Origin of the sequence: Massilia sp. CFBP9012 (assembly GCF_034045115.1) — a bacterium.
Classification (GTDB): Bacteria; Pseudomonadota; Gammaproteobacteria; order Burkholderiales; family Burkholderiaceae_D; genus Telluria.
In genome coordinates, this window is record NZ_JAXCWM010000009.1 from 115,343 (window position 1) to 230,685 (window position 115,343).

The following is a 115,343-nucleotide window of genomic DNA, read 5'->3' on the forward strand; positions in this document are numbered from 1 at the left end:
TTCGACAATTACCTGGTGCCGCAGTCGCTGCGCAACATCATCGAACGCATGAAAGTGGAGCGCGGGCTCTACGTTGCCCAGGCACGTGCCGAAATCACGCTCAACTCAATCGGCGATGCCGTCGTCTCGGTCGACATGGCCGGGCGCGTGGATTACCTGAATATTGCGGCCGAACTGGTCTGCGGCTGGTCGCGCGAAGAGGCACGCGGACGGGCCGTCGCGGAAGTGATCGATCTGGTCGACGCCGACAGCGGACGCACGATCACCAGCCCCGTCGATGTCATCCTGCATACCGACCAGCCCGCGAGCCTGAGCGGCAACGCCATCCTTGTTTCACGTCAGGGCCGGCGCATCCCGATCGAAGACTCTGCCGCGCCCATCCACGATTGGGATCGGCAGCTCGTTGGCGCCGTGATGGTGTTCCGGGATATATCCGACAACGTGGCATTGACGACCAAGATGCGGCACCTGGCGCAGCACGATTTCCTGACCAACCTCCCTAACCGCGCCCTCCTGAGCGACCGCATCACCCAGGCCATCGCCATGTCCAGGCGCAACGACACCGCCCCGGTGCTGCTGTTCCTCGACCTGGACAAGTTCAAGCACATCAACGACTCCCTGGGACACGCGATGGGCGATCGCCTGCTGCAGGCGGTATCGCAGCGTTTGGTCGCCTGCGTGCGTACGTCCGACACGGTCAGCCGTCATGGCGGGGACGAGTTCGTGATCCTGCTGGCCAATGAACGGCGTGCGCGCGATGCGGCGCTGGCGGCTGACAAGATCTTGCTGGCACTGTCGGCGCCATTCGTGATCGACACCCACGAGCTGCATACCTCGACCAGTATCGGCATCAGCACCTTCCCGCCCGACGGGACCGATGCCGCCACCCTGATCAAGAACGCCGACACCGCCATGTACCATGCCAAGGACCTGGGGCGCAATAACTACCAGTTCTTCCGCCAGGACATGAACACCCGCGCCGTCGAGCGACAACTGGTCGAAACCAATCTACGCCGAGCACTGGGTCGCGCCGAATTCAGGCTGCACTACCAGCCCAAGGTCGACCTGCAAACCGGTTGCATTACCGGTGTCGAAGCCCTGCTGCGCTGGGAGCATCCGGAATGGGGACTGGTGATGCCGGAGCGTTTCATCACGATTGCCGAAGAATGCGGCCTGATCGTTCCAATCGGGCGCTGGGTATTGGGCGAAGCGTGCGCGCAACTGGTTCGTTGGCGCGGCATTGGCATCCCGAATGTATCGGTTGCGGTAAACATCTCTGCTGTGGAATTTCGCCATCGGGATTTTTTCACGCACGCGCTCGAGATCTTCGATGCCACCGGCGTGGACCAGACACGTATCCAGCTCGAACTGACCGAGAGCGTGCTGATGCACGATGTCGCCGCCAGTGCCGTGCTGCTGGCCAAGTTCAAGGCAATGGGCGTACAGATCGCGGTCGACGACTTCGGCACCGGGTACTCCAGCCTCAGTTACCTGAATGAATTCCCGATCGACGTGCTCAAGATCGACCAGTCCTTCGTCAGGGCGATCGAGTCGGGAACGGGGGCGGGATGCAACGGCGCGATCGTCATCGCGGTCATCGACATGGGCAAGAACCTGCACCAGCGCGTCATCGCCGAGGGCGTCGAAGACGAAGCGCAGCTCGCTTTTCTCAAGAACCACAACTGCAACGAAGGCCAGGGCTTCCTGTTCAGCCATCCGGTGAACGCAGCCCAGATGCAGGCAATGCTCGGCAATGGATGGCCTTGCTGAACGCCCTGCCCTGCGCCCTGCACTGTGTCAGGTCACGGTGTCGATGCCATGGCATCGTCCACTGCCGCCGGCGAGCGGGGAATCTCGTGCCGGCGTGTTCGCTGCCCCGTACGGCCCGCGGTCACTGTCGCGGCAAACACAGGCTGGCGATGATGTCGCCTTAAGGATCTTATTGCTGGCGCAATTTCTCCGCATTCTTTATTTTTTTGTCCGCCTTTTTTTCCTTTGCGGTCTTGGCAGGTTCTTTTTTGGTCGATTTCTTCGCGTCCTGGTTTTTGCTCATGATTTTCTCCGTTTAAATGTGGCCATGCGGTCATGTGTGATCGAACATCTGGCCGGGAATCTGGTCGGAATTCCTTGGAGAAGGCAAGGCAAACGTGCAGCCCGAGGTCAGGCAACCAACATACAGCAGTTGCGCCATGTAGACGGTGATTTCGGCGTCGATCTACGAATAATTCCTGGCAAGCGGCCTGCGCGGCCAGGCCGGCGCCGTGGCAAAGGCGCATGCGCAGGCGCTCTGGCCGCGTAGACACATTACACGTCGGCGCATCAGCATCCGTCAGCCGAACGGACCTGGCCAAATCGTCCTGCAGCCAGATCACGTTCGAACCTCTCGACCCATGCCGTGCCGTCGCCGGTTGGATATTCCCTGCGCTGCGCAGTCGAATTGCGACGGATGTCGACATAACCCTTGAACGGGTACAACTCGTCACTGCACGGGTCGGTCGTATCGACTTCATGCAGTTCAAAATCTGCAGGATCGCACGACCATGCTCTTAGGACCTGCCCATATCGCAGCATCTCGTCAGGCTCGATCAGTTCCATGGCAGCTCCTCGATGGTGGTGACGACGGATCCCATGCTAGCACGATGCAGGAATCGCCCGTTCCGAAGCGTGGCGAGTTGAAGTCGATCCCCTGCCTGCATTGCAGCGAACGGCTGGTGTGTGGTGCTGAACCCAATGCAAACGGGCCCCAATGGGGCCCGTATCTCGAAAATCCGGCGGCGAGGACGGGAGTCGAACCCGTGTAGGTGGCTTTGCAGCGCCGTGTCTTGGCATCAGGAATCAATCAGTTAGGCGAGAACCGTATTTTTCGCCGCTTGTGATGCCCAATAGGTGTTTCGACCTTGTGCAGACCGTACTGAACGCACTGTCCAGGATTACAGTGGGGCCAGCGGGCTGTCGACGTAGGGCGCGCCTGCGAGTTCGATCAGCCGGCGCAAACCGGCAAGGAAGGACGCAACGTGGCGTTCAAACGTTTTGGAAGAAGCAGCGTGGGAGGTAATGGTCAGCGTGTTCATGGCAGCTCCTGTGGATTCGTTAGCATTGAGCGATGTAGACAGTGTATGAGCGTCACTGATATAAATCCAATTTTGATTACCGATCATCGAGATACAAAATCGTGATATCTCTATTGCGTGGTATGCGCGGTCCTTTTCGCGGATATCACCAATGACGATATCTAGCGTCTCGAGCGAACCTCTGCCATTCGGTACTGCGCGTCGGGGCCAGCCGCAGCGCGGCGACAAATGGCATCTCGACGAGGTGGTGCTCACCATCAAGGGCAAGTACCATTACCTGTGGCGCGCAGTCGATCAAGATGGTCATGTACTGGATATTCTCATGCAGAGCCGGCGTAAGCGGCAGTCGGCGAAACGCTTTTTCTGCAAGCTACTCAAGGGTCTGCGTTACGCTCCACGGGTACTGGTCACCGACAAACTGAAGAGTTACGCCGCAGCCAGGGTGCAGATCATGCCGGGTGTTGAGCATCGACAGCACAAGGGGCTGAATAACCGGGCCAAACTCTCGCACCGACCGTCGCGGCAATGCGAACGACAGATGCGTCGCTTCAAGTCACCTGGCCATGCACAGCGGTTTCTGTCAGCGCATGGCCCGATCAATAATGTTTTCCAGTGCCAGCGCAACCGCCTGTCGGCGCAGCAGTACCGACACGTCCGTACCCAAGCATTTTCAATCTGGAATGAGGTCACCAATGTAGGCAGGAACGTGTAATCCGCCACATTTCGTTCCCCGGACCGGGGCAGTTTGTCCCGGCTTCTACAACTCGGTTTCTAGATTCAGCAAGTTGACAGTACCAGCGTAACGGCTTGCTGCCACCCCGAGCGCTCTGGCATGACAATTGCGTACGGATCGGGGGGAATACACCATTCCCTCGCCCCATGAGCGCTTCTGCACCACATCCAGATACGTCCGGCGCCCGCCCGGTCCAGCGGATCGTCAAGATCCGCCGTGACTACAACACCTGGGTGGCCGACGAAACCATCGAGGATTATGCACTGCGGTTCACGCCGCGCGCATTCAGGAAGTGGTCTGTATTCCGGGTCGCCAACACCGCCTTCGGCGCGATCTCCTTCCTGGTGCTGGAGGCGATCGGCGGCACCATCGCCCTGCACTACGGCTTCATCAACGCCTTCTGGGCGATCATGGCGGTGGGGCTGATCATCTTCCTTACCGGCCTGCCGATCAGCTATTACGCGGCGCGCCATGGCGTCGACATGGACCTGCTCACGCGCGGTGCCGGCTTCGGCTACATCGGCTCGACCATCTCGTCCTTCGTCTACGCCTCGTTCACCTTCATCCTGTTCGCGCTGGAAGCGGCCATCATGGCGTATGCGCTCGAATTGTATTTCGGCCTGCCGCTGTGGCTCGGCTACCTGATCAGCGCGCTGGCGGTGGTGCCACTGGTGACCCATGGCGTGACCCTGATCAGCCGCATCCAGATGCTGACCCAGCCGCTCTGGCTGGGCCTGATGGTGCTGCCCTTCATCGCCATCCTCATCAAACGTCCTGAATTGCCGGCCGAACTGCTGCACTTCGGTGGTGCACAAGGTGGCCACGGTGGATTCGACATGCTCGCTTTTGGCGCCGCCACGGCGGTCGGCGTGGCATTGATCACGCAGATCGGCGAACAGGTCGACTTTTTGCGCTTCATGCCGCCGCAAGAGAAACCCACGCTGCGCTGGCACCTGGGCGTGCTGGTGGCCGGTCCCGGCTGGATCGTGCTCGGCATCCTCAAGATGCTGGCCGGCGCTTTGCTGGCGCTGCTCGCGATCGAGGGCGGCGCCAGTCTGCTTGAAGCGGTCAATCCGACCCATATGTACCTGGCCGGTTTCGGCGAATTCTTCGACAGCCATGGCGCGGCGATGCTGGCCACCCTGGTGTTCGTGGTGGTGTCGCAGATCAAGATCAACATGACCAATGCCTATGCCGGCTCGCTGGCGTGGTCGAACTTCTTCGCGCGCCTGACGCACAGCCATCCGGGACGCGTGGTCTGGGCCTGCTTCAACGCCCTGATCGCGGTGCTGCTGATGGAGATGGACGTGTTCGGGGCGCTCGACCTGGTGTTGGCGCTGTTCTCGAACGTGGCCATCGCCTGGATCGCCGCGGTGGTGGCCGACCTGGTGGTCAACAAGCCGCTCGGCCTCAGCCCACCCGGCATTGAATTCCGGCGCGCCTACCTGTACGACATCAACCCGGTCGGCGTCGGCGCCATGCTGATCGCATCGACGCTGTCGATCGCCGCCTTCGGTGGCCTGTTCGGCGTGACTGCCCAGGCCTTTTCGGCCTTCATCGCCCTCACCTCTGCCTTCATCGCCGCACCGGCCATCGCGTTCGTCACGCGCGGGCGCTACTACATGGCGCGCCAGCCGCGCGACCAGCCGCCGCGCAGCACCGTATGCAGCATCTGCGAGAAGGAGTACGAACAGGAAGACATGGCGCACTGTCCGGCCTACGGCGGCGCGATCTGCTCGCTGTGCTGCTGCCTCGATGCGCGCTGCGACGACGCCTGCAAGCCGCATGCGCGCATCGCGGTCCAGTGGGAAGCGGTGATGCGCTGGGTGCTGCCACGCGCCAGTTGGCCCTACCTGGGCGGCGGCCTCGGTCACTACCTGCTGTTGATGACGGTGACGGTGCTGTTTCTCGGCGCCTTGCTTGGCCTGCTCTACCTGCACGAAGCCGACGCGCTGGCCCAGGCGGGCGACACGCGCCTCTTGGGGCCACTGCAACTGGCCTTCATCAAACTGTTCGGGGCGCTGCTGCTGGTGAGCGCGATCATCGCCTGGTGGTTAGTCTTGAATAGCCAGAGCCGCCGCGTGGCGCAGGAAGAAGCGCAGCAGGCCAAGCGCCAGGCCGACCATGCCAACCAGGCAAAGAGCCGCTATATCGCCGGCATCAGCCACGAAATCCGCACGCCGCTCAACAGCATCCTTGGCTACGCCCAGTTGCTGGACGACGACCCGACAATCCCGGCGCACCGGCGCCAGGCTATCCGCGTCATCCGCGGCAGCGGCGAACACCTGCTGTCGCTGATCGAGGGCACGCTCGATATCGCCCGCATCGAGGGCGGAAAACTCAGCGTCGATTTGCGTCCGCTGCGCTTCGACGCCTTCGTCGCCCAACTGGTGCGCATGTTCGAGCAGCAGGCCGCGGCCAAGGGCCTGGGCTTCGTCCACGCATGCGACACTGCGCTGCCGGCGCTGGTGCGGGCCGACCGCAAGCGGCTGTCGCAAATACTGATCAACATCCTCGGTAACGCCGTCAAGTTCACGGCGCACGGCAGCGTCACGTTCCGGCTGCGCTATGCACGCGATATGGCGACCTTCGAGGTCGAGGATACCGGCCCTGGCATCCTGCCCGAGGAAATCGACAGCATCTTCGAGCCGTTTACGCGCGGCAGCGCGGGTGACCTTGGGGACAGCGCCGGCACCGGGCTGGGTCTGCCGATCAGCAAACTGCTCACCGAGTTGATGGGCGGCGAGTTGACGGTGCGCGCCGGCGAATCGGGCGGCAGCGTGTTCGCGGTGCGCCTGCGGCTGCCACGCATGCAGGACGACGCGAGCACTCCCGCGAGCGTTCCGGTGCGGCGTCATGGTTACGCCGGCCCGAGGCGCCGCATCCTGGTGGTCGACAACGAACGCAACGACCGCGAATTGCTGGCCCAATTGCTTGCACCCCTTGGTTTCGTGGTCGGCCAGGCGGCATCCGGCGCCGAATGCCTGCAGCGCCACGCCGGCTTCGCACCCGACCTGATCCTGATGGACCTGGCCATGCCCGGCATCGACGGCTGGGAGACCAGTCACCTGCTGCGCACCGAACACGCCTGCCTGGCGCCGATCGCGATCGTCTCGGCGAATGCCTACGACAAGGGATTGCCGAATCCGGCCGGCATCGGCGCCGCCGACTTTTTCACCAAGCCGGTGCAGGTCGATGAGCTGCTCGACTGGATCGGGGCGCGTCTGCAGCTCGACTGGCTGGGTGCCGCTGCGGCGCCGGTTGCAACGCCGCGTGCGCTGCAGTTGCCGCCACCGGATGTACTGGCCGGATTGCGCGCCCAGCTCACGGCCGGCTATGTGCGGGGCATCCGCGCAGAACTCGACCGCATCGCCGAGATCGGCGCGGCCCACCACGACTTCGTCGACCAAATGCGCGGCCATGCGGCGCGCCTGGACCTCGACGCCATGACACGCCTGATCGACACGGGAGCGACCCATGCTACAAGCCATTGAAAGACCACCAGGACAATTGGTGCTGGTCGTGGACGACGTCCCTGAGAACCAGGCAGTGTTGCACGATGCACTCGACGAATCGGGCTATTCGGTGGTGGTGGCCAACAACGGCGTCACCGCGATCGAACGCGCCTGCGCGCTGTCTCCCGACATCGTGCTGCTCGACGCGGTGATGCCGGGGATGGACGGCTTTGAGGTATGCCGGCGCCTGAAGGCCGACCTGCGCACGCGCGCGATTCCCGTGGTGTTCATGACCGGCCTGACCGAGGATGAACACATCCTGGCGGCATTCCAGGCCGGCGTCGCCGACTACGTCACCAAGCCGGTACGCCAGAGCGAGGTGCTGGCGCGGATCCGCGCCCATATGCGCACCGCCAGCATGGTGACCGAGGCGCGCAGCGCGCTCGACGCCTTCGGTCACGCGGTGCTGGTGGCGGGCCTGGATGGCCGCATCGCCTGGCAGACGCCGCTGGCGCGCGCCTGGATGCAGTCCTGGTTTGCCGACGATGCCAATCGCGGCATGCCGGCGCGCGTGGTGCTGTGGTTGCAGGACGCCGTCAGTGCCCGTGCGGCCGGCCAGGAAACGCCACCGCTGGTACTGGCGCAGGGCACGCGCCGCCTCGCCTTCGACCTGGCCGAGGCCCAGGACGATGGCTATTTCACGCTGGTACTGCGCGAAGAATCGGATGACGCTCAAGTCCAGGGCCTGATGGCCGGCTTCGCCCTGACCCGGCGCGAAGCCGAGGTGCTGCACTGGGTCAGCAAGGGCAAGACCAACCGCGACATCGGCGACATCCTCGGCACCAGCCCGCGCACCGTCAACAAGCACCTGGAGCACGTGTTCGCCAAGCTGGGCGTCGAGACGCGCACGGCGGCAGCGTCGCAGGCCCTGGCCCGCAGCGCGCGCCAGCGTTAGATCGCGAGGTGGCGCTTGACGTCGTCGCCGTCCATGGTCGACTGCAGCCCCTGCGCCACCACCGCGCCACGTGACAGCACCACGTAGCGGTCGGCCAACGCGTGGGCGAAGTCGAAGTACTGCTCGCACAGCACGATTGCCATGTCGCCACGCGCGCGTAGCAGGTTGATCACGCGCTCGATGTCCTTGATGATCGACGGCTGGATGCCCTCGGTCGGCTCGTCCAGGATCAACAGGCGCGGGCGCTGCAACAGCGCTCGCGCGATCGCCAGTTGCTGCTGCTGGCCGCCCGACAAATCGCCGCCACGGCGGCCCAGCATGTCCTTCAACACCGGGAAAAGGTCGGACACTTCGGGATCGATATGCCGCGCCGCGCGGCCCGGCAGCACGGCCATGCCCATGCGCAGGTTCTCTTCCACCGTCAGGCGCGCAAAGATCTCGCGGCCCTGCGGCACATAGGCGATGCCGGCGGCGGCGCGCGCATGCGGCGCCAGGCGCGTGATGTCGCGCCCACCCAGGTGCACCCGGCCGGAAGCCAGCGGCAGCACGCCCATCAGACATTTGAGCAGCGTGGTCTTGCCCACGCCATTGCGGCCCAGCAGCGCCAGGCACTGGCCCCGGGCCAGGTCGAGCGACACCCCGCGCAAGGTGTGGGAAGAACCGTAGTACTGATTCAGGTCATCGGCTTGCAGCATCATGGTCAGCGCCCCAGGTAGACTTCGATCACGCGTTCATCGGCCTGCACTTCGTCCATGCGGCCCTCGGCCAGCACCGATCCCTCGTGCAGCACCGTCACCTTGTCCTGGCGCGCGATGTGGGCGACGAAGCCCATGTCGTGTTCCACCACCATGATCGAGTGCTTCCCCCGTAATTCGTCGAGCAGCTCGGCGGTACGTTCGGTCTCGAAGTCGGACATGCCGGCCACCGGCTCGTCGAGCAGGATCAGCGCCGGCTCCTGGATCAGCAGCATGCCGATCTCGAGCCACTGCTTCTGACCATGCGACAGCAGGCCGGCCGGACGCCAAGCCTGGTCGTCCAGGCGAATCTGGCGCAGCACCGCGTCGATGCGGTCGCGCTGTTCGCCATCCAGGCGCGCGAACAACGCCGCACGCACCCGCTTGTCGGTCTTCAGCGCCAGTTCCAGGTTCTCGAACACGGTGTGCGATTCGAACACGGTCGGGCGCTGGAACTTGCGGCCGATGCCGGCGCGCGCGATCTGGTGCTCGCTCATCGTCGCCAGGTCATGGCGCTGGCCAAACCAGGCGCTGCCCGCCGTGGGGCGGGTCTTGCCGGTGATGACGTCCATCATCGTGGTCTTGCCGGCGCCATTCGGGCCGATGATGCAGCGCAGTTCACCGACCGAGATGTCGAGGTTCAGCCGGTTCAAGGCCCGAAAGCCGTCGAAGCTGACGCTTACGTCTTCCAGGTACAGGATCGCGCCGTGGCTGGTATCGAGCGCGTCGTCGTGGGCGAGCCTCATGCGGCTTCCTCCAATGCTTGTTCTTCCCTCAAAGCAGTTGGTGAGGCGCGCCGACGCGGCAGGCGCAGTCCCAACATCCCTTTCGGCATGAACAGCGTGACCAGAATGAACAGCATGCCGAGCGCGAACAGCCACAGGTCGGGGAAGGCGGCGGTGAACCAGCTCTTGAGGCCATTCACGGTGAACGCGCCCAGGATCGCCCCAATCAGCGTGCCGCGCCCACCCACCGCAACCCAGATCACCATCTCGATCGAGTTCGCCGGTGACATCTCGGACGGATTGATGATGCCGACCTGCGGCACGTAGAGCGCGCCGGCGATGCCGCACAGGACCGCCGACAGCGTCCACACGAACAGCTTGAACCACAGCGGATCGTAGCCGATGAACATCAGGCGCGGCTCGGCGTCGCGCACGCCCTGCAGCACCCGGCCCAGGCGCGACGCCACCAGCCAGCGGCACAGGCACAGCGCGCCGACCAGGAGGGCCAGCGTCACCAGGAACATCACCGCACGTGTACCAGGCGCGGTGATGTCGTGGCCGAGGATGCGGCGAAAATCGGTGAAGCCGTTGTTGCCACCGAAGCCAGTATCGTTACGGAAGAACAGCAACATGCAGGCGTAGGCCAGCGCCTGGGTGATGATCGAAAAGTACACGCCCTTGATGCGCGAACGGAAGGCGAAGTAGCCGAACACGAAGGCCAGCACGCCCGGCACCAGCACCACCAGCACCATGCAGTACCAGAAGCTGTCGGTAAAGGCCCAGAACCACGGCAGCTCCTGCCAGTCGAGGAAGACCATGAAGTCGGGCAGCGCGCTGCCGTACACGCCATCGCGGCCGATCGCGCGCATCAGGTACATGCCGTGGGCATAGGCGCCGAGCGCGAAGAACAGCGCGTGGCCGAGCGACAGGATGCCGGTATAGCCCCACACCAGGTCGAGCGCCAGCGCGGCAAGTGCGTAGCACATGAATTTTCCGACCAGCGCCAGCGTGTAGCCGGAAATGTGCAGCGTGTGCCCGGGAGGGAACACCAGGTGCAGCAGCGGCAGCAGCGCCGCCACGACGACCAGCACCACGAGAAGATAGCGGGCCGGCCGCGAGAACAGCGCTTGCGTCGGATGGGTCATTCCACACTCCTTCCCTTGAGCGCGAACAGTCCCTGCGGACGGCGCTGGATGAAGACCACGATGAAGACCAGGATGCCGATCTTGGTCAGCACGGCGCCAGTGAACGGTTCGAGCAGCTTGGTCAACTCTCCCAGGCCGAGCGCGGCGATCACGGTGCCGGCCAGTTGCCCGACGCCGCCCAGCACCACCACCATGAACGAATCGATGATGTAGGCCTGGCCCAGGTCGGGCCCGACGTTGCCGAGCTGGGACAGCGCCACGCCGCCCAGGCCGGCGATGCCGGAACCGAGGCCGAAGGTCAGCATGTCGATGCAGCCGGTCGGCACGCCGACGCAGTCGGCCATGCGCCGGTTCTGCATTACCGCACGCACGAACAAACCGAGCCGGGTGGCGTTGAGCAACAGCCAGACTGCGGCGGTGACCAGCGCCGCGAACACGATGATGGCGATGCGGTTGTACGGCAGCACGAGCGAGCCGAGTACGGTCACGCCACCCGCCATCCAGGCCGGATTGGCGACTTCGACGTTCTGGGCGCCAAACAGCGTGCGTACGCCCTGCATCAGCACCAGGCTGATGCCCCAGGTGGCGAGCAGGGTCTCGAGAGGACGGCCATATAGCCAGCGGATCACGGTGCGCTCGAGCGCCATGCCGGCCAGCGCCGCGACCAGGAATGCGGCCGGCAGCGCCGCCAGCAGATACCAATCGACTGACTCGGGAAGATAATGGCGAAACAGCGACTGCACCAGCCAGGTGGTGTAGGCGCCGATCATCAGCAGTTCGCCGTGCGCCATATTGATCACGCCCATCAGGCCGAACGTGATCGCCAGCCCGAGCGCGGCCAGCAGCAGCACGCTGCCCAGCGACAGCCCCTGGAACAGGCGGCCGGCCAGGTCGGCGCGGCGCTGACGGCCGTCGAGGGCGGCCAGCGCCGTGGCCGCGGCCACGCGCACCGACTCGTCGGTTTCAAAGCCCGGTTCCAGCAAGGCTTGCAGCAGCGGGCGCTGGGCCGCGTTGCCCGATTCTCCAAGCTGCACGGCGGCGGTGCGACGCTCGGCCGGGTCGTTCGATTGCAGTCCAATGCGCGCTACCAGCAGCGCCAGCACCGCGCGCACCTCGTCATCGGTCTCCTGAACCAGTGCGCGCCGCGCCGGCGCCGACTGGGCCGGATCTGGTTCGCCATCGAGCATGGCGCGCGCCGCTGCCAGCCGACGTGCGGGCTGCGGCGCGCCCAGGTCCATGCCGGACAACGCCGCCGCGATGGCCACGCGCAGCCGGTTGTTGACCATGATGGTTTCTGCACCCTCGGGCAGGCTGCCGTCCGGACCGGCGATGCCGACTTCCCCCTCCGCGGTCGCGTACAGCGCGTCGTCCTGCAGCGCGCGCAGTACCGCCGCCGCCTGCGGCGTGCCGAGTGCACCCAGGGACGCCACCGCCGTCACGCGGGCGTCGGGGTCGTCGCCGGCCAGCGGCGCCAGCAGCGCCGGCGCCACGCCTGCCGGTGTGGCCCAGGCGGCGCCGGCGACCAGCCACAGCGCGGCCAGCAGAACCCGTAATACGTGCATCGTCATGTGGCGCTCTCCTCGACCCGCAACCGTTGGTGCATCAGATCTTCTGCTTCGCTTCGTTGCCCTTGATGTAGGGGCTCCAGGGCTGGGCGCGGATTGGCGCCTTGCTCTTCCAGACCACGTTGAACTGGCCGTCGGCCTTGATCTCGCCGATCATCACCGGCTTGTGCAGGTGGTGGTTGGTGGCGTCCATCGTCAAGGTGAAGCCGGATGGCGCCTTGAAGGTCTGGCCGGCCATCGCCGCGATCACCTTGTCGGTATCGACCGACTTGGCTTTCTCGACCGCCTGTGCCCACATGTGGATGCCGACATAGGTCGCTTCCATCGGGTCATTGGTGACCGCCTTCTGCGCATTCGGCAGCTTCTTGGCCAGCGCGTAGGCTTTCCACTTCCTGGTGAATTCGGCGTTGACGGGGTTCTTCACCGACTCGAAGTAATTCCAGGCCGCCAGGTGGCCAACCAGTGGCCGGGTATCGACGCCGCGCAGTTCCTCTTCGCCGACCGAGAACGCCACCACCGGCACGTCGGTTGCCTTGATGCCGGCGTTGCCCAGTTCCTTGTAGAACGGGACATTGGAGTCGCCGTTGATGGTCGAGATCACCGCGGTCTTGCCGCCCGCCGAGAACTTCCTGATGTTGGCGACAATGGTCTGGTAGTCGGCGTGGCCGAACGGCGTATAGGCTTCCTGGATATCCTCGTCCTTCATTCCTTTGCTCTTGAGGAACGCACGCAGGATCTTGTTGGTGGTGCGTGGGTACACGTAGTCGGTGCCGAGCAGGACGAAGCGGCGCGCGCCGCCGCCATCCTTGCTCATCAGGTATTCGACGGCGGGAATCGCCTGCTGATTCGGCGCGGCGCCGGTGTAGAACACGTTCTTCTCGAGTTCTTCGCCTTCATACTGGACCGGGTAGAACAGCAGGCTATTGAGTTCCTTGAACACCGGCAGCACCGACTTGCGCGACACCGAGGTCCAGCAGCCGAACACCGCGGCTACCTTGTCGCGGGCTACCAACTGGCGCGCCTTCTCGGCGAACAGCGGCCAGTTCGAGGCCGGGTCGACCACCACCGGTTCGAGCTTGCGGCCCAACACCCCGCCCTTCGCATTGATTTCCTCGATGGCCATCAGGGCCACGTCCTTGAGCGTCGTCTCCGATATCGCCATGGTGCCCGACAGCGAATGCAGGATGCCGACCTTGATGGTCTCGGCCGCGGATGCCGGCAGGCCGCCAGCCAAGAGGGCGGTGGCCGCGGCGATATGGGTCAGGCGAGTGATGAATTGGCGACGCTGGTGCATGGTGATTCTCCTGGTCGATGAAATAAGGCACGCTCAGTACTGGACTTGCAGGTTGACGGCGAAGATCGAACGGTCGGCGAACGTGTCCTGCCGGGTCTTCGAATAGACCGCGCCAAGCTGGGCGTTGTAGCCGTCGATGATCCAGTTGACGCCGGCGTCGCTCTGGCGTGTGTCCAATCCGGTATCGGGACGGAACTGCTGGTAGCGCACGAACGGCTGCAGCCGGCCGGCGCCGGCATTGGCGGCGAAGATGTAGCCGAGACCCGCCGACCAGGCCTTGCCCTGCTCGGCCAGCACCACGTCGTCGTTGCGGTAGTGGTAGTACGCCGCTTCGACGGAGAGCGCGCCGCCCGGCAGGCGTTTCTCAAGCAGGAAGTCGACGTTCCAAGCGGTGTAGTTGCCGACGTCCGACACGGTGAGCACGCCCTCCTTCTGGTAGCGCGCGGCGACGCCGATCGCCAGGATGTCCTTGCTGCCCAGGTAGTTGCCGGTGCCGTAGTAGCCCGGCTCGGCGTCCCAGAAATCGTATTGCAGGCGCCCGGAGAACATCGGCTGGTCGCCGGCATCGACGCCGGCGGCGCGCGCCTGGCCCTGGGTCAGGCTGCCGATGCCGAAGGTGCGGCCTTCGAAGGCGCCGAACGAATATCCCAGTTTGCCGTCGGCCACATTGCCCCACACGACCACGCCGTCGTCGCGGCCGCGGAAGATGCCGCCGTTGTAGCCGTAGCGCGACGCCACGCCGGCCCAGTAGCCGCCGCCGAGCGAGTAGTACGGTCCGGCCATGTTGGCGCGGTCGCTGGGCGAGAGCAGGCGTCCCGCCCAGACATTCAGCGCCGGTGAGATGGTGAACTGGGCGGCGGCGTCCAGCACGCGGATCCGGTCGCCGTCCCATTCGGTATTGAACATGCCGCCGATGGTCTCGTTCAGGGTGGCGCCGAAGTACAGGCGGCCGCTGTCGAGGTTGAAGTCGTGCGAGCGGCTGTCGCCATCCGGTGCGCCATCCTCGACGCTGGCGTAACTGGCGCGGGAGCCGAAGCCGACCGAGACCGAACGGTCCGGACCGATGGGAATCGTCGCGCCGGCCTGGGCCTGGGCTGCGGCGCAGGCGCACAGCAGAACGGAAAGCTTGAAGGTGGATCGCATGCGGTCCTCGTTGTGGGGTGGGCGGGATTGCCTGAAATGTTTCCTGTTGCGAAAAGATTAGCGACCCGCGCCGCGTTCGGACATACGTCACTTGGCGTATTGAGGGTGGCTTCCCGCGCCGGGATACTGGTCACGGAAGAGCTGTCCCGTCACCGATCACTTACCCCTCACGCACAACCATGACCAATCACCCGAGCGCCCCCCCTCTCTCCACCGCGTTCTGGACGCTGGCCGACTGGGCCGCCGCCTATCGGAACGGCGCCAATCCGGCCGACCTGCTGGCGCCGCTGGTGGCTGCGCTGGATGACGCCGACCCGGCCTGGATCACGCGTCTCGACGGCGCTGCGCTGGCCGCGCGCCTGGAACGGCTGGCGCAGCAGCGCGACGGCGCCGGCGACCTGCCCCTGTACGGCGTGCCATTCGCGGTCAAGGACAATATCGACGTGGCCGGACTGCCGACCACCTGCGCCTGTCCCGACTTCGCTCACGTGCCGGAGACCAGCGCCGCCGTCATCGCGCGCCTGGAAGCGGCCGGCGCGGTCGTCATCGGCAAGACCAACCTCGACCAGTTCGCCACCGGCCTGGTGGGAACGCGCTCGCCGTATGGTCCAGTACCCAATTCGTTCGATCCGGAGTACGTCAGCGGCGGCTCGAGTTCGGGCTCGGCGTCGGCGGTGGCGCGCGGCCTGGTGCCGTTCGCGCTCGGTACCGATACTGCCGGCTCGGGCCGGGTGCCAGCCGGCCACAACAACCTGGTAGGCCTGAAGCCGACCCGCGGCCTGGTCTCGACGCGCGGGCTGGTGCCGGCCTGCCGCACGCTCGATTGCATTACCGTGCTGGCCCTGAGCGTGGACGATGCCGATGCGGCGCTGCGCGTAATGGCCGGCTTCGATGCGGACGATCCGTATTCCCGGCATGCGCCGGCGCGGCCGGTGACATGGCCGGCGCGGCCGGTGCTGGGCGTGCCGCTCGCGTACGACTGGTTCGGCGATACGAACGCCGAAAGCCTGCATCTGGACGCCTTGCAGCGTCTGGCGGCACTGGGCGTCGAATTGAAACCGGTCGACTTCGGGCCACTATTCGAGACCGCCGCGCTGCTGTACGAAGGCCCCTGGGTGGCCGAGCGCTACGCAGCAATCGCCCCCTTGATGCAGAAGCACCCCGAATCCGTCCATCCGACCGTGCGCGCCATCATCGGCCGCGCCACCAATTTCAGCGCCGTCGACGTCTACCAAGCCGAATACCGCCGCATGGCGCTGGCGCGCCAGGCCGAGAACCTGATGGCGGGCCTGGACGGCCTGCTGGTGCCGACCGCACCCACCATCCCCACCATCGCCGACGTGCTCGCCGATCCGGTCACGCTCAATTCGCGCATGGGCGTGTACACCAACTTCGTCAACCTGCTGGACTGGAGCGCGATCGCCCTGCCGGCCGGGATCCGCAACGACGGCCTGCCGGCCGGGATCACCCTGATCGCCCCGAGCTGGCACGAGGCGCGCCTGCTTGAATTCGGGCGCAGCTGGCAGACGGCGTCACCATGGTTGCGCGGTGCCTCGGGTCAGCCGCTTCCCGCGCCAATGCCCCCTGCGCCATCGCTCGACGGCCAGGTCGTGCTGGCCGTGGTCGGCGCCCACCTGTCCGGCATGCCGCTTAACTGGCAGCTGGCCGAGCGCGGCGCCGTGCTGCTGGAAGCGACGCAAACGTCCAGCGCCTATCGCCTGTATGCGCTGCCCGGCACCGTGCCGCCCAAGCCGGGACTGGTGCGCATCGGCGCCGGCGCGCCGATCGCCGTCGAACTGTGGGCGATGCCGGTCGAACGCTTCGGTTCCTTCGTGGCGCTGATCCCGGCACCGTTGGGCATCGGCACGCTGGAACTGGCCGACGGCCGCAGCGTGCAGGGCTTCGTCTGCGAATCGTGGGCCACTGCCGGCGCCCAGGACATCACGGCGCTGGGCGGCTGGCGCGCCTATATCGCCACGCGCTAAAACGACGTTTCCCGGGCTTGATCCCTGACTGGAGTATCCGACCATGTTCCACACCGTCCTGATCGCCAACCGCGGCGAAATCGCCGTGCGCATCGCGCGCACCCTCAAGAAGATGGGCATCCGCTCGGTGGCCGTCCATTCCGACGCCGACCGCGACAGCCTGCACGTCGCCGCCGCCGATGTCGCAGTATCCCTGGGCGGCAACAGCGCCGCCGAGAGCTATCTGCGCGGCGAACGCATCCTGGACATCGCGCGCGAGACCGGCGCCCAGGCGATCATTCCCGGCTACGGCTTCCTGTCCGAAAACACCGAATTCGCCGAACAGTGCGCTGCAGCAGGCATCGTGTTCGTGGGGCCGACGCCCAGCCAGGTGCGCCGCTTCGGCCTGAAACACACGTCGCGCGAGATCGCGCAGGCCGCCGGGGTGCCGCTCACGCCCGGCACCGGACTTTTAAATGATCTCGACGAAGCACGCGCCGCCGCCGAACGTATCGGCTATCCGGTCATGCTCAAGAGCACCGCCGGCGGTGGTGGCATCGGGCTGTCGCGCTGCGACGAAGCAGCGCAGCTGGATGCGGCTTTCGCCTCGGTCCAGCGCCTGGGCCAGAACTTCTTCAAGGACAGCGGCGTTTTCATCGAGCGCTTCGTCGCCGATGCGCGCCACGTCGAGGTGCAGATCTTCGGCGATGGCCGCGGGCGCGTGGTGGCGCTGGGCGAGCGCGATTGCTCGGTGCAGCGCCGCAACCAGAAAGTGGTCGAGGAAACGCCGGCGCCGCTCCTGCCGCCCGCCACCCGCACCGCCATGCTGGACGCCGCAGTGCGCCTGGGCCAGGCGGTGGACTATGTCTCGGCCGGCACCGTCGAATTCATCTACGACGGCGCGCGCGACGCCTTTTATTTTTTGGAGGTGAACACACGCCTGCAGGTCGAGCATCCGATCACCGAGCTTGTTACCGGTCTCGATCTGGTCGAATGGATGGTGCGCATCGCGGCCGGCGAGCCGCCCTCCTTCGACGACCTGGCAACGCCGCAAGGCGCGGCGATCGAAGTGCGCATCTATGCCGAAAACCCGGCGCGCAACTTCCAGCCGGCGCCGGGCGTGCTGACCGAGGTGGCCTTTCCCGAAGGCGTACGGGTCGACACCTGGGTGCGCACCGGCACCGAGGTATCGGCCCATTACGATCCCATGATCGCCAAGGTCATCGCCCACGGCGCCGACCGCGAAGATGCACGCCGCAAGCTGCTGGCCGCGCTGGAGGCGACCCGCCTGCACGGCAGCGCCACCAACCTCGACTACCTGCGCGGCATCCTGGCCAGCAGCGCCTTCGCCGAAGGCCGCGTCTCGACCGGCTTCCTCGACACCTACACCCACGAATCGGCGCTGGTCGAAGTACTCGAAGGCGGCACCTACACCACCGTGCAGGATTACCCGGGACGCGCCGGCTACTGGGACATCGGCGTGCCGCCGTCAGGCCCGATGGACGACCTGGCCTTCCGCCTGGCCAACCGCATCGTCGGCAACGACGAAGGTGCGGCCGGTCTCGAATGCACGCTGCAGGGCCCGACCCTGCGCTTTCACGGCGACGCGCTGATTGCCTTGACCGGCGCGCCGGCAGAGGCGACGCTGGACGGTGGCCTGCCCCTGCCCTGGTGGCAGCCGGTCCTGGTGCGCGCCGGCCAGGTGCTGCGCATGGGACGCGCAACCAGCGGCTGCCGCAGTTACCTCGCACTGCGCCACGGCCTCGATGTGCCCGATTACCTGGGCAGCAAGTCGACCTTCGTGCTAGGCAAGTTCGGCGGTCATGCCGGGCGCACGCTGGGCGTGGGCGACGTGCTGCCGATCTGCCGTCCCGGGCCTGACGCCGACGCCCTGCCGATACCCCAGGGAATGGCGCAGGCGCCGGCGTACGGGCGTCACTGGGACATCGGCGTGCTGTACGGCCCGCACGGCGCGCCGGACTTCTTCACCGAAGACAGCATCGCGACCTTCTTCGCCACCGACTACGAGGTGCACTACAACTCGAACCGCCTGGGCGTGCGCCTGGTCGGTCCGAAGCCCGCATGGACCCGCAGCGACGGCGGCGAGGCCGGCCTGCATCCGTCCAATGTGCACGACTGCGTGTACGCGATCGGCAGCGTCAACTTCACTGGCGACACGCCGGTGATTCTGACCTGCGACGGTCCGAGCCTGGGCGGCTTCGTGTGCCCGGTGACGATCGCGCGCGCTGAACTGTGGAAAGTCGGCCAGGTAAAGCCGGGCGACACGATCCGCTTCAGGCGCATCGGTTTTGAAGACGCCCTGGCGCTTGAACTGGCCCAGGATGCGGCGATCCGCGCGCTCGCGCCCTTGCCTTCCCTGCCAATCCTGTCGGAGCAAGCCGTATCGACCGGCTGCGTGCTGGCCGCGCTGCCCGCCGATGGCGAACGGCCCGCGGTGGCTTATCGCCAGGCCGGCGACAAGTACATCCTGCTGGAATACGGTCCCAACGTGCTGGACCTGCGCGTGCGGCTGCGCATCCACCTGTTGATGGAGGCATTGAAGGCGTTGCGCCTACCCGGCGTGCAGGAACTCTCGCCCGGGGTGCGCTCGGTGCAGATCCACTACGACAGCCGGGTGTTGGCACAGGATGCGCTGCTGACGCGGTTGATGGCGCTCGAAGCGCAACTGTCCGGCATCGAAGGCGTGCAGGTCCCGAGCCGGATCGTGCACCTGCCGCTGGCGTTCGAGGATTCGGCCACGCTCGGCGCGGTCGAACGCTACCGCGAAACCGTAAAGGCCGAGGCGCCCTGGTTGCCGAACAACGTCGACTTCATCCAGCGCATCAATGGGCTGGACAGCCGCGAGGCCGTGCGTGACGCCATCTTCGACGCCAGTTACATGGTGATGGGTCTCGGCGACGTGTATCTGGGGGCGCCGTGCGCGGTGCCGCTCGACCCGCGCCACCGGCTGCTGACGTCGAAGTACAACCCGGCGCGTACCTATACCGCCGAGGGCACGGTCGGCATCGGCGGTATCTATATGTGTATCTACGGGATGGACTCGCCCGGTGGCTACCAGCTGGTGGGGCGCACGGTACCGATCTGGAATAAATTCCTCCATAACCGCCAGTTTGGCGACCAGCCCTGGCTGCTGCGCTTCTTCGATCGGGTGCGCTTCTATCCGGTGGGCGAGATTGAACTCGAGGCGTTCCGCGATGACTTCCGCGCCGGACGTGCCCAGCTACACATCGAGGAATCGGTGTTCGACCTGGTCACGCACGAACGCGAACTGGCGCAGGATGCCGACGCGATCGCGCAGTTCCGGGCGCGCCAGCAGGCCGCCTTCACGGCCGAAGTGGCGTTGTGGCATGAAGACGCCGGCGCTGGCGCCCAGGCGGACGAAGAAGTGCAGGCGCTGTCCGATATCTCCGGCACCGCGGTCGCGGCCGAGATGTCGGGCAATGTCTGGAAGCTGCTGGTGGAACCCGGCCAGGCGGTGCAGGCCGGCCAGGTGGTGGCGATCCTGGAGGCGATGAAGATGGAGTTCTCGGTGCAGGCGCCGCACGCCGGGACGGTAACGGCAGTGTATTGCCGCGCTGGCAAAATGGTCGATGCGGGACAGGCGCTGTTCGCGCTCGAGGTAGCGTGAGAGTCAGTCGCGACGCACGCGCCGCTTCGGCGCCAGCACGCGCCAGGCCGGTACTGTCAACTTACCGTAGTCCGCAAAGCTTTGTAAGCTAGCGGGATGACAAGCTCTCAACGTTAACGTGGCTCCGCTACCCTCGCGAGATCATCAGCCATGTGGTCTGGCTCTACTTCCGGTTTTCGTTGAGTTTTCGCGACATCGAGGAGCTCATGGCCAGCCGCGCCCTGCCAACTGCAATACTTAAAAAACTTAAGAAGGTTGAAAGCTTTAATTCGCATTAGGCAAGCATAGTAAAAATGCTCCCTGAAATAAAATTTGTCAGAATCTCTACAATTCCAAGGTCTGCTTTGGGTCGGAAGCAGCCAGTCCCGATCCATGCCGTGTTAGTGTCCTTACGACGTTGTCAGGTCAGGGACGAAGTGGGGGCGCAGCTATTTCGATATCCTGCGGGTCAGTCGCAGCTATTCAGCGAAAAATCGTCGCAGCTATTAGCAAAATCTGATGGGCGTAGCCCCGTGCCGCAGTACCTTTCTTCGCATCTATTTCAGAAAGTCAGAGAAGCATTCGAGGATTGCGCGGCCGATGCCGCGCGAGCCTCCGCTGACGAGTACCTTGCGTCCTTGCAGTCCGAGATCCATGAGAGTGTGCTTTATAAAGTGAAAAAGGCCAGTCGGATGACTGGCCTGCCGGCGCCCCGCTGGCTTACTTGCGCAGCTTGTAGGCGATGATGGCGTCGCTGTTGCCGGTCTCCATGAAGGCGTGACCGGTGGCGGCGATCAGGATGTACTGCTCGCCGTTGACTTCATAGGCGATCGGGTTGGCCTGGCCGCCGGCCGGCAGCACGTCGGTCCACACGGTCTTGCCGGTGCGGATGTCAATCGCGCGGAACAGGTTATCGGTGGCGGCGCCGATGAACACCAGGCCGCCGGCCGTCACCACCGAACCGCCGTTGTTGGGCAGGCCGATGTCGAACGGGATGTACGACGGGATGCCCCATGGGCCGTTACGGCGCGCGGTGCCGAGCGGACCATCCCACAAGGTCTCGCCGGTGTCCAGGCTGACGGCGCGGATGCCGCCGTACGGCGGTGCAGTGCATGGCACGCCGGTGCCGATATTGCGCCAGCCGGCATTCACGCTGATGGCATACGGGGCATTGATCTGCGGGTAGACCGAGGAACCGCCCTCGCCCTTGCCGGCCGCCTTGGCGTTGGCGTCCTTGCTGGCATAGATCGGCTGCACGCCCATCCTGTTGGCCTGCTCACGCGGGATCAGCTGGCTGCGGTTAGGCACGTCGTTGTAGTTGGCGATCAAGATGCGGCGTACCGGGTCGATCGCGACCGAACCCCAGTCCGAACCGCCGTTGTAGCCGGGGTACTGGATCCAGGGCTTGTCGCTCGACGGTGGCGTCAGGTAACCTGCGTAGTTCGACTGGCGGAACTGGATCCGGCACATCAGTTGATCGACCGGCGAGAAGCCCCACATATCGGCTTCGGTTTTAGCGTCCTTGCGCAGGCTGTGCCAGCCCGACGTCGGCTGGGTCTCGGCCACGAACGCCGGCTCGACCGAACCGAGCTTGGGCGCCTTGACGCTGCCGATGGGGATCAAGGGCTTGCCGGTGGCGCGGTCGAAGATATACATATCGCCCTGCTTGGTCGGCAGCAGGATAGCTGCGACCGGCTTGCCGTCGGCGCCGGGATAATTCAACAGGCTCGGCTGGCTGCCGAGATCGTAGTCCCACAGGTCGCGCTGCAGCGCCTGGAAGTGCCAGACGTCGCGGCCAGTAGTCACATCCACCGCCACCAGCGAATCGGAGTACTTGTTCTCGGCCTCGCTGCGGTTGCCGCCGAAATAGTCGATCGACGAATTACTGATCGGCAGGTAGACCAGGCCCAGCGCTTCGTCACCGACCGCGGTGGTCCACATATTCGGGGTGCCGCGGGTATAGGTCTGTCCTGGCGCCGGACCCTTGACGTTGTCCGGGTTGCCCAGGTCCCAGGCCCAGGCCAGCTGGCCGGTGACGGCGTCGTAGCCACGGATCACTCCGGATGGGGCGTCTTCGTCCTGGCCGTCGCGCACCTGGGCGCCGGTGACGATCACGCCGCGCACCACGGTCGGCGCCGCGGTCGGCGAATACCAGCCCGGCACCTTCTTGCCGAGGTCTTGCCACAGGTCGACCTGGCCCGGCTTGCCGCCGGCGCCGCCGAAGTCCGCGCACGGCTTGCCGTCGCGCAGGTCGACCGCGACGATGCGGGCGTCCAGCGTGGTGCTGATCACGCGCGTCTTGCAGGCGGCATCGTCAGCCAGCTGGGGCGCGGTGTACACCGCCACGCCGCGGCATACGGCGGCATGGGCGATGCCTTCGCTCGGCACCTGCGGATCGTAGCGCCAGCGCTGCTCGCCGGTGGCGGCGTTGACCGCGAACAGGATGTTCTTGGCCGAGCACACCAGAAGGTCGTTGCCGATCTTGAGCGGCGTATTGGCCGGCGAATAGCGTTCGCCCTTGGCCGGCAGGTCGCCGGTGTGGAACACGAAGGCGCGTTCGAGGCGGCCGACATTGTCCGGCGTGATCTGCGACAGCGCGCTGTAGCGCTGGGCGCTGGCGTCGCCACCATAGGTCGGCCAGTCGGCCGTGGTTCCGCCGACTGCGCCGGCCAGGACGGCCGGGAACTGCGCCGACTCCACACTGCGCACGCCTTCGCGCGCCACCAGCACGCCGAGCAGCGCCAGCACGGCGATCGCGGCCAGCGCAGAACCGGTTTGCAGCGGATCGAGCGCACGCCGGCGCGCGCCGGCGGCCGGCGCCCGGGACAGCATCGGCGACAACACCAGCGCCAGCATGAACAGCACCGTGACGCCGACCACGCGCGGCACCAGGCCCCAGCCATTGAAGCCGACTTCCCACACGGCCCAGGCCAGCGTGGCCAGCCAGGCGACGCCGATCACGGCCTGACCGCCGCGTTTCCTGCGCGCCAGCAGCACGGCGCCGGCCACCAGGGCGGCGCCAGCTAGCGCGTAATACGGGCTGCCGCCGACGGCGACCAGCCATATTCCTCCACCCAGCATGGCCAGGCCGAACAGGCCGATGAACAGGGTAATGACGACGAGGGCGATGCGCCAGCCCGTGCCGGCCACTGGCGCAGACGGCTGGGCAGGGTTGCGCTTCTTGTTGGTAGTACTCATGGTGCTCCAGTTTTCACGACAATAAGGATGAACAGGTGTTACGACAGCGCTTTCAGCCCACCGGGCGGCGCGCTCCGAAGACCGACAGGGCCGACCCGACGATCAGCAGGATGCCGACCACGGCGAAGGCGGCGGCGAACCCGCCGGTGCCCGCCACCACGTAGCCAGTGACGATCGGCGCCAGCAGGCCGAACAGGTTGCCGACGGCGGTGACGAAACCAGCGGCGGTGCCCACGTCCTCGCTCGAGCGCAACAGGTCGTTGACGAGGGACAGGTTGAGCGAAATGGCCGAGGCGCAGGTCGCCAGCGACAGCGTGATGACCAGCAGGATGGCCCAGGTCTCGGCCAGCATCGGCACCAGCAGGATTACGGACGACCCGAGCAGCACGGCGCCGACCACCAGGCGCCGTCCGCCGGCCTGCGCGGCGCGCGGGCTGACAACCAGGTCGCTGATGCGACCTACCACGATCGCCAGCACCGCCGCGCCCAGGTAGGGAATCGCGGTGTACATCGAACTGGTCATGACCGACAGCCCCTTCTCGGCCTGCAGGTAGGATGGCAGCCAGGTGAGGAAGAAATAGGTGGCGTACACGGCGCAGCCGTGCGACAGGCCGATCGCCCACATGGTGCGCGAACCTGCCAGGCCCCGGATACCGAGCGGCGCGACTGCGCTGACGCCGGCAGTGCCGGCGGCGTCGGCCGCCGTGATTTCGCGCAGCTCGGCCGCGCTCAGCCACGGCGCCTTGCTCGGATGTCGGTACCACTTGAGCCAGGCCGCCAGCCAGACGAAGCCGGTCGCCCCCGCCGCCACGAAGGCGATGCGCCAGCCGACCGTGGTGATCAGCCAACCGAAGCCGATCGCGCCCACCGCCGGGCCCACCAGGCTGCCGCTGTGGAACACGGCGGTGGCCATCCCGCGCTCCTTGAGTGGCATCCAGTCGCGCACCACGCGCGCGCCGGCAGGATAGGTGGTGGCTTCGCCGGCACCCATCACCAGGCGCGCCGCCAGCAGCGAATAGAAGCCCGTGGCAAATGCGGTGCACACGGTGGCGATGGACCACACGCCGATGCCATAGGTGTTGACCCGCTTGGGGCCGTAGCGCCCGACCAGGTAGCCCATTGGGATCAGCGCGATGAAGTACAACCACACAAATGACGACAGCAGGTAACCCATGGCCACCGGCGAGATGCCAAATTCCTCCCTTAGCGCGGTGGAAGCGACCGAAAGCGAAATGCGGTCGATGTAGTTAATGAGCGTGAGCGTGAAGAGGAAGACGTAGATCCAGATCCGCTTCTTCGGGCCGTGCGCTTGCGTCGTCGCGTCGGGAGCCGACGCCACTGACTGTTCGATATTCATCTCCGTTGTCCTTTTTATTTGTCTATGCCCGTCTTTGACGGTGCAGGTTTGCCGCCGGCCCGCCAGGGACCGGCGCTGGCCGGCCTCAGCCCAGCCAAGTGCGGATATTGCCAGCCATGACCTCGAGCGAGATGCCATAGCGGTCGTGCAGCGTTGGAAGCGCCCCGGCGTCCAGGAACCGGTCCGGCAGCGCCACATGGCGCAATTGCGGCATCACCCGCGCTTGCAGGAGCGCCATCGCGATCGCCTCGCCCAGCCCGCCGATCTGGCTGTGGTTCTCGGCGATGACGACGAGCCGCCCTTCGCGCCGACAGGAGGCGACGATGGTGTCGACATCAAGCGGCTTGATGGTGGCCACGTGCAGCACCCCCACGTCGATTTTGTCGGCAGCCAGCAGATCGGCGACTTCCAGCGCGCGCATTGTCATCAGGCCACTCGCGATCACCAGCACGTCCTTGCCATCGCGCAGCAGCTTGGCCTTGCCGATTTCGAACTGATAATCGTACTCATCCAGGACCAGCGGCACCCGGCCGCGCGCCAGTCGCATATAGACCGGCCCCTCGTGACGCGCGATGGCCGCCACGCACTGGCTGGTCTCGAGCGCATCGCAGGGATCGATCACGGTCAGGCCGGGAATCGCCCGCATCATGGCCAGGTCTTCGGTCGCCTGGTGGCTGGGTCCGTAGCCGGTCGTCAAACCCGGCAGCGCGGCGCAAATCTTGACATTCAGGTTTTCCTCTGCGATCACCTGATGGATGAAATCATAGGCGCGGCGGGTGGCGAAGACGGCATAGGTGGTAGCAAAGGGAATGAAGCCTTCCTTCGCCATGCCGCCCGCGGCCGCCATCAGCAGTTGCTCGGCCATCCCCATCTGCAGGAAGCGCTCCGGGAATTCGCGAGCGAAGATGTGCAGGTCGGTGTACTTGGCCAGGTCGGCGGTCATGCCGACAATCCGCGGATCGCGTTGCCCTTCCCTGACCAGCGCGTGGCCGAATGGCGCCGGTTCCGTGCGCTGGCCCTCGGAAGCGATCGAGGCGATCATGGCCGACGTCGTCAGGCGCGGCTTGGCGACGGGGGCCGGGGTGGCGGAAGTGCTCGGGATCATGCTTGGCTCCGGTTGGCGTAGGTGGTGTCGAGCGCGGCGATGGCTTGCTGCCACTCGTCGGCTTCCACACGGATGAAATGGTTCTTGTCGCGCTCTTCCAGGAATGGCACGCCCTTGCCCATCAGGGTATCGAACAGGATCACGCGCGGCCTAGGCTCGTCCAGCGCCAGCGCGGCGTCGAATGCGGCGATGACCGCCGCCATGTCGTTGCCATCGACCCGCTGCACGTGCCAGCCGAAGGCCGCCCATTTGTCGGCCAGCGGCTCGAAGTTCATGATCTCGTGTGATGCGCCATCGGCCTGCTGGCGGTTGATGTCGACCAGGTTGATCAGGTTCGACAGCTTGTGGTGCGAGGCCGACATGGCCGCCTCCCACACCGCGCCTTCGTCCAGTTCGCCGTCCGACATCGAGTTGAACACGCGGGCTGTGCTGCCCTTCATGCGCAGGCCGAGCGCCATGCCGACCCCGATCGCCAGTCCCTGGCCGAGGGAGCCGCCCGAGATTTCCATGCCCGGCGTGTAGGTCGCCATGCCCGACATCGGCAGGCGGCTGTCGTCGGCGCCGTAGGTGTCGAGTTCGTCTTCAGCCAGGACGCCGGCCTCGAACAGCGCGGCGTACTGGGCAATGGCGTAATGGCCGTGCGACAGCAGGAAGCGGTCGCGCCCTTCCCATTCCGGCTCGGCAGGGCGGATGTTCATGGCGTGGCAGTACGCCACCGCCAGCACGTCGGCCCAGCCCAGCGCTTGGCCGACATAGCCCTGGCCCTGTACCTCGCCCATGCGCAGGGCAAAGCGACGCATGCGCCAGGCATGTGTCTGGAGTCGATCGAAAATGTTATCTGCAGCGTGAGCGCGCACTGGCGCCGCGACAAGGTCGCCTGAATCGGGCATGGTCTCCCCCGGTAGATGAGATGAAAAAAGAATGGCGCCGCGCCTGCTGTTTCATGCAAAATGTTCAGCAGTGGGCGTCTTGTTTTATACCTGAACCGATTTTCACGCAAAGCGATGAGTGGGACAAAAGAATTATTTACGCCGGGTAGTGAATCATTTTCACTAGTTAAGCAATTCCGCCGAATTCCCTTGAGTTCGCTGCGGGTGTTCGAGGCGGCCGGCCGCACCGGCTCCTTCGCCGCCGCCGCCAGGGAAGTCGACCTGTCGCCGAGCGCGGTCAGCCACGCCATTCGCAAGCTTGAGGAAAGCGCGGGCATGGGCCTGTTCGTGCGCACCACGCGTTCGCTGGTGCTCACGCGCGAGGGACGCATGCTGCTCGAGCACGTGCAGCGCGGCTTCGAGGAGATGCAGCGCGGCTTCCAGCGCGCGCTGCCCGACATCCACGTGATGCCGTTGCGCCTGCACACCGCGCCCGCGTTTGCCACGCAATGGCTGATGCCGCGTCTTGGGACGTTCATGGAGGGCAATCCGGGCATCGCGCTGCGCTTTTCCGCCGACACCCGGTATGCGACGTTTGACGACAACGATCACGATATCGACATCGTGTATGGGACGCCGGCCACCTCGCGCCACGAGATCATCCCACTAGTCGTCGAAGAATTGACGCCGATGTGCAGCCCACAGATCGCCGAGCGCATCGCGGGGGTACACGACCTGTACGCGACACCGCTGGTGCAAAGCGAAGGCCAGTCGGTGCAATGGGGAGGATGGTTCACCGCCAACGGGCTGGCCACGCCCGGCGACTTTGCGCTGGCATTCGATCGCAGCGCAATGGCGATCTCCGCAGCGGTCGACGGGCTGGGAGTTGTGCTGGAGTCGACCCTGTTGGCGCAGCGCGAACTGGCTTCAGGAAAGCTGGTGGCGCCGCTGATGGGACGCAGCACGACGGTGCGCTATGTCGGGCACCACCTGGTGCATCCACGCGCGCTCGATCCGCATGGCGCGGCAGCGCGCTTCAAGCGCTGGCTGCTGGCAGAACTGGCTGTGCCGCACGAGCCTTGAGCCGGCCCGTACCATCGGTCTGTTAAAAGGCGTGCCGCATGCCGAGGCTGGTGGCGCGGTCGCCGCTGCCGCCTTCGCTGGCGTTGCCGACCGTGTAGGCGGCGCCGTGGCGGTTATCGATGCGCGCGTGCACCGCATACAGCTCGGTGCGCTTCGACAGCGCATAGCGGTAGCCGACCGCAGTCTGGCGCGCATCCTGGTCGAGAGCGCCGCGGTCGTTCTTGCGAATCACGGACAGCATCAGCGCATGCGGGCCCAACGGCAGCAGTATGCCAAGCATCGCGTCGGCGCTGTCGGTCGACGCCATCGCCGGTTGCAGCTGTCCATAGGGGTTGGCGGTATTGCGCAGTACAGCGCTGTTGGGGCCGCGATTACGTCCATAGGCGCCATGCACACGGACGATGCCCAGGTCGTAGACGGCGGCGAGCACAATATTGCGGCCGCGTCCGGGCGCCTGCCCAGGCACGCTGTCGCTCCTGCGCTTGTGGTAACCGAAGCGCATCCGCAATCGACCCCGCCTGGCATCGACCGCGGCACCGAGCTGGCGGCCGCCTGCGCGCCCGGCACTGCTGTCCCCGGGCGCAGCCGCCAGTTCGATGCTTATCCCACCCATCGCCGGCGAGATGTACTTGACGGTAATGTCCATGCGGCTGAAAGCGTTGCCGCTGGTGGCGAAGAGATTCTTGCTGTCCGCGACGTATCCGGAACCGAATGGATCAGCGATGACCACGGACTGGTAGTGGGGCGTGTACTGGCGCCCCACCAGCATGCTGCCGAGCCGACCCTGCAGGCCGACATAGGCCTGGCGTCCGAACAGCAGGCCGCCCTGCCCGACCTCGCCGGTGTCGGCCTGGAAACCGTTTTCCAGCACGAAGACCGCCTTCAATCCATTGCCAAGCAGTTCGCTGCCCATGATGCCGATGCGCGAACCCATCGGCACGCCGCTGGTGAGTTTGGTGAGTGAGCCGTGCTTGCCGCCGGCCTCGCGTACCAGCGCCATGTCGACCACGCCGTACAGTGTGATGGTGTCCTGGGCGATAGCCGGTGCGATGGCCAAGGCAAGCCAGGCGCAGGCGAACTTCGCTGCGTTCATGCGTCAGTCTCCGTATGTGAGCGGTCGCCAGCCAGGGCGCCGACATCTGTGTCGTGGCGGCGAGATGGTGCTCACGCAACCAGCTCACTCGCAGAGGTAGTCATTCTTACAGGAAGGCCACGGGTCGACAAAAGAGAACTTTGCAGCACTTCGTGAATTCAATTCATGGCGGCACCGACGCTGGCTTCGCGCAGTTGAGGTACCGCGATGTTGATGGGTCAGGAATACACCGACTACGATGTCGCGCTCGATAGACAATGCTGAAAACCGCGGAATATACGACTTCTCGCAATGCGAATGTCCGTCGAGCATGAATCGCCACCAATTTCCCCGAGATTTGTGAGTCTCAGAGTCTCGGTTCAAATAAGGAATCCGAACGCAAATCGCCGGCGAAAGCCGGCGATTGTTCTAGTTCTGATCTTGATCAATGCCCGATTGCGGACACGAGATATGCTGGAGGCGAGGACGGGAGTCGAACCCGTCTAGACGGCTTTGCAGGCCGCTGCATAACCGCTTTGCTACCTCGCCAGAGGATATAGTGCGCTTGATCGATGTGAGCGGTTATGAAGCACATCAACAAGGGAAGAAAGGATCTTCCTGAATTCTGGAGCGGGAGAAGAGTCTCGAACTCTCGACCTCAACCTTGGCAAGGTTGCGCTCTACCAACTGAGCTACTCCCGCTTAGGAGTGTTACCACTTATCTTGCAAAACCTGGAGCGGGAGAAGAGTCTCGAACTCTCGACCTCAACCTTGGCAAGGTTGCGCTCTACCAACTGAGCTACTCCCGCATGGAGCCTTACAATTTACTACCGACTGCAGCTCCAGTTCAGAAAACTGGAGCGGGAGAAGAGTCTCGAACTCTCGACCTCAACCTTGGCAAGGTTGCGCTCTACCAACTGAGCTACTCCCGCGTACAGAACAACGATTATGACAGAACTTTGACGTTTTTCCAAGATCGCTTTACAGCTTTGCAATCTTTGGAGCGGGAGAAGAGTCTCGAACTCTCGACCTCAACCTTGGCAAGGTTGCGCTCTACCAACTGAGCTACTCCCGCTTCGTCTTTCATTCTGTTGCGTTGTTGTCGCAACAGGCAGGCATTATAGAGATTCTATTCTGTACGTCAAGGATGCCACGAACAAATTAAATCGCCCCCGCCTTCTCCTTGATCAGGGGCCAGGCGCGGCGCAGATAGTAGAACATCGACCACACCGTCAGCACGCCCGCCACCCACAACAGGTACTCGCCCCAGAAGTGAATGTCGATGCCGAACAGGCGATCATGGAACAGCAGCATCGGGATCGCCGTCATCTGGGCAGCGGTCTTGATCTTGCCGATCGAGCTCACCGCCACCGAGCGGGTGGCGCCGATCTGGGCCATCCACTCGCGCAGCGCCGAGATGGTGATCTCGCGGCCGATGATGATGCCGGCGATGATCGCGTCCACCCGGTCGAGCTGGACCAGCACCAGCAGCGCGCCGGCCACCATCAGCTTGTCCGCGACCGGGTCGAGGAAGGCGCCGAAGGCCGAGGTTTCGTTCCAGCGGCGGGCCAGGAAACCGTCGAACCAGTCGGTGATGGCGGCGACGATGAAGACGGCGGTGGCCGCCAGATTGCGCTCGTGGAGCGTCATCCAGTCAGTAGGAAGATAGAACAATCCGACAACGAGGGGAATGAGCGCGACGCGTAACCAGGTCAGGAGAATCGGTATATTGAAGGGCATGAGAGAGCTGATTACCGTGGAAAAATGCTTGGCCGTTAGTCTACATGGGTATGCTGGTTTGGGCCAGTTGACTCATCTGTATGCTCCCAATTGAGCGCCTGAAAGCTCAACGTGCGACAGACATCGTGGGTTGACGTGAGGCATATAAACAGAGCAAGCACGTCGTCCCCGCGCAGGCGGAAATAGCGCCACTGGCACTATTTCCCCCGAGCTTCAGTACACCGCTGAGGCCCGGTTACAGTGGCTACGCTGACGACTTGGGCCCCCACCTTCGTGGGAGCGACGTGCGTCGACTGCTACTTAGTGCAACTGCCTGTAAATCTCTTCCGCCAACGCACTCGAAATCCCCTCGACCGTCATCAAATCTTCGACACTGGCGTCGATCACCCCGCGCAGGCCGCCAAAGCGCGCCAGCAGGCGCTGGCGGCGCTTGGCGCCGATGCCTTCGATCTCTTCCAGGCGCGAGGCCTGGCGCGCCTTGGCGCGCTTGGCGCGCATGCCGGTGATGGCGAAACGGTGCGCCTCGTCGCGGATCAGCGCCACCAGCATCAGCGCCGCCGATTCCTTGCCCAGTTCCTGGGCCGGGCGGCCGTCGGCGAAGATCAAGGTCTCCAGGCCCACGCGCCGCCCTTCCCCCTTCGCCACGCCGACGATCATCGAGATGTCCAGCCCCAGCTCCGTAAATACCTGGCGCGCCATTTCCACTTGCCCCTTGCCGCCGTCGACCAACACGATGTCGGGCATCACGCCCTCCCCGCCCGCCACTTTTTCGTAGCGGCGCGTCAAGACCTGGCGCATGGCGGCATAGTCGTCGCCCGGCGTGATGCCGTTGATGTTGAAGCGGCGATATTCGCCGTTCTGCATCTGGTGGTGGTGGAACACCACGCACGACGCTTGCGTCGCCTCGCCCGCCGTGTGGCTGATGTCGAAGCATTCGACGCGCAAGGCGTCCAGGTCTTCGCTGTCGAGCTGCAAGGTGTCGGCCAGCGCGCGCGTGCGCGCCTGCTGCGAACCCTGCTCGGACAGCAGGCGCGCCAGCGCGATCTCGCCGCCCTTGCAGGCCATCTCGAGCCACTGGCGGCGCTGGCCACCCGGCTGCAGCACCAGGCTGATGCGGTGGCCGCACTGCTCCTGCAAGGCCATGATCAGCTCGGGCTGGTCGAACTCGACGTTCATGATAAGCGTGCCCGGAATGAACTGGCCGGCATAGTGCTGGGCCAGGAAGGCGCATAGCACCTCCACTTCGATCGGGCATTCCCCCAGCGATTCGCCGACGTGGCTCGGGAAGTAGGCGCGGTCGCCTAGGTGGCGTCCCCCACGCACCATGGCCAGGTTGACGCAGGCGCGCCCGCCCTGCACCACCACCGCGATGACGTCGACGTCGGCGTCGCCCGTCGTCTCCATGCTTTGCGCGTGCAGCACTTTCGACAGCGCCTGGATCTGGTTACGCACCGACGCCGCCTGCTCGAACTTGAGCTCCATGGCGTAATCCTGCATCTTCTGCTCGAGGTCGGCCATCACCTCGCTCTGGCGTCCGCGCAGGAAACGCGCCGCGTTTTCCACGTCGAGCTTGTACTCATCCGGCGCGATCAGCTTCACGCAGGGCGCGCTGCAACGGCCGATCTGGTGCAAGAGGCACGGCCGCGTGCGGTTGGCATAGACGCTGTCCTCGCAGGTACGCAGCCTGAAAACGCGCTGCAGTAGCTGGATCGACTCCTTGGCCGCCCAGGCGCTGGGGAAAGGACCGAAGTACTGGTTCTTCTTGTCCAGCGCGCCGCGGTAATACGCCATGCGCGGCGCCTCGCCGCCCGTGATCTTGATGTAGGGGTAAGACTTATCGTCGCGGAACAGGATGTTGTAGCGCGGCTTGAGCGTCTTGATCAGGTTGTTTTCCAGGATCAGCGCTTCGGCCTCGCTGCTGACGACCGTCGTTTCCAGGCGCGCGATCTGCGACACCATCATCGCGATGCGCGGGCTCGACAGGTTTTTCTGGAAGTAGCTCGAGACGCGGTTCTTGAGGTTGCGCGCCTTGCCGACGTAGAGCACATTGTCGGCCGCATCGAAGTAGCGATAGACGCCGGGCAGCCCCGGCAGGCGGTTGACGACGGCCAGCACCTGCGCGCGCACGTCGGCCTCCACCTTCGGGCTCAGTTCGCGGTTGGCTTCGGCGCGCATTTCCTCGCGCGCGTCCGACAGGCGCTCGCGGCCGATCCGCGCGGCCAGTTCGGGGGTGACGTCGACGGATGGATTACCAGCTGCTGCGGGTTTTGCTTCGGACATTACTCTGCCAATGATGGTGTTGCCAACGGCGCCTGGGTCACGATCACGAAGGCGACGCCGTAGTCGGCCTCGTCGCTGATCGTCACCTGGGCGCTGAGCCGGTGCTCGCGCATGAAGTCGCCAAGGCCGCCGCTGCAGACGATGACCGGCTTGCCGCTCGGGTCATTGAGCATCTGGGCGGAACGCCAGGTCATGGGCATGCGCATGCCCATGCCGATGGCCTTTGAAAACGCCTCCTTGGCCGAGAACCGGGTGGCCAGGAAGCGCAGGCCGCGCACCGCGTTCTTGGCGCTGCGGGCATGGTATTTTTCCAGCTCTTGCGGGCCGAGGATTTTCTCGGCGAAGCGCGGGCCGCTACGCGCGAGGGCAGCCTCGACACGCGAGATCTGGACGATGTCGGTGCCGATGCCGTAGATCATCTCAGGCCCCGGCTTTCGCAGAGTAAGCCACGCCCAGGCGCGCCGCGACCATGATCGCCTTCATCTCGCGCACCGCGTTTTCCCAGCCGGCGAACAAGGCATGCGCCACGATGGCGTGGCCGATGTTCAGTTCATGCAGGTCGGGAATCGCCGCGATCGGCTGCACGTTCGTGTAGTGCAGGCCATGGCCGGCGTTAACGCGCAGGCCGCGCCTGACGCCCTCGTGCACGCCCAGCTTGATGCGCTCGAGTTCGGGCGCCACCTCACTGCCTTCGGCCTCGGCATAGCGCCCCGTATGCAGCTCGATCACGGTGGCGCCGACGGCCGCCGCCGCTTCGATCTGGCGCGCATCGGCATCGATGAACAGCGAGACGCGGATGCCCTCTTGCTTCAATTGCTTCACCGCCGCCTCGACCTCGTTGTAGTAGCGCACCACGTCCAGGCCGCCCTCGGTCGTGACTTCCTCGCGCCGCTCCGGCACCAGGCACACGTCCTGCGGCTTCACCTGGCAGGCGAAGTCGATCATCTCGCGGGTCACGGCCGCTTCCAGGTTCATGCGCGTCAAGAGCAGCGGACGCAGGGCCAGCACGTCGGCATCCTTGATGTGGCGGCGGTCTTCGCGCAGGTGCAGGGTGATCAGGTCGGCGCCCGCCTGCTCGGCCAGCAGCGCGGCGCGCAGCGGGTCCGGGTACGTCGTGCCGCGCGCATTGCGCACGGTGGCGATGTGGTCGATGTTCACGCCCAGGTCGATCACCTGGCCGGCGGGTTGCAGGAAGCTCATAATATTCTTTTTACAATTGCATCAAATCGATCAAAATCTGGCGCGTATTGAGCGGCTGTCCGCCCAGGTGGTGCGCCAGCAGGAAGCGCATCAATTGCTTGCTCTGCGCCTGGGTCGCCGGATCAGTATAGTCCTCGCGCTCCATGTCCAGCAGGGTCTTGCCCAATACCACGGGCCACACTTCGCCGGCGCCCGCCGCGCGCGCGCCGCGCTCCGGATCGACCACGTAGGAGCTAGCCGGCGCGACCGGGCCGCGGCTGCTCGTGCAGCGGCCGAGATCGGCTGCGACGCCTGTTTCCCTAAGTAAGGCTCTTTCGAATTTTCGCAAGACGATTTGCGCCGGTTCGCCGTGGGCGAGCTGGTTCAGGGTCGAGACGTAGTGGTCGAACAGGGCCGGATGGCGGTCGTCGCGCGCCAGCAGCTTTACCAATAATTCGTTCAGGTAGAAGCCGCACAGCAGCGCGGTGCGTTCCAGCGGCAGCATGCCGCCCACCCACTCGGCATCGATCAGGGTGCGCAGCTCGGACTTTCCGCTCCACGATACCGACAAGGGCTGGAAGGTCTGCAGCACGCCGCGCAGCTTGGAGAACGGGCGCTTGGCGCCCTTTGCCACCACCCCCACCCGGCCATGGTCGCGGGTGAACATGTCGATGATGAGGCTGGTCTCTTTGTAGGGATAGCTGTGCAGCACGAAACCGGGCTGGCCGACGATGCGACTGTCACGGGCCGGCGCGCGCGGGCGCTTGCCCGCGGCCGGCGTGGTCTCGTCGTCGATAAATTGGTCGTGGCTGGACATGCGCGCGGCTTGCGTCCTCGGCCCTTACTCGTAACCGTAAGCGCGCAGACCCGCTTCGTTGTCGGCCCAGCCGGACTTGACCTTGACCCAGATTTCCAGATAGATCGGGCCGCCAAACAGCTTTTCCATGTCGAGGCGCGATTGCGTCGAAATCTCTTTCAGGCGCGCACCCTTGTCACCGATGATCATCGATTTATGGGTGCTGCGCTCGACCAGGATCGCGGCGAAGATGCGGCGCAGATTGCCTTCCTGTTCGAACTGTTCGATCACCACGGTGCTGGTGTACGGCAGTTCGTCGCCCAGCAGGCGGAACACTTTTTCGCGCACGATCTCGGCCGCCAGGAATTTTTCGCTGCGGTCGGTGATGTCGTCCGGTCCGAACACCGGCGGATTTTCCGGCAGATGGCGCTTGATCTCGGCTTCCAGCGCGTCGACCTGGAAGCGCAGCTTGGCCGAGACCGGCACGATGGCGGCGAAATTGAACAGGGCCGAAATCTTTTGCGCGAACGGCATCAGCACCGCCTTGTCCTTCACGCGGTCCGATTTATTGATGACCAGGATCACCGGGACATTCTTTGGCAGCATCTCGAGCACCTGCTGGTCGGCCGGGCCGAAGGTGCCGGCTTCGACCAGGAACAGGATCGCGTCCGACGACGTCAGCGTGTTCGAGACGGTCTTGTTGAGCGTCTTGTTGAGCGCATTGGCGTGGCGGGTCTGGAAGCCCGGGGTATCGACGTAGATGTACTGCGCGTCGTCGCGGGTCTGAATGCCGGTGATGCGGTGGCGCGTGGTCTGGGCCTTGCGCGACGTGATCGACACCTTGGCGCCGATCAGGACGTTCATCAGGGTCGACTTGCCGACGTTCGGGCGGCCGACGATGGCGATATAGCCACAACGGAAGTTGCCGCAATGGGAATTGTCGGGAGTGGCGTTCATGCTTTTTCTGTTCCTGGTTGTGCTGCGTGGGGCGTGCCGGATGCGGAAGCCTCGCCCTGGGGGGTGGCAATGCCGGCCAGCTTCAATTGGGCCGAGCGCTGCCGTGGCTTGCGCGCGCCCGGCGTCTTGGCCAGCGCCTTCTGGGCCGCTTCGAGCGCCAGGCTGGCGGCGGCCTGTTCGGCGGCGCGGCGGCTTCCGCCGCGGCCGAACACCTGCACGTTCAGCTTCGGCACCAGGCATTCGACTTCGAATTCCTGGCTGTGGGCGGCGCCGTGGGTGGCCACCACATTATAGGTCGGCAGCGCGATGCGCTTGGCCTGCAGGAATTCCTGCAGCAGGGTCTTGGCGTCCTTGCCGAGCGTGGCCGGGTCGACCGTCTGCAGCAGCGGGATATAAAAGGCGCGGATCGTGTCGCGCGCGCTGTCGAAGCCGCCGTCGAGGAAGATCGCGCCGAGCAGCGCTTCCAGGGTGTCGGCCAGGATCGAGGGGCGGCGGAAGCCGCCGGACTTGAGTTCGCCCTCGCCCAAGCGCAAAAATTGCGACAGGTCGAGCTTCTGGGCGATCTCGAACAGCGCCTGCTGCTTGACCAGGTTGGCGCGCAGGCGCGACAGGTCGCCCTCGTCGAGCTGGCTGAAACGTTCGTACAGCACCGAAGCGACGACGCAGTTGAGGACCGAATCGCCCAGGAATTCCAGGCGCTCGTTATGCAGACTGCTATGGCTACGGTGGGTCAGGGCTTGCTGCAGCAACCCGACTTCCCGGAACGTATACCCCAAGCGCGTTTGCAATAACTGAAGATTCATTGTTGATGTCATGTGCGTGGCCGGGCTGGCCACGGTGTTTCTATAAAGGCTTAACGGGCGGCGCTGTCGGCCTCGGCCACCACGCCGCTCGGGTCGGTGGTGCCGGCGAAGTCGATCAGCAGGCTGACGTTACCCATCAGCGGCAGCCGCTTTTCGTAGGCAAAGCTGATCTGCATCTCGTCACCGTCGCGGCTGAAGACCAGGTCCTGGCCGCGTACGGCCTCGACGTCGTTGACGCTGGTATGGCGGTTGAAGGCTTGCTGCATCTCGCGGATGCTGCCGCCGGTGCTCTTGACCTGGGCGATCCCGGACTTGATCGCGTTGTACTCGATATAGGCCGGGACCATGCGCATGGCGAAGATGCCGGCCACGCCGATGATGGCCAGCGCCACGATCAGGCCGGACAGCGAAATACCGGCTTGCTTGTTCAACAGCTTCCTGCGATCCATGCGCGCCCCTTGTTATTCGATACCGCCGACACGCTTCGGATTGCTGAAGTTCATCCAGACCACGAAGGCCTTGCCGACGATATTGCGATCAGGCACGAAACCCCAGTAACGGCTATCCGCGCTATTGTCGCGATTATCGCCCATCATGAAATACTGCCCTTCCGGCACCACGCAAGTGAACTTGTCGTAGGTGTATTCGCAGTTTTCGCGCAGCGGGAAGTTTTCCACGCTGCCCAGGTCGATATTACGCTTGTCGGCCGTATTCAGGATGCGGTGCTGGGTAAAGCCGCCCGGGCTCGGCAGTTTCTCGACGAACTGCTTGTGGTAGATTGGATGCTGGTCGTCCAGGTAGTCGTCCAGCGCCGTGTACTCGACCGGCTTGCCGTTGACCGTCAGGCGCTTGTCCTCGTAGGTGATTTTATCACCCGGCACGCCAACGACGCGCTTGATGTAATCCTGGTTCATGTCTTTTGGATACTTGAACACCATCACGTCGCCGCGCTGGGGATTATTGATCTGGATGATTTTTTTATTGACGATCGGCAGGCGGATGCCATAAGTGTACTTGTTCACCAGGATGAAGTCGCCCACCAGCAGGGTCGGCACCATCGACGATGACGGGATCTTGAACGGTTCCCACAAGAATGAGCGCAAGATGAACACCAGTGCGATGACCGGGAAGAAGCTGCCCGAATACTCGATCCAGGTCGGCTGGCGCAGGTGGGCCTGCTCGATCGCCGCGCGATTGCCGTTGTGGTCGACCTTGATCCCATCCGCGACCAGCTTGGCGTTGCGCGTATCGTACTCGCGCAGGGCGGCATCGGCGGCGCGGCGCCGTTGTTTCGCCAAATAGAATGTGTCCAGGCACCAGATGATGCCCGTGATCACCATCAGGACGAACAGGATCAGGGCGAAATTGCCCAGGATGGGTTGCAGGTTCATTATTTATCTTCCACCTGGAGAATGGCCAGGAAGGCTTCTTGTGGAATTTCCACCGAGCCGACCTGCTTCATGCGCTTCTTGCCGGCCTTTTGCTTCTCCAGCAGCTTTTTCTTACGCGAGATGTCGCCGCCATAGCACTTGGCCAGGACGTTCTTGCGCAGCGCCTTGACGTTTTCACGCGAGATGATGGTGGCGCCAATCGCGGCCTGGATCGCGACGTCGAACATCTGGCGCGGAATCAGTTCGCGCATCTTGGCCGCCACCTGACGGCCGCGGTAAGGCGCGTTGGCGCGGTGGACGATGATGGCCAGGGCGTCGACTTTTTCGCTGTTGATCAGCATGTCGACCTTGACCACGTCGGCCGCGCGATTTTCCTTGAACTCGTAGTCCATCGAGGCATAGCCGCGCGAAGTCGACTTGAGGCGATCGAAGAAGTCCAGCACGATCTCGGCCATCGGGATCTCGTAATGCAGTTTCACCTGGCGGCCGTGGTAGGCCATGTCCATCTGGATGCCGCGCTTGCCGTTACACAGGGTCATGACCGCACCGACGTACTCTTGCGGCATGTACAGGTTGACGTCGACGATCGGCTCGCGCACTTCGTTGATCTTCGACGGTTCCGGCATCTTGGATGGATTGTCGACGCGGATCATGCTGCCGTCGCGCATCTCGACCTCGTACACCACGGTCGGCGCCGTCGTGATCAGGTCCATATCGAATTCACGCTCCAGGCGCTCTTGCACGATCTCCATGTGCAAGAGGCCCAGGAAGCCGCAGCGGAAGCCAAAGCCCAGCGCCTGCGAGACTTCCGGCTCGTACATCAGGGCGGCGTCGTTCAGCTTCAGCTTTTCGAGCGAGTCGCGCAGCGCGTCGTACTGGTTCGCCTCGACCGGGAACAGGCCGGCGAACACCTGCGGCTGCACTTCCTTGAAGCCTGGCAGCGGCGCTGGCGCCGGACGGCTGGCCAGGGTGACGGTATCGCCCACGCGGGCGGCGGTCAGTTCCTTGATGCCGGCGATGATGAAGCCCACCTGGCCGGCGGTCAGTTGCGGCAGCGACACCGAACGCGGGGTGAATACGCCGATGTTTTCCACCAGGTTCACCGACTCGGTCGCCATCAGGAGGATTTTTTCTTTCGGACGCAGGGTGCCGTTGACCACGCGCACCAGCATCACGACGCCGACATACGGGTCGTACCAGGAGTCGACGATCAGGGCCTGCAGCGGCGCATCCGGGTCGCCCTTCGGCGGCGGCACCTTGGCGATCAGGGTTTCCAGCACGTCTTCCACGCCCAGGCCGGTCTTGGCCGAGCACACGGTGGCGTCGGACGCGTCGATGCCGATCACGTCCTCGATCTCTTTCTTGGCGTTGTCCGGGTCGGCGTGCGGCAAGTCGATCTTGTTCAGGATCGGCACCACTTCCACGCCCAGGTCGAGCGCGGTATAGCAGTTGGCGACCGTCTGCGCTTCCACGCCCTGCGAGGCGTCGACCACCAGCAGCGCGCCTTCGCAGGCCGACAGCGAGCGGCTCACTTCGTACGAGAAGTCGACGTGGCCCGGGGTGTCGATCAGGTTCAGGTTATACACCTGGCCGTCGCGCGCCTTGTACGACAGCGCCGCGGTCTGGGCCTTGATGGTGATGCCGCGCTCGCGCTCCAGGTCCATCGAATCGAGCACTTGCGCGTCCATTTCGCGGTCCGACAGGCCGCCGCACAGCTGGATGATGCGGTCGGCCAGGGTCGATTTGCCATGGTCGATGTGGGCGATGATGGAGAAGTTACGTATGTTGTTCATTAACAAAGCTCAAAACCAGAAAGGCCGCGAAAGGCGGCGACTACGACGAAATATGGCGCACTGCGTTGCAGGACGAACGGGCCGCGCAATACGAAAAAGCGCTGCGTCGGGGGCCGTGCCGGTCCCCAGGCGAGCGCCTTGGAATTCTTGGAAGGTCATACATCACCGCTCCGACCCGGCATTTTACCGGATTTCGAGCCAGAAAGGCCGGTTTCCAGAGGGTGGCTCAGGACGCATGCTGGGCCAGGTAGGCCCGCACGGCCGCCTCGTCCAGGAAGTAATGGCATAGCTCGGGCTGGGCCGGGTCGCCATACAGCACCGGCACCAGCTCGTCGAACCGCGCCACCAGCGCCGGGTCGGCGTCGACGTCCAGTACGGCGACGTCGAACGGCTGCCCGGGCGGCTCGAGCGCGCGCAGCGCCGCCAGCATGTCCTCGCACAGATGGCACCAGCTGCGCGAATACAGGACGAACCTCGGGCCGAACTGCGTCGGCATACTCCCCCGCTGCGTCACTGGCGCGGCTTGAGCGTGATGTACTGCGATGTGTCCTCGCGCTGCACCAGCAGGGCCACCGCCTTCGACTTGTCGTGCTTGGCCAGCAAGGCCTTGAACTGCTCGACGCTGGTGATCGGCGTGTTGTTCCACTGCAGGATCATGTCGCCGGGCTGGATGCCGGCGCTGGCGGCAGCGCCCTGCGCCTCCTCGACCAGCAGGCCGTGGTCGATGCCCAGCTCCTTGCGCTCGGCGGCCGGGATGTTCGACAGCTGCAGGCCCAGCGCGTCCGGGGCGATGGCCGGCGCCGGTTTCTTGGGCTGCTGGCGGCCCTGGGCCGGACGCTCCTCTTGCAGCTCGACGATGGTGACCGGCACCTCGACCTGGGCGCCGCGGCGCCAGACGGTGACGCTGGCGCGGCTGCCGACCTTGGAGGCGCCCACCAGGCGCGGCAGGTCGGTGGTCGACTCGATCGGCTGCTTGTTGAAGGCCAGGATGATGTCGCCGACCTTGATGCCGGCCTTTTCGGCCGGGCCGCCCGGTTCGACCATCGAGACTTCGGCGCCGCGCGCCTTGCCCAGGCCCAGCGATTCGGCCACGTCGCGCGTGACTTCGCTGATCTGCACGCCCAGGCGGCCACGGGTGACCTTGCCGGTGGCCTTGAGCTGGTCCGAGACGCGGATGACCTCGTCGATCGGCACCGCGAACGAGATGCCGTTGTAGGCGCCCGACAAGGTCGCGATCTGCGAGTTGATGCCGATGACTTCGCCGCGCAGATTGATCAGGGGGCCGCCCGAATTGCCGGGATTGACCGCCACGTCGCTCTGGATCAGCGGCAGGTATTCGCCGGTATCGCGCGACTTGGCCGAGATGATGCCGGCGGTGACGGTATTCTCGAGGCCGAACGGCGAACCGATGGCCAGCACCCACTCGCCGACCCGGATCTTGCTGGAGTCGCCGGTGCGCAGGTAAGGCAGATTGGTCGCGGCGAGCTTGAGCACGGCAACGTCGGAGCGGCGGTCGGCGCCCAGCACCTTGGCCTTGAATTCCCGGCGGTCGGAGAGGGTGACGGTGACCTCGTCGGCGCCCTCGACCACGTGGGCATTGGTCAGCACGAAGCCGTCGGCCGAGATGATGAAGCCGGAGCCCACGCCGCGCTGCACTTCGCGTTCTTCTTCGGGCTGTGGGCCGCGCCGGCCGCCGCCGCGCGGAGCCATCTGGCCGCCGAAGAAGCGGCGCAGGAATTCCTGCATTTCTTCCTCGCCCGGCGCGCCGCCGCGGGTGCGCACGCGCTCGGTAGTGCGGATATTGACGACGGCCGGCCCCACCTTGTCGATGACGTCGGTGAAGTCGGGCAAGCCGGAGACGGTCGGGGTGGGGACGGGGGCGGCGGCGTGGACGGGTTGGATGAATGCCGTGGCGCCGGACACGAGCAGCGCCGACAGGAGCAGGCTGGCAGTTTTACTGGTCATGGATTCGCTATCGAATGGCTAAGATTGACTGAATGGTAAGCCAAATTACGCGCTTTGTCGCGCAGTGCCAGTCGGGTATCGCCTACGTCCGACGCAGGAGAGATGGAATTTAAGCCTGGGGTAAGGATGGCCGACCGGGAAGTCAGGAAGAAGCGGTCTTGGCGAGCACCGCCGCCAGGCCGGTGGACTCGGGCGCCACGGCCGCGCGGCGCAGCGGCGGCGGCTCGCTGGCGAGGCGTTCGGCCAGGCGCGCGCGGAATTTGGGCGACAGCGCCGGCGCGGCCGTGTCGCGCAGCGCGTCGCCGATCAGGTGATACAGATCCCAGGCCTGGCGGCCGTCGGTATCTTGCAGCGCGGCCAGTGCCAGTTCCAGATCGGCTTCGGACAAGGCGCCGTCTTTCAGGGCAGAAATCTGCTCGCGTAATTTTCTATTGGTGTCCATCGGTGGTTCCATCGACGTCGGTAGTGTTCAATATTTGCTGTGTTCGTACGATCCCGCTACCTACCGACGTTTGTCAACCGGGAAATCGAGTAAAGGGCGTAATTTCTCGGCAATGACTTCGCGCGCGCGGAAGATCCGGCTGCGCACCGTACCTATTGGACAGGCCATCACTTCAGAGATTTCCTCATAGCTGAGTCCTTCGATTTCGCGCAAGACGATCGCCGTGCGCAGTTCGAGCGGCAATGCTTCCATGGCCGCGTTGACTGTGTGGGCAATCTGCTTACTGGCGAGCATGGATTCCGGTGTATTAATGTCGCGCAAGCTGTCTGCATCATCGAATCCTTCGGCACGTTCGGCATCCGTCTCGGTCGAGGTCGGCGCGCGCCTTCCCTGGGTGACTAGAAAATTCTTGGCAGTGTTGATTCCTATTCGATAAAGCCACGTATAAAAAGCCGAATCCCCGCGAAAATGGCGCAGGGCCCGGTATGCCTTGATGAAGGTCTCTTGCACCACGTCTTCGGCTTCGGCCGGATCGTGGACGAGACGCGACACCAGGCGCATCAGGCGACGTTGGTACTTGGAGACAAGCAAATCGAAAGCCCCCTGGTCCCCCGCCTGGACGCGCTCTACCAGCAACTGATCACACTCGCGTTCTGTCGTCACGGACCATGCCCCATTGGCGACCCTCTCGCGAGGAGCACCGATCTACTCGTGCAGCGTAAATCGGTACATCCTTAAGAGTTGGCCCCCTGCAATAAGTTCACACTGTTTTGTATCGGTATTGTTGCAACCCCATTCGCCAAGGCACGCACGGCCACCGCCAGCGCGCGATACTGGCCGGCGCCCACGGCGTCTGGCAGCAGCACCAGCGGCCAGGTCGCGCCGTCTTCGGCGCGCAGGCGCAGCAAGATGCAGCAAGGCCAGACCGTGGCGCCGGGAAGCAGCGTCATGGCTGGGCCCGGCCCCGGAATCCCGGCCGCCGGCCCGCCTTCCCCCAACTCCTGTTGTACCGTCAGGCGTAGCTGCCCAACTCCAGAAATATCAATTCGGCGCACCGTTGCAATCGAGTGCAAAATCGCCGTGGAATGTATGAGACGGCGGGCCAACGACAGCGCGGCCAGCAGCGGCGCGCATGCGACAGCACCGCCGAATGCGAAGCGTTCAGGCAGCAGCAGGCCCACGGCCAGGGCGGCCGCGCACAGGCACGCGCAGAAGGCGGCGAGCAGGCAGCGCAGGCGACGCGACGGCGCGATGACGGCGGACACCGCAAGCGACATGGAACAAAGGATGAGGGACAGGATGGCGGGCGGAGGAGGATCCTCTACCGCCAGCACCGGCCGGCCGCCACGAACGGGCGGCAGGCCGGGCTGTTGGAAGCGCCCATCCCGTTAGACCGGGATGGGGCGAAGTGGTTCAGACTTTGGCGAAGATCAGCGTACCGTTGGTGCCGCCGAAACCGAAGGAGTTCTTCACCGCGTAGTCGATCTGCATCTCGCGCGCCGTGTTGGCGCAGAAGTCCAGGTCGCACTCGGGATCCTGGTTGAAGATGTTGATCGTCGGTGGCGACACCTGGTTATGGATCGCCAGCACGGTGAACACCGATTCCAGGCCGCCGGCGCCACCGAGCAGGTGACCGGTCATCGACTTGGTCGAGTTCACGACCAGGTTCTTGGCATGGTCGCCGAACACGCGCTTGATGCCCTGCACTTCAGCCTTGTCGCCCAGCGGGGTCGAGGTGCCGTGCGCATTCACGTACTGCACCTGGTCGACGTTGATGCCGGCGTTGTTGAACGCATTGACCATGCAACGCGCCGCGCCAGCACCATCCTCGACCGGCGAGGTGATGTGGTAGGCATCCGCGCTCATGCCGAAGCCGATGACTTCAGCATAGATCTTGGCGCCACGCGCAACGGCGTGTTCGTATTCTTCGAGCACCATGACACCGGCGCCCTCGCCCAGCACGAAGCCGTCGCGGTCGCGGTCCCATGGACGCGAGGCGGTCGCCGGATCGTCGTTGCGGGTCGACAGCGCGCGTGCCGAGGCGAAACCGCCCAGGCCCAGCGGCGACACGGTCGATTCGGCGCCGCCCGCGATCATCACGTCGGCATCGCCGTACTCGATCAGGCGCGCTGCCGCGCCGATGCTGTGCAGGCCGGTGGTGCAGGCGGTGACGATGGCCAGGTTCGGGCCACGCAGGCCGAACTTGATCGAGAGATCGCCCGAGATCATGTTGATGATCGATGCCGGCACGAAGAACGGCGAGATGCGGCGTGCGCCGCGGTTCGCGTATTCTTCCTTGGTCGCTTCGATCATCGGCAGGCCGCCGATGCCCGAACCGATCACCACGCCGATGCGGTCCGCGTTTTCTTCAGTGACTTCCAGGCCCGAATCCTGCAGGGCCTGGATGCCGGCTGCCATGCCGAAATGGATAAACGTATCCATGTGGCGGCCTTCCTTGCCCGGCAGGTAGTCTTCGACGTTGAAGTTCTTGACCTCACCAGCAAAGTGGGTCGTGAATGGCGCTGCATCAAACTTGGTGATGCTGGCAATGCCCGACTTGCCGGCCAGTGCCGCATCCCAGGTCTCGGCAACGGTGTTACCGATCGGTGAGATGCAGCCCAGGCCGGTGACGACGACACGGCGGTTGCGTGAACGACTCAAGCGATTCTCCCAAAAACTGTAAAGCGACTACTTAGGCCTTGACGTGCGCGGTTGCGTAGTCGATGGCTTGCTTGACGGTGGTGATTTTCTCAGCCTGTTCGTCAGGGATTTCCATTTCGAACTCGTCTTCCAGTGCCATCACCAGTTCAACGGTGTCCAGCGAGTCAGCGCCGAGGTCGTCAACGAACGAGGAATCGATTTTGATGTCTGCTTCTGCAACGCCCAGTTGTTCAGCGACGATTTTTTTAACGCGTTGTTCGATATCCGACATGTTGTAGCTCCATTAAGGTATGTGTTGCGGAAAGTGCGCGCATTTTATCAGGTTTGCGACCCGAAAAACTATTTTCGGCGACTGCGGCTATTTCGCCGGAAAGTCCTGCTAAAAGTCCGGATTGCGCTCTAATCGGGACCGGCTCGCCGGGGCCGATTGGAGCGCGGTCTTTATCAATTTAATACTTTACTGATTAATTCATGTACATGCCGCCATTCACGTGCAACTCGGTGCCCGTGATGTAGGCGGCCTGCGGGCCGGCCAGGAAGGCCACCGCATGGGCGATGTCTTCCGGCTGGCCCAGGCGGCCCAGCGGAATCTGGGTCAGCAGGGCTTCGTGCTGGCCTTCGCCCAGCGCGCGGGTCATGTCGGTGTCGATGAAGCCCGGGGCCACGCAGTTGACGGTGATGTTGCGGCTGCCGATCTCGCGCGCCAGCGCACGGGTCATGCCGGCCACGCCGGCCTTGGCGGCGGCGTAGTTCATCTGGCCCGGGTTGCCGGCCGCGCCGACCACCGACGTGATGCTGATGATGCGGCCGGCCTTGGCCTTCATCATGCCGCGCAACACCAGGCGCGACAGGCGGCTGACCGCGGTGAGATTGGTGGCGATCACGTTGTCGAACTCGTCGTCTTTCATGCGCATGGCCAGGTTGTCCTGGGTGATGCCGGCATTATTGACCAGGATAGCCAGGCTGCCGTAGCCCTTCTGCACTTCGTCGACGACCTGTGCGCAGCGGGCCGCGTCGAGTACGTTCAGGACCACGCCCTTGCCGCCGAATTCGCTCAGGTAGTCGGAAATCGCCTGGGCGCCCGATTCGCTGGTGGCGGTGCCGACGACCTTCGCGCCCTGGCGCGCCAGTTCCAGCGCGATGGCCTTGCCGATGCCGCGCGATGCGCCGGTGACGAGCGCGACTTGGTTCTGCAGATTCATAGGTTTCCTTTATCTTTTATTCGGAGATCGACGCCAGCACGCGCTCCAGCGCAGCCTGGTCGACCAGCGCTTCGCCGACGAGGTTCGCGTCGATGCGCTTGGCCATGCCGATCAGGGTCTTGCTTGGTGCGCATTCGATGACCTGGGTCACACCGTCAGCTGCCATTTTCTGCATGGTCTCGACCCAGCGCACCGGACCGGCGGCCTGGCGCACCAGCGCGTCCTTGATCTGCTCGGGATCGCTCAGCACGGCGACGTCGACGTTGTTGATGACGTCAATTTGCGGAGCGGCAAACTTCAGCTCCGACATATAAGTACGCAGGCGGTCGGATGCCGGTTTCAGCAGCGACGAGTGGAACGGCGCCGACACCGACAATTTCATGGCGCGCTTGGCGCCCTTGGCCTTGGCAATCTCGCAGGCGCGCTCGACGGCGGCGGTATGGCCGGCGATCACGATCTGGGTCGGCTCATTGAAGTTGACGGCTTCGACCACCTCGCCCTGCGCCGCTTCGACACAGACTGCGTGCACGTCGGCGGCCTGCAGGCCGAGGATGACGGCCATGCCGCCCTGCCCGACCGGCACCGCGTCCTGCATCGATTGCGCGCGGAAGCGCACCAGCGGCACGGCGTCGGCGAACCGGATCACGCCAGCCGCCACCAGGGCCGAATATTCTCCCAGGCTATGGCCCGCGACCACATTCGGCACCGGGCCGCCGGCCGCGATCCAGGCGCGGTAGACGGCAACCGCGGCGGTCAGCATGACCGGCTGGGTATTGGTGGTCAGGTCCAGGTCTTCCTTCGGACCCTCGGCGATCAGGCGCTTGAGGTCGAAGCCCAGGGCGTCGGACGCTTCTTGCACCGTTTGATCGACCACCGGGTTCCCGGCGAAGCCGTTCAGCATGCCCACTGCCTGGGCGCCTTGTCCGGTGAACAGGAATGCGAATTTGCTCATCGTTGTTTTCCGTAGTTTTGTTGTTATTGGAGGCCAGGCCCGGCGCTTACATGCGCGCCAGCACCGCGCCCCAGGTAAAGCCGCCGCCCACGCCTTCCATCAGCACGTTCTGGCCCGGCTTGATGCGGCCGTCGCGCACCGCCTGGTCGAGCGCCAGCGGGATCGAGGCGGCCGAGGTATTGCCGTGTTCGTTGACGGTGACGACCATCTTCTCGAGCGGCAGGCCGAGTTTCTTGGCGGTGCCGTTCATGATGCGGATATTGGCCTGGTGCGGCACCAGCCAGTCGACCTGATCGGCGGAAACACCGGCGTGATCGAGCACCTCATGCGCGACTTTTTCCAGCACCGATACCGCCAGCTTGAACACCGCCGGACCGTCCATGTGCAGGAAGCCGCTGCCGGCGACCGCGCCATTGGCCAGGTTGCCCGGGATCGACAGGATGTCGGCGTGACTACCGTCGGCATGCAGCTTTGCGCCCAGGATGCCCGGCTCGTTCGACGCTTCGAGCAGCACGGCGCCGGCGCCGTCGCCGAACAGCACGCAGGTGGTGCGGTCGTTGAAGTCGACGATGCGCGAGAACACTTCGGAGCCGATCACGAGCACCCGCTTGTGGTTGCCGGCGCGGATGAAGGCGTCGGCGGTCGAGACCGCGTACACGAAGCCGCTGCAGACGGCGGCCACGTCGAAGGCGGCGCTGCCGTTGGCCATGCCCAGCTTTTGCTGGACGATGCAGGCCGTGCTCGGGAAGCTGCCGTGGAAGTCGGGAGTGGAACTGGCGACGATCACCAGGTCGACGTCGGCCGGGGATTTACCGGCCATCTCGAGCGCCTTGCGGGCAGCGTGCACGGCCAGGTCGGACGACAGTTCGTCGGCCGCGGCATAGTGGCGCGCCTCGATGCCGCTGCGGGTGACGATCCACTCGTGCGAGGTCTCGACACCTTTCTCGGCCAGTTGGGCCGCCAGCTGTTCGTTGCTGACGCGGTTGGCTGGCAGATAGCTGCCGGTGCCGGTGATTTTGCTATACATGCTCATTGCTTCACCATCCTGCTGGGTTATTGTGCCTGGCGCTGGCCGTCCTGCACGGGCGCCGGAGCGGCCGCGGGAGCAGCGACTGGAGCCGTTACCGGGGGGCTAGGCATCAGTTCGGCGATCAGGGCCGACAGGTGCTCTTGCACATTATTGTGCGCGGCATCGTAGGCGCGCTTGATCGCCCACTCGAAGGCATAGGCATTGGCGCCGCCGTGGCTCTTGAAGACCAGGCCTTTCAGGCCAAGCAGGCCGGCGCCATTGTAGCGTTCCGGATTGAGCTTCTTGAGCGACTTGCGCGCCAGCAGCGCACCCAGCATCGACAGGATGCTTTCCTTGAACACGCTCTTGACGAAGCGCGACATGCCTTCGATCGTTTTCAGGGTGACATTGCCGACGAAACCGTCGCAGACGACGACGTCGACCGTGCCCTTGAAGATGTCATTGCCTTCGACATTGCCAAAGAAGTTCAGTTTGCCACGTTCGGCATCGGCGCGCAGCAGCACGCCGGTGGCTTTCACCACCTCGTTGCCCTTGATGTCTTCGGTGCCGACATTCAGCAGGCCAATGGTCGGGCGCGGAATACCCTCGATTGCCGAACACAGCACCGAACCCATGATGGCGAACTGGTGCAGGTGATCGGGCTCGCAGTCGACGTTGGCGCCGAGGTCGAGGATATAGGTCGGCGCGCCCTTCTGGTTCGGGATGATCGAGCAGATCGCCGGGCGATCGACGCCGGCCATGGTCTTGAGCACGTAGCGCGACACGGCCATCAGGGCGCCGGTATTGCCGGCCGAGACGCTGGCGTGGGCGCTGCCGTCCTTGACGAGCTCGATCGCCACGCGCATCGACGAATCCTTCTTGCGGCGCAGGGCCACTTCGACAGGATCGTCCATCGCGACGACTTCGGAGGCGTGCTTGACGGTCAGGCGCGGGTGTTTGTCCGCGTGATGCTTCTTGAGTTCTGCGCGCAGCACATCCTCGACGCCCACGAGCACGAGCTCGGCGTCAGCTTGCTTTTTGAGGAAGGAGATGGCTGCCGGAATGGTAACTGAGGGGCCGTGATCGCCGCCCATGCAGTCAATGGATATTTTAATTGTCATTTGTTGGAGATGCCGCGGCTCACACAGGACGGGCGGCCAGAGGGGATCGGGGCGTGGCGCACATGCGCACGGGATCCAGGCTGTTCAACATGACGGTGCCAGGAGCGTCGGGACGAACTCCCAGGATGCAGCCGGTTACTGAGCAGATGCCAAAGAAAAAGCGGCGCCACGCAGATAACATACGTTGCGCCGCTTTCATGATACTAAAAGCCAGAACGTCGATTACTCGTCGTTCTTGGTCTTCAGGACCTTGCGACCACGGTAGAAACCGTTTGGCGAGATGTGGTGACGCAGGTGGGTTTCACCGGTGGTCGGCTCGACTGCCAGGTTAGGGGCGGTCAGGAAGTCGTGCGAACGGTGCATGCCGCGCTTCGATGGGGATTTCTTATTCTGCTGAACAGCCATGATAACTCCTAGTACTAAGTTCTAAAATTTTAACACAATCGATATGCAAAAAGGATGCAAGTCGAGTATCTCGGCGGCAAGCCCTAAGGACTACCGACATGTTGAACGCTGCTACAACTACCGCGAATGCCATACTCGATTGCACGCGTCTGACACGTTTCTTTGCAGAATTTGGACGACATTGTTTCTACGCTGCCGCCACCGTACTGCGAATCCTGTGCTGCTGATTTTTCCTGCTATTTCTTCTTCTTAGTCCGTCTTCAAGTTCTTGAGGGCGGCGAAAGGCGACACTTTATCGGTTTTCAGGCGATCGAGCAAGCCCGTATCCGGACAAACATCATGCCGTGGCGACTGCGGCAAGGCCAGCAGGGCCTCATCCTCGAGCAACTGGCGGATGTCGCACGTGCGGCTGCCGACGATGACGTCGATGCTTTCGTCGTCGAGGATTTGCTCGATTCCATCGGCATCCTCGTCGTTCTCGCCCAGCACCAGCATGGTCGACGAATCGATCTCGTAGTCCAGAGGCTGCAGGCAACGCTGGCAGACCAGCTTGACGTGACCGGCGACCGCGAGGGTCAGCGACGGATAGCCGTGGCGGGTCTTGCCGCCCTGGATCGACCAGCTGATATCGCCGCTCTTTTCCACGCTTTCGGCGGCCAGACGGGTCATCTCGATCAGGGGCGTAGCGCCTTCACGATGGCCGTCGCTCTTGCAAAACTCGAAGGCGTCGATGACAAAAGCGCTCATTTAGAAAGTTACCCCGGAAAACCTGCGATAATAGCAGGCTTTTCGCGCCGGCGTCAAAAAACCGTCGTATTCCCGCGTCGTATTCTCATCAAACTGCGCCATGAAACCTTTGCCTCCGCTCATCCTCGCCTCGAGTTCCGCCTATCGCCGCGAACTGTTGCAGCGCCTGGGCCTGCCCTTCGAGGCCGTCGCGCCCGACATCGACGAGACGGCGCTGGATGGCGAAACGCCGCAATCCACCGCCCTGCGCCTGGCGCGGGCGAAGGCGCAGGCTGTCGCGCAGCGTCACCCCGGCGCGCTGGTGATCGGTTCCGACCAGGTGGCCACACTGGACGGGCTGCAGATCGGCAAACCAGGCGATCATGCGCGCGCCTTGGCCCAGTTGCAGCTGATGCGCGGTCGCGAAGTCATGTTCCATACGGCTTTATGCCTGTGGGATGGGCGCGTTGCCGATCCCGACCAGGCCGCGCAAGTGGAGAACGTGCAGGTGCGCGTCGCTTTCCGCGACCTGCCCGACCATGAGCTCGACGCCTATCTGCGCATCGAGCAACCGTATGACTGCGCCGGCAGCGCCAAGAACGAAGGGCTGGGCATCGCCCTGCTCGAAGGCATCCAATCGAACGACCCCACCGCCCTCACCGGCCTGCCGCTGATCGCCCTGACCGGCATGTTGCGCAAGGCCGGCGTGCAGTTCTTTAGCAACTGAGCGGCACCTGACTTATAGAATTCGCACCATGCCCGGCACCCTGTACCTGATCCCGAATACCCTCGGCCCGACCGACGCTGTTCCCGGCGGCCTGAACTCCCTGCTCCCGACCCAGGTGCAGGCACTGACCAGCAAGCTCGACTACTTCGTGGCGGAAAACGCCAAGACCGCGCGCGCCTTTTTGAAACTGATTGCAATCGATCACCCGCTGGCCAAGCCGCTGCAGGAAATCGAGATCGCGGAACTGAACGTGAACACGCCGCCGGCGGCGCTGGCGCAACTGCTTGCGCCGCTGCTGGCGGGCCGCGACGCAGGCCTGGTATCGGAAGCCGGCGTGCCGGCCGTGGCCGATCCCGGCGCCGACCTGGTGCGCCTGGCGCATCAACACGGCATCGCGGTGCGTCCGCTGGTGGGGCCGTCGTCGCTGCTGCTGGCCGTGATGGCGAGCGGCCTGAATGGCCAGAGTTTTGCCTTCAATGGCTACCTGCCGACCGATGCGGCGCAGCGCACCAAACGCATCCAGGACCTGGAAAAGCGTTCGCGCAGCGAGCGCCAGACCCAGTTGCTGATCGAGACGCCCTATCGCAACGGCGCCATGCTCGAAGCACTGGCGGCTAGTTGCCAGCCCGGCACCCTGATCTGCGTGGCGACCGACCTGTCGCTGCCGACCGAGTCGGTGCGCACCCTGACGGCGGCCAAGTGGAAGGCGGCGCTGGCGTCCAATAAAGGGCCGGACTTCCACAAGAAGCCGACCGTATTCCTGTTGCTGGGTCAGTAAAGCTCGCGCCAACCCTGCGGCCGGGGTTCTAGCGGGTCCCCGCACTGCTCCACCGATACCGGCCGAATCGCGCGCAGCGAGGCACCGCCCGCCTGGATCTGGATGGATCGCATGGCCGCCCGGCAGTCGCCCAGTGTCCGCCCATGCCGGAACAGCGCGGTCGCCAGCGCGTGATCGCCGCGCCGCTCCAGCACGAGGCCATAGCGATAAAAGGCGCCACCCTCGCGTGACTGCATGGCGGTCTCGTACAGCGTGAGCACTTCGTCCGGCGCCTCGGCCTGCGCCCGGCCGTCCTCGATCAATGTCGCCAGCGCCGTTTCGGCGCGTCCGTCACTGCGCCCGAGTGCGCGCCGATACAAGGCGGCGGCCAGCACGTCATCCGGCTCGTTGCCGACACCCAGCTGGTAGCTACGCCCCAAGTAGTAGAGGCCGGCGGGATCGTCCGCCACGGCCGCGCGTGCGAACCACTGCGCACCCGGCGCCCGCGCTTCCGCATAGGCCGCGCGCTCGAGCATCAGCAAGCCGAGCCGCACCTGGGCGGCGGCCAATCCGCCTTCGGCCGACCGGGTCAGCCACTTGCGCGCCTGCTCCATATTCGGCTCGCCGAGGCTGCCATGCCCATAGGCCCAGGACAGGTTGGCCTGGGCCCAGCCATGCCCCTGTCCGGCAGCCTTGGCATACCAGAAGGACGCCTGGCGGCGATCGCGCGCCACGCCAGCGCCACGGTTGAGCAGCACCCCGAGATTGTTCTGCGCGTAGGCATTGCCTCCGTGCGCCGCGAGACGGTACAGGGCCGCAGCCTGCGCCAGGTCTTTCTCGAAGAAGCGCCCTTGCTCATACCAGGTGCCAAGGGTGTTCTGGGCAGTAGGATCGCCCTCCTCCGCCAGCCGCTGGATACGCATGACCAGTGCAGGATCGAGCGCCCGGGGCGGCTCGCCTGGCTTCCAGATGAACTGCGCCCTGAACCGCTTGTCTGGAGGCTTGCCCAGCGTGTTCAATGCATGGAAGGCGCATTTGGAGATGCTAGTCAGCGCCGCTGCGTCCAGATCGGCCCTGCCGCTGGACACCGCGACACGGGCGTCAGTGACCTTGCCGTCGGCATCGACCTTGATTTCCAGCGTGGATTGTCCGCCAGCCCTTTGCGCCAGCGCGGCAGGCGGATAGGAAGGACGCGCGCAGGCGTAAAGATCGAACTTCATCGCCTGCCGGATGCGATCCTGCTCGGCTGCATCGTGGACTGAGGCGATGGCCGCGGCGGCGGCCAGGAAAAGAATGGCGACACTCATACCGTGACTGTAGCGCCAGGCGCGGCGCTACACGCTCACGGAATGTCACACACCTGCAATCGCCAGGCGGTGGCTACTGCAGTGGCTGCGGGACGTCGTTGGTCAGTTCGCGCACCCAGTCGAACGCCGCCAGCTCGATCTCGCGCACCTCGGCCACCGTCAGGCCGATCTTCTTGAGCGCATTCGCCAGCTTGCGGCCACCCTCGGCCGCCTCGAGCAATTCGGCGATGCGCAGCATGGTGCCGAAATCGCCTTCGCGCTCGAGCAGCGCTTCGCGCACGTCGTGCGCGATGTCGACGTGTGCCAGGATGTCGGCCATCGGCACCGAGAACAGGGCTTCGGCCAGTGACATGATGCCCACAGTGAAGGCGCGGTCGGCGCTGGCGGTGTCGCCCGGCCGCACGCGCAGGGTCATCAATTCGAGCAGCTTGCCGCGCGTGGTGGCCAGTTGCAGCAGCGGCGACTTGAGTTCGACCCGGGCGCCGGCCGCCGTGTAGAGCAGGATCTGCAGCCAGCGTCCCAGCTGGCGCCGACCGAGCTGGACCAGGGCCTGCGACAGCGATTCGATGCGCGGACCCGGCACGGCGCGGCTGTTCACCAGGCGCAGCAGGTTCAGGCTGATCAGGGCGTCGCGCTTGACGGCGGTCTCGATCGTCTGACTGTCGGCGTTCGAGTTGACCAGTTCCAGCAGGCGCAGGATGGTGATTTCGGACGGCGTGATCTTGCGTCCGCTCAGGATGACGGGACGGGCGAAATAATAGCCCTGGAAATATTCGAAGCCGAGTTCCATACACAGCTTGAACTCGTCGATGGTCTCGACCTTCTCGGCCAGCAGGGTCTTGCCGGTGCCGCGCAGCGATTCGACCAGCTGCGCCAGTTCGTTCGGGACCACGCCCTTGACGTCGACCTTGATGATGTCGACCAGCTGCACCAGCTTATCGAGCTCGCTCGAGTGCTCGACCACGTCGTCAACTGCGAACTTGAATCCCAGTTCCTTGAGCTCGGCCACCCGCGCCAGCAGTTCCGGCGTTGGCTCGACGGTCTCGAGGATTTCCAGGATTACCTTGTGCGGAGGCAGGAAGCGCACGAAGTCGCTCATCAGCACCACCTCGTCGACGTTGACGAAGGCAAGCTGCTCGCCCACCACCTGCTCCATGCCGAGCTGGGATGCATGCGAGATGACGGCGGCGGTGGCCGCAGCGCCGTCGGTCAGCTTGGCGTCATCGTCCTCGCCGGCAGCACGGAACAGCAGCTCGAACGCCACCAGATGCTGGTCGCGCCCGAGGATGGGCTGACGCGCAAGAAAGAAATCATCGGACGGCACGGAGACCGCTGCCGTTGCATCGGCGTGCATCGAAAAATACTCCTGGAAACAGTCACGGCAGCGCGCCGCGCCAGGTGGACGGCACGCGCCACCCACCTACGCCGACTATACTACAAAAATGCCAATCTTAGCATTTCGACATCGAATCGAACGCTGCCCGGATCAGCCGCGGCCGCCACCGCCACCGCCTTGACGGGTGCGTCCATTGCGCGGTGCGCTCGGCGCTGCCGGGCGGGCGGCGCTGTTGCGCGCGGTGCGTGGTGCACCGTCGCGCGGGCCCGTGGCAGCATCGGCGCGGGTGCGCGCCGCATTGCCGCGTGGCGCCGGAGTGCCGCGTGGCGCACCATCGCGCGGAGCACCATCGCGTGGCGCGGCAGTGCGTGGACCACCGGCGCGCGCCGGTTTAGCTGGGGCGGCCGGCGCCTCGTCGGCGCGGGGCATGCTCTGGCCCGGCAGGCGCAGGCTGCCCTTGCCCGACAGCGGGCTGGCGCGGCGCGCATTGCCCACCGGCGCCCGTGGCGTATCGCCCACCATGCGGCCGGCGGCGGCGCCGGTCACTTGCGTGCCTGTCTCGACCGTGAAGCGGGCGCCGGCGTCCTTGCCCAGCACACGCACCAGATAGGGCATGACTTCACGCAGGATCGGCTCCAGCGTGTACGGCGGATTCAGGATGAACATGCCGCTGCTATGCAGGCCGGTGCCGTCCGGGGTCGGGGTGTTGGTGGTGAGCGTGACGTTGAGCCATTCCTTGGCCGGCAGGCGCTTGAGGCGGTCGGCGAACTGGCGCGACTCCATGCGCTGCAGCACTGGATACCAGATCGCAAAAATGCCGCTCGGGAATTTGGCCAACGCTTCATCGAGCGCGTCGCGCACGCGCTTGTAGTCGTCCTTGATCTCGTAGGGCGGGTCGATCAGCACCAGTGCGCGGCGCGACGGCGGCGGCAGCAGCGCCTTCATGCTATGGAAGCCGTCGCCATGCTCGATCATCACGCGGCGGCCGCGCGAACGCTCGCCCTGCTCCGCCTTGTGCGCGTCGAGCTTGCGGAAGTTATCGGCCAGGATCTTGCAATCGGCCGGGTGCAACTCGAACAGGCGCAGGCGATCCTGCTCGCGCGACATCTGCTCGGCCACGTAGGGCGAACCCGGGTAGTAGCGCATCTTGCCGCTCGGATTCATGCCCTTGATGAGGTCCAGGTATTCCTTCAGCGGGGCCGGGACGTCGGTGCAGTTCCACAAGGGGCCGATGCCGGTATCGAACTCGGCGGTCTTGGTAGACTGGAAACTGTCGAGCGCATACACGCCGGCGCCCGAGTGGGTGTCGATATAGGTATAGGCGGCATCCTTCTGGTTCATGTACACGTGCAGCTGCACCTGAACAAAATGCTTGAGGACATCGGCGTGGTTACCCGCGTGGAAGGCGTGGCGGTAGCTCAACATAAGCTGGAATTCCTAAAAGAGGTTGCCGCGAGAAAGTTGGCGGCAGAATTAGGCGCCATTATCCACTACAACCGGCTGCGGCTGGGAATTCCAGTGGGGTTGGGGGGTACGCCCCCCGCCCCCCCCCCCCCGCCCCCTTTTTTTGTTCGGGGGACTGTTCATCCTCCGTCGAGCCATGCAATGCGGTGGTCGAGCTCTGGCCCTGCTGGATGGCCTGGGTCACGGCATCGAAGTAGCCGGTGCCCACTTCGCGCTGGTGCTTGACGGCGGTGAAGCCCTTCTCGGCGGCTGCGAATTCGGCCTCTTGCAGCTCGACGAAGGCCGACATGCCGCTGCGGGCATAGCCGTGGGCGAGATTGAACATGCCGTAGTTGAGCGAATGGAAGCCAGCCAGCGTGATGAACTGGAATTTATAGCCCATGGCCCCCAGCTCCTGCTGGAATTTGGCGATGGTGGCGTCGTCCAGGTTCTTTTTCCAGTTGAACGAAGGCGAGCAGTTGTAGGCCAGCATCTTGCCCGGGAATTTCGCGTGGATGGCGTCGGCGAAGCGGCGCGCGAACTCGAGGTCGGGCTTGCCGGTCTCGCACCACACCAGGTCGGCATAAGGCGAATAGGCCAGGCCGCGCGAGATCGCCTGCTCGATGCCCGGCTTGACGCGGAAGAAGCCCTCCACCGTGCGCTCGCCGGTGCAGAATTGTTTGTCGTTTGCGTCGACGTCCGAGGTCAGCAGGTCGGCCGCCTCGGCATCGGTGCGGGCGATGACCAGGGTCGAGGTGCCCATCACATCGGCGGCCAGGCGCGCGGCATTGAGTTTCTCGACCGCCTCGCGGGTGGGCACCAGCACCTTGCCGCCCATATGGCCGCATTTTTTGACGGAGGCCAGTTGATCCTCAAAGTGCACGCCGGCGGCGCCCGCCTCGATCATCGACTTCATGAGCTCGTAGGCATTGAGCACGCCGCCGAAGCCGGCTTCGGCATCGGCCACGATCGGCGCGAAGTAATCGATGTCGTCCTTGCCCTCAGACCATTGAATCTGGTCGGCGCGCTGAAAGGTGTTATTAATGCGGCGCACGACCAGCGGCACCGAGTTGGCCGGATACAGCGACTGGTCGGGATACATCTCGCCGGCCACATTGGCGTCGCCCGCCACCTGCCAGCCCGACAGGTAGATCGCTTTCAGGCCGGCCTTCACCTGCTGCATGGCCTGGTTGCCGGTCAGGGCGCCGAGGGCGTTGACGTAGGGCTCGTCGTGCACCAGCTGCCACAGCTTGTCGGCGCCGCGCTTGGCCAGGGTGTGCTCGATCGGGACCGAGCCGCGCAGCCGGACGACGTCGGCCGCGGTGTAGTTGCGGACCACGCCTTTCCAGCGTGGGTTGCTGTCCCATTCCTGTTGCAATTCGGCGATTTGCTGTTCACGGCTGGTCATGGTGCTCTCCTGAAGATGATTGACAACGATTGGTAGGTAGTGCGAATCCGTTGAATCCATCATAGCCCGGTTTGTGCGCAGCACAATCACTCTTATATAAGACAGATCACTATAATTTTGTCTTTTGTTTTCAATGACTTGAAATCTCCATTCCGGCATATGAAATGAAATTTCTTACAATGAGAACAAGTCCTGGTCTGGCTTTGCTGCGCATTCCATATGGCAGGACGATCATTTCGCATCCTGAAAAATCGCGCCTTAATTCCCATCAAGAAAGACCCTGCTGCCGAGGGTAAACGGACAAAGGGCGCAGCAAACGCCGCGCCCTTTCATGGCGTTACAGCGATTGGCTTACTTGGCCAGGTCGACCGTATCGTCGCCGAATACGAGTTCGCCGTGACGCACCCGCACCGGGATCGTGTCCTTCGGTCCGAAGCGGCCCGCCAGGATCGCCTTGGACAGCGGGTTCTCGATCTGCTGCTGGATCGCGCGCTTGAGCGGGCGCGCGCCATACACCGGATCGTAGCCGGCCTCAGCGATCTTCTGCAGCGACGCCTCGTCGATATCCAGCGTCATTTCCATCTTGGCCAACCGCGCCTCCAGGATCTGCAGCTGGATGCGGGCGATCGCGCCGATATTCTTCTCGTCGAGCGCATGGAATACCACGATCTCGTCGATGCGGTTGATGAATTCGGGACGGAAGTGGCTGCGCACCTCGGCCATCACGGCCATCTTGACCACCGCCGGCTCGTCGCTGTCCATCGACTGGATCCGGTGCGAGCCGAGGTTCGAGGTCATCACGATCACCGTGTTCTTGAAGTCCACCGTACGGCCCTGGCCATCGGTCATGCGGCCGTCGTCCAGCGCCTGCAGCAGCACGTTGAACACGTCCGGATGCGCCTTCTCGACCTCGTCGAGCAGGATCACGCTATAGGGCTTGCGGCGCACGGCCTCGGTGAGGTAACCGCCCTCCTCGTAGCCGACGTAGCCCGGCGGCGCGCCGATCAGGCGGGCGACCGAATGCTTTTCCATGAATTCGCTCATGTCGATGCGGATCAGCGCATCCTGGGTGTCGAACAGGAAGCCCGCCAGCGCCTTGCAGAGTTCGGTCTTGCCGACCCCGGTCGGGCCCAGGAACATGAAGGAACCGTAGGGACGGTTCGGATCCGACAGGCCGGCGCGCGAGCGCCGGATCGCGTCGGACACCGCCTCGATCGCCTCGTCCTGGCCCACCACGCGCTTGTGCAGCTCGTCCTCGATGTGCAGCAGCTTGTCGCGCTCGCCCTGCATCATGCGCGCCACCGGGATGCCGGTCGCGCGCGAGACCACTTCGGCGATTTCCTCGGCGCCCACCTGCGTGCGCAGCAGCTTCGGTTTCACGTTATCCGTTTCGGCACGGGCCGTGGCTTCCTCGGCCTGGCGCAGCTGCGCCTCCAGCTCCGGCAGGCGGCCATACTGCAGCTCCGAAGCCTGCTGCCAGTTGCTCTGGCGCTTGGCCTCGTCCATCTGGAAGCGGATGCGCTCGATCTCTTCCCGGATATGGGTGGTACCCTGCACCGCCGCCTTCTCGGCCTTCAGCACTTCTTCGTAGTCGTTGTACTCGCGTTCCAGGCGCGCGATCTCTTCGCCGAGCAGCTCCAGGCGGCGCTGCGAGGCTTCGTCGGTCTCGCGGCGCACGGCTTCGCGCTCGATCTTCAGCTGGATCATGCGCCGTTCGAGGCGGTCCATGACTTCGGGCTTGGAATCGATCTCGATCTTGATCTTGGCCGCCGCCTCGTCGATCAGGTCGATCGCCTTGTCGGGCAGGAAGCGGTCCGTGATGTAACGGTGCGACAGCTCGGCCGCGGCGATGATCGCCGGGTCGGTGATGTCAACCTGGTGGTGCAGCTCGTACTTCTCCTGCAGGCCGCGCAGGATGGCGATGGTCGCCTCCACGCTCGGCTCGTCGACGATGATCTTCTGGAAGCGGCGCTCGAGGGCGGCGTCCTTCTCGACATACTTGCGGTACTCGTCGAGCGTGGTCGCGCCGACGCAGTGCAGCTCGCCGCGCGCCAGCGCGGGTTTGAGCATATTGCCGGCGTCCATCGCGCCTTCGGCCTTGCCGGCGCCGACCATGGTGTGGAGCTCGTCGATGAAGACGATGGTCTGGCCCTCATCCTGCGCCAGCTCCTTCAATACGCTCTTCAACCTCTCCTCGAACTCGCCGCGGAACTTGGCGCCGGCCAGCAGCGCCGCCATGTCCAGCGACAGCACGCGCTTGCCCTTGAGCGAATCGGGCACTTCGCCGTTGACGATGCGCTGGGCCAGGCCCTCGACGATGGCGGTCTTGCCCACGCCCGGTTCGCCGATCAGCACCGGGTTGTTCTTGCTGCGCCGCTGCAGCACCTGGATCGCGCGGCGGATCTCGTCGTCGCGGCCGATCACGGGGTCCAGCTTGCCGGCGCGGGCGCGCTCGGTCAGGTCGAGCGTGTATTTTTTGAGGGATTCGCGCTGGCCTTCGGCCTCGGGCGAATTCACGGCTTCACCGCCGCGCACGGCTGAAATAGCCGACTCCAGCGATTTGCGGGCCAGGCCATTCTCGCGCGCCAGGCGGCCGGCGTCGGACTTGTCGTCGGCCAGCGCCAGCAGCACCATCTCGGACGACAGGAACTGATCGCCGCGCTTTTGCGCCTCGCGGTCGGCCAGGTTCAGCAAGGCCATCAGGTCGCGTCCAGCCTGGACGTTGCCGCCGGCGCCGGTGACTTTCGGCTGGCGCTCCAGCTGCGCCTTCAGGGCATTGGTCAGCGCGCCGACATTGACGCCGGCGCGCTGCAGCAGCGAGCGCGCGCTGCCGTCGTCCTGGTTCAGCAGGGCGAGCAGGAGGTGTATCGATTCGATGTACTGGTTATCGTTGCCGACCGCCAGGCTCTGGGCATCTGCCAGGGCTTCCTGGAGCTTGGTCGTCAATTTATCTTGCCGCATGGTGTTGCTCCCTAGAGGTTTGTTGTTAGTTAGTGAGCAAGATAGGGGTGAGTGGCCGCCTTTTCAAGATGCCGCTCAAGCCCCGTGCCATCCCGTACAATGCGGACACGGCGCTTTCGTTTCCCGCAATGAACCTACTGAGCATCCTCATCACCGATCAGGCCCATGCCGACCAGGCGCTGCCGCCTGCCATCTCGCGCAATCTCGCATCGCTGCGCGAACACCACCCGGGCCTGCCGCACCGCCTGTACGGCCAGGACGCCATCCGCGACTTCCTGCGCACCCATATGGACGCCGACGTCGCCTGGGCCTACGACCAGCTGCTGCCCTACGCCTACCGCGCCGACCTGGCGCGCCTGTGCCTGCTGCACGAGTTCGGTGGCCTGTACGCCGACCTGTCGGTGTTCTTCCATGCCCCGCTGCCGCTGGAGTCGGGCAAGCTGATCGTGTTCCGCGACCGCGCCGTGGTCGCGCCCTGGATCGTGAGCAACACCATCCTGGGAGCACCGCCGCGCGCGCCGGCCCTGGCGGCGGCGATCCGGATGATCGTCGCCAACTGCCGCAGCCGCTACCGCGGCGCCTCCTCGCTGTGCCCCACCGGTCCGGTCCTGCTCGGCAAGGCGATCGCCCTGCACTGCGAACCGGACCAGATCCACCTGGGCGAGGTGAGCAACCTGGCCCAGCGCAACGATACCGAGTCGCTGGCCTTCATCGACGCCACCGACGGGCGCCTGGTCGGCTACCGCACCAAACGCGCCGCCGGGCTGGCGGAACTGGGACTGGAGCGGGGCGTCAACGACTACAACGATTTTTATCATGCCCGGCTGACCTATGCCGCCGATTATCCGGTGCTGATCGACGCCGACTACCTGGCGCGCCATGGCCGCGCCGCGGCAACGCTCGACGGCGGCCGCCTGGTCTATCCGGGCGCGCCGGCCAGGAGCGACGGCGCGCTCGACACGGTGGCGCTGTGCCACCTGCCGATCCCGTTCGCGGCGGGCCGCTACCGGGTCCTGCTGGAACTGGACGACGCGGCCGCCGGCGCCGCGCTGACCCTGGTGGCGCTGGAGAACGGCTCCGGCCTGCCACTGGCGCGCGCCGAGCATCGTCTGGGCGGCGGCGCGGCCACGCCGGCGCTCGACCTCGACGTCGCCACCAGCCGCAAGGACATCGTGATCGGCATCTTCAGCGCCGGCGCGGGGCTGCTGCGCATTGCCGGCCTGCGCATCGAGCGAGCGCCCAAGGAAACAACATGACCATCAAATATGTCTCCTACGGCGACACCACCGGCTATGGCCTGTCCGGCCTGGCCTACCTGCGCGGCCTCGTCAACCTGGGCCACGACGTACAGTGGCAGCCCGTGTTCTGGGGACCGCAGGGCCTGCAGTTCTGGGAACCGGGCATGGCGCCGGAGCTGCTCGAATGCATGCGCGCGGCGAGCGCCGACCCGAGCCTGCGCGACCTGCCCGCCATCCTCGCGCGCTGCGCCGCGCCACGCGACTGCGACATCGTGGTCGCCCACCTGGTGCCCGAATACCTGGAAGCCTGCCTGGAGCCGGGCAAGCGCAACTATGCCTACTGCACCTGGGAAGCCGACCGCATCCCGGCCCACTGGCCGGCGATCCTGAACCGCTTCGAGGCGGTGCTGGTGCCGTCGACCTTCAATGCCGAGGCATTTCGCGCCGGCGGCGTGACCGTGCCGGTGCACGTGGTGCCGCACATCCGGCGCCACGCGGTCGATGACGTCACGCCCGCCGCTCGCGCCGGACTGCGCGAGCGGCTGGGCTTCCGGCCCGACGACCACGTGTTCTACACGATCGGCGCCTGGATGCTGCGCAAGGACTTGCCGCGCCTGGTCGAGGCCTTCCTGGCCGAGTTCACGGCCGACGAGACGGCTGCCCTGTGCATCAAGACCTCGAGCCGGCCGGTGCACTTCCCGCTGCCGCACGAACAGGGAAAAACCTCGAGCGAACTGGTGCAGGAAGCCATCCACGCCTTCGCCGCCCGCAACGGGCGCGCGCAGCTGCCGCGCATCGGCATTCTGGCCGGCGACGGCCTCGAAGGCGGCTGGATCGACTGCCTGCACGGCATCGGCGACACCTATGTGTCGCTGAGCCGCGCCGAGGGCTGGGGCATGGGCGCCTTCGACGCCGCCGCCCTCGGGCGCCCGGTCCTGATGACCGGCTGGAGCGGGCAGCTCGACTATCTCGGGCGCGACCATCCGGGCCTGATCGGCGGCCGCCTGGAAGCGATCGACTGGCCCGGCACCAGCTATATGCCCGACCAGCACTGGGCGGTGGCCGACATGGCGGACGCGCGCGCCAAGATGCGCTACCGCTTCATCCACCGCGCTGCGCCCGATTCCCACGCCCGGCGCCTGAGCGAAACCATCGCCAACCGCTATGCCGAGGGAACCGTCATGCGCCAGTTCGCCCGCGCGATCGGCGTCCTGGAGGGCCAGCCATGATCCCGCGCATCTTCCACTTCGTGTTCGGCCTGCGCGTGCAGGACGCACCATTCCACCTGGCGCATTACCTGTGCCTCGAATCGTGCCGCCGTCTGAACCCCGGCCACGCGATCTGGTTCCACCACGACCACGAGCCGTGGGGGCCGCTGTGGGAGCGCATCAAGCCGCACCTGGTGCTGCGCAAGGTGACGCGCGAAGCGCTGCCGCAGGCCGCCTACCAGCAGTCCGGCGAAGGCCGCCTGATCGCCGCCGCCGGCTGGAGCTACGCCCACGAGGCCGACTTCATCCGCCTGCGCGTGCTGGCCGAGCATGGCGGCGTCTACGCCGACATCGACACCCTGTTCGTGGCGCCCATGCCGGACCACCTGCATGACTACGATTGCGTGCTGGGCGACGAAGGCGCCCTGCCCGACGAACGCGGCATCCTGCGCCCGTCGCTGTGCAATGCCCTGATCGCGGCCAGGCCCGGCGCACCCTTCGTCGCACGCTGGCTGCACGATTCCCACGCCGCCTTCGACGGCAAGTGGACCAGCCATTCCTGCCAGCTCGCGACGCGCCTGTGGGAAGCGCATCCGGACCTGGTGCACGTGGTGCCGCGCCAGTACTTCTACCGCCATCCGTGGACGCCGGACGGCATGCGCAACCTGTTCGAGCGGGTCGATCCCGACCTGCGCGATGTGGTCAGCCTGCACCTGTGCAGCCACTTGTGGTGGGACGCCGCGCGCACCGACTTCACCAGCTTCCATGCCGGGCTGCTGACCGAGGACTGGGTGCGCGCCGGCGCCAGCACCTATGCGCTGCTGGCGCGTCCGTATTTGCCGGAATGCGTGCCATGAGCGATCCAGTTTTCACGGACTTCCTGCCGGGCCCTGGCCGCAGCGCCGGCTTCAAGCTCGGCCAGGACGGCATGCAGGTAGCGCAAGGCGTGCTGCAGCAGCTGGCCTGGCCCGGTGCAGAGCCGCTGGTGTCGTGCCTGATGGTCACCCGCGGCCGCCTGTTCCCGGCGCGCTTCGCGGTCGACTGCTTCCGCGCCCAGGGCTGGGCCGCGCGCGAACTGGTACTGGTGTGCGATGCGCCCGGCACCGAGATCGAAGCCTATTGCCGCCAGCTTGGCGATGAGCGGATCCGGCTGGTACTCCCCGCCACGCCCGCGGCCAGCCTGGGCGAGTTGCGCAACCTGTCGCTGCAGGCCGCGCGCGGCGACTGGATCTGCCAGTGGGACGACGACGACCTGTACCACCCCGACCGCATCGCCCTCGGGATGCAGGCCTTGCTGGCGCTGGGGGCCGACGCCATGTTCCTGCAGCGCTGGCTGCTGTGGGCGCCGGGCGCGCGCCGGCTGGGCGTGTCCGGCGCGCGCGAATGGGAAGGTTCGATGCTGGCGCGCCGCACGGGCGTGCCGCCCTACCCGGCGCTGGCGCGCGGCGAGGATACCGCCGTCATGCACGCCATGCTGCGGCGCGGGCGGGTGCTGTTGCTCGATGCGCCGTGGGTATATACCTATGTGCAGACCGGCGCCAATACCTGGAACGCAGGGCATTTCGCGGCGATCTGGGCGGCGGCCAGTTTCGAGCAGGTGGAAACGGGATATGAGGCTGCGCTGGCGGCGCTGGGAACACATGGACCGCATGCAGCCTACGCGGCGGCGCTGGCGACGGCGCCAGGCGCCGATCGTCCGAACTGAAGCGAATGTGGCTGGCTGTTCCCCGCACTGGCGGAGCATGTCCTGGGCTATGATCTGTCAAATTCATTATTTCCCAGCAGCATGTTTTCCAGACTCGACTCCAGCCTGAAGATTTTCGGCGCCCTGATCATTCTCATCCTGGCCTGCCTTGCCACGCTGCCAATCCTCAGCAGTTCCCAGGCGAACGCCACCCTCGAAGCGCTGAAGGACGGGGCAGCCAAGGAACGTGCCTACAATCTCATGCTGGTCCTGCTGCAGGATGCCGAAACCGGACAGCGCGGCTTCCTGATCGGCAGCGATGACAGTTTCCTGGCCCCATACAATGCCGGCGTGGCGGGCATACCCGCCGCGCTCGAACATCTGCAGCGGCACGCCAGTTCGGACGCCGAGCGCACGCTGGTGGCGCGTATCGTCGAACTGAGCCAGGCGAAGGTCCGCGAAATGGACCAGACCATCCGCCTCAAGAAAGCCGGGAAGACCAGGGCAGCAATGGATATGGTCGCCAGCCAGCGTGGCAAGGTCATCATGGACGAGCTGCGCACCCTGCTCGGCCGCCAGCAAAAGGCGCTGGCCGACAATCGTACCCGGTTGCGCGATGAGCTGACCACCACCCTGCGCTACAACTCGGCGCTGGGCATCGGCGCCAGCCTGGCCAGCGTCGTGCTGATTTTTGCGACCATCTACATCGTGACCAGGAGCCTGAATGAACAGGCGGAATCGGCGCGCCAGTCGAAGTCGCTGGCAGAGAACAACGCACAGCTGGCGCAACAGGCCGCCATACGCGCCGAGCGCCTGGCGATCACGGCCGATATGCTGCAGGCGCTCGATAGCGTGAAAACACCGCCCGAGCTCGAGCGGGTTTTACCGGTATTCCTGCGCAAGCTATTGCCTGGCACATCTGGCGCGGTCTATCTATATCGCAATTCGCGCGACGTGCTTGAGCTGAAGGCCAGTTGGGGCCTGATGGACGATGCGCCGCCCACGGTGGCGCCAGGCGAATGCTGGGGCCTGCGCTTGGGCAAGGTCCATATGGCCACCAGAAAACACGATCTGTGCTGCGACCATGGCGCCACCTGGCACGACGACCATGAGGCTCAGACCTGCGTGCCGATGATTTCCCAGGGCGATGTGATTGGCATCCTGGTGATCGCCGGCGACCGGCACGACGCCAGCCCGGGCGACAGCGCCCACATCGTCTCGCTGGCTGAACAGCTCAGCCTGGCGATCAGCAACGTTTCGCTGCGCCACACGCTGCGCTACCAGTCGACCGTCGATCCGCTGACAGGCCTGTACAACCGGCGATTCTTCGACGAATCGCTCAAGCGCGAGCTGGCGCGCTCCCAACGCAGCCACAGCGTCTGCTCGGTGGTGATGATCGACCTCGACCATTTCAAGCGCATCAACGACACCTATGGCCACGATGGCGGCGATCTGGTGCTGCAGGCGGCCAGCCGCGTGCTCTTGCAGCGGGTGCGCGCCAGCGACGTGGCGTGCCGCTACGGCGGCGAGGAACTGGTGCTGATGCTGCCCGATTGCGGCGCCGAAGAAGCCGCGAAGTGCGCCGAAGCGATACGCCTGACCCTGACCGAGATCGTCATCCAGCACCAGGGTGCGACGATCTCGGGCATCTCGGCCTCGTTCGGCGTTGCCCAGTGGCGCGGCGATGGCGCGCAGGAGGCCGATCCGCTGCAGGCGGCCGACCGCGCCCTGTACGCGGCGAAGAAAGACGGGCGTAACCGGGTAGTGATAGCAGGGTAGCCGCGCCAGGCTGAATCTGGCGCCGGCACGCGCTAGCGGCTCGACTCGACCTTGTCGCTCCCGCCATACGACACCCCGCGCGCGCGCATGAATTCCACCCGCCGCGCATGCAATTGGTCGTTCGGGTCGAGCGCCACGCACACGCTGGCCACGCCGGTGCAGCCATGCGGCTCGTGGCGCAGCTGTTCGAACACCAGCCGGTCCTCGCCGTCGCCGGTCGCGAACGCGGCGCACGACCACAGGTGCACCAGGTGCAGCAGCTGCAGCTTGTCGATCGCCAGCCCGCTGGGCCGCACGAAGCCACCGAAGCGCTCGGCATAGATGCCGCGGCCCACGCCCACGCTCTCGATCTCGTCCACGCACAATTCCTGGCCGGTGTTGCCGTCAGCGTAGACCGAATACGAGAACGCCCATTTCTTGCCCTCGATCGCGGCCAGCACCAGCGCGCAGTGGTCGTGCCTGAACCAGTCGTCGTCGTCGAGGTAGACCACCACCCGGCTGTCGGCCAGCAGGGTCAGCGCCGAGCGCAGCGAGCCGCCGTAGAACGAGGCGTGCACGCCCCCGTGGCGGCGCGAGGTCGAATAACCCAGGTCGATCAGGCTGAGCGTGACGTGCGGCGGGCATTCCGGCGCCAGCTGCGCCAGCAGAGCATCGAGCCGTCCGTGCGGGTCGCAATCGACGCCCACCAGGATCTGGATGCGCCCGTCGATGCGCTGGCCATACACCGAGCGCACGGCGCGCGCCAGCGACAGGCGGCAGGTGGTGGCGATCACCACCGCGACGTCGTGGCTGGTGCCGTTCATGGCTGGCCCAGCGCGAACGGGTAAGCGCCCCTGGCGGCGAGGATGCGCTGCCTGAGGCCCTGCGCCGCCAGCGCACCGGGGCGATGGTGGGTGGCGTCGCGCTGCGGCGCATGGGTCGAGTCAAGGGCGATGTCGTTGAAGAAGTACGGCACCGTCGCCGTGTAGCAGACGCTGCGCCGGTACAGCAGGTGGTCGGCCACCAGCTTGCCCCAGGCATGCACGCCGGACAGGTCGAGCCCGACCCCGTCCGGGCTGTAGCGCGCCAGCAGGGCCGTCAGCGCGCCGCGCCGCGCGACCCAGGCGCCGGCCGAGTAGCAGCTCGGTTCCCATTCATGCCACAGGATGCCGTGGCGCAGATACAGCTCGCCGAGCTCGCCGATCACCGGCGCATGGCTCACGTGCAGCTGCAGGATTTCCCAGTCCGGCGGCGCCGAAGCCAGCAAGGCCGCGCCGTCGTAGCGGTGGTGGGCGCGCACGTCGTCTTCCATGATCACCGCGGCCGCGGCGCCCGCATCGAGCGCGGCGCCGGCCGCGCGCAGGTGCGAGGCGACGATCGCCAGCTCGTGCAATGAGTTGGCGAACGGCTCGCGCACCTTCACCGCCGGCAGGGTGTCGGGCGTGACCGCCTCGATGCGCGCATGCGCGACGCCGGCGCGCTCGAAGGCTTCGCGCGCCAGCAGGCGCCGCCCTTCGTCGGCGGCGCGGTTGATCCAGAAATGGGGCAGTCCTTCGAGCATGGCGTTTAGTCTAGCTTAGAACCTATCCCGGCTGCGATCAGAACACGCCGCGCAGGCCGGCGTTGCCGCCCACGGTGTGGTAATCGCTGCGCGCTTCGCCGTTCACGCCGAAGTAGAGGTAGGCCCCCTTCCTGAGCTGGATGGTACCGGTGACGCCGCCCTGCACGAAACCGCGGCCCGCATCAGGCGCGCCGACCGCGATGCGCTCGCCGGCCAGGGTGGCGCCAAGTACCGGGCGCAGCAGCTCACCACCGTCGACGCCGGCGCCGACCTTGAAGCGCCAGGTCGAGGCCAGCAGCGGATCGAAGTTGCGCGAGGCGCCGGCCACGCCCAGCACGGTACGGGTGCCGCTCGCCGACCAGTCGTCCAGCGCCAGCGCCGCCACCGAGGTCGACGCCTCCATCAGCGCGTCGCGCTCGACGCGCTGGACCGTCACGCGGGCGAACGGCGCCAGGCTGGCGCCCCCCACCAGCGTCGGCAGGCTGGCTCCGACGCCCAGCAGCGCGCTGTTGCCGCTGCCGCGCGTGGCCAGGCCGGCCGCCGGGTCCAGCGGATCGGCGCGCCGGCTTTCGGTCTTGTCGCGGCCATAGCTGCCCTGCAGGTCGAACACGACCTTGCCCGCGGCCGCCTCGCCGTAAGCGAACACCTTGTTCTGGCGCAGCTTGCCATTGCCGGCCTGCGCATCGAGGTCGGTGCTGGCGTGGCTGGCGCCGAAGCCCAGGCGCACATCGCGCCCTTTCAGCAGGTCGAAGCCGACCGTGACCTGCACGCGGTCGGCGTCGAACGCGGAAGCGACGTCGCCGCCCTTCCACTTGGCGCGGCCGGCGCCGAGGTCGATCCACAGCGCGCGCGCGTCCTGGCTATCCGCGCGCTGCAGCAAGGTGCGCTGCAGTTCCCAGTTGGCCTGCGGCAGGGCCGCCGCCAGCGCGCCATGCACCTCGCCCGCCAGGCCCTGCAGCACGTCGCCGAGCTGCTGCGCGTTGCGCGAGCCGGTCTGGTAGCTCAGGCTGGTCTGGGTGGCGCTGCCCTTGCCGGCCTGGTCGAGGTCGACGATGCGGTCGAGCGCGGCGCCCACCGAACGCGCATTGGCGCCCGCGTCACCGGCCCAGGTGGCGTACGAGGCCGGCAGCACCTTCAGCTCGATGCTGTTGTTGCCGCCATGGTCGTAGAAGGCCGCCAGGCGGGTATTGGCGCCCAGGCCTTCCGGCTGCGCCAGGGTGTCGAAGCGGCCGTCAATGCCGCCCTCGGCGGTCAGGATGCGGAAGTTCTGTCCCAGCTCCGGCACGAACTGCGGCGAACCGTAGCCCGACTGGCCTGGCGTGTACAGGTTCTGCAGCGCCGGCGCCAGCGTGGCGCCGGCCTCGATCGTGAAGCGCTTGCCGTTGACCACGTGCAGGAAGGAGTAATGGCCGGCCGCGCCGATCGGCGTGTTCATGCCGGCCTGCACGGCGCCGCCGATGTCCTGCTTGTAGGTGCTGCCGGCGGCCATCGTGATGTTCGAATCGGCGCTCAACATGCCTGGCGAATTACCCGGCGACAGGGTGCCGTGGACGACCACGTCGCCCTGCAGCGTGCCGGCGCCGCCCAGCGTGGCGCCCTTGGCGACCATCACCTTGCTGGCGAAGACACCATTGGCCAGCAGCTTGCCTTCGAGGACGCAGGTGGCGTCGATGCGCGCCGCGCCCGTCACGTTCAGGATGCCCAGGCCGGTCTTGTTGAAGCAGCCGTCGCCGGCGCCGGTCGAGATCAGGTCGCCCGCCAGCGTGGTGGTGGTGCCGGCGTCGACGTTGATGTCGGTCTTGCGGCCCATATTGATGTCCTGGCCGGTCAGGATGTCGACCGTGGCGTGGATGGTGCCTGAATTGAAAGTCATCACGCTGCCCCAGCCCAGGCCCCAGGAATTGGTCACCTTCACCAGGCCCGAATTGATGGTCAGGCCGCCGGTCCAGCCGTCGCCCGGCCGGTTCGCCGCGAGGCGGCCGCCGGCGTTGTCGCCGGCCAGCACCAGGGTGCCTTCGCCGTCCTTGACGATGCGGCCGGCGCCGGTGATGTTGCCGTCCAGGGTGACGACGCTGTCGGCGCCCTCGGTATCGACCACGCCATTCTTCGCCGTGATCTCGATGCCGCGCGCGGACTCGAGCGTGCCCGTGGTCTGCAGGCGGCCGCCGTCGAGCACCAGGCCGCTGCCGGCCGCGCCCAGATTGGCATCGCGGTCGATGCGCAGGGTGGCGCCGGCGCCGATCGTGGTGCCGCCCGTGTAGGTGTTGTCCGCACCCAGGGCCAGCGTGCCGCCGCTCACCTGCAGGCCGCCGCCGTTGGCCAGCGTGCCACGCAGGATCAGGGTGCCGGCGCCATCCTTGACCAGCTTGCCGCTACCGTCCACCTTGCCGGTCTCGACCAGCGTAGTCGCGGCGTCGACATCGACCGTGCCACGTCCGGCCAGCAGCAGGCCGCGGGTGTGGGTCATGTCGGCGCCGGTCTGCCAGGCGCCGTCGCGCAGTTCGAGCGCGGCGCGTCCCAGACCCAGGTTGGCGTCGGCGAGCGTGCGCAGGGTGGCGTTCGAGACCACGGTCTTGCCGGTGTAGGTGTTGTTACCGAGCAGCGCCAGCTTGCCGCCGTCGAGGTTCAGGCCGCCGTTGCCGGCGAGGATGCCGCTGAAGGAACCGTTGGCCCGCGTAACGCTCAGGTCGTTCGTACCCAGCAGCACCCCGCCGGCGCCGCTCAGGCCCGCGACCGCGACCTTGCCGGACGCGCGCGAGACGTCGAACACGCCGTCCACGCCGACCGCACTGCCGGCGATGCCGCCCCTGCCCGTCAGGGCCAGGGTAGCCCCTTTGGCGATGTCGGTGGCGCCCGTATAGCCCTGGGCGCTGGTGAAGCCCAGCTTGCCGCCCGCCAGCTTGACGCCACCGGCGCCAGTGATGTTGCCGCCGAAACTGTCCGCAGCCTCGGTCAGGGTCAGGGTCTGCGTACCCAGCCGCACCGTGCCGGCGCCCGCCAGGCTCTTGACGGCGGCCTTGCCATTGCTGCGCGCAACGTCGAAGGTGCCGCCGACGTCGACCCGGCTGTTGGCGATGCCGCCGTTGCCGGACAGCGCCAGCGTGGCCAGGCTGCCGATGGTGGTGTCGCCACGGTAGGTATTGGCGCCGCCCAGGGTTTCGCTGCCGGCCGTCACATCGAGGCCGCCGTTGCCGCTGATGACGCCGGTGAAGGTGCTGTTGGCATTGCTCAGGCGCAGGGTATTGTTGCCGAGCCGGACCGCGCCGGCGCCGGACAGCGTCTTGATCTGGGCGCTGTCGGCGCGGCTGACGTCGAAGGTGCCGTTGGCCTGCACACCGCTCGACGAAGCAAGGCTGCTGTCACCCGACAGGGCCAGGCTGGCGCCGGCGCCGATGCTGGTGGCGCCGGTGTAGCGGTTGTCGCCCGCCAGCACCGCGCTGCCGCCGGCGACGGTAAGGCCGCCCGCGCCGTCGATGCGGCCGCTGAAGGTGTCGCCGGCCCCGGTCAGGGTCAGGGTCTGGCCGCCCAGCAGGACGGCGCCGGATCCACCCAGGCTCTTGATGGCGGCGCCGCCGTTGCTGGCCGCGATGTCGAGCGTGCCGTCGCCGATGACGCGGCTGTTGGCGATGCTGCCGTTGCCGGACAGCGCCAGGGTCGCGCCCCGGGCGATGCTGGTGTCGCCGCTATAGCTATTGCGTCCGCTCAGGATTTCACGGCCGGCCGCCAGTTCCAGGCCGCCCGAACCAGCGATCGTGCCCGAGAAATGGCCGTTCGCATTCGTCAGCGTCAGGGTCTTGTTGCCCAGGTTGACCGCGCCGGCCCCGGACAGCGTGCGGATTTCCGCGCCGGTGTCCATGGCCGCGATGTCGAGCGTGCCGTTGACCAGCACGCCGCTCGACATCGCCAGGCCGCCGCTGCCCTGGCCGGCCAGGCCCAGGGTGGCGCCGCTCGCGATCGTGGTCGCGCCGCGGAACAGGCTCAGGTGGGTATCGAGCACCTGGGCGCCGCCGGTGATGGCCAGGCCGCCCGAGCCACGGATATTGCCGGTGAAGGTGTCGCCGGCGCCGGTGATGGTCAGCGTCTGGTCGCCCAGGATCACCGAGCCCGAGCCGGACAGGCTCTTGACGGCGGCATCACCATTGGTGGCCGCGATGTCGAAGCGGTTACCGTCGAGCACCAGGCGGCTGTTGGCGATGCTGCCTTCGCCTTCCAGCGTCAGGCGGGCGCCTTGCGCCAGCACCGTGTCGCCGCGATAGGTATTGGCGCCGCTCAGGATTTCGTGGCCGGCGGCAATCGCCAGCCCGCCCGAGCCCTGGATGCTGCCCGAGAAATTGCCGCTGGCCTGGGTCAGGGTCAGGACCTGGCCGCCCAGCAACACCGCGCCCGAGCCGGACAAGGTGGTGATCTGCGCGCCGTTGGTGGCCTGCGAGACGTCGAAGCGGCCATCGGCCACCACGCCGCTCGAGAGGGCGATGCTGCCGGAACTGCCCAGCGCCAGCCCGGCGCCGTCGTCGATCCGGGTCACGCCGTTGTACCAGTTCGTGCCGTTCAGGGTCTGGGTACCACCCGTGACCGCCAGCCCGGCCGCGCCATGGATGCCGCCGTCGAAACGGCTGTGGGCGTCGGTCAACACCAGGCTGTCGTCACCGAGGACCACGGTGCCGGAGCCGGACAGCGATTGCAGCCGGGTATCCTGGCCGGGCTGGGAAAAATAGAGGAAGCCCTCGAGCGCCACTTCGCGCGAGGCGGCGAGGCTGGCCTGCCCCGTCAGCGACAGCACGGCCTGACGGCCGACGCTGGTCTGGCCGGTATAGTGCTGGGCCTCGGTCAGGGTGGCATAGCCGCCGGCGATCGCCAGTCCGCCCGAGCCGTGGATGCTGCCGTCAAATTGTCCGCCGGCGTTGGTCAGGGTCAGCGTCTTGCCGCCCAGCCAGACCGCGCCATTGCCCACCATATTCTTGACCTGGGCGCCGTCACGGGTTGCCGAGATGTCGAACACGCCGTTGTTGAACAGGCCGCTCGACGTGGCGATGGCGCCGCTGCCGCTCAGGGCCAGGGTGCCGTCGGGGCCGATACTGGTCGCGCCCGTGTATTCAGTGGCGGCGCCCAGGATATGGGTGCCCTGGCTCACGCTCAGGCCGCCATCGCCGACGATGCGGCCGCCGAAATTGCTGCCATGTCCGGTCAGTTCGAGCGTGCCGCCGCCCAGCAGCACGGCGCCGGAACCGGACAGCGAGCCCAGTGCGGTATCGCCATTCGCCAGCGTCAGGTCGAGCGTGCCGTCGATGGCAGCGCCGAGCGAGTCGGCGATGCTGCCATTGCCCATCAGGGCCAGGCGGGCGCCTTCGGCGACCGTGGTGGCGCCGGTATACCGGTTGACGCCGCTGAGTACTTCGTCGCCGCCATCGACCGTCAGGCCGCCGGCGCCGGTGATCGCGCCCGCATAGTGGCCGCTTGCGGCGCTCAGGACCAGGGTCCGGCCACCGAGCACCACACTGCCCGAATTGCTGCCGGACAGGGAACGGATGCCGACGTCCTTGTCGGCGGCGGAGATATCGAACTGTCCGCTACTGAGCACGCCGCTCGAGAGCGCGATGCTGCCCGAGCCGGACAGGGCCAGACTCGCGCCCTGGTTGATCGTCGTGGCGCCCTGGTACTCGTTGAGGCCGCCGAGCATCCCGATGCCGCCGGCCAGGAGCAGGCCGCCGGAGCCCTGGATGCCGCCCAGGAAGACGTGGTCCGGGCTTGCATTGGTGAGCGTCAGCAGGCGCTCGCCCAGCAGCACGGTGCCGGAACCGGACAGGCTTTGCAGGCTGGTGCCGGTATTGGTCGCCGAGATGTCGAGCTCGCCATTATTGTCGATATGCCAGCCGGCCGCCTGGCCGTTCGAGTCATCCCCATCGTTCAGGGTCAGCCTGGTCAGCTCGGCGATATGGTGGGTGTCGTAGGCCCCGCCACTCTGCGCCATCGCCAGGATCGGGAACAGCGCCGCGACAGCTGTCGCCAGCAGGGTGCGCGCGCCGGCGAATCCATGTTCCGCCACGGCCGCGTCACGCCGCACGGCGGCGTCGCTGCCGGTTTCCTTGCCGTTCGTGCTGGCGACTTCGGCGACGGCCATCAGCATATGGCGTTTCTTGTTCCAGACGAGGCGGTAGAAATGGTTCATGGCAATATCGGTAAGTGGCAGAGACGGCGAAAGCCGTAAAACCGATATTATTTAACGGAAACAATGCCGCTGAACAATACTAAATGCCGACAAGGTCGCATTGGTGCATGCGGTGTGCATTTTCACCACAGTTTGTGACGTCGAAACTAAGGTATCCTCACGAAAATACACATTATTTCACGTGGGAAATTACTGACTTGCTCAGGTCAGCGGCGACCTTGCGCACCACCGTTTCCCAGTCGCCAGCCGCCGCCTGGCGATACAGGCGCATTACGCCGGGATACCACGGTGAATCGGCACGCCCTTCCATCCAGCGCCAGTCGGGATGCACGGCCGGCAGCAGGATCCAGCACGGCTTGCCCAGCGCGCCGGCCACATGGGCCACGGCGGTGTCGACGCAAATCACCAGGTCGAGGGCGGCGACGATGGCGGCGGTGTCGCTGAAGTCGTTTATCTCCGGGCCGAGGTCGGCCAGGTGCGCCGGCAGCGCTTCGCCCGCGCCGGCCTGCATGCCGCGCTGCAGGCTGAAGAAGCGCACGCCCGGCACAGCCAACAGCGGCGCCAGATAGTCCACGCCCGGCAGCGAGCGGTTGGCATCGTTGACGTGGCCGCCGAAGCCGCGCCATGCCAGGCCCACCCGCAAGCCGGCGCCGTCCTGTCCCAGCCGCGCGCGCCAATCCCGCGCGCGCGCCGGATCCGGCGCCAGGTAGGGCAGCGCCGCCGGAATCGTCGCCAGCGAGGTCTGCGCATGCAACGGCAGGCTCATGAGAAACACCCAGCAATCCTGCGGCGGCAGTCCGGCCGCGGCGCCCAGGCCCACTACCCGGTCCGCGCCGGCCACGGCGCCCAGCAGCGGCAACAAGGCGTCCTGGCATACCAGCGTGACCCGGCCGGCGCCGGCCGCCTTCAACAGCGGCAGGTAGCGCACGAACTGCACGGTGTCGCCAAAGCCCTGCTCAGGCCACACCACGATGCTGCGGCCGGCCAGGGGCTCGCCGCGCCATTGCGGGCAGCCGAGCTGCGGCGCGGTCGCGATCGGGCGCGCCAGCGCCGGATCGTAGCGCGCTTCCATCCATGGCCAGCCTTCTTCCAGGCGGCCGCGCGACAGCAGCAGGAAGCCCAGGTTCCAGCGCGCTTCCGGATAAGCCGGATCGGCGGCAATCGCCTGGCGGTAGGACGCCTCGGCCTTCCCGGCCTGGCCTGCGCGCTGCAGCAGCGCGCCGAGGTTGTTCAGGGTGCGGGCATTGCGCGGGGCGAGCGCCAGCGCCTGGCGGTACAACGCCTGTGCTTCCGGCACGCGGTGCAGGTATTGGCACACATTGCCCAGCGAATTGAGGCCTTCCGGATCGTGCGGCCGCAGCGCCACGTATTCGCGCAGCGCCGCCTCGGCTTCCGGCAGGCGGCGCCCTGCCGTGTACAGCAGGCCCAGGTTGTGCCAGGCCTCGGCATACGCGGGGCGCAGGTCCAGCGCGCGCCGGTAGTGGGCTTCGGCCGGATCGGGATGGCCGGCGCCGGCGTACAGCACCGCGAGGTTGTTGTGCAGTTCGGGCTGGTCCGGCTGCAGTTCGAGCGCCGCCAGGTAGCACGTCTCGGCCTCGGCGCGCCGCCCCTGCCGCTGCAGGCCGTCGGCCTGCTCTTGCAGGAGGATGCGGAGATTGTCGAGCGATGCCGCATGGCCGGGCTGCAGCGCCAGCGCCTGGCGCCAGCGGCGCTCGGCATCGAGCGGCTGGCCAAGGGCCAGTGCGCAGGCGGCGGCCAGGTTCAGGGCATCGACATTGGCGGCCGCGCCGTCCAGCAGATCGTCCACCGACGCCAGCGCGTCGTGGAACGCGCCTTGCCGGACCAAGGCGATGGCGGCATCGATGCGGCGCCCGAGCGCCAGCGGCGCGGACGGATGGGACGGTTCAGCCACGCAGCATGCGCCAGGTGGCGAAGCCGGCAGCGCACAGCAGCAGCGAGCCGGCCAGGTGCAGCGCCGTATGCGCCAATGCCCAGCCAAGCTCACCGCGCTGGAGCAGCAGCACCGACTCGCCCGAGAAGCTGGAGAACGTGGTCAGCCCGCCAAGGAAGCCGGTGACGACGAACAGCCGCCACTCGGGCGCCAGCTGCGGCTGGTCGGTGAAGAAGCCGAGCGCCAGGCCGACAAGAAAGCCGCCGACCAGGTTGGCCGCCAGGGTCCCGACCTGCACGAAGCCGTGCAGGCTGCCCAGCCACAGGCTAAAGGCCCAGCGCAGCCAGGCGCCGAGCGCGGCGCCGATGCCGACCGCGGCAAAGCTCAGGGCGCTTCCCACTTGGCCTTCGCAGTGTCGTCGCTGACGCGGGCGTCGACCCAGCGCGCGCCGTCCGGCGTTTGCTCTTTCTTCCAGAACGGCGCCTCGGTCTTGAGGTAGTCCATGATGAATTCGCAGGCCGCGAAGGCATCGCCCCGATGGGCGGCGCTGCAGGCCACCAGCACGATCTGGTCCAGCGGGGCCAGCGGGCCGACGCGGTGGATGACCAGGGTGCCGTACAGGGGCCAGCGTTCAGAGGCGCGCGCCGCGATCGCTTCCAGGGACTTCTCGGTCATGCCCGGATAGTGTTCCAGCTCCATCTCGGAGACCTTCGCCCCATCGTTCAGGTCGCGCACGGTGCCAACAAAAGACACCACGGCGCCGATGCGCGCATCGCCGGCGCGCAGGCGCGCCACTTCCTGGCCGAGGTCGAAATCCCCGGCCTGTACCCTTGCTTCGTTCATGAATGGTCCTTCGGCTGGCGCAGCAACAGGTGTTCAATGCGGGTCTCGGTGCGCACGTCGAGCAGGGCCGGCAACGCCAGCAGCGCGCGCAGCTCGGCCGATTGGGCGCCCGGCTTCTGGCCCGACTTGAGGGAGCTTTGCAGCACCTCGACCTGCAGGCGCAGGCGCTCGCGCGCGAACTCGGGGCCACTGTCGATGCCGGCCGCGATTTCCAGGCGCAGCAAGTCGTTCAGCAGGCGGGCGTGGTTGTCTTCCATCTGGCGCACGTAGGCGGCGCGTTCGCCGTCGGACGCTTCGAGGGCCGCAAGGGCGGCGTCGAAGCGCGCATGCAGGATCGGCTCATAGCCGCCGTCCAGCGCCAGCATGGCGTCCCAGCGCCCGCGCCAGTCCGAAGCCTGGGCTTGGGCGTCGGGACTGGCCAGCGCCATCTCGAGCGACTGGACCAGGCGCAGCTTGTCACGCACCGCCCCGGCCAGGGCCGTATCCTGGGCGCGGCGGGCGGCGTCGGCATGCTGCTGGACGCGGGCGACAGCGGCGTGATAGCGCTTGTCGATGCGCGCCTCGTGGGCGCGCGGCACCGGGCCGATCGCCTGCCATTCGGCGGCCGCCTCGCGCAACAGCTTGCCGACGTTGGCAGGCAGGGCATCCGGCGCGGCCGCTTCCAGGCGCTCGCACACGGCTTCCTTGGCGGTCTCGTGGGCGCGGCGTTCGCTGTCGGCCGCGTGCGCGTGCTCCTTGCGCGCGGCGAACAGCGTGTCGCAGGCGCCGCGGAAGCGCTGCCACAGCGCCTGCTCGGCCTTGCGCTCGAGCGGCAGCGCGCGCGCATGTTCCTGCCAGCGCGCCTGCAGCTCGCGCAGCATGTCCACCGCATGGCGCTCATGCGGGTCGAGCTTGTGCACTTCTTCGATCAATTGCTCGCGCACCGCGATCTCGACCTTGCGCTGGTCTTCCAGCGGGCGTTGCAAGGTGGTCAGCGCATCGGCGAACAGCCCGTCCAGGCGCTTCTTTTCCTTGCGGTCGACCGCGCCCAGGTGGCTCCAGGCGGTGCGCAGGCGCTGCACGGTGCCGGACACGTGTTTCCAGTCGGCCTCGCCCGATTGGAGGCGGCCGATCTCGGACTGCGCTTCCTCGACCAGGGCCTGGCCGCGCGCCGCATTGGTGTGGCGTTCGTCTGCCAGCTGCCTGAAGTGGGCCGCGGCCGGCGCATAGGCGGCGCTGCAGGCGGCGTCGAAGCGCTCCCACAGGCTGCGCGGAGCGGGGCCGGACAGGCTGTCCAGGGCTTTCCAGCGATCGCGCATGCTGCCCACCTTCTTGGCCAGCTCGGCCATCGCAAGGCCCTGGGTCGGCAGCGATTCGACGGTCTTGATCAGTTCTTCGCGCGAGACGTTGCCGCCCCAGCGCGCCCAGTCCGATAGCCGCTTGAGTTCGGCGCGCAGATGGGCCAGGCGGTCGGCCTGCGGCGCGGAGAGGCGCATGCCCTTGTCCTTGGCTTCCTTCAGCGCCTTGTCGAGCTCGGCGGCGGTGCCGAGCGAGCCCTGCTGCAAGGCGGCTTCGAGCGCGTCCATACTGTCGAGGAAGGACTGGTCGGCGCCGCGCGCAGCCTGCCTGGCGCTCTCTTTTGCGCCCTCCCTCACGACCGGCGCCGGCTTGGCCGGACGCACTTCCTGCGGCAGGCTCGCGAGCAGCGCGTCGAAGCGCTCCTGCAGGGCGCCGCCAGCGGCATTCGCCGGCAAGGCTGGCAGGCGCTGCCATTCCCTGCGCAGCGTCTCCTGCTTGAGCTCGGCCGGAGCCTGTGCTTGCCATGCAGCCAGGGCCGCCTCGCGCGCGGCCAGCGCGGCCTGGTCTTGCTCGATCGTCGCCAGGCTGGCCGTCAGGCGTGCGTGTTCGGTCGCGAATTCGGCCACCAGGGCGCGCGGCAGCGAGGCGTGGCCAGGATCGACCAGGGCCGCCTCCTGCTCCTGCTGCAGCCCGGCCAGGCGCGCGGCCAGCGCGGCCGCGTCCAGTCCACCCGCGTCCAGGGCGCGCAAGACCGCCAGGCGGTCGATCATGGCGCGTTGCAGCGCCACCTGCGATTCGAGGCGGCGGCCGAGCTCGGCGCGCACCGTGTCAAAGTCTGCCACCAGCTCGGGGGCACGGATGACCGACCATTTGCGGTCCAGCTCGGCCACGTGGTTCGGGGTCAGGAGGCTGTCGTTCAGCAGCGACCTGGCCTGGGCCAGCGCCTCGTCGCCGCGGCGCAGCTCGGATTCGTGGTGGCGGATCGCGTCCAGCCTGGCCTGCATGAGCTTGGCGACGCGGCGGTCGACGTTGCGCATCGCCGTGTGCACGCGCTCGAGGTGGTCGCGTCCGTGGACCAGTTCGGCGGCAGCCAGGCGCAGTTCGGAGAATTCGGATTGGAGAATGAAATCGACGGCGGCCGCTTCGTCGGCGCCCAGCGCCTTGAGCCGTTCGGCCTGGCGTGCGCGGGCATCGGCGAGCGCTATACGGGCGGCCTGCGCGTCATGCGCAGCAGCAGCAGCAGCAGCAGGAGTGCCCGACTTGCCCGAACCAGCCTTGACGCCGCGATCCGCCGGCCCTGAGGCCTTCGCCGCGGCAGGTTTGGCCTCCGGCTTGTCGCCGGGCGTGGCCGATTTCGCGCCCTGCCGCTTGAATAGGAATTCGAACATGATGAAATCGCACTTCCAAAACTCCCATCATAGCAAAGAACCTTGGCATCGATCGACATGTCCGGCCCGGCAGCCCCTTAGTTTGCGAGTGGCATTTTACGAATGACAAAGCCGATTTTGCCGTGAAGAAATCTCAGCTGGCGGCAGCCCGCGCATTACGTCCATGTCGGGGCCGCGGCCTTCACCGCGATTCTCGCTCTGGTGAGCGTCATGCGCCAGCATCTGGTTGGCGATGGCGAACCAGGCCTCCCCCGGGATCATGGTGCGCGCCAGCGGCAGCAGTTCGTGCTCTTCGCGGTCGAGGCGTTCGAGCAGCAGCTCGCAGCAGCGCTCGAGCGCCGCCAGGCAGCCGGGATCGCCCTCGATGGCGGCCGCCTGCGCCACCTTGCGCGCCTCGAGCGCCTGCCGGCCCAACCCATCCAACTCGGCCACCAGCCGGGCGGCGCCCTCGCCGCGGCGGCGCAGCGCCGGCAGCACGAACTTGTCGAGCTTGCGCCAGTGGCAGGCCTCGCACACCTGGCGCAGCGCTTCGCACGCCTGTTCGTACTGGCGCATGGCGGGCGGTTCGCCCCACCAGGCACAAGGTCGCCAGCGCTCGAGCAAGGCCTGCACCTCGATCCGCGCGCGTGCCTGCTCGACGGACAAGGCTACAAGCGTATAGGTTGATGTCAGCATGGTGTCTCCTCTCAATTTGCTCCTCCGAACGCACGTAGTCCACGCCAGGGGCGGTCGGGGATGCTTTATAGGGGTAGCCGGCTATTGTGTTTGGTATGTGCCGGCCGACAGGAACTTCGTAGTGTAGAGAGAAGAAGGTGGGCGGGTTTGACATTAATCAAACCCGATTTCACAATGCGAGCGAGGTCAGACGGGGTGAATTTCCTCTACAAAATACCCTTCCAACATGCTACCGCTGCATCGCGCTGCGGTGCGCCCATCCATTGTCCAGCAGGGCGGCGCCCAGCTGCGCTATAGTAAGCGCGCTTTTCCGATCCCGCCTACCGACCTTCTTCACCCTCACTCGTCAATTCCTCATGCGGCTGCTGCACACCTCCGACTGGCACCTCGGCCAGACCCTGCACAATCACGACCGGACCTACGAACACCAGTGCTTCCTCGACTGGCTGGCCGACACGCTGGCCGAGGAGCAGATCGACGTGCTCCTGATCGCGGGCGACATCTTCGACACCGCCAATCCGTCCTCGAACGCGCAGCGCCAGCTGTACCGCTTCCTGCAGCAGGCGCGCACACGCGTGCCGCACCTGCAAGTGGTGGTCATCGCCGGCAACCACGATTCGCCGGGCCGGCTGGAAGCGCCGACGCCGCTGCTGGAAGCCCATGGCACGATCGTGGTCGGCAACGTCCTGCGCCGCGGCGACGGCGAGATCGACCTGGAGCGCCTGCTGGTGCCGCTGCGCGACCGCGCCGGCAATACCGCGGCGTGGTGCCTGGCCGTGCCCTTCCTGCGCCCCGGCGACCTGCCGCGCCTGCGTGCCGCCGAAGGCAGTGAGCAGGCCGAAGACAGCGTGCGCGACCCTTATATGCACGGCACCGCCCTGCTCTATCGCCAGGCGCATGCGCTGGCGCGCGAACGGGCGGCCGAAGGCCAGGCCATCGTCGCCATGGGCCACTGCCATATGGCCAAGGGCCAGGCGTCCGAAGACTCCGAGCGCCGCATCGTGATCGGCGGCAGCGAGGCCCTGCCGGTCAGCATGTTCGACGCCGGCATCGCCTATGCGGCCCTGGGCCACCTGCACCTGGCCCAGCGCGTCGGCGGTCTCGAACACGTGCGCTATTGCGGCAGCCCGCTGCCGCTGTCGTTCTCCGAAGTCGCCTACCAGCACCAGGTGCTGCGCATCGATCTCGAGGGCGGCAAGGCCGCCGCCATCACGCCTCTGTATGTACCGCGTCCGGTCCAGCTGCTGCGCGTGCCGGCCGCGCCGGCGCCGCTGGAAGAGGCACTGGCGGCGCTGGAAACCCTGGAACTGGACGCGGATCTGCCGCAGCAGGCCTGGCCCTATCTCGAAGTGCGGGTGCTGCTGGACGGCCCCGAGCCGGGGCTGCGCGCCCGCATCGAAGCGGTCCTGGAGGGCAAGCCGGTGCGGCTGGCCAAGATCGAGCCGACCCGCAAGCTGGTCGCAGCAAGCGACGAGGCCGAAGCCCTGAGCCTGGACCAGCTGGCGCAACTGCAGCCGGACGACATCTTCCGCCGCCTGTGGCGACAAAAATATGGCGACGAGGCGCCGCCCGAGCAGATCGCGTCGTTCGCCGAACTGTTCCACGCCGTGGAAGGAGACGCGCCATGAAGATCCTCCGTATCAGCGGCAAGAACCTGGCCTCGCTGGCGGGCGAATTCACGGTCGACTTCGAATCCGGACCGCTGGCCACCACCGGCCTGTTCGCCATCAGCGGCCCGACCGGCGCGGGAAAAAGCACCCTGCTCGACGCCCTGTGCCTGGCGCTGTACGACGCCACCCCGCGCATGCAGAAGCGCGCCGGCAGCCAGTTGCCGGACGTCGGCGGCGACACCGTCTCGGCGCTCGACCCGCGCACCCTGCTGCGACGCGGCGCGGCCGAGGCCTGGGCCGAAGTCGACTTCGTCGGCAGCGACGACGGCCGCTACCGCGCGCGCTGGAGCGTGCGCCGTTCCTACGGCAAGCCGGGCGGCGCCCTGCAGCCAGCCAAGATGAGCCTGCACCGCCTGCCCGAACTCGCGCCGATCGGCGGCACCAAGACCGAGGTGGCGGCGGAGATCGTCCAGCGTATCGGCCTGTCGTTCGAGCAGTTTACGCGCGCCGTGCTGCTGGCCCAGAACGAGTTCTCTGCTTTCCTGAAAACCGACGAGAACGAGCGCGGCGAGCTGCTCGAGACCCTGACCGGCACCACGATCTACAGCGAGATCTCGCGCCGCGCCTTCGAGCGCTACAAGCTCGAACAGCAGCGCACCCAGGTGCTGCAGGCCAAGCTGGCCAATGTGGCGCCGCTGGCGCCGGAAGAACGCGCCCAGCTCGACCTCGAACGCAGCGCCGCCGACGCCGCGCGCGAAGCGCTCGACAGCCGCCACGCCCTGCTGGAACAGCAACTGCGCTGGCACCAGGAATTCGACAAGCTCGGGCGCGGCCAGGCCCAGGCCGAGGAAGCGCTGGCCGCCGCCAACGCCGAGCGTGGCGCGGCTGCCGAGCGCCGCCAGCGCCTGGCCACGCTGGAAGCGGTGCAGCCGGCGCGGCCGCTGGCGGTCGAAGTCCAGCGCCTGGAAGCCGAACGGCGCCAGGCCCATTCGTCGGTCGCGAAGCTGGAAGGTGAGCTGGCGGCGGCGCTCGAACTTCGCCGCACCGGCAGCGGCGAAGTCGATGCCGCCATCGCGCGCCTCGACGCGCTGGATGAGCAACTGCGCGCCGCCGGTCCGCAACTGGACCAGGCCAAGGCGCTCGATGCCGCACTCGAGACGCTTGCCCCCGGCCACGCCCAGGCAAAAGCCGCGCTGGAAGCGGCGCGCCAGCAGGCCCGCGAAGCGCGTGTCCAGCACGGGGCGAAGTCCGACGAACTCGCGCGCGCACGCGGCTTGCGCGACGCTGCGGCAGCGTGGCTGGCGGCCCAGTCCCGGCACGAAGCCGTGGCCACCGGCTGGCAGCAGTGGGAACGCCTGCTGCGCCAGGCCGGCCAGGCGCAAGCCTCCCTCGCCGCCGGCGCAACGGCGCTGGCGGAAACCCGCACGGCGGCCGACCAGGCGGCCGGACGCGATGCCCAGGCGGCCGGCGCGCTGGCGCAGGCCATCGAAGGTCTCGACACACTGGAGGCGAACCGGCGCGCGGCGATGGCGGCGCTGGGGGAATTCGACGCCGAGGCGATCGGCGCCGAACGCCAGCAGCTGGAAGGACGCCGCGAACGGCTGGCGGCGGCCGAACGCGCCTGGCTCGACCTGTCGGCGGCGCGCGAAACGCTGGCCGCACTCGCGCGTGAATCCGAGCGCGCCGCCACTGCGGCATCAGGCGCCGAACGCGCCCTGCAGGAGGCGCGCGCCGCGGCGCCGGCACTGGAAGCGGCGATGGCGCAGGCCGAACGGTCGCTGAGCGCCGCCGAACTGGCGTGCGCCGCCAATGTGGAGCAACTGCGCGCGAACCTGATCGACGACGATCCCTGCCCCGTGTGCGGCGCCCTTGATCACCCATACGCCCACCAGGATGCGACGCTCAAGGCGATGTTGACGGGCCTGCGGGCCGAAGTCGACGGTTGTCGCCTGCGCATGCGCGAGAATGGCGCACTGCAGGCGACCCACGGCGCCGCCCTCGCCGCCGCCCAGGAACGGCTGGAGGCGCTCACGCGGGACCGCACGGCGCTGGATCTGCGCATCGCCGGCCTGGGCCAGGCCTGGGATGCCGATCCACTGGCGGCCGAGGCGCCAGGCGAACCGGAACGCGTCGACTGGTTCGGCGCCCAGCGTGGCGCCGCGCGCGACGCCCTCGATGCGCTGGCGCGGCGCGAGCAAGCCTGGCGCGCCGCCGCCAGCGCGCGCGATGCGGCCCAGCGCGACGTCGACGGCGCGCAATCGGTGCTGGCCAAATTACGCCAGAATGCCGAGGCCGAGCGCGACACAGCGGCCCGCCTGCAGAACGAACTGAAGGCATTGGACGCCGGCCAGCAGGCGGCGGCCACGCAACTGGATGCCCTGCTGGCCGAGCTCGATCCTGCCATGGCAGCCGCCCACGGCGACGGCTGGCAGACGGCGTGGCGTCGCGATCCAGACGGCTGGACCCAGGCCCGTGCGATGGAAGCCGCCGGGTGGCGCGAGCAGACCGAGGCCCAGGCCCGCGGCGCCGCCGCGATCGCCCCCCTGGAAGTCGAAGCGGGCGCGCTCCAGGCGCGCATCGCCGAGATCGACGCGGCGGGCGTCAGGCTGGCCGCGGAATTCGAGCGCATCGACGGCGAGTCGAGCGCGAAACGCGCGGCGCGCGCCGCCTTGTGGCAAGGCCGCGCGGTGGGCGAGATCGAACGCGAACTCTCCGCCGCCGTGAGCGGCGCGCGCGAGCAGGTCGCGGCGCGCCAGCAGGCCGCCAATGAAGCGGCGCAGGCCGAGACCCGGGCCCGCACCGCGCAGGCCCAGCTGCTCGAGCGCATCGCGGAACTCGACGGGGCTGGCGCCACGGCCAGCGCGCGACTCGCCGACTGGCTGGAAGACTACCGGCGCCAGGCCGACGGGCTGGACGAAATCCACGACACCGACGAACTGGCGCGCCTGCTGCAGGTCGGCGCCGCCTGGCTGGCGCAGGAGCGCAGCGCCCTGAACGCCATCGAGACCGGGATCGCCAATGCCACCGCGATCCTGGCCGAACGGCGCGCCCAGCGCGCGGCGCATCTCGAGTCAGCACCGCCGGAGGGCCAGTCGTTCGAGGCGGTAAAGGCCACCTACGACGCGCTGGTGGTCGAACGCCAGGCATCGATCGAAGCGGCGACCGCGCTGCGCCTGCGCGCGATGCAGGACGACGAGCGGCGCCGCCAGGCGGAATCGAGCCTGGCCGAGATCGAGCGCCAGCAGGCGCTCGAGCAGCGCTGGGGCAAGCTGTCGGAGCTGATCGGCTCCAGCGACGGCAAGAAGTTCCGCAACTACGCCCAGCAATTCACGCTGGACGTGCTGCTCGGCTATGCCAATGAACACCTGAAGCAGCTGGCCCGGCGCTATCGCCTGGAGCGCGTCAGCTACCAGGGCATGCCGTCACTGGCGCTGATGGTGCGCGACCAGGACATGGGCGGCGAAGTGCGTTCGGTGAACTCGCTGTCGGGAGGCGAATCGTTCCTGGTGTCGCTGGCGCTGGCACTGGGCCTGGCCTCGCTGTCGTCGAACCGGGTGCGGGTCGAATCGCTGTTCATCGACGAAGGCTTCGGCAGCCTCGACAGCGAAACGCTGGGGGTGGCGATGGACGCCCTGGACGCGCTGCAGTCGATGGGCCGCAAGGTCGGCGTGATCTCGCACGTGCAGGAGATGACCGAGCGGATCGCGACCAAGGTGCTGGTGCGGCCCGCCGGTGGAGGCAGCAGCGCGGTGGTGGTGGAGTAAAGCGGAACAACGACCGTATTGTTGGCCTGAAAACGTCGTCCCCGCGAAGGCGGGGACCCAAGTATCACGCAGACCACTAATGCAAATCGTAGTGGCGACGCGAGCAAACTTGGGTCCCCGCCTGCGCGGGGACGACGTTTCTGAGCTGACGATTAAGCTAACTCGCCTGGCCGGCTTAGTGATTATGCCGCGGCATATCATGCCCCACACCGCGATACGGCAAGGCAAGCTCCATGCACGCGCCCTTGTGCAGCTGGCCCACCGAGGCGCGGTAGATCTCTTGCCACGGGGTCTGGCTGGCGGGGATCGCCGGCGGTGTGTCCTGGCGGCGCGCGTCCATTTCTTCATCCGACAGCAGCACGTCGCAGCGGCCGTGGTTCAGGTCCACGCGCACCACGTCGCCCGTGCGCAGCAGCGACAGGTTGCCACCGGCCGCGCTCTCGGGCGAGGCGTTCAGGATCGACGGGCTGTCCGAGGTGCCCGACTGGCGGCCGTCGCCCAGGGTCGGCAGGTTGCTGATGCCTTGCTTGATCAGGTGATCGGGCGGCTGCATATTGACCACCTCGGCCGAACCGGGCCAGCCGACCGGACCCGCGCCGCGGATCACCAGCATCGTGTACTCGTCGATGCCCAGGCTCGGATCGTTGATGCGGTGGTGATAGTCGTCGGAGCCGTCGAACACGACCACCTTGCACTCGAAGCAGTTCTCGTGCCCCGGATTGGCCAGGTAGCGTGCGCGGAAAGCCGGCGAGATCACGCTGGTCTTCATGATCGCGAAGTCGAACAGATTACCCTTCAGGACCAGGAAGCCTGCTGTATCTTTCAGCGGCTCGGCGAACGGCTTGATCATCTCGCGGTCGTCGGTCTCGCGGTCATAGATGTTCTCGGCGATGGTCTTGCCGGTGACGGTGAGGCGCTGCGAGCGCAGCTTGCCCGCCTGCTCCAGCTCCCACATCACGGCCGGCACGCCGCCGGCGCGGTGGAAGCGCTCGCCCAGGTATTTGCCGGCCGGCTGCATGTTCAGCAGCAGCGGCACGTCGTAGCCGTATTCCATCCAATCCTCGGGCGTGATCTCCACGCCCGCATGGCGCGCCATGGCCACGATGTGCGGCTGGGCGTTGCTCGATCCGCCGATCGCGGCGTTGACCACGATCGCATCCAGGAAGGCGTCGCGCGTCAGGATCTGCGAGGGGCGCACGTCGTCCTTGGCCAGTTCGACGATGCGGCGGCCGGTCTCATAGGCCATCTGGCCGCGCTCGCGGTAAGGCGCGGGGATCGCCGAGCAACCGGTGAGCGACATGCCCAGGGCCTCGGCCACCGCGTTCATCGTCGAGGCGGTGCCCATGGTGTTGCAGTGACCGGCCGACGGCGCCGAGGCGGTGGCGATGTCGACGAACTTCTTCTCGTCGATGGCGCCGGCCGCCAGCTGGCGGCGTGCCTTCCAGATCGCGGCGCCGGAGCCGACAAGTTCTCCTTCGAACCAGCCGTCGAGCATCGGGCCGCCCGACAGCACGATGGCGGGAATGTCGACCGTGGCCGCGGCCATCAGCTGGGCCGGCACGGTCTTGTCGCAGCCGGTGGTGAGCACCACGGCGTCGATCGGATAACCGTGCAGGATCTCGACCAGGCCGAGATAGGCCAGGTTGCGGTCCAGCGCCGCGGTCGGACGGCGGCAGTTCTCGAAGATCGGATGCAGCGGGAATTCCATCGGAATGCCGCCGGCGTCGCGGATGCCGTCGCGCACGCGCTTGACGGTCTCCAGGTGGATGCGGTTGCACGGCGTGATGTCGCTGCCGCTCTGGGCGATGCCGATGATCGGCTTACCGCAGCGCAGCTCCTCGGGCGTGATCCCGTAGTTCATGAAGCGCTCGAGGTAGAGCGCGGTCATGTCGATGCGCTCGGGATTGTCGAACCAGTCCTGGGAGCGGTAGCGACGCTTGGCGTTATTGTTGACGTTGTTGCTCATGAGTCAATTATTCTATGGTTGATCCTGCAGCCGCAGCGCATGCTGCGGCAGTCCCGGCACGTCGGCACGGAAAGTGAACAGCCCGCCCGCGAGCGGCTGCGCCTCGAGCTGGGCAGCGGACAGGCCCTTGCGCGCCGTCGTAGCATACACGGTGCGCAGGTCGTCGCCGCCGAAGGCCAGCTTGGTGATGTTCGCGCACGGGAAGCGCACTTCGCCCAGCTTGCGGCCCTGCGGGTCGAAGCGGTCGATGCGCCAGCCGCCGAAGGTGGCCACCCACAGGCAGCCTTCGGCGTCGACCGCCATCCCGTCCGGATAACCGCCGTCCGCCAGCTCGGCGAACAGGCGCTTGCGCGCGACCAGGCCGTCCTGGCCCAGGTCGAAGGCAAAGATGCGTTTGGCCAGCGTATCGGTGTGGTACAAGGTGCGGCCGTCGGGGCTGATGGCCGGGCCGTTGGTGATCACGTAACCGTCGTCCACACGGCTCGCCGCGCGGCCGTCGAAACGGTACAGGGCGCCGGTGGCCTGGTCCTCGGCATCGTCCATCGAACCGAACCACAGGCGTCCCGCGGCGTCGACGTGGCCGTCGTTGAAGCGGTTGCCCGGCTGGTCGGCCTCGACCTTCAGCAAGGGCGAGAATTCGCCGGTGGTTTCATGGAAGCGGTAAAGGCCATCCTCCAGTGAGCAGACGAAACCGCCGCCCGCGACCGGCACCACGAAGCTCACCTGCCCCGGCGCATCCCAGCTGCGCTTGTTGCCATTGTCGGCGTCATAGCAATGCAGGCGCCGGCCCTTGATGTCGACGAACCAGACCTGGCGCGCACCGGCATGCCACAGCGCGCCTTCGCCAAGCGTGGCGCCGATGTCCCACAGGCAATGCGGCACGGTGGTGACGGTGCGCGTGTTCATGCGCCGTACCAGCCCGCATCGACGAAGTATTCGCGGCCGCTGCAGCGGCGCGCATTGTTCGAGGCCAGGAACAGCGACAGCGCCGCCACGTCCTGCATTTCCACGCGCTCCTGCAGGCACTGGCCGTTCAGGATGCGCGCTTCCTCGTGCGGCGTATGCCACAGCGCTTCCTGGCGCGGGGTGCGCACCGCGCCGGGAATCACCGCCACGGCGCGGATGCCGTGCGGTCCGAGTTCGCGCGCCATGGCGCGCGTCATGCCCTCGACGCCGGCCTTGGCCGTCATGTACAGGGCCAGCTCGGTGTGCGGCAGGTGCCACGAGATCGAGCCGAAGTTCTGGATCACGCCATGGCCCTGCTCGCGCATGCCGGGAATGACGGCCTGGGAACAGAAGAACTGGTGGCGCAGGTTGACGTTCATCCGGCTTTCCCAGTAGGCCGGGGTGACGTCGCCGATGTGGTGACGATCGTCGTTGGCCGCGTTATTGAGCAGGATGTCGACGGCGCCGGCTTCCTGCACGATACCGTCGAAGGTGCGCTTGAGCGCATCGAGGTCGGTCAGGTCGCAGTGGATGAAGCGCGGCGCGTGGATCGCGCCGTTCAGCGACTCGGCCAGGGCGCGTCCCGCGCCCTCGGCGATGTCGAGGAACCAGACCCGGGCGCCCTGGCCGACGAAGGCGGTGACCAGCTCGGCGCCGATGCCGCTGCCGCCGCCGGTGATGACGACGCGCTTGCCGTTCAGGTCCGGATAACTTGCGTATTCAAAGGCTGGGGTTTTAAAGCCCGGTTGATTGTTGTCAGACATGGGGTTTTTCGTATTTGAGAGCTGTTTTATTCCTGGACCAGCAGGCCGCGCTGCGCCAGATTGGCGTACAGCGCGCGCACGCCGAAGGTCCAGGGCGTGATCGCGTCGCTGCGTTGCACGGTGTTGACCAGGGTGCCGAGCGATGGGGTCGAGATGCCGACCTTGTCGCCCAGGTGGTGGGTGAAGCCGCCGCCCTCGGCGTCGCGGTCCTTGATCGGCGAGAACATCGTGCCGAGGAACAGCATGAAGCCGTCCGGGTACTGGTGATGCGCGCCGCAGGTCTGCGCCACCAGGTCGAGCGGATCGCGGCTGATCTCGCGCATGCGGCTGCTGCCTTCGAGGATGAATCCGTCGTCGACGCCTTCGATCAGCATGTTCACCTCGCACTCGCGCAGGGTGTCGAGCGAATACGTATCGTCGAACAGGCGGATGAAGGGGCCGATGGCGCAGGAGCCGTTATTGTCCTTGGCCTTGCCCAGCAACAGGGCGCTGCGGCCTTCGATGTCGCGCAGGTTGACGTCGTTGCCCAGGGTGGCGCCGACGATCTCGGCGCGGCTGTTCACCGCCAGCACGATCTCGGGTTCCGGATTGTTCCAGTGCGAGGTCGGATGCAGGCCGATGTCGGCGCCGTGGCCGACCGACGACATCGGCTGCGACTTGGTGAAGACTTCGGCATCAGGGCCGATGCCCACTTCCATGTACTGCGACCACAGGCCGCGCGCCGACAGCTCGGTCTTCAGGCGCGCCGAGGCCTCGGAACCCGGGACGATGTCCGACAGGTCGGTGCCGATCGTCGCCTGCAGCTGCTCGCGCAGGGCCACCGCGCGCGACGGGTCGCCCTTGGCCTGCTCTTCGATCACGCGTTCCAGCAGGCTGACGGCGAAAGTCACGCCAGCGGCCTTGATCGCCTGCAGGTCGCACGGCGCCAGCAGGCGGATGCCGTTGGCGCCGGCCTCGCCGCGCAGCGCGGCGTCCATCAGCGCGCGCACCTCGCCCAGGTCTTCGCCCTCGGCGCTGCCCGCGATGGCCAGCAGGTCGGAGCGTTCGAACAGGTCGGCCACGGTCGGCGCATGGCGGGTGATGTCGACCAGGCGGCCGCCGCGCACGGCGACCACGGCTGGACCTTCGTTGGCGCCGGTGCGCCAGACCCGGCCGACCAGCAGCGCGCGGTCGAGGTCATCGGGAAGCGGATTGGCTTGGGTAGTAGTCATGATTCCTCTATTGATGATGCCGCCCCTTGGGCGGCAGTATCGGTATGTGACGGAGCATCGGCGGACATGATTCTAACATTAATGTTAACGCAATCATTGGCCGACATCGGTTTTGACGCCTGAGGTCCCTGCCCCGCGCTCGCCGGTGTACGGCAAGCGCGGGTGGGGAGTCAAGCTACCTCAGTGTCAGAACTTGCCGCGCAGGCCCAGCTGGAAGGTACGGCCCGGGTCGTAGAAGCCGAACTGCGCGTTCTCGAACTGGAAGTAGGAGTCCCGCTTGGCCTTGTTGATGTTGACGACATCGAAGGTGATGGTCGGCCAGTTCTCACGATCGAACACCTGCTCCAGATCCACGCTCGACGAGAAGTCGGCCTGCTTGTAGGCACGACCATACAGGGCAGCCGCTGCGATACCGTTCTGGCCGCCGTTGGCCGCCTGGCTGCCTTCGCGGTAGGTGTGCGAGAAACGGGCCATGAAGCCATGGTTCTCGTAGTAGACGCCGAAGTTGTTGCTCTTGCGCGGCACGTTCAGCGCCACGAAGCCGTTGGTGCCTTCGCCGCTGGCCGACTGGTTGATCAGGGTCGCGGTTTCACTGAAGCCGAAGCCCTTGATCGGCAAGAACCTGTCGAGCGGCTGGACCCAGCCGATTTCCAGGCCGCGGATGCGCAGGATGCCGCCGGCATTACGTTCCTGGCTCATCACCACGGTCGCCGCGCCCGGACCGCCGCGCGCGTCGATCGCCGCCTGCTGGTTCGGAATCAGGTTGGCATAGGTGACGCCATACTGCTCCAGCGCGCTGAACGGCAACGAACGATTCTCGATCACGGTGAAGCCCTTGAGCTTCTTCTGGAACACGGTCAGGCTCACATAGCCTTCGCCGCCGGTGTACCAGTCGACGCCGAAGTCCAGGTTCTTCGAGATGTAGGGCATCAGTTCGGGGCTGCCGATCGTGCCGACGTCGGCCGACACCGAGCTGAAGTTGATGCCAGGACGCAGCGAGTTCGGATTGGCGCGGGTCATGCTCTTCGATGCCGCGGCGCGCACGATGACGTTGCTGGCGACCGTCAGGGCGGCGGTACCGGACGGCAGCGTGTTGTTGTAGGTGTTGTTCACATACTGCCACTCGGTCGCGTTCGGATACTTGGAACCGTTGGCCGTGAGCGTTGCGTTGCGCGGGTCGCTGAACGAATTGAGCGAACCGACCTCCTGCTTGGTGCGCACATACCGCACGCCGGCGTTGTACCGGAACGGCATATTGGCGAGCAAGGTCGAGCCATTGATCTCGGTATAGAAGCCCGAGGTCTTCTCACGCATATAACCCGCGCTCGCCCCGGTCGACGAACTGGTCGAATCCGGCGCCGTCGAGTTGTAGTAGTCGTAGTTCGAATCCTTCCTGAAACGGTCCCAGTCGACCACCAGGCGGCCGTATTCGCCGGGCACCAGGTAGCTTGCCAGCTTGTCGGCCGGGATCAGCGAACCCTGGTAGACCAGTTGGTCGGTGCGTCCCGCGGTGTAGCCGCTGCCGAAGCCGGGATACAGCGCCGCTGCGCTCGCGCCAGGCGTGTTGGCGCCATCGCAGGTCGGAGCGCCGTTGGGCCCCAGCAGGAACACGCTTGGATTGTTGCCGCACACCGCGGCCTGCCAGGCGGCCGAGTTGTCCTGGCCGCGGATGCGGCGGTCGATGTCGTCATAGGCATAGCCGAGCTTCAGGTTCAGCTTGTTGTCGCCCCAGGTCAGGTCGGTATGGAAGCCCTTGGTGCTGGTTTCGCGCAGCTCGTTCTGGATATTGACGCGGCCGCCTGCCCATACGTATTGCGACGGGTCGTTCAGGTCCTTGTTGAAGGTAATGCTCGGCACGCCGCCGTTGGTGGCGTCGTAGGTCGCCACGAGGCCGCTGCCGGCCGGCGTGATGGGCATGACCGTTGGCGCTTCATGGGTGAATTCCGACTTCGTCGCGTTGGCCTGCGCCTCGAGCTTCAGGGTCGGGGCGATCTGCCACGTCATCCCCGGATTGATGCCCTTGAGCGTGGTCTTGTCGCGACGCGGTCCGTATTCGATAAAGGAACGCGCGTTGGCAAAGGTGCCGCCCGTCGCCGTGCAACCGGCGTTGCAGTCGGGGCGGTCCACGGTCATGTTGAGCGGGATGGCGAACTCGTTGCGCATTGCCCAGGTGTAGCCGATGCGCTGCATGTCGTCGTCTTTTTCGCTGTACAGCGTGTCGACGTAGAAGTGCAGGTTCTCGGTGGGACGGTATTCGGCGCTGACGATGGCCGACGCCTTGTCGCGGTCGCCGTAGTACTCCATGTAGCGGCCGAGGCGAGGCACCAGCGCGTTGTCGATCGCGGTGATGCTCGTGCCCGGGTTGTTGGCCTCCAGGAAGCCCTGGTTGATCGGCGTGCCGGGAACGAGGCCCGCGCCCGCGCCGACCGGCACGGTGCCGGGAATCGTCCAGTTGCCGCCGCCGGTATTGTTACGCGACGGCAGGCCATTCTGCGCAGCCGACAGGTTGGCATTGGTCAGGCCGACCGTCTCGTAGCCGGTGGTGCGTGCTTTCTGGCGGTTGACGTACACGCCGCCGAGGATACCGAACTTGTCGCCCCAGGTCTTGCTGGCCAGGAGCGAGCCGCGTGCGCCGACGTCGTTGGCGATTTCCTGCTTCTGCGCGGTCGCGCTGTAGACGACGTAGGTGCCTTCCTTGTCGAACGGGCGCGCGCTGCGCAGGTTGACCACGCCGGCGGCGCCACCCTCGAGCTGCGAGGCGTTCGGGCTCTTGCTGACGGTCAGCTTGGTGAACAGTTCGGTCGGCAGCAGGTCGAGGTCGATCTCGCGGTTGGTGCTGGCGCCGTCGATCGGTCCGGACGACGCCACGGCGATCTGCGCATTGTTCAACAGGACTTTGGTGAAGCTCGAGCCCAGGCCGCGAATCTGGACGTTCATGCCCTCGCCCGTCACGTCGCGCGAAATCTGGACACCTGGAATGCGGCTGAGCGATTCCGCGATGTTCTTGTCCGGGAATTTACCCATGTCTTCCGAACTGATGGTGTCCTGGAAGCCGACGGCTTCCTTCTTGTCACGCGCGGACGCCAGAAGACTGCCGCGGTAGCCGGTCACTTTCACGACGTTGACGTTGGCCTGCGCATTGGCGTCGGGGGTGGTGGTGGCGGTGGTGTCCTGCGCATATGCCTGGTGAACCAGACCAGCCATGACGGTCAGGCCAAGCGCCCATTGGCGCCGGCGCGCTGCACCCTGCTGCTGAGAATTACGAGTCATTCAATGTCTCCTGATGGTTTTTTCTACTTCTAATTTACTGCTGAGTAAGCAACCGTCTACGGTTGTCTGGTCGGTGGGTAAGACTGCCCGATGCGGCAAACAGGGCGTTCTTCCCGGCGCGCTCTAGCGGCAGGTCGCGTTGTTCGAACCGACTGGATGCGCGGGGCGCGGGGTGGGCGATGCCGACCACGCGACTGGAATGGATGGGTGAAGGGTGCGGCTGCCAGACGGCATGGCCGGACGTACTGCGACGTCTCGTTGTTGCATGCTTATCTCCTCGTTATTTTTTTACTTCAAGCACATGTTACGAACATCTCTATTAACACGAATGTTATCGCAACCATCCCAGTCTACTGGTCAAAAATAATGATTGTCAACAAAATATTCCGAACGTGGCTAAAGCGCGAATGTTATGCATACCAAGCGCTCCTGACGCGTCGCCGGCCGAACCGCCATCGGGCGCCTTCTTGCCATGATCCGTGCAACAAAACGCTTTCAAATCGAAAAGGTTCGCGCTAACATTCCCGGAGCCGGATGATACAAAACAAACATTCCGGATCAAAAAACATGGAGACAACCTCATGCATCGACTCTTCGGGCGGCTCTGGGCCGCGTTTCTTTTCGGCATGCTGCTCTGCATCCCGACCCATGCCGCCGCAGAGGATGGTTACCAGCTCTGGTTGCGCTATCAACCCCTCCCCACAGCCCAGCGCGCGCAACTGCCGGACTCGATCCTGGTGCTCGGCGCCGACAGCCCCACCAAGGGCGCTGCACGCGCCGAACTGCAACGCGCCCTGCAGGGAATGCTGGGCAAGGCGCCAGGCGTCGTCGACAAAGCGCGCCTTGATACCATCGTGCTGGCGCGCGGCGCCGACTTGCCGGCCGGCCTGGATGCCGCGTCCGCCGTACGCGATCAATTGAAAAAGCTTGGCGACGAGGGCTATCTGGTACGGCGCGCGAAACTGAATGGCGTCGCCGTCACCCTGGTGGCCGCCAATACCGATGCCGGCCTGCTGTATGGCAGCTTCGCCTGGCTGCGCGAGCTGCAGCTCCCATCGGGCAAAGGCGCAGACAAGATCGCGCTGTCCTCCAGCCCCACCCTGCCGCTGCGCGTGCTGAACCACTGGGACAATCTCGATCGCAGCGTCGAGCGCGGCTATGCCGGCGAGTCGATCTGGAACTGGTGGGAACTCCCCCACATCATCGATCCGCGCTATACCGACTATGCGCGCGCCAATGCCTCGCTGGGCATCAACGGCACCGTGTTGAACAATGTGAACTCCAAGGCCGAGGTGCTCGGCGCGCCCTTCATCGCCAAGGCCGCCGCAATCGCCGACGTGCTGCGTCCCTACGGCATCCGCGTCTACCTGTCGGTGCGCTGGTCGACCCCGCTCGAGATGAAGCAGACGAAGACGGCCGATCCGCTCGACCCGGAAGTGGCCGCCTGGTGGAAGAACAAGGCCGACGAGATCTACCGCACCATCCCCGATTTCGGCGGATTCCTGGTCAAGGCCAATTCCGAAGGCCAGCCAGGTCCGCAGGACTATCGCCGCAACCACGCCGACGGCGCCAATATGCTGGCGCGCGCCGTGGCCCCGCACAAGGGCATCGTGATGTGGCGCGCCTTCGTGTACGCCTCGCCCGAGGAATCGAAGGCGGGCAAGGCGCACGACCGCGCGGTCGAGGGCTACGACCAGTTCATCCCGCTGGATGGCAAGTTCGATAACAACGTGCTGGTGCAGGTGAAGAACGGCGCGATCGACTTCCAGCCGCGCGAGCCGGCCCACCCGATATTCGGCGCGATGCCGAAGACGCCGCTGATCATGGAATTCCAGATCACCAAGGAATACCTGGGCTTCGCCACCCACCTGGCCTATCTCGGCCCCATGTTCCAGGAAACCCTGGACTTCGATACCCGCATCGGAGGACGCAAGCTGACCGTGGCCGACACCATCCAGGGCAAGCAGGGCCGCGTCGGCGGCATCGCGGGGGTGGCCAATATCGGCAGCAGCCGCAGCTGGAGCGGTTCGATCTTCGACCAGTCCAACTGGTATATGTATGGCCGCATGGCCTGGGACCAGGGCCTGGACAGCCGCGTCATCGCACGCGAATGGGCGGCCCAGACCTTCAGCCCGGACGCGCGCCTGCTGGACCCGGTCGTGAACATGATGATGCGTTCGCGCGAAGCCGTGGTCGACTACATGACGCCGCTCGGCCTGAACCACGTGATGGGCAGCAGCCACCACCATGGTCCGGCGCCCTGGGTCGACAACCTGGAACGCGCCGACTGGAATCCGATCTATTACCACCGCGCTGGCCGCGACGGCATCGGCTTCGACCGCACCGCGAAGGGCAGCAATGCCGTGGCCCAGTATGCACCCGAGGTGGCGCGCCGCTTCGCCGATCCCAAGACCACCCCGCCCGAGCTACTGCTCTGGTTCCATCGCCTGCCGTGGGATTACCGCATGGCGTCCGGCCGCACCCTGTGGGAAGAACTGGTCGTGCGCTACGACCACGGCGTGACCGAAGCCGCCGCGATGCAGGCCGAGTGGCAGCGTATGAAGCCCTTCGTCGACGCCCAGCGTTTCGCGGATACCGCCCAGCGCCTGGCCCAGCAGCACGTCGAAGCGCAATGGTGGCGCGACGCCAGCCTCGCCTATTTCCAGGAAGTGTCCGGGCTGCCCCTGCCGGCCGGCGTGCGCAAGCCTGCGCAATCGCTCGAACACTACAAGTCGATCCGCTTCCCGTATGCCCCGGGGATTTGAGCGACTCGCCCTGTTTGCCTGAATGACTTCTGGAGATGCATAGATGAACCCGATTCAACGCGCCGCCACCCCGACCATCGTGGAGATGCAGGTGATCCCGGTCGCGGGCCGCGACAGCATGCTGCTCAACCTGTGCGGCGCCCATGCGCCCTACTTCACCCGCATCCTGGTGCTGTTGAAAGACAGCGCCGGCCGCACCGGCATGGGCGAGGTGCCCGGCTCGAACGGCATCCTGCTGGCCCTGCAAAAGCTGGTGCCACTGGTACAAGGCACCGAGATCGGCCACCACCGCCGTACCCTGAACCGCCTGCGCGCCGCCATCTCGGGCGTCAGCCACCAGGTCACGTCCAGCGCCGAAGCGGCGGTGATGAAGCAGCCGCACGAGATCAACCTGCGTCTCGAGAACGTGGTGACGGCGGTCGAGGCGGCCCTGCTCGACCTGCTCGGCCAGTTCATGGGCGTGCCGCTGTGCGAGCTGCTGGGCGACGGCCAGCAGCGCAGCCACGTGCCGATGCTGGCCTATCTGTTCTATATCGGCGACCGTGGCCACACCGACCTCGGTTACGATATTGATGCCGGCCGCGACGGCTGGTACCGGGTTCGCAACCAGGAAGCACTCACTGCCGAATCGATCGGGGACATGGCCGCAGCGGCGGTCGAGCAATATGGCTTCAAGGACTTCAAGCTCAAGGGCGGGGTGATGCGCGCCGAAGAAGAGATGGAAGCCGTCGCCGCGATCAAGCGCCGCTTCCCCGACGCCGGCGTGACGCTCGACCCGAACGGCGCCTGGTCGCTGCGCGAGGCGATCGACGCCTGCCGCGGCCAGGGCCACCTGCTGGCCTATGCCGAAGACCCGTGCGGCCCCGAGGGTGGTTATTCGGGCCGCGAGATCATGGCCGAATTCAAGCGCGCCACGGGCATTCGCACCGCCACCAATATGGTCGCCACCGACTGGCGCCAGATGGCCCATTCGCACCTGCTGGGCGCGGTGGACATCCCGCTGGCCGATCCGCATTTCTGGACCATGCAGGGTTCGGTGCGCCTGGCGCAGCTATGCCACGACTGGGGCCTGACCTGGGGCTCGCACTCGAACAACCACTTCGACGTGTCGCTGGCGATGTTCACCCATTGCGCGGCTGCCGCGCCGGGAACGATCACGGCGATCGACACCCACTGGATCTGGCAGGAAGGCCGCGAACGGCTGACGACCGAGCCGTTGCAGATCGTCGGCGGCCAGGTTGCGGTGCCGGAGCGTCCGGGCCTGGGTATCGAGCCCGACATGGACCAGATCAACGCGGCGCATGAACTGTACAAGAAGGTGGCCGGCGGCGCCCGTGACGACGCGATGGCGATGCGCTACCTGGTGCCTGACTTCGTCTACGATCCGAAGCGCCCCAGCATGGTGAAGCCATGAAGGCGGCGCCGATGAAGGATGCCCGATGATCGCGGCAGTGCTGGGCCGGGTCCGGGGCGGCACCGTCCGCGGCCTGCGCTGGTGGATGATCAGCCTGATCATGCTGGGCGCGGTGGTCAACTACCTGACCCGCAGCTCGCTGGCCGTCGCGGCCCCTACGCTCCTGACCGAGCTGAATATCACGACCCAGGAATACGCATACATCACCGCGGCCTTCCAGGGCGCGATCATGCTGCAGCCGCTGTGCGGCTACGTGCTGGACGTGATCGGCCTCAAATATGGTTTCGCGATCTTCGCCACCGCCTGGTCGCTGATCTGCATGGCGCACGGCATGGCCACCAACTGGCAGACCCTGGCCATCCTGCGCGGCCTGCTCGGCCTGGCCGAAGGGTCGGCCAACCCGGCCGGGATGAAGGCGGTGTCCGAATGGTTCCCGGCCAAGGAACGCGGCCTGGCGGGCGGCGTCTTCAATATCGGCGCCTCGTTCGGCTCGATGCTGGCCCCGCCGCTGGTGGTGTGGGCCATCCTGCACTACAACTGGCAATCGGCCTTCGTGATCACCGGCGCGCTGGGCCTGGTGTGGGTATGCGCCTGGCTGCTGCTGTACGACGCGCCGAAGCGCCACCGCCGCCTGTCAAAAGACGAGGCCGAGTACATCGCCGCCGGGCAGGAAGATCACCTCGCCGGCGACGGCAGCAAGCCGTCCATCGTCAGCATCCTTAGAAAACGCAATTTCTGGGGCATCGCCCTGCCGCGCTTCCTGGCCGATCCGGCCTGGGGCACGCTGGCGTTCTGGGTGCCGCTGTACCTGACCACGGTGCGCGGCTTCGAGCTCAAGGACATCGCCATGTTCGCCTGGCTGCCTTTCCTGGCGGCCGACCTGGGCTGCATGTTCGGTCCGGTGGTGGTGCTGGCCCTGCAAAAGCGCGGCGTACGCCTGATCAACGCCCGGCGCGGCGCGTTCACGCTCGGCGCCATCATGATGATGGGCGTGGCCTTCGTCGGCTACGTCGACAATGCCTACGCCGCGATCGCCCTGCTCAGCCTTGCCGGCTTTGCCCACCAGACGCTGTCGGTCACCGTCATCACCATGTCGTCCGACCTGTTCCGGCGCAACGAGGTGGCCACCGTGGCCGGCATGTGCGGCACCTTCGGTAACTTGGGCCTGCTCATCTTCTCGCTGCTGATCGGCACCCTGTTGGCCAGCGTCGGCTACACGCCCTTCTTCGTCAGCCTGGCGGTGCTCGACCTGATCGCGGCGGTGCTGCTGTGGACCCTGGTGCGTGAGCCTGTACCTGAGCCGGCGCAACCTCTCTCGATACAAAAGACATGATCCACAACCCGATCCTGCGCGGATTCAATCCCGACCCGTCCATCGTGCGGGTCGGCGACGACTACTACATCGCCACCTCCACCTTCGAATGGTATCCGGGGGTGCAGATCCACCATTCGCGCGACCTGGTGAACTGGCGCCTGGCCGGCCGGCCGCTCAATCGCGCCAGCCAGCTCGACATGCGCGGCGCGCCCGATTCCTGCGGCGTGTGGGCCCCGTGCCTGACGTATGCCGACGGCCTGTTCTGGCTGATCTACACCGACGTCAAGCGTTACGGCCGCACCTCGACCGGCGGCGCCGGCGGCAGCGCCTCGCTGCGCGATTTCCACAACTACCTGGTCACCAGCCCGAGCATCGACGGGCCGTGGTCGGATCCGGTGCACATGAACAGCAGCGGCTTCGATCCGTCGCTGTTCCACGACGACGACGGGCGCAAGTACTTCCTGAACCAGCTGTGGGATCACCGCCCTGGCGGCAAGCGCTTCGCCGGCATCGTGCTGCAAGAGTATTCGGTCGAGGAGCGGCGCCTGGTCGGCAGCCGCAGCAATATCTTCGCCGGGACCGAACACGGATTGACCGAAGCGCCGCACCTGTACCGCCGCAACGGTTATTACTACCTGCTCACCGCAGAAGGGGGCACCGGATGGAACCATGGCGTGACCATGGCGCGTTCGCGCGAGCTGCTCGGACCCTATGAGCTGCACCCGGACGTGAACGTCCTCACCACGCGCGCGCGGCCCGACGCCGCGCTGCAGCGCGCCGGGCACGCCGACCTGGTCGACACGCCCGATGGCCGCACGTATATGGTCTACCTGTGCGGCCGGCCGCTGCGCAACCGCGGCACCTGCACCCTGGGGCGCGAGACCGCGATCCAGGAAGTGGTGTGGGGAGAGGACGGCTGGCTGCGCACGCTCGACGGCGAAGGCATGCCGCAGCTGGAGGTGCCGGCGCCCGGCCTGCCCGAACACCGTTTCGACGCCGCGCCCGCGCGGGCCGAATTCGACTCGCCGCAGTTGCCGATCGATTTCCAGTGGCTGCGCACGCCGTATCCCGAAGAGCTGTTCAGCCTCACGGAACGCCCCGGCCACCTGCGCCTGTTCGGGCGCGAGAGCCTGGGCAGCACCTTCCGCCAGGCGCTGGTGGCGCGGCGCCAGCAGGCGCACTGCTTCAGCGCGTCGACGTCGGTCGAATTCGAGCCGGAACACTTCCAGCAGCAGGCGGGCCTGGTCTGCTACTACGGCGCCGCCAAGTTCCACTACCTGTACATCACGCACGACGACGACACCGGCAAGCACCTGCGCGTGATGAGCAGCCTGCCCAACCACCTGCAGGCGGATGCCTTTACCGCGCCGATCGCCCTGCCCGCTGGCGTGCCGGTGCAACTGCGGGTGGAGGTGGACGAGGAACGCCTTGTGTTCGGCTATCGCGTGGGCGACGATCCCTGGCAGTGGCTGCCGCAGCAGTTCGACGCCAGCATCCTGTCGGACGAGGCCAGCGCGCCCGGCCAGCCCAATTTCACGGGCGCCTTCGTCGGCATGGCCTGCCAGGACATGGCCGGCACCGCGCTGCCCGCCGACTTCGATTATTTCGAGTACCGCGAACGGCCCTACCTCAGCCGGCTGTAGGCGCAGTTGTCGAACTGCTGCAGCGGCACCGCCGCTGCCAGCGCGGCATAACCCGCATGCGACGGATGCAGGCCGTCGCCGCTGTCGTGGGCCTTGGCGAGATAGGACGGCCGCGACGGATCGCGCAATACCGCGTCGAAATCCAGCACGCCGTCGAAGGCCTTCTCACTCCGTACCCAATCGTTGACCGCCTGGCGCAGCGCTTCATTGTGCTGCGCCGGCGCGTAGTAGCCGCTGCCCATGAACGGCGTGATGGTCGCGCCGATCACACAGATCCCTTTTGAATGGGCGCGCGCGATCATCTGCAAATGGGCTTGTTTCAAGTCCTCCAGCATCGCCTCGATCGCCTGCGGCGTGTCTTCCTTCGAACGGCGCAGCACGCCGATGTCGTTGACGCCGATGAAGACGACCGCATGACTCACGCCATTGCGCGCCAGGACATCGCGCTCGAAGCGCGTGATGAGGCTCGGGCCAAGGCCCTCCCGCAGCAGGCGGCCGCCGCCGATGCCGGCATTGATCACGGCCAGCTGCCGCTTGCCGTCCTGGGCGATGCGCTGCACCAGGTGATCAGTCCAGCGGTTGTTGGCGTCCGTGGTGGCGCCGTAGCCGTCGGTGATCGAATCGCCGATCACGACCACGGCCCGCGCGAGCGGCGCCGCGCTGACTTCGATGTCGGCCAACTGGTGCCAGCGCGTGACGGTCTTCGCGTCCGGGAGACTCGCGGCCATGGTCTGGCGGCCCGGGGCCAGGTAAGTCGTGGTGCGCGCGCCGGCGTGGCCGGTCTGCTGGCCCGCCGCATTCGCCAGGTGCATGGTGACCGCGACATCGAGGCCGCTGGCCGCCGCCAAATCGACCGGATCGCTGACGTATTCGGCGCCCGCCGGTATGCGCACCGCGCTGCTGCCATTGAAGCGAAGAGGCTGGAGCGAGCCCGCCACGACCTCGGATGAACCGGGCCGCACCGCGCGCGCGATGCTGGCCTCGTTCACGACCAGCATATCGCTGCCATAGGCATTGCTGATCCGGACCCGGACCTGGCTGCCGCCAAGCGACAGGCGCACGACCTGGCGCACGGTGCCGTCCTTCCACAACTCGGCCGGCATGGCTTCGGCCTGGCCGTACGACATCTGGGACGTGCCCCAACTGGCGACCCAGTGGCGCGCGCCGCTATCGTTGGCAGACGGTGGGAATGCGCAGGCGCCCAGGCCTAACGCGGCCAGGACGGCAATGGCCAGGCGGCCTCGACGTAAAGTAATCAAGATGGTCTCCGGTGATGGCATGGCCTGCGGGAGGCAGGACTACCAAATCTGTAACGCCAATGATAGCCCAACCAAACCGGACGTAAACGAAAGTTTCAGGCGAAGATGCGCACCGGCGGCCGGATCCGCGGCGCCGCGTCGGACTGGCGCCGCACCAGTGTGAACTCGGTCCTGATGTGCTCGGGAGCGGCCGGCAAGCCGTTGCGCTCGGCCGTCACGCGCTGGACGATGCATTCGATCGCCGCCTCGGCCATGTCCATGGTCGGCTGGCGCACGGTGGTGAGCGCCGGCCAGATCGTGGTCGACAGCGCGGTGTCGTCGAAGCCGACCACCGTGATATCGCCCGGCACGTCGAGCCCCAGGCGATGCGCCACGGCGACCGTGGCGGCCGCCATGTCGTCGTTGCTGGCGAAGATCGCCGTCGGCCGGTCGGACAGCGCCAGCAGGATCTCGGAAGCATCGAGCCCGGAACGGTAGTTGAACATCCCCTGCGTTACCAGCTCGGCCGCGGGGTCGGCCCCGAATGTCTTGATCGCGGCCTGGTATCCTTCCAGCCTCGCCGCGCTGGCCGACTGGTAGGGATGGCCGCTGATGAAGCCGATCCGCTGGTGGCCCAGCTCGATCAGGTGACGCGTCATCTCATAGGCGGCCTGGCGGTCGTCGATACCGATCGCGCTGGCCCGCGCATCGGGCTGGCCGCAGGCGATCAGGGCCAGAGGAATGCCGGCGTCGACGATGCGCGCCACGATCTCGGCATTGTCGACCAGCGGCGGCGGCAGGATGATGCCATCCATGTGGTTGTCGATCAGGCGCTGGGTCTGTTCGACGATCTGCTCGCCGTCGGCGCACTTCTCGACCAGCAGCTGGACGTTGTTCAGGCTGACCTTGTTCAGCAATCCCAGCAAGACCTCGGTGAGATAGGCGCCGCTGCGTACGCTGGGCATGCTGTACAGGAAACCGATGCGGATCGGGCGCGAGCCGGCCAGCAGGCGCGCCTCGGGGTTCGGCGCGTAGTTCAGGGCCGCCGCGGCGGCCGTCACCTTCTTGCGCGTGCTCGCGCGCACGGTCGACTTGCCGTTCATGACGCGCGAGACGGTCATCGGCGACACCCCGGCGAGCTTGGCCACGTCGGCCATGTTCGGGCCGCGCTTGGCCTCCGCTGGGGTAGTGAGTCCGATATTGGAAGTAGGCATGCGGGGCGACCTCTGACAGAACGATAGTAACGCGATGGTAACGCGATGGTAACGCGATGTTAGCGCGAACTTTAATGATTTAATTCTAACACGCAGCACCGTACTTACATCCATCTCGAGGCTTATAACTGCTATGCGGATTGACAATAAAGCGGTTGACGGCAGCATGGCATCTCATCCACAATCGAAAACAATGATTGCGCTAACTTTTTATTGGTCAAGCGTGATACATGCGTAACCCGGCCTACTCGCGACAGCCCGCTGGCGCTCGAAGGTTTGATGGTTGCAATTGCTTTTCAACACATAGATTGACAAGACAATGACTACAATTATTAAAGCGCAGCCGACGCTGGAGACAACTGAAAAAATCGGCTATGCACTGGGCGACCTGGCCGCCAACCTGATCTTCCAGACCCTGCTCACCTTCCTCGCTTTCTTCTACACCGACGTCTATCAGATCTCACCGAACGCCGCCGCCAGCATCATCTTCATCGGCGGCCTGGTCGGCGCCTGTTTCAATCCGCTGATGGGCATCATCGCCGACCGCACCTCGACCCGCTGGGGCAAGTTCCGCCCCTGGATCCTGTGGACCTCGGTGCCATTCGGCCTGGTGGCGATCCTGGCCTTCAGCACGCCCGACCTGGGCGAGCGCGGCAAGTACATCTACGCGATGCTGACCTACATCCTGCTGATGCTGGTGTACTCGGCCAACAACCTGCCCTACTCGGCCCTGAGCGGCGTACTCACCGGCAGCATGGCCGACCGCAACAGCCTGTCGTCGTACCGCTTCGTCGCGGTGCTGATCGCGCAACTGGTGATCCAGGTGCTGCTGCTGCCGCTGGTGCTGATCCTGGGCGGCGGCGACAAGGTGGCCGGCTTCCAGACCGTGATGATGTTCTTCGCGGTGGCCGGCACCATCTGCTTCCTGATCACCTTCTTCACCACCCGCGAACGCATCGTCCCCACCCAGAGCCAGCGCTCGAGCATCAAGCAGGACGTGGCCGACCTGATGCGCAACCGCCCCTGGGTGGTGATGCTGGTGCTGACCATCCTGGTGTTCATCACGTTGTCGCTCAAGGGCGGCATGTACATCTTCTACTTCCGTAACTTCCTGGAAGAGGCGGCGCTGGCGGCCTTCCTGAGCGACGTCGGCTTCCTGACCTTCATCGACGGCCTGAACACCCTGCTCACCGGGATGGGCCTGACGCAGTTCCACTGGCCGGAAGACGCCGCCACCTCGGGCTTTTCCCTGTTCAACGCGGTGGGGATCATCCTGATGATCGTCGGGATCGGTTTCTCCAAGCCGCTGGCCGACCGCTTCGGCAAGCGCGACGTGTTCGGCGCCGCCCTGCTGCTGGCGGCCGTGTTTCGCCTCAGCTACTACTGGATCGGCCCGAGCTCGATCGGCCTGGTGTTCGGCGCCCAGATCCTGTACGGCTTCTTCTATGGCATCACGATCCCGCTGCTGTGGGCGATGATCGCCGACGTCGCCGACTACTCGGAATGGAAGAACAACCGCCGCGCCACCGCCCTGCTGTTCTCGGCCATGATCTTCGGTCTCAAGGCGGGCCTGTCCATCGGCGGCGCGCTGGTGGCTGCCCTGCTGTCGGCCTATGGCTACGATGCCGCCCTGGCCGTGCAGTCGGGCCAGGTCGCCGATGGCGTGCGCCTGTCGGTCAGCGTGTATGCCGCCATCCCCTTCCTGCTGGCCGTGTGCTGCCTGGCGGCGTACGACATCCGCAAGAACACCGAGCTGCAGATCGAGCGCGAACTCGGCGAACGCCGCGCACTCGCCGCCCAGCAATGATTGTTAATTGAACCCGAACCAGACGATACCCATGCCTGAAAATATCGACAAAGACCGCGTGCAAGCACTGAAAGAGCGCGCCATCTCCCAGCCCCTGCTCGAGCACATCTATATCGCCGATCCGTCCGCCCACGTGTTCGACGGCCGCATCTACATCTATCCTTCGCACGATATCGAGGCCGGCGTGCCCTTCAACGACGACGGCGCCCATTTCGCCATGGAGGACTATCACGTCGTCTCGATGGACCACCCGGGCGCCGAAGCGGTCGACCACGGCGTGGCCCTGCACGTGCGCGACGTGCCGTGGGCAGCGCGCCAGATGTGGGCGCCCGACTGCGCACGCAAGGACGACAAGTACTACCTGTATTTCCCGGCCAAGCGCCCGGACGGCATCTTCCAGGTCGGCGTCGCGGTCAGCGATACGCCCACCGGCCCGTTCACCGCGCAACCGCAGCCGATCGCCGGCAGCTATTCGATCGACCCCGCCGTGTTTAGCGACGACGATGGCGAGTTCTATCTCTATTTCGGCGGCATCTGGGGCGGCCAGTTGCAGAAGTACCGCGACAACCTCTACAGCCCCGACCATGAAGAACCGGCGGCGCACGAGACGGCGCTGCAGCCGCGCGTGGCGCGCCTGCGCGGCGACATGCTGGAGCTCTGCGAAGAACCGCGCGCCGTGCGTATCCTCGACGCCGACGGCAAGGAGCTGCTGGCCGGCGACCATGACCGCCGCTTCTTCGAGGCGCCGTGGCTGCACAAGCACGACGGCAAATACTACTTCTCGTACTCGACCGGCGACACCCACCTGCTGTGCTATGCGACCGGCGACAGCCCTTACGGCCCGTTCACCTACCAGGGCCAGATCATGACCCCGGTGATCGGCTGGACCACGCACCACTCGATCTGCGAGTTCGAAGGCCGCTCGTATCTCTTCTACCATGACAGCAGCCTGTCGGGCGGCGTCACCCACCTGCGCTCGGTGAAGGTGACCGAGCTGCATTATGACGACGACGGCAAGATCGTCACCATCTCGCCATATCGCCAGGACTGAGACCTGCGACAACACCCACAATAAATTAAAGGAGACACCACCCGATGACATCTCGACGCGATACGCTGAAACTGCTTGGCACGGCGGCCGGCGCCATGCTCGCCCCCCACGTACTGGCCGCGCAAGACGCCGGTCCCGCCCTGAAGGACCTGGCCAAGGCCAAGGGCATGCGCTTCGGTAATGCCATCGGCTTGCTGGAAGACCAGGACACCCGCAAGAGTTTCCGCGACCCGGCCTACCGCGCGCTGATGGCGCGCGAGTGCAATATGATCGTCGCCGAGAACGAGACCAAGTGGCAGGCCTTGCAACCGAAACCGGGCCCCTACCAATGGGGACCGGCCGACGAGATGTTCGCCTGGGCGCGCAAGGAAGGCATGGCGATCCGCGGCCATGCCCTGATCTGGCAGGATCCGAAGTGGCTGCCCGCCTGGGTGAACGCACTGGACCTGAAATCCAAGCCGGTCGCCCACGCCGAAGCAATCCTTCGTGAGCACGCCAAGACGGTCTGCACGCACTTGAAGGACGTGATCAGCCACGACGTCGTCAACGAGGCGGTGTCGCCCAAGGACGGCAGCCTGATCCAGAACGTGTTCACCAAGCGCATGGGCGCTGTCGAACAGATCGAGTTCGCCTTCCGCCAGGCCCACGAGCACGCGCCGAAGGCGCAACTGGTGTACAACGACTTCATGGGCCCCGGCCTGGGCGACGACGCCAAGCACCGCGCCGGCGTATTGAAACTGCTGGCCGAGCTCAAGAAGCGCGGCGCCCCGATCCACGCACTGGGCCTGCAAAGCCATGTCAGCGCGGGCGACATGATGTCCGGCCCCGCCAACGCGGCGGTGTTGCGCGAATGGCGCAAGTTCCTGGACGAGGTCACCGGCATGGGCCTGGACCTCCTGATCACCGAGTTCGACGTCAACGACAAGGCCTTCCCCGCCGATTTCGCCAAGCGCGACGCGGCCACTGCGGCGCTGGCGCGCGACTATCTCGACGTGACCCTGAGCTATCCGACCTGCCGCGATTTCCTGCTGTGGGGCATGGCCGACCACGTGAACTGGCTGCAGGTCTGGGCCGACGCCAAGCGCCCGGACGGCCTGGCGCAGCGTCCGACGCCTTACGACAGCCAGTTGCGCGCCAAGCCGATGCGCGAAGCCATTGCCGCTTCGCTGCGCGCGATGCCGATGCGTAAAGCCTGATTCTTCGCCTTCAGCACCAAAAAAAAGGGCAGTCCGCATAATGCGGACTGCCCTTTTCAGTTAACGCGTCCCGACGCTTACAGGCGCGGACTTTGCTGCGGCCCCAGGTAGCTTGGCTTGAGCCCACCCGCATCGAGCACCAGCTTCTGCACCACCAGGCCCGGATCGAGCGCCCAGAATTTCAGTACATGCCTGCCCGGCTTGGCGAGTACGTGTTCGGTCGTGAACACTGCCGCCCCATCCGACACGATCTTTTCCCAGAACTGTTCCGACTCGTCCGCATGCACATTGACGATCTGCGGCGCCTCGTCGTCGATCGACACGGCGTAGCGGAAGCCGGCGCCCGGCTGAAACTTGAGGGTCGGCGCGAGCGTCACCTGCAATGTCACCTTGCCGCTGCTGACCGTGTTGACGTCGTACTCCAGGCGCATGCCCTGCTTCACGTCCAGCGCCGCAGCGGTCACCGGCATGGTCGTCACGCCGGCATCGGTGCGGCCATGGCCAGGAATCCTGAGCCAGCTGCGGCCCTCGGGCGCCAGCGCACGGGTGTAGTTGGCGGCCTCGATCGACACCACGCCGCCGGCCTCGACGAAGCCCTTGGCGCCTTTCGGCATGTCCGCCCGGCGCAGCGGCACATTGACCAGCACGCGCGTATCGTTCGGCCCGGTGATGGTCAGCACTGCCGGCTGCGGCTTGGCTGGCACCTTGTCCCAGCGCACATCGACGGTCACGCGCTGCTCGCCCGTCACCTTGCCGCTCGCCTGGCTCACCGCCACCCAGGGCTGATTGGACTCGATGCGGTAATCGAACGGTGCGCTGCCACGGTTGAAGATGTCGAGGTAGTGCGATTTCTTCACATAGGGATCGAACGTCGGCAGGTCCAGCGCCTTGAGACCGTAGGCGCCCCAGGCCTTGGCGCTGCCCTCGACCGCCACCGACATATTGGCGCCAGGCGGCACGTCGATGCGGTGCACGGCCGGCAGCACGTTGGCGCGCGGTTGCTCCCAGTTGACGTAGCCGAAGCGGGTCTGCGACATCATGTGGTTCCACTTGCCGCCGCCAATCGCATGGTATTGGCGCGCCAGTTCGACGTCGTTCTTGTACAGCGCCTGCACACGCTCGGCCATGTCATTGGTGGTGGCGCGGAACTGGGTGGCGTAGTGGTGGTTCTGGCCGGCCGCCACATACAGCTCGTTCATATTGGCGGACGCCGCGACCGGATACTGCACCAGCTGGAAGAAGGCGTCGCGCTGCTCGGGGCGCAGCTTGGCCACCACCTTGCTCGCGCGTTCGGCCAGCGCCGCATAATCGCGCGCGATGCGGCCCGCCTCGTCGTAATTGAGCACGCTATAGGTGCCTGGCTCGAGCTGCTCGGGCTTGCGGCGACCGTTGAAGCGGGTGTAGCCCTCGACCAGCTCGGCGATCTCCACCGCATGCTCGGCGCCGAACTCGCGCGTGGCCCACAGGCGCAGGTACTCCGGCAAGCGCTCGGCCGGCCAGGCCGCCGGGTTCCAGGCGTAGGTCAGGAAGAATTCGATCGGCACTTCCATCGGCTTCAGGTCGCCCACGTTGACGATCCACATGCGCTTGGCGTCGTACTGCCAGGCCAGGTGCATCTGTTCCCAGATCTTCGGGATCGGCGTCACGTTCAGCCATTTATACGAACGCGGGCCGCCCACGTAATCGAAGTGGTAGTAGACGCCGGCGCCGCCCGGACGCGCGCGTTCCTCGGGCGTCGGCAGGCGGCGGATATTGGCCCAGTTGTCGTCGCACCAGAGCAGCAGCACGTCGTCCGGCACGCGCATGCCCTTCTCGTAATAGCCCTGCACTTCCTTGTACAGCGCCCACACCTGTGGCACTTCGCCCGCCGGCTTGCCGGTATCCTTTTCGATCATCGCGCGCTGGTCGCGCACGATTTTCTCCAGCAGGTCGACGTTGTCGTCCTCGGACATCGGCTCGTCGCCGTCGCCGCGCATGCCCAGCGTGATCACGCGGTCCTGGCCGTGCGAGTTGCGCAGGCCCTGCTTCCAGAACTCCTGCAGCCCGGCGGCGTTCTTGCTGTAATCCCAGGCGCCCTTGCCGAAGCGCGCCCACTCGTCGTGCGCGCGCATCATCGGCTCGTGGTGCGAGGTGCCCATGATGATGCCCATCTCGTGGGCCAGGCGGCCGTTTTCCGGATCGTCGGCATAGAAGGCCGTGGGCGGCCACATCGCCGGCCACAGGTAATTACCGCGCATGCGCAGCACGAGCTCGAATACCTTTTCATAGAAACGGTGGTTGAAGCCGCCGTACTTCTCCTTGGCCCAGTTGGTCAGCGCAGGCGCTTCGTCGTTCAGGAAGATGCCGCGATACTGCACCACGGGAGCGTCGCTCACCTTGGTGCCCTGCGCAACGGACAGCGTGGCCTGGCGCGCCGGGACCACGTCGGCCCACCACTTCCAGGGAGACACGCCGATCTGCTCCGACAGCGTATATACGCCGAAGATGGCGCCGCGCCGGTCGCTGCCGGCAACCACCAGCGCGCGCGCCACGCCCGGCATCGGGTTGGCCACGGCCTGGATCAGGAAACCTTCCCATTTACCGCGAATGGCGGCGGCGTCGATCTTGCCCTCGGCGGCGAGGCGATCGACCAGCGCGCTTTTGCCCAGGGTGCCGACGATGACCACGCTGTCGGTCGCGCTGCCGGCGCTGTTGGCGAGGACGGGCTTGGCGCCGGTGACCAGCGCGATGTCGCCCTGCAGGTCGGCGACGGCGCGCCGCACGCCCGCATCGTCGTTCGGGTCGACCAGCAAGGGCGCGGCGCGGCCCTTGTCCGCCAGCACCACGGCTTGCGGGCCGGCCTCAAAGCGCACGATCTGGCGCTCGCCCAGCGCCCAGGCCGATGGCGCGGCCAGCACCGCGCATAGCGCCGCGCATAGTCCCACCCCTGGCGCGAGCGCGCGCCGGAACAGCTTCATTGTCAGTGTCATGAGCTTGCTTGTCTCCTGTTTGTTATGGTGCATCGCGCGCTGTAATAACAATTTATAACATTTAGTGTTAGCGCGATCATTCGAGTATAGGTTTGACGATTCTTTCTTGTCAATTCCAGAGTCGCCAAGTCGGGATCACAGGGCGGCGGGTGTAAAATGCCGCTCTTTTCATTCACACCGTCACCCATCCATGAAGCCCGCCCGCATCCTGACCTTCAAGTGCGCCAAGTGCACCAAGCCGGTCAAAGTCTTCCTCCAGAAAGTGTCTGCCTGCTCGCACATCCAGCCTTACCAGGGCATCTGCGCCTGCGGCGAAGTGAAGCGCCACGCGACCGGCAGCCCGGACGCGGTGAAGTCCTATATCGAGTCGCTTGATACCAACTGGCATCACCATCACTGATATGACGACGCGCATCGAATGGGTCGAAGGCGGCGAGACGCGCTCGGCGCTGTGGCGTTCCGAGAGCGGCTGGCCCGCGCCGAAGAAAGTGGTGCTGGCCGACGACACCATGAGCGCCGACGCCGCCTATCGCCTGGCGCTGGACGGCACCGCCCTGCTCTGGCGCGGCGACTTCCAGAATGCACGCCAGTTGCTGCAGGCGCTGGTGCGCCGCATCGAGCACAAGGGCGAACGCGGCCGCCGCGCCAAGCCCAAGGCGCCGGCCACGCCGACCGAAGCCTTCCACCGCCACCGCCTGACCCAGCTCCAGCGTGCCCGCACGCTGGCCATGGTCCTGATCCCGTTCGAGGCCGACCATGGCATCCCGCTGCGGCGCGCGCCGGATGCGCGCCTGGCCTGCCTGGAGGCATATGGCCCGGCCGCCGAACCCTATGTGGCTTCGCTGCGCGAGCTGCTCGGCGTGATCGGCGCCCATGAGTGGCGCCGCAAGGGCGTCATGATTCCCGCGCTCGACGACCGCATCCACCCCTGGTATGGCGTGTTCTCACCGGTGCGCGGCGAATACGTCGAACTGGTGGCGCAGGCGCCGCTGCTTGCGGGCGCAAAACTCGCCTTCGACGTCGGCGCCGGCACCGGCGTGCTGTCCGCCGTGCTGGCGCGGCGCGGGATGCAGGTGGTCGCCACCGATATGGATGCGCGGGCGCTCGGCTGCGCGCGCGAGAACATCGCGCGGCTCGGCCTGGCCGCGCAGGTCGAGGTGGTGCAGGCCGACCTGTTCCCGCAAGGTCGCGCGCCGCTGGTGGTCTGCAATCCTCCCTGGCTGCCGGGCAAACCGAGTTCGGCGATCGAATATGCGATCTACGATCCGGACAGCCGCATGCTGCGCGGTTTCCTCGGTGGACTGAAGGAGCACCTGGAGCCCGGCGGCGAAGGCTGGCTGATCATGTCGGATTTCGCCGAACACCTGGGCTTGCGCAGCCGCGAGCAGTTGTTGGGCTGGATCGGGGACGCGGGGCTGGAAGTCGTGGCGCGCCACGATACGCGCCCGGTTCACCCGCGCGCCAGCGATGCGGACGATCCGCTGCATGCGGCGCGTTCGAAGGAAGTCACGTCGCTGTGGCGCCTGCGCGCTGCTGACTGAAGCAGTCTTATTAAAGCAGTCCTATAGCGGCAACTTGCGCACCTCGGTCTCGCCGGGAGCCAGCAAGTTGCCGTCCTCCCCCACCGGCGCCATGCGCCGCAGGGGCTGGCTGGTCTTCTTCTCGACCAGATCCGAATGCGCCTCACCCGGCGCGAACAATTCCAATTCTCCCCACTGCCTCAACGCCACCACGACCGGGAATAGCCGCTGGCCGCGCTCGGTCAGCACATACTCCTGATAGGCGCCACCCTTTGCCGTCGGCTGTGCAAGCAGGATGCCGGCCTCGACCAGTCGCCGTAAACGATCGGCAAGAATATTGCGTGCGACACCCAGGTTGCGCTGGAAGTCGGTAAAGCGGCGCATCCCGTCGAAGGCGTCACGAACGATCAGGAGCGACCAGCGGTCGCCGATCAGGTCGACCGACCTGGCCACTGGACATGGTTCGGCATTGATGGCTTCTTTTTTCGTCATAGTGGTTGCATTTTAAAACCACTTTAGCTACGCTTCAACTGGTTTTAATTTGCAACCAGATGGAGAATCATGGCGTCGAGTTCACGTATTTCCACCCCGCTATTGGCCATCGCCGCCGGCATGAGCGTCGCCAATGTCTATTACGCCCAGCCGCTGCTGGACGCCGTCGCGCGCGACTTCGCGATTCCCGAGGCGGCCCTCGGCGGCATCGTCACCGCCACCCAGTTGGGCTGCGGCCTTGCGCTGCTGTTCGTGGTGCCGCTGGGCGACCTGCTCGAGCGCCGGCGCCTGATGCTGGCGCAAGCCCTGCTGCTGGCAGCGACCCTGGCCGCCGTCGCCATCGTGAACTCGGCGCCCCTGCTGCTGACGGCCATGCTGCTGACGGGACTGCTCGGCACCGCCATGACCCAGGGCCTGATCGCCTACGCGGCCAGCAGCGCGGCAGAGCATGAGCGCGGCCGCGTGGTCGGCGCCACCCAGGGTGGCGTCTTCGTCGGCCTGCTGCTGGCGCGCGTGGTGGCGGGCGGCATCGGCGACGTGGCGGGCTGGCGCGGCGTATATCTATGCTCGGCCGGCGCCATGCTGTTGCTTGCGGCGCTGTTGTGGCGCCGGTTGCCTAGGCTGGAACGCAGCGGGACGGACATGTCCTATCCCGCCCTGATCGCCTCGATGCTGGACTTGCTGCGGCGGCACCGCGTGCTGCAGGTGCGCGGCGTGCTCGCTTTACTGATGTTCGCAGCCTTCAATGTGTTCTGGAGCGCACTCGTGCTGCCGCTGAGCGCGGCGCCCTACTCTTTCTCGCACACAGCCATCGGCGCCTTCGGCCTGGTCGGCGCGGCCGGCGCGCTGGCCGCCACGCATGCGGGCCGCCTGGCGGATCATGGTCTCGAACGGCAGGTCACGCTGGGCGCGCTGCTGTTGCTGCTGCTGGCCTGGCTGCCACTGGCGTTGATGCCGGTCTCGCTGTGGGCGCTGGTCATCGGCATCGTGCTGCTCGACCTTGGCGGGCAGGCGATCCACGTCACTAACCAGGGCATGATCTTTCGTACTGGCAGCGAAGCGCATAGCCGGCTGGTCGGGGCCTATATGTTGTTCTATGCGGTGGGTAGTGGGCTGGGTGCGATGGCGTCGACCCAGGTCTACGCCTATGCGGGCTGGACCGGCGTCTGCCTGCTGGGCAGCGGCATCAGCCTGGCTGCGCTCTCGTTCTGGGCAGCAACGCGAAAGATGAGCGCGTAGTAGAGATTGTGGTGGCTCAAATTAACTTAGGCCCCCACCTCCGTGGGGGCGACTGTCGCCATTGGCGACAGTCGATTGCAAATACCCGCTGAACGCGCTATACTATCGTTCTCAGACGCGGGGTGGAGCAGTCTGGCAGCTCGTCGGGCTCATAACCCGAAGGTCACAGGTTCAAATCCTGTCCCCGCAACCAAATTCAATACAAAGCCCGACTCAACGAGCCGGGCTTTTGTTTTCTGCGGCAGAAAATGCAGAGGGCAGAGGATGAGAGACAAGAAAGACAACGCAACGTTCGACCTGCCCGGCTTCGAGCCGGCCGCGCCGCTCGTTTCGCTGCCTGGCTCCAGTCCCGAGCACCAATCGGTGCCCAAGCGCACCGGCCCTCGTCCGCGCCGCATCGCGCTCAAGCAAGAGCAGCTTCGCCTGCTCGATGAAACCGACACCACCGGCCTGCCCGTCTGGAAGCGCGACGACAAACTCGACCTGACCGGCCTGCCGGTCTGGGCGCCCGATTCCGAATAGCCCGGCCCTGCCGGCTGGAGGCTTAGCCATGCAATCCGACTCGTTCACCTCGCTGTCCCTCGAACCGCGTTTCCTCGCCAACCTGGCCACGCTCGGCTATCACCACATGACGCAAGTGCAGGCCGAGACCCTGCCGTCGGTGCTGGCCGGACGCGACCTGATCGCCCAGGCCAAGACCGGCAGCGGCAAGACCGCGGCCTTCGGCATCGGCATCCTGAACAAGCTCAATCCGGCCTGGTTCGCGGTGCAGGGCCTGGTGCTGTGCCCGACGCGCGAGCTGGCCGACCAGGTCGCGGGCGAATTGCGGCGCCTGGCGCGCGGCGTCGGCAACGTCAAGATCCTGACCCTGACCGGCGGCGTGTCGATGCGTCCGCAGATCGCTTCGCTCGAGCATGGCGCCCACATCGTGGTCGGCACCCCGGGCCGCATCCGCGACCACCTGGGCCGCGCCACGCTCGACCTGTCGAAGGTCCAGACCCTGGTGCTCGACGAAGCCGACCGCATGACCGACATGGGTTTCTATGACGAGATCGCGGGCATCGTGTCGGCCACGCCGGTCCATCGCCAGACCCTGCTGTTCTCGGCGACCTACCCGGACGACATCCGCTTCGCCACTGCCGGCTTCCTGCGCGACCCGCTCGAAGTGAAGGTCGAGGGCCAGCACAGCCTGGAGGCGATCGACCAGCGCTTCTACGAGATCGGTTTCGAGGGCCGCGAGGAAGCGGTCGGCCGCCTGCTCAAGGCGCATCGCCCGGTGTCGGCCCTCGCCTTCTGCAATACCAAGGCGCGCTGCCGCGAACTGGCCGACAGCCTGCAGGCGCAGGGCTTCTCGGCGCTGGCGCTGTACGGCGAACTGGAACAGCAGGAACGCGACGAGATCCTGGTGCTGTTCAGTAACCGCAGCTGCTCGGTGCTGGTGGCCACCGATGTCGCCGCGCGCGGCCTCGACATCGCCGACCTCGACACCGTGATCAACGTCGACGTCTCGCGCGATCCCGAAGTCCACGTGCACCGCGTCGGCCGCACCGGCCGCGCCGGCGCGAGCGGCATGGCGCACACACTGGTGGCGCCGAACGAAAAGAAATGGGTGCGCCTGGTCGAGGAGTACCAGAATCAGGAAGCGATCTGGGAAACCCTCGACGCGCTGGGCGAACACCAGGAACCGGCCGCGCAGGCGCCGATGGTGACCCTGTGCGTGGCCGCCGGCAAGAAGGCCAAGCTGCGTCCCGGCGACCTGCTGGGCGCGCTGACCGGCGACGCCGGCCTGACCCGCGAGCAGGT

General features: G+C 66.0%; 86 protein-coding genes, 6 tRNA genes and 1 pseudogene (2 of these 93 running past the window's edge). 30 read left to right on the top strand and 63 right to left on the bottom strand.

Going from position 1 to position 115,343, the window contains the following annotated elements; all coding sequences use genetic code 11:
• On the top strand, window positions 1-1,770 hold the 3' portion of the coding sequence (locus tag SOM61_RS16390; RefSeq protein WP_320475070.1) for a putative bifunctional diguanylate cyclase/phosphodiesterase. Its footprint begins 324 nt before the window's first position; only the last 1,770 of its 2,094 coding nucleotides appear in the window; the start codon falls outside the window, past its left edge; the stop codon is at window positions 1,768-1,770.
• A gap of 549 nt (window positions 1,771-2,319) precedes the next feature.
• Here the strand turns inward: SOM61_RS16390 and SOM61_RS16395 are convergent.
• Both SOM61_RS16395 and SOM61_RS16400 read right to left on the bottom strand, forming a co-directional pair.
• A complete protein-coding gene (locus SOM61_RS16395) occupies window positions 2,320-2,595 on the bottom strand; it encodes a transcriptional regulator (RefSeq protein ID WP_148043991.1) in 276 nt (91 codons plus the stop codon).
• 335 nt (window positions 2,596-2,930) lie between these two features.
• A complete protein-coding gene (locus tag SOM61_RS16400) occupies window positions 2,931-3,071 on the bottom strand; it encodes a hypothetical protein (RefSeq protein WP_183407421.1) in 141 nt (46 codons plus the stop codon).
• Window positions 3,072-3,222: 151 nt separating this feature from the next.
• Between SOM61_RS16400 and SOM61_RS16405 the strand changes: the two genes are divergently transcribed.
• The 3 genes from SOM61_RS16405 (at window position 3,223) to SOM61_RS16415 (ending at window position 8,214) form a co-directional block, all read left to right on the top strand.
• A complete protein-coding gene (locus SOM61_RS16405; RefSeq protein ID WP_320475071.1) occupies window positions 3,223-3,783 on the top strand; it encodes an IS6 family transposase in 561 nt (186 codons plus the stop codon).
• A 167-nt stretch (window positions 3,784-3,950) separates the two neighbouring features.
• Window positions 3,951-7,298 carry a hybrid sensor histidine kinase/response regulator gene (locus SOM61_RS16410; protein ID WP_320475072.1) on the top strand — a complete coding sequence of 1,116 codons (3,348 nt, stop codon included), beginning with the start codon at window positions 3,951-3,953 and terminating at the stop codon, window positions 7,296-7,298.
• The gene (locus tag SOM61_RS16415; RefSeq protein ID WP_320475073.1) at window positions 7,282-8,214 is read left to right on the top strand and encodes a response regulator transcription factor; all 933 of its coding nucleotides are present in this window, start codon (window positions 7,282-7,284) and stop codon (window positions 8,212-8,214) included. Before SOM61_RS16410 ends, SOM61_RS16415 begins: the two co-directional genes overlap by 17 nt.
• Here the strand turns inward: SOM61_RS16415 and urtE are convergent.
• Genes urtE through SOM61_RS16445 form a run of 6 tightly spaced genes read right to left on the bottom strand, consistent with a single transcriptional unit; the run spans window position 8,211 to window position 14,820 of the window.
• Window positions 8,211-8,909, bottom strand: a complete 699-nt coding sequence (gene urtE / locus SOM61_RS16420; RefSeq protein ID WP_320475193.1) for an urea ABC transporter ATP-binding subunit UrtE — start codon at window positions 8,907-8,909, stop codon at window positions 8,211-8,213. The two genes, SOM61_RS16415 and urtE, sit on opposite strands and share 4 nt — an antisense overlap.
• A gap of 5 nt (window positions 8,910-8,914) precedes the next feature.
• A complete protein-coding gene (gene urtD / locus SOM61_RS16425) occupies window positions 8,915-9,694 on the bottom strand; it encodes an urea ABC transporter ATP-binding protein UrtD (protein WP_320475074.1) in 780 nt (259 codons plus the stop codon).
• Window positions 9,691-10,818, bottom strand: a complete 1,128-nt coding sequence (gene urtC / locus SOM61_RS16430; protein ID WP_320475075.1) for an urea ABC transporter permease subunit UrtC — start codon at window positions 10,816-10,818, stop codon at window positions 9,691-9,693. The genes urtD and urtC overlap by 4 nt, the downstream gene beginning before the upstream one ends.
• On the bottom strand, window positions 10,815-12,380 hold the full coding sequence (gene urtB / locus SOM61_RS16435) for an urea ABC transporter permease subunit UrtB (protein ID WP_320475194.1): 1,566 nt from the start codon (window positions 12,378-12,380) through the stop codon (window positions 10,815-10,817). The genes urtC and urtB overlap by 4 nt, the downstream gene beginning before the upstream one ends.
• Before the next feature lie 40 nt (window positions 12,381-12,420).
• Window positions 12,421-13,677 (bottom strand): urea ABC transporter substrate-binding protein, encoded by a 1,257-nt coding sequence (gene urtA / locus SOM61_RS16440; protein ID WP_320475076.1) that lies wholly within the window; start codon window positions 13,675-13,677, stop codon window positions 12,421-12,423.
• A gap of 33 nt (window positions 13,678-13,710) precedes the next feature.
• A complete protein-coding gene (locus SOM61_RS16445; RefSeq protein ID WP_320475077.1) occupies window positions 13,711-14,820 on the bottom strand; it encodes a porin in 1,110 nt (369 codons plus the stop codon).
• A 179-nt stretch (window positions 14,821-14,999) separates the two neighbouring features.
• Between SOM61_RS16445 and atzF the strand changes: the two genes are divergently transcribed.
• The 3 genes and pseudogenes from atzF to SOM61_RS16460 form a co-directional block, all read left to right on the top strand.
• Window positions 15,000-16,805, top strand: coding sequence for an allophanate hydrolase (atzF, locus tag SOM61_RS16450; protein ID WP_320475078.1), 1,806 nt, complete (start codon window positions 15,000-15,002; stop codon window positions 16,803-16,805).
• 43 nt (window positions 16,806-16,848) lie between these two features.
• Entirely contained in the window at window positions 16,849-20,433 is a 3,585-nt protein-coding gene (uca, locus tag SOM61_RS16455) for an urea carboxylase (protein ID WP_320475079.1), read from the top strand.
• 140 nt (window positions 20,434-20,573) lie between these two features.
• A pseudogene (locus SOM61_RS16460) lies at window positions 20,574-20,657 on the top strand (IS6 family transposase); the annotation flags it as partial.
• A gap of 475 nt (window positions 20,658-21,132) precedes the next feature.
• Here SOM61_RS16460 and SOM61_RS16465 read toward each other — a convergent pair.
• The 4 genes from SOM61_RS16465 to SOM61_RS16480 all read right to left on the bottom strand — a co-directional run bounded on the left by SOM61_RS16465 (window position 21,133) and on the right by SOM61_RS16480 (window position 26,872).
• Window positions 21,133-23,610, bottom strand: coding sequence for a pyrroloquinoline quinone-dependent dehydrogenase (locus SOM61_RS16465; RefSeq protein ID WP_320475080.1), 2,478 nt, complete (start codon window positions 23,608-23,610; stop codon window positions 21,133-21,135).
• A 52-nt stretch (window positions 23,611-23,662) separates the two neighbouring features.
• A complete protein-coding gene (locus SOM61_RS16470; RefSeq protein ID WP_320475081.1) occupies window positions 23,663-24,967 on the bottom strand; it encodes an MFS transporter in 1,305 nt (434 codons plus the stop codon).
• Window positions 24,968-25,052: 85 nt separating this feature from the next.
• Window positions 25,053-26,072, bottom strand: a complete 1,020-nt coding sequence (locus SOM61_RS16475) for a transketolase family protein (protein WP_320475082.1) — start codon at window positions 26,070-26,072, stop codon at window positions 25,053-25,055.
• Window positions 26,069-26,872 carry a transketolase gene (locus SOM61_RS16480; protein WP_320475083.1) on the bottom strand — a complete coding sequence of 268 codons (804 nt, stop codon included), beginning with the start codon at window positions 26,870-26,872 and terminating at the stop codon, window positions 26,069-26,071. Before SOM61_RS16480 ends, SOM61_RS16475 begins: the two co-directional genes overlap by 4 nt.
• A 279-nt stretch (window positions 26,873-27,151) precedes the next feature.
• On the opposite strand from SOM61_RS16480, the gene SOM61_RS16485 reads away from it, so the two are divergent.
• Window positions 27,152-28,024: a LysR substrate-binding domain-containing protein gene (locus SOM61_RS16485; RefSeq protein WP_320475084.1), complete on the top strand. Its 873-nt coding sequence runs from the start codon at window positions 27,152-27,154 to the stop codon at window positions 28,022-28,024.
• A 22-nt stretch (window positions 28,025-28,046) separates the two neighbouring features.
• Here the strand turns inward: SOM61_RS16485 and SOM61_RS16490 are convergent, their stop codons facing one another.
• From SOM61_RS16490 to SOM61_RS16630, 29 genes are all read right to left on the bottom strand, one after another.
• A complete protein-coding gene (locus SOM61_RS16490; protein WP_320475085.1) occupies window positions 28,047-29,117 on the bottom strand; it encodes a porin in 1,071 nt (356 codons plus the stop codon).
• Window positions 29,118-29,571: 454 nt separating this feature from the next.
• Window positions 29,572-29,645 (bottom strand) — tRNA-Cys (locus SOM61_RS16495).
• Window positions 29,646-29,722: 77 nt separating this feature from the next.
• Window positions 29,723-29,798 (bottom strand) — tRNA-Gly (locus SOM61_RS16500).
• A 31-nt stretch (window positions 29,799-29,829) separates the two neighbouring features.
• A tRNA-Gly gene (locus SOM61_RS16505) sits at window positions 29,830-29,905 on the bottom strand.
• A 47-nt stretch (window positions 29,906-29,952) separates the two neighbouring features.
• Window positions 29,953-30,028 (bottom strand) — tRNA-Gly (locus SOM61_RS16510).
• Between the two features lie 67 nt (window positions 30,029-30,095).
• Window positions 30,096-30,171 (bottom strand) — tRNA-Gly (locus tag SOM61_RS16515).
• Between the two features lie 86 nt (window positions 30,172-30,257).
• Window positions 30,258-30,836, bottom strand: a complete 579-nt coding sequence (pgsA, locus tag SOM61_RS16520) for a CDP-diacylglycerol--glycerol-3-phosphate 3-phosphatidyltransferase (protein WP_123067614.1) — start codon at window positions 30,834-30,836, stop codon at window positions 30,258-30,260.
• A 300-nt stretch (window positions 30,837-31,136) separates the two neighbouring features.
• Complete coding sequence (gene uvrC / locus SOM61_RS16525; RefSeq protein ID WP_320475195.1) at window positions 31,137-33,011, bottom strand: excinuclease ABC subunit UvrC; 1,875 nt, start codon at window positions 33,009-33,011, stop codon at window positions 31,137-31,139.
• 104 nt (window positions 33,012-33,115) lie between these two features.
• On the bottom strand, window positions 33,116-33,535 hold the full coding sequence (gene acpS, locus SOM61_RS16530; protein ID WP_320475086.1) for a holo-ACP synthase: 420 nt from the start codon (window positions 33,533-33,535) through the stop codon (window positions 33,116-33,118).
• A gap of 1 nt (window position 33,536) precedes the next feature.
• Window positions 33,537-34,316, bottom strand: coding sequence for a pyridoxine 5'-phosphate synthase (gene pdxJ / locus SOM61_RS16535; protein ID WP_320475087.1), 780 nt, complete (start codon window positions 34,314-34,316; stop codon window positions 33,537-33,539).
• A gap of 10 nt (window positions 34,317-34,326) precedes the next feature.
• Entirely contained in the window at window positions 34,327-35,112 is a 786-nt protein-coding gene (gene recO, locus SOM61_RS16540) for a DNA repair protein RecO (RefSeq protein WP_320475088.1), read from the bottom strand.
• A gap of 24 nt (window positions 35,113-35,136) precedes the next feature.
• The gene (era, locus tag SOM61_RS16545; RefSeq protein ID WP_320475089.1) at window positions 35,137-36,048 is read right to left on the bottom strand and encodes a GTPase Era; all 912 of its coding nucleotides are present in this window, start codon (window positions 36,046-36,048) and stop codon (window positions 35,137-35,139) included.
• Entirely contained in the window at window positions 36,045-36,851 is an 807-nt protein-coding gene (gene rnc, locus SOM61_RS16550) for a ribonuclease III (RefSeq protein WP_414675014.1), read from the bottom strand. Before rnc ends, era begins: the two co-directional genes overlap by 4 nt.
• A 50-nt stretch (window positions 36,852-36,901) precedes the next feature.
• Complete coding sequence (locus tag SOM61_RS16555; RefSeq protein WP_320475091.1) at window positions 36,902-37,300, bottom strand: DUF4845 domain-containing protein; 399 nt, start codon at window positions 37,298-37,300, stop codon at window positions 36,902-36,904.
• A 12-nt stretch (window positions 37,301-37,312) separates the two neighbouring features.
• Window positions 37,313-38,242, bottom strand: a complete 930-nt coding sequence (lepB, locus tag SOM61_RS16560) for a signal peptidase I (protein WP_320475092.1) — start codon at window positions 38,240-38,242, stop codon at window positions 37,313-37,315.
• Window positions 38,242-40,035 carry a translation elongation factor 4 gene (gene lepA, locus SOM61_RS16565; protein ID WP_320475093.1) on the bottom strand — a complete coding sequence of 598 codons (1,794 nt, stop codon included), beginning with the start codon at window positions 40,033-40,035 and terminating at the stop codon, window positions 38,242-38,244. Before lepA ends, lepB begins: the two co-directional genes overlap by 1 nt.
• Window positions 40,036-40,261: 226 nt before the next feature.
• Window positions 40,262-40,531, bottom strand: a complete 270-nt coding sequence (locus SOM61_RS16570; RefSeq protein WP_320475094.1) for a glutaredoxin family protein — start codon at window positions 40,529-40,531, stop codon at window positions 40,262-40,264.
• Window positions 40,532-40,545: 14 nt separating this feature from the next.
• Window positions 40,546-42,000, bottom strand: a complete 1,455-nt coding sequence (locus SOM61_RS16575) for a DegQ family serine endoprotease (protein ID WP_320475095.1) — start codon at window positions 41,998-42,000, stop codon at window positions 40,546-40,548.
• 142 nt (window positions 42,001-42,142) lie between these two features.
• Window positions 42,143-42,442, bottom strand: a complete 300-nt coding sequence (locus SOM61_RS16580; protein ID WP_320475096.1) for a sigma-E factor negative regulatory protein — start codon at window positions 42,440-42,442, stop codon at window positions 42,143-42,145.
• A 60-nt stretch (window positions 42,443-42,502) separates the two neighbouring features.
• Window positions 42,503-43,105 (bottom strand): RNA polymerase sigma factor RpoE, encoded by a 603-nt coding sequence (gene rpoE / locus SOM61_RS16585; protein WP_040776532.1) that lies wholly within the window; start codon window positions 43,103-43,105, stop codon window positions 42,503-42,505.
• Between the two features lie 71 nt (window positions 43,106-43,176).
• A complete protein-coding gene (locus SOM61_RS16590) occupies window positions 43,177-43,776 on the bottom strand; it encodes a protein YgfX (RefSeq protein ID WP_320475097.1) in 600 nt (199 codons plus the stop codon).
• Between the two features lie 79 nt (window positions 43,777-43,855).
• Window positions 43,856-45,103 carry a beta-ketoacyl-ACP synthase II gene (fabF, locus tag SOM61_RS16595; RefSeq protein WP_320475098.1) on the bottom strand — a complete coding sequence of 416 codons (1,248 nt, stop codon included), beginning with the start codon at window positions 45,101-45,103 and terminating at the stop codon, window positions 43,856-43,858.
• A gap of 31 nt (window positions 45,104-45,134) precedes the next feature.
• Window positions 45,135-45,374 carry an acyl carrier protein gene (acpP, locus tag SOM61_RS16600; protein ID WP_005666812.1) on the bottom strand — a complete coding sequence of 80 codons (240 nt, stop codon included), beginning with the start codon at window positions 45,372-45,374 and terminating at the stop codon, window positions 45,135-45,137.
• A gap of 193 nt (window positions 45,375-45,567) precedes the next feature.
• A complete protein-coding gene (fabG, locus tag SOM61_RS16605; RefSeq protein ID WP_320475099.1) occupies window positions 45,568-46,305 on the bottom strand; it encodes a 3-oxoacyl-ACP reductase FabG in 738 nt (245 codons plus the stop codon).
• Window positions 46,306-46,321: 16 nt separating this feature from the next.
• Entirely contained in the window at window positions 46,322-47,257 is a 936-nt protein-coding gene (gene fabD, locus SOM61_RS16610; protein WP_320475100.1) for an ACP S-malonyltransferase, read from the bottom strand.
• A 46-nt stretch (window positions 47,258-47,303) separates the two neighbouring features.
• The gene (locus tag SOM61_RS16615; RefSeq protein ID WP_320475101.1) at window positions 47,304-48,290 is read right to left on the bottom strand and encodes a beta-ketoacyl-ACP synthase III; all 987 of its coding nucleotides are present in this window, start codon (window positions 48,288-48,290) and stop codon (window positions 47,304-47,306) included.
• A 20-nt stretch (window positions 48,291-48,310) separates the two neighbouring features.
• Window positions 48,311-49,387, bottom strand: coding sequence for a phosphate acyltransferase PlsX (plsX, locus tag SOM61_RS16620; protein WP_320475102.1), 1,077 nt, complete (start codon window positions 49,385-49,387; stop codon window positions 48,311-48,313).
• 222 nt (window positions 49,388-49,609) lie between these two features.
• On the bottom strand, window positions 49,610-49,792 hold the full coding sequence (gene rpmF / locus SOM61_RS16625) for a 50S ribosomal protein L32 (protein ID WP_005666806.1): 183 nt from the start codon (window positions 49,790-49,792) through the stop codon (window positions 49,610-49,612).
• A gap of 249 nt (window positions 49,793-50,041) precedes the next feature.
• Window positions 50,042-50,539 carry a YceD family protein gene (locus SOM61_RS16630; RefSeq protein WP_320475103.1) on the bottom strand — a complete coding sequence of 166 codons (498 nt, stop codon included), beginning with the start codon at window positions 50,537-50,539 and terminating at the stop codon, window positions 50,042-50,044.
• A 100-nt stretch (window positions 50,540-50,639) separates the two neighbouring features.
• Here SOM61_RS16630 and SOM61_RS16635 point away from each other — a divergent pair, with 100 nt between their 5' ends.
• Both SOM61_RS16635 and SOM61_RS16640 read left to right on the top strand, forming a co-directional pair.
• Window positions 50,640-51,245 carry a Maf-like protein gene (locus tag SOM61_RS16635; RefSeq protein WP_320475104.1) on the top strand — a complete coding sequence of 202 codons (606 nt, stop codon included), beginning with the start codon at window positions 50,640-50,642 and terminating at the stop codon, window positions 51,243-51,245.
• 28 nt (window positions 51,246-51,273) lie between these two features.
• A complete protein-coding gene (locus SOM61_RS16640; protein WP_320475105.1) occupies window positions 51,274-52,023 on the top strand; it encodes an SAM-dependent methyltransferase in 750 nt (249 codons plus the stop codon).
• On the opposite strand, the gene SOM61_RS16645 is transcribed toward SOM61_RS16640, so the two are convergent.
• The 5 genes from SOM61_RS16645 to clpB form a co-directional block, all read right to left on the bottom strand.
• The gene (locus tag SOM61_RS16645; RefSeq protein ID WP_320475106.1) at window positions 52,017-53,309 is read right to left on the bottom strand and encodes a TonB family protein; all 1,293 of its coding nucleotides are present in this window, start codon (window positions 53,307-53,309) and stop codon (window positions 52,017-52,019) included. The two genes, SOM61_RS16640 and SOM61_RS16645, sit on opposite strands and share 7 nt — an antisense overlap.
• A 73-nt stretch (window positions 53,310-53,382) precedes the next feature.
• Entirely contained in the window at window positions 53,383-54,663 is a 1,281-nt protein-coding gene (locus tag SOM61_RS16650; protein ID WP_320475107.1) for an EAL and HDOD domain-containing protein, read from the bottom strand.
• 132 nt (window positions 54,664-54,795) lie between these two features.
• Window positions 54,796-56,070 (bottom strand): 23S rRNA (adenine(2030)-N(6))-methyltransferase RlmJ, encoded by a 1,275-nt coding sequence (locus SOM61_RS16655; RefSeq protein ID WP_320475108.1) that lies wholly within the window; start codon window positions 56,068-56,070, stop codon window positions 54,796-54,798.
• 58 nt (window positions 56,071-56,128) lie between these two features.
• Entirely contained in the window at window positions 56,129-57,496 is a 1,368-nt protein-coding gene (gene aceA / locus SOM61_RS16660; RefSeq protein ID WP_320475109.1) for an isocitrate lyase, read from the bottom strand.
• 351 nt (window positions 57,497-57,847) lie between these two features.
• Complete coding sequence (clpB, locus tag SOM61_RS16665; RefSeq protein ID WP_320475110.1) at window positions 57,848-60,457, bottom strand: ATP-dependent chaperone ClpB; 2,610 nt, start codon at window positions 60,455-60,457, stop codon at window positions 57,848-57,850.
• A 128-nt stretch (window positions 60,458-60,585) separates the two neighbouring features.
• Between clpB and SOM61_RS16670 the strand changes: the two genes are divergently transcribed.
• The 5 genes from SOM61_RS16670 (at window position 60,586) to SOM61_RS16690 (ending at window position 66,366) form a co-directional block, all read left to right on the top strand.
• Window positions 60,586-61,713: a glycosyltransferase family 32 protein gene (locus tag SOM61_RS16670; protein WP_320475111.1), complete on the top strand. Its 1,128-nt coding sequence runs from the start codon at window positions 60,586-60,588 to the stop codon at window positions 61,711-61,713.
• Window positions 61,710-62,924 carry a glycosyltransferase family protein gene (locus SOM61_RS16675; RefSeq protein WP_320475112.1) on the top strand — a complete coding sequence of 405 codons (1,215 nt, stop codon included), beginning with the start codon at window positions 61,710-61,712 and terminating at the stop codon, window positions 62,922-62,924. Before SOM61_RS16670 ends, SOM61_RS16675 begins: the two co-directional genes overlap by 4 nt.
• Window positions 62,921-63,760 (top strand): glycosyltransferase family 32 protein, encoded by an 840-nt coding sequence (locus tag SOM61_RS16680; protein WP_320475113.1) that lies wholly within the window; start codon window positions 62,921-62,923, stop codon window positions 63,758-63,760. The genes SOM61_RS16675 and SOM61_RS16680 overlap by 4 nt, the downstream gene beginning before the upstream one ends.
• Window positions 63,757-64,608, top strand: a complete 852-nt coding sequence (locus tag SOM61_RS16685; protein ID WP_320475114.1) for a glycosyltransferase family 2 protein — start codon at window positions 63,757-63,759, stop codon at window positions 64,606-64,608. The genes SOM61_RS16680 and SOM61_RS16685 overlap by 4 nt, the downstream gene beginning before the upstream one ends.
• 81 nt (window positions 64,609-64,689) lie before the next feature.
• Entirely contained in the window at window positions 64,690-66,366 is a 1,677-nt protein-coding gene (locus SOM61_RS16690; RefSeq protein ID WP_320475115.1) for a diguanylate cyclase, read from the top strand.
• Between the two features lie 32 nt (window positions 66,367-66,398).
• Here SOM61_RS16690 and SOM61_RS16695 read toward each other — a convergent pair whose 3' ends face one another.
• From SOM61_RS16695 to SOM61_RS16730, 8 genes are all read right to left on the bottom strand, one after another.
• Window positions 66,399-67,169, bottom strand: coding sequence for a hypothetical protein (locus tag SOM61_RS16695; protein WP_320475116.1), 771 nt, complete (start codon window positions 67,167-67,169; stop codon window positions 66,399-66,401).
• Window positions 67,166-67,906 carry a hypothetical protein gene (locus tag SOM61_RS16700; RefSeq protein ID WP_320475117.1) on the bottom strand — a complete coding sequence of 247 codons (741 nt, stop codon included), beginning with the start codon at window positions 67,904-67,906 and terminating at the stop codon, window positions 67,166-67,168. Before SOM61_RS16700 ends, SOM61_RS16695 begins: the two co-directional genes overlap by 4 nt.
• Window positions 67,907-67,943: 37 nt before the next feature.
• Entirely contained in the window at window positions 67,944-74,072 is a 6,129-nt protein-coding gene (locus SOM61_RS16705) for an ESPR-type extended signal peptide-containing protein (protein WP_320475118.1), read from the bottom strand.
• A 172-nt stretch (window positions 74,073-74,244) separates the two neighbouring features.
• A complete protein-coding gene (locus tag SOM61_RS16710) occupies window positions 74,245-75,984 on the bottom strand; it encodes a tetratricopeptide repeat-containing glycosyltransferase family protein (protein ID WP_320475119.1) in 1,740 nt (579 codons plus the stop codon).
• Window positions 75,977-76,363 carry a fluoride efflux transporter CrcB gene (gene crcB / locus SOM61_RS16715; RefSeq protein WP_320475120.1) on the bottom strand — a complete coding sequence of 129 codons (387 nt, stop codon included), beginning with the start codon at window positions 76,361-76,363 and terminating at the stop codon, window positions 75,977-75,979. Before crcB ends, SOM61_RS16710 begins: the two co-directional genes overlap by 8 nt.
• On the bottom strand, window positions 76,348-76,806 hold the full coding sequence (locus SOM61_RS16720) for a molybdenum cofactor biosynthesis protein MoaE (protein ID WP_320475121.1): 459 nt from the start codon (window positions 76,804-76,806) through the stop codon (window positions 76,348-76,350). Before SOM61_RS16720 ends, crcB begins: the two co-directional genes overlap by 16 nt.
• Window positions 76,803-79,472 carry a DUF349 domain-containing protein gene (locus SOM61_RS16725; protein WP_320475122.1) on the bottom strand — a complete coding sequence of 890 codons (2,670 nt, stop codon included), beginning with the start codon at window positions 79,470-79,472 and terminating at the stop codon, window positions 76,803-76,805. Before SOM61_RS16725 ends, SOM61_RS16720 begins: the two co-directional genes overlap by 4 nt.
• A gap of 96 nt (window positions 79,473-79,568) precedes the next feature.
• The gene (locus SOM61_RS16730) at window positions 79,569-80,147 is read right to left on the bottom strand and encodes a hemerythrin domain-containing protein (protein WP_320475123.1); all 579 of its coding nucleotides are present in this window, start codon (window positions 80,145-80,147) and stop codon (window positions 79,569-79,571) included.
• A gap of 356 nt (window positions 80,148-80,503) precedes the next feature.
• Here SOM61_RS16730 and SOM61_RS16735 point away from each other — a divergent pair, with 356 nt between their 5' ends.
• Both SOM61_RS16735 and SOM61_RS16740 read left to right on the top strand, forming a co-directional pair.
• The gene (locus SOM61_RS16735) at window positions 80,504-81,775 is read left to right on the top strand and encodes an exonuclease SbcCD subunit D C-terminal domain-containing protein (RefSeq protein WP_320475124.1); all 1,272 of its coding nucleotides are present in this window, start codon (window positions 80,504-80,506) and stop codon (window positions 81,773-81,775) included.
• Window positions 81,772-85,521 (top strand): AAA family ATPase, encoded by a 3,750-nt coding sequence (locus SOM61_RS16740; RefSeq protein WP_320475125.1) that lies wholly within the window; start codon window positions 81,772-81,774, stop codon window positions 85,519-85,521. The genes SOM61_RS16735 and SOM61_RS16740 overlap by 4 nt, the downstream gene beginning before the upstream one ends.
• A gap of 175 nt (window positions 85,522-85,696) precedes the next feature.
• Here the strand turns inward: SOM61_RS16740 and SOM61_RS16745 are convergent, their stop codons facing one another.
• The 5 genes from SOM61_RS16745 to SOM61_RS16765 form a co-directional block, all read right to left on the bottom strand.
• Complete coding sequence (locus SOM61_RS16745) at window positions 85,697-87,487, bottom strand: IlvD/Edd family dehydratase (RefSeq protein WP_320475126.1); 1,791 nt, start codon at window positions 87,485-87,487, stop codon at window positions 85,697-85,699.
• A 12-nt stretch (window positions 87,488-87,499) separates the two neighbouring features.
• The gene (locus SOM61_RS16750; protein ID WP_320475127.1) at window positions 87,500-88,393 is read right to left on the bottom strand and encodes an SMP-30/gluconolactonase/LRE family protein; all 894 of its coding nucleotides are present in this window, start codon (window positions 88,391-88,393) and stop codon (window positions 87,500-87,502) included.
• Window positions 88,390-89,196: a D-xylose 1-dehydrogenase gene (gene xylB, locus SOM61_RS16755; protein WP_320475128.1), complete on the bottom strand. Its 807-nt coding sequence runs from the start codon at window positions 89,194-89,196 to the stop codon at window positions 88,390-88,392. Before xylB ends, SOM61_RS16750 begins: the two co-directional genes overlap by 4 nt.
• 26 nt (window positions 89,197-89,222) lie before the next feature.
• Window positions 89,223-90,407 carry a fumarylacetoacetate hydrolase family protein gene (locus SOM61_RS16760; protein WP_414675015.1) on the bottom strand — a complete coding sequence of 395 codons (1,185 nt, stop codon included), beginning with the start codon at window positions 90,405-90,407 and terminating at the stop codon, window positions 89,223-89,225.
• Window positions 90,408-90,593: 186 nt separating this feature from the next.
• A complete protein-coding gene (locus SOM61_RS16765; RefSeq protein ID WP_320475129.1) occupies window positions 90,594-93,677 on the bottom strand; it encodes a TonB-dependent receptor in 3,084 nt (1,027 codons plus the stop codon).
• Between the two features lie 581 nt (window positions 93,678-94,258).
• Between SOM61_RS16765 and SOM61_RS16770 the strand changes: the two genes are divergently transcribed.
• From SOM61_RS16770 to SOM61_RS16785, 4 genes are read left to right on the top strand one after another with little or no spacing between them, the layout of a single operon-like run.
• Complete coding sequence (locus SOM61_RS16770) at window positions 94,259-96,442, top strand: alpha-glucuronidase family glycosyl hydrolase (protein WP_320475130.1); 2,184 nt, start codon at window positions 94,259-94,261, stop codon at window positions 96,440-96,442.
• A 43-nt stretch (window positions 96,443-96,485) separates the two neighbouring features.
• Window positions 96,486-97,856 (top strand): enolase C-terminal domain-like protein, encoded by a 1,371-nt coding sequence (locus SOM61_RS16775; RefSeq protein ID WP_320475131.1) that lies wholly within the window; start codon window positions 96,486-96,488, stop codon window positions 97,854-97,856.
• Between the two features lie 25 nt (window positions 97,857-97,881).
• Window positions 97,882-99,189: an MFS transporter gene (locus SOM61_RS16780; RefSeq protein WP_320475132.1), complete on the top strand. Its 1,308-nt coding sequence runs from the start codon at window positions 97,882-97,884 to the stop codon at window positions 99,187-99,189.
• Window positions 99,186-100,814 (top strand): glycoside hydrolase family 43 protein, encoded by a 1,629-nt coding sequence (locus tag SOM61_RS16785; RefSeq protein ID WP_320475133.1) that lies wholly within the window; start codon window positions 99,186-99,188, stop codon window positions 100,812-100,814. Before SOM61_RS16780 ends, SOM61_RS16785 begins: the two co-directional genes overlap by 4 nt.
• Here SOM61_RS16785 and SOM61_RS16790 read toward each other — a convergent pair.
• Window positions 100,796-102,073 (bottom strand): SGNH/GDSL hydrolase family protein, encoded by a 1,278-nt coding sequence (locus tag SOM61_RS16790; protein ID WP_320475134.1) that lies wholly within the window; start codon window positions 102,071-102,073, stop codon window positions 100,796-100,798. The genes SOM61_RS16785 and SOM61_RS16790 overlap by 19 nt on opposite strands.
• Before the next feature lie 95 nt (window positions 102,074-102,168).
• Window positions 102,169-103,266, bottom strand: coding sequence for a LacI family DNA-binding transcriptional regulator (locus tag SOM61_RS16795; RefSeq protein ID WP_320475135.1), 1,098 nt, complete (start codon window positions 103,264-103,266; stop codon window positions 102,169-102,171).
• 319 nt (window positions 103,267-103,585) lie between these two features.
• On the opposite strand from SOM61_RS16795, the gene SOM61_RS16800 reads away from it, so the two are divergent.
• From SOM61_RS16800 to SOM61_RS16810, 3 genes are read left to right on the top strand one after another with little or no spacing between them, the layout of a single operon-like run.
• Window positions 103,586-105,073, top strand: coding sequence for an MFS transporter (locus SOM61_RS16800; protein WP_320475136.1), 1,488 nt, complete (start codon window positions 103,586-103,588; stop codon window positions 105,071-105,073).
• A gap of 31 nt (window positions 105,074-105,104) precedes the next feature.
• On the top strand, window positions 105,105-106,124 hold the full coding sequence (locus SOM61_RS16805; RefSeq protein ID WP_320475137.1) for a glycoside hydrolase family 43 protein: 1,020 nt from the start codon (window positions 105,105-105,107) through the stop codon (window positions 106,122-106,124).
• A 44-nt stretch (window positions 106,125-106,168) separates the two neighbouring features.
• Window positions 106,169-107,320: an endo-1,4-beta-xylanase gene (locus tag SOM61_RS16810; RefSeq protein WP_147934877.1), complete on the top strand. Its 1,152-nt coding sequence runs from the start codon at window positions 106,169-106,171 to the stop codon at window positions 107,318-107,320.
• Window positions 107,321-107,397: 77 nt separating this feature from the next.
• Here the strand turns inward: SOM61_RS16810 and SOM61_RS16815 are convergent, their stop codons facing one another.
• A complete protein-coding gene (locus tag SOM61_RS16815) occupies window positions 107,398-110,289 on the bottom strand; it encodes a glycosyl hydrolase 115 family protein (RefSeq protein WP_320475138.1) in 2,892 nt (963 codons plus the stop codon).
• Window positions 110,290-110,479: 190 nt separating this feature from the next.
• On the opposite strand from SOM61_RS16815, the gene SOM61_RS16820 reads away from it, so the two are divergent.
• Window positions 110,480-110,689: a hypothetical protein gene (locus SOM61_RS16820; RefSeq protein ID WP_147934875.1), complete on the top strand. Its 210-nt coding sequence runs from the start codon at window positions 110,480-110,482 to the stop codon at window positions 110,687-110,689.
• A gap of 1 nt (window position 110,690) precedes the next feature.
• A complete protein-coding gene (locus tag SOM61_RS16825; protein ID WP_320475139.1) occupies window positions 110,691-111,830 on the top strand; it encodes a class I SAM-dependent methyltransferase in 1,140 nt (379 codons plus the stop codon).
• Window positions 111,831-111,851: 21 nt separating this feature from the next.
• Here SOM61_RS16825 and SOM61_RS16830 read toward each other — a convergent pair whose 3' ends face one another.
• Window positions 111,852-112,301, bottom strand: a complete 450-nt coding sequence (locus SOM61_RS16830; protein ID WP_320475140.1) for a winged helix-turn-helix transcriptional regulator — start codon at window positions 112,299-112,301, stop codon at window positions 111,852-111,854.
• A gap of 69 nt (window positions 112,302-112,370) precedes the next feature.
• On the opposite strand from SOM61_RS16830, the gene SOM61_RS16835 reads away from it, so the two are divergent.
• The 4 genes from SOM61_RS16835 to dbpA all read left to right on the top strand — a co-directional run.
• The gene (locus SOM61_RS16835) at window positions 112,371-113,540 is read left to right on the top strand and encodes an MFS transporter (protein WP_320475141.1); all 1,170 of its coding nucleotides are present in this window, start codon (window positions 112,371-112,373) and stop codon (window positions 113,538-113,540) included.
• Window positions 113,541-113,656: 116 nt separating this feature from the next.
• Window positions 113,657-113,733: transfer RNA gene (locus tag SOM61_RS16840), tRNA-Met, on the top strand.
• Window positions 113,734-113,804: 71 nt separating this feature from the next.
• Window positions 113,805-114,062, top strand: a complete 258-nt coding sequence (locus SOM61_RS16845) for a hypothetical protein (RefSeq protein WP_320475142.1) — start codon at window positions 113,805-113,807, stop codon at window positions 114,060-114,062.
• A gap of 28 nt (window positions 114,063-114,090) precedes the next feature.
• Window positions 114,091-115,343, top strand: partial view of an ATP-dependent RNA helicase DbpA gene (gene dbpA / locus SOM61_RS16850; RefSeq protein ID WP_320475143.1) — the 5' portion only. 157 nt of this gene lie beyond the right edge of the window; the window shows 1,253 of its 1,410 coding nt (coding positions 1-1,253); its start codon is at window positions 114,091-114,093; its stop codon lies beyond the right edge, outside the window.

Excerpts from the sequence above, each read along its gene's own strand:
- SOM61_RS16465 (WP_320475080.1), bottom strand. The coding sequence starts at position 23,610 with ATGAGTACTACCAACAAGAAGCGCAACCCTGCCCAGCCGTCTGCGCCA.
- SOM61_RS16555 (WP_320475091.1), bottom strand. The coding sequence starts at position 37,300 with ATGGATCGCAGGAAGCTGTTGAACAAGCAAGCCGGTATTTCGCTGTCC.
- SOM61_RS16640 (WP_320475105.1), top strand. The coding sequence starts at position 51,274 with ATGCCCGGCACCCTGTACCTGATCCCGAATACCCTCGGCCCGACCGAC.
- pdxJ (WP_320475087.1), bottom strand. The coding sequence starts at position 34,316 with ATGAGCTTCCTGCAACCCGCCGGCCAGGTGATCGACCTGGGCGTGAAC.
- fabG (WP_320475099.1), bottom strand. The coding sequence starts at position 46,305 with ATGAATCTGCAGAACCAAGTCGCGCTCGTCACCGGCGCATCGCGCGGC.
- SOM61_RS16655 (WP_320475108.1), bottom strand. The coding sequence starts at position 56,070 with ATGTTGAGCTACCGCCACGCCTTCCACGCGGGTAACCACGCCGATGTC.
- recO (WP_320475088.1), bottom strand. The coding sequence starts at position 35,112 with ATGTCCAGCCACGACCAATTTATCGACGACGAGACCACGCCGGCCGCG.
- SOM61_RS16400 (WP_183407421.1), bottom strand. The coding sequence starts at position 3,071 with ATGAACACGCTGACCATTACCTCCCACGCTGCTTCTTCCAAAACGTTT.
- uvrC (WP_320475195.1), bottom strand. The coding sequence starts at position 33,011 with ATGCGCGCCGAAGCCAACCGCGAACTGAGCCCGAAGGTGGAGGCCGAC.
- lepB (WP_320475092.1), bottom strand. The coding sequence starts at position 38,242 with ATGAACCTGCAACCCATCCTGGGCAATTTCGCCCTGATCCTGTTCGTC.
- SOM61_RS16820 (WP_147934875.1), top strand. The coding sequence starts at position 110,480 with ATGAAGCCCGCCCGCATCCTGACCTTCAAGTGCGCCAAGTGCACCAAG.
- SOM61_RS16695 (WP_320475116.1), bottom strand. The coding sequence starts at position 67,169 with ATGAACGGCACCAGCCACGACGTCGCGGTGGTGATCGCCACCACCTGC.
- SOM61_RS16410 (WP_320475072.1), top strand. The coding sequence starts at position 3,951 with ATGAGCGCTTCTGCACCACATCCAGATACGTCCGGCGCCCGCCCGGTC.
- SOM61_RS16825 (WP_320475139.1), top strand. The coding sequence starts at position 110,691 with ATGACGACGCGCATCGAATGGGTCGAAGGCGGCGAGACGCGCTCGGCG.
- fabD (WP_320475100.1), bottom strand. The coding sequence starts at position 47,257 with ATGAGCAAATTCGCATTCCTGTTCACCGGACAAGGCGCCCAGGCAGTG.
- SOM61_RS16770 (WP_320475130.1), top strand. The coding sequence starts at position 94,259 with ATGCATCGACTCTTCGGGCGGCTCTGGGCCGCGTTTCTTTTCGGCATG.
- SOM61_RS16705 (WP_320475118.1), bottom strand. The coding sequence starts at position 74,072 with ATGAACCATTTCTACCGCCTCGTCTGGAACAAGAAACGCCATATGCTG.
- SOM61_RS16740 (WP_320475125.1), top strand. The coding sequence starts at position 81,772 with ATGAAGATCCTCCGTATCAGCGGCAAGAACCTGGCCTCGCTGGCGGGC.
- SOM61_RS16765 (WP_320475129.1), bottom strand. The coding sequence starts at position 93,677 with ATGACTCGTAATTCTCAGCAGCAGGGTGCAGCGCGCCGGCGCCAATGG.
- SOM61_RS16750 (WP_320475127.1), bottom strand. The coding sequence starts at position 88,393 with ATGAACACGCGCACCGTCACCACCGTGCCGCATTGCCTGTGGGACATC.
- SOM61_RS16680 (WP_320475113.1), top strand. The coding sequence starts at position 62,921 with ATGATCCCGCGCATCTTCCACTTCGTGTTCGGCCTGCGCGTGCAGGAC.
- urtA (WP_320475076.1), bottom strand. The coding sequence starts at position 13,677 with ATGCACCAGCGTCGCCAATTCATCACTCGCCTGACCCATATCGCCGCG.
- xylB (WP_320475128.1), bottom strand. The coding sequence starts at position 89,196 with ATGTCTGACAACAATCAACCGGGCTTTAAAACCCCAGCCTTTGAATAC.
- SOM61_RS16630 (WP_320475103.1), bottom strand. The coding sequence starts at position 50,539 with ATGAGCGCTTTTGTCATCGACGCCTTCGAGTTTTGCAAGAGCGACGGC.
- urtB (WP_320475194.1), bottom strand. The coding sequence starts at position 12,380 with ATGCACGTATTACGGGTTCTGCTGGCCGCGCTGTGGCTGGTCGCCGGC.
- SOM61_RS16670 (WP_320475111.1), top strand. The coding sequence starts at position 60,586 with ATGAACCTACTGAGCATCCTCATCACCGATCAGGCCCATGCCGACCAG.
- SOM61_RS16615 (WP_320475101.1), bottom strand. The coding sequence starts at position 48,290 with ATGAGCATGTATAGCAAAATCACCGGCACCGGCAGCTATCTGCCAGCC.
- SOM61_RS16775 (WP_320475131.1), top strand. The coding sequence starts at position 96,486 with ATGAACCCGATTCAACGCGCCGCCACCCCGACCATCGTGGAGATGCAG.
- SOM61_RS16730 (WP_320475123.1), bottom strand. The coding sequence starts at position 80,147 with ATGCTGACATCAACCTATACGCTTGTAGCCTTGTCCGTCGAGCAGGCA.
- acpS (WP_320475086.1), bottom strand. The coding sequence starts at position 33,535 with ATGATCTACGGCATCGGCACCGACATCGTCCAGATCTCGCGTGTCGAG.
- plsX (WP_320475102.1), bottom strand. The coding sequence starts at position 49,387 with ATGACAATTAAAATATCCATTGACTGCATGGGCGGCGATCACGGCCCC.
- SOM61_RS16405 (WP_320475071.1), top strand. The coding sequence starts at position 3,223 with ATGACGATATCTAGCGTCTCGAGCGAACCTCTGCCATTCGGTACTGCG.
- SOM61_RS16415 (WP_320475073.1), top strand. The coding sequence starts at position 7,282 with ATGCTACAAGCCATTGAAAGACCACCAGGACAATTGGTGCTGGTCGTG.
- SOM61_RS16845 (WP_320475142.1), top strand. The coding sequence starts at position 113,805 with ATGAGAGACAAGAAAGACAACGCAACGTTCGACCTGCCCGGCTTCGAG.
- SOM61_RS16835 (WP_320475141.1), top strand. The coding sequence starts at position 112,371 with ATGGCGTCGAGTTCACGTATTTCCACCCCGCTATTGGCCATCGCCGCC.
- era (WP_320475089.1), bottom strand. The coding sequence starts at position 36,048 with ATGAACGCCACTCCCGACAATTCCCATTGCGGCAACTTCCGTTGTGGC.
- atzF (WP_320475078.1), top strand. The coding sequence starts at position 15,000 with ATGACCAATCACCCGAGCGCCCCCCCTCTCTCCACCGCGTTCTGGACG.
- SOM61_RS16760 (WP_414675015.1), bottom strand. The coding sequence starts at position 90,407 with ATGACTACTACCCAAGCCAATCCGCTTCCCGATGACCTCGACCGCGCG.
- SOM61_RS16745 (WP_320475126.1), bottom strand. The coding sequence starts at position 87,487 with ATGAGCAACAACGTCAACAATAACGCCAAGCGTCGCTACCGCTCCCAG.
- SOM61_RS16800 (WP_320475136.1), top strand. The coding sequence starts at position 103,586 with ATGACTACAATTATTAAAGCGCAGCCGACGCTGGAGACAACTGAAAAA.
- SOM61_RS16635 (WP_320475104.1), top strand. The coding sequence starts at position 50,640 with ATGAAACCTTTGCCTCCGCTCATCCTCGCCTCGAGTTCCGCCTATCGC.
- rnc (WP_414675014.1), bottom strand. The coding sequence starts at position 36,851 with ATGAATCTTCAGTTATTGCAAACGCGCTTGGGGTATACGTTCCGGGAA.
- SOM61_RS16675 (WP_320475112.1), top strand. The coding sequence starts at position 61,710 with ATGACCATCAAATATGTCTCCTACGGCGACACCACCGGCTATGGCCTG.
- SOM61_RS16805 (WP_320475137.1), top strand. The coding sequence starts at position 105,105 with ATGCCTGAAAATATCGACAAAGACCGCGTGCAAGCACTGAAAGAGCGC.
- SOM61_RS16830 (WP_320475140.1), bottom strand. The coding sequence starts at position 112,301 with ATGACGAAAAAAGAAGCCATCAATGCCGAACCATGTCCAGTGGCCAGG.
- urtC (WP_320475075.1), bottom strand. The coding sequence starts at position 10,818 with ATGACCCATCCGACGCAAGCGCTGTTCTCGCGGCCGGCCCGCTATCTT.
- aceA (WP_320475109.1), bottom strand. The coding sequence starts at position 57,496 with ATGACCAGCCGTGAACAGCAAATCGCCGAATTGCAACAGGAATGGGAC.
- urtE (WP_320475193.1), bottom strand. The coding sequence starts at position 8,909 with ATGCTGCAAGCCGATGACCTGAATCAGTACTACGGTTCTTCCCACACC.
- SOM61_RS16650 (WP_320475107.1), bottom strand. The coding sequence starts at position 54,663 with ATGCACGCCGATGCAACGGCAGCGGTCTCCGTGCCGTCCGATGATTTC.
- SOM61_RS16795 (WP_320475135.1), bottom strand. The coding sequence starts at position 103,266 with ATGCCTACTTCCAATATCGGACTCACTACCCCAGCGGAGGCCAAGCGC.
- SOM61_RS16575 (WP_320475095.1), bottom strand. The coding sequence starts at position 42,000 with ATGACCAGTAAAACTGCCAGCCTGCTCCTGTCGGCGCTGCTCGTGTCC.
- urtD (WP_320475074.1), bottom strand. The coding sequence starts at position 9,694 with ATGAGGCTCGCCCACGACGACGCGCTCGATACCAGCCACGGCGCGATC.
- SOM61_RS16480 (WP_320475083.1), bottom strand. The coding sequence starts at position 26,872 with ATGCGTCGCTTTGCCCTGCGCATGGGCGAGGTACAGGGCCAGGGCTAT.
- SOM61_RS16690 (WP_320475115.1), top strand. The coding sequence starts at position 64,690 with ATGTTTTCCAGACTCGACTCCAGCCTGAAGATTTTCGGCGCCCTGATC.
- SOM61_RS16720 (WP_320475121.1), bottom strand. The coding sequence starts at position 76,806 with ATGAACGAAGCAAGGGTACAGGCCGGGGATTTCGACCTCGGCCAGGAA.
- acpP (WP_005666812.1), bottom strand. The coding sequence starts at position 45,374 with ATGTCGGATATCGAACAACGCGTTAAAAAAATCGTCGCTGAACAACTG.
- SOM61_RS16395 (WP_148043991.1), bottom strand. The coding sequence starts at position 2,595 with ATGGAACTGATCGAGCCTGACGAGATGCTGCGATATGGGCAGGTCCTA.
- SOM61_RS16810 (WP_147934877.1), top strand. The coding sequence starts at position 106,169 with ATGACATCTCGACGCGATACGCTGAAACTGCTTGGCACGGCGGCCGGC.
- lepA (WP_320475093.1), bottom strand. The coding sequence starts at position 40,035 with ATGAACAACATACGTAACTTCTCCATCATCGCCCACATCGACCATGGC.
- SOM61_RS16685 (WP_320475114.1), top strand. The coding sequence starts at position 63,757 with ATGAGCGATCCAGTTTTCACGGACTTCCTGCCGGGCCCTGGCCGCAGC.
- pgsA (WP_123067614.1), bottom strand. The coding sequence starts at position 30,836 with ATGCCCTTCAATATACCGATTCTCCTGACCTGGTTACGCGTCGCGCTC.
- SOM61_RS16490 (WP_320475085.1), bottom strand. The coding sequence starts at position 29,117 with ATGAACGCAGCGAAGTTCGCCTGCGCCTGGCTTGCCTTGGCCATCGCA.
- SOM61_RS16580 (WP_320475096.1), bottom strand. The coding sequence starts at position 42,442 with ATGGACACCAATAGAAAATTACGCGAGCAGATTTCTGCCCTGAAAGAC.
- SOM61_RS16445 (WP_320475077.1), bottom strand. The coding sequence starts at position 14,820 with ATGCGATCCACCTTCAAGCTTTCCGTTCTGCTGTGCGCCTGCGCCGCA.
- SOM61_RS16815 (WP_320475138.1), bottom strand. The coding sequence starts at position 110,289 with ATGACACTGACAATGAAGCTGTTCCGGCGCGCGCTCGCGCCAGGGGTG.
- SOM61_RS16780 (WP_320475132.1), top strand. The coding sequence starts at position 97,882 with ATGATCGCGGCAGTGCTGGGCCGGGTCCGGGGCGGCACCGTCCGCGGC.
- SOM61_RS16570 (WP_320475094.1), bottom strand. The coding sequence starts at position 40,531 with ATGCCGACGCAGTTCGGCCCGAGGTTCGTCCTGTATTCGCGCAGCTGG.
- rpmF (WP_005666806.1), bottom strand. The coding sequence starts at position 49,792 with ATGGCTGTTCAGCAGAATAAGAAATCCCCATCGAAGCGCGGCATGCAC.
- SOM61_RS16735 (WP_320475124.1), top strand. The coding sequence starts at position 80,504 with ATGCGGCTGCTGCACACCTCCGACTGGCACCTCGGCCAGACCCTGCAC.
- SOM61_RS16700 (WP_320475117.1), bottom strand. The coding sequence starts at position 67,906 with ATGCTCGAAGGACTGCCCCATTTCTGGATCAACCGCGCCGCCGACGAA.
- SOM61_RS16470 (WP_320475081.1), bottom strand. The coding sequence starts at position 24,967 with ATGAATATCGAACAGTCAGTGGCGTCGGCTCCCGACGCGACGACGCAA.
- SOM61_RS16645 (WP_320475106.1), bottom strand. The coding sequence starts at position 53,309 with ATGAGTGTCGCCATTCTTTTCCTGGCCGCCGCCGCGGCCATCGCCTCA.
- SOM61_RS16475 (WP_320475082.1), bottom strand. The coding sequence starts at position 26,072 with ATGATCCCGAGCACTTCCGCCACCCCGGCCCCCGTCGCCAAGCCGCGC.
- clpB (WP_320475110.1), bottom strand. The coding sequence starts at position 60,457 with ATGCGGCAAGATAAATTGACGACCAAGCTCCAGGAAGCCCTGGCAGAT.
- uca (WP_320475079.1), top strand. The coding sequence starts at position 16,849 with ATGTTCCACACCGTCCTGATCGCCAACCGCGGCGAAATCGCCGTGCGC.
- SOM61_RS16725 (WP_320475122.1), bottom strand. The coding sequence starts at position 79,472 with ATGTTCGAATTCCTATTCAAGCGGCAGGGCGCGAAATCGGCCACGCCC.
- SOM61_RS16785 (WP_320475133.1), top strand. The coding sequence starts at position 99,186 with ATGATCCACAACCCGATCCTGCGCGGATTCAATCCCGACCCGTCCATC.